The 115,343-nt window shown below is 35.9% G+C and carries 109 protein-coding genes, 3 pseudogenes and 1 riboswitch (2 of these 113 only partly in view); of the genes and pseudogenes, 29 read left to right on the plus strand and 83 right to left on the minus strand.

Annotation, left to right across the window (positions count from 1 at the left end; all coding sequences use genetic code 11):
- Both QNH24_RS16960 and QNH24_RS16965 read right to left on the minus strand, forming a co-directional pair.
- Positions 1-7: the 5' portion of a deoxyribonuclease IV gene (locus QNH24_RS16960; protein WP_283868717.1), read on the minus strand. The gene continues 890 nt to the left of window position 1, outside the view; only the first 7 of its 897 coding nucleotides appear in the window; its start codon is at positions 5-7; its stop codon lies beyond the left edge, outside the window.
- Between the two features lie 12 nt (positions 8-19).
- A complete protein-coding gene (locus QNH24_RS16965; RefSeq protein ID WP_283868718.1) occupies positions 20-1,321 on the minus strand; it encodes a DEAD/DEAH box helicase in 1,302 nt (433 codons plus the stop codon).
- A gap of 326 nt (positions 1,322-1,647) precedes the next feature.
- On the opposite strand from QNH24_RS16965, the pseudogene QNH24_RS16970 reads away from it, so the two are divergent.
- Positions 1,648-2,539, plus strand: a pseudogene (locus tag QNH24_RS16970) (zinc-binding dehydrogenase).
- A 58-nt stretch (positions 2,540-2,597) separates the two neighbouring features.
- On the opposite strand, the gene kdpC reads toward QNH24_RS16970, so the two are convergent.
- Genes kdpC through kdpA form a run of 3 tightly spaced genes read right to left on the minus strand, consistent with a single transcriptional unit; the run spans position 2,598 to position 7,027 of the window.
- Positions 2,598-3,242, minus strand: coding sequence for a potassium-transporting ATPase subunit KdpC (kdpC, locus tag QNH24_RS16975; RefSeq protein ID WP_283868719.1), 645 nt, complete (start codon positions 3,240-3,242; stop codon positions 2,598-2,600).
- Between the two features lie 11 nt (positions 3,243-3,253).
- Positions 3,254-5,317, minus strand: coding sequence for a potassium-transporting ATPase subunit KdpB (gene kdpB / locus QNH24_RS16980; protein WP_283868720.1), 2,064 nt, complete (start codon positions 5,315-5,317; stop codon positions 3,254-3,256).
- A 15-nt stretch (positions 5,318-5,332) separates the two neighbouring features.
- A complete protein-coding gene (gene kdpA / locus QNH24_RS16985; RefSeq protein WP_283868721.1) occupies positions 5,333-7,027 on the minus strand; it encodes a potassium-transporting ATPase subunit KdpA in 1,695 nt (564 codons plus the stop codon).
- A 370-nt stretch (positions 7,028-7,397) separates the two neighbouring features.
- On the opposite strand from kdpA, the gene QNH24_RS16990 reads away from it, so the two are divergent.
- Both QNH24_RS16990 and QNH24_RS16995 read left to right on the plus strand, forming a co-directional pair.
- On the plus strand, positions 7,398-10,091 hold the full coding sequence (locus QNH24_RS16990; RefSeq protein ID WP_283868722.1) for a sensor histidine kinase: 2,694 nt from the start codon (positions 7,398-7,400) through the stop codon (positions 10,089-10,091).
- A gap of 6 nt (positions 10,092-10,097) precedes the next feature.
- Positions 10,098-10,802 carry a response regulator transcription factor gene (locus tag QNH24_RS16995; protein ID WP_283868723.1) on the plus strand — a complete coding sequence of 235 codons (705 nt, stop codon included), beginning with the start codon at positions 10,098-10,100 and terminating at the stop codon, positions 10,800-10,802.
- A gap of 111 nt (positions 10,803-10,913) precedes the next feature.
- Here the strand turns inward: QNH24_RS16995 and QNH24_RS17000 are convergent, their stop codons facing one another.
- Positions 10,914-12,602: a methyl-accepting chemotaxis protein gene (locus QNH24_RS17000; protein ID WP_283868724.1), complete on the minus strand. Its 1,689-nt coding sequence runs from the start codon at positions 12,600-12,602 to the stop codon at positions 10,914-10,916.
- Positions 12,603-12,910: 308 nt separating this feature from the next.
- On the opposite strand from QNH24_RS17000, the gene vrrA reads away from it, so the two are divergent.
- Positions 12,911-13,429: a VrrA/YqfQ family protein gene (vrrA, locus tag QNH24_RS17005; RefSeq protein WP_283868725.1), complete on the plus strand. Its 519-nt coding sequence runs from the start codon at positions 12,911-12,913 to the stop codon at positions 13,427-13,429.
- A 73-nt stretch (positions 13,430-13,502) separates the two neighbouring features.
- Positions 13,503-14,471, plus strand: coding sequence for a 4-hydroxy-3-methylbut-2-enyl diphosphate reductase (locus QNH24_RS17010; RefSeq protein WP_054770945.1), 969 nt, complete (start codon positions 13,503-13,505; stop codon positions 14,469-14,471).
- A gap of 45 nt (positions 14,472-14,516) precedes the next feature.
- Here QNH24_RS17010 and QNH24_RS17015 read toward each other — a convergent pair whose 3' ends face one another.
- Both QNH24_RS17015 and QNH24_RS17020 read right to left on the minus strand, forming a co-directional pair.
- Positions 14,517-15,218, minus strand: coding sequence for a response regulator (locus tag QNH24_RS17015; protein WP_283868726.1), 702 nt, complete (start codon positions 15,216-15,218; stop codon positions 14,517-14,519).
- 49 nt (positions 15,219-15,267) lie between these two features.
- Complete coding sequence (locus QNH24_RS17020; protein ID WP_430675529.1) at positions 15,268-16,848, minus strand: ATP-binding protein; 1,581 nt, start codon at positions 16,846-16,848, stop codon at positions 15,268-15,270.
- Positions 16,849-16,962: 114 nt separating this feature from the next.
- Here QNH24_RS17020 and QNH24_RS17025 point away from each other — a divergent pair, with 114 nt between their 5' ends.
- The 4 genes from QNH24_RS17025 to QNH24_RS17040 all read left to right on the plus strand — a co-directional run bounded on the left by QNH24_RS17025 (position 16,963) and on the right by QNH24_RS17040 (position 20,821).
- Positions 16,963-18,009, plus strand: a complete 1,047-nt coding sequence (locus QNH24_RS17025) for a TRAP transporter substrate-binding protein (protein ID WP_283868727.1) — start codon at positions 16,963-16,965, stop codon at positions 18,007-18,009.
- Positions 18,010-18,273: 264 nt separating this feature from the next.
- Positions 18,274-19,536, plus strand: coding sequence for a dicarboxylate/amino acid:cation symporter (locus QNH24_RS17030; RefSeq protein ID WP_283868728.1), 1,263 nt, complete (start codon positions 18,274-18,276; stop codon positions 19,534-19,536).
- A gap of 408 nt (positions 19,537-19,944) precedes the next feature.
- Positions 19,945-20,481: a tubby C-terminal domain-like protein gene (locus tag QNH24_RS17035; protein ID WP_283868729.1), complete on the plus strand. Its 537-nt coding sequence runs from the start codon at positions 19,945-19,947 to the stop codon at positions 20,479-20,481.
- 160 nt (positions 20,482-20,641) lie between these two features.
- Positions 20,642-20,821: a hypothetical protein gene (locus tag QNH24_RS17040; RefSeq protein ID WP_283868730.1), complete on the plus strand. Its 180-nt coding sequence runs from the start codon at positions 20,642-20,644 to the stop codon at positions 20,819-20,821.
- 429 nt (positions 20,822-21,250) lie between these two features.
- On the opposite strand, the gene QNH24_RS17045 is transcribed toward QNH24_RS17040, so the two are convergent.
- The 15 genes and pseudogenes from QNH24_RS17045 to ccpN all read right to left on the minus strand — a co-directional run bounded on the left by QNH24_RS17045 (position 21,251) and on the right by ccpN (position 34,070).
- On the minus strand, positions 21,251-21,475 hold the full coding sequence (locus QNH24_RS17045) for a CPBP family intramembrane glutamic endopeptidase (protein WP_283868731.1): 225 nt from the start codon (positions 21,473-21,475) through the stop codon (positions 21,251-21,253).
- Between the two features lie 411 nt (positions 21,476-21,886).
- Positions 21,887-22,783 carry a PhzF family phenazine biosynthesis isomerase gene (locus QNH24_RS17050; protein WP_283872877.1) on the minus strand — a complete coding sequence of 299 codons (897 nt, stop codon included), beginning with the start codon at positions 22,781-22,783 and terminating at the stop codon, positions 21,887-21,889.
- A 20-nt stretch (positions 22,784-22,803) separates the two neighbouring features.
- Entirely contained in the window at positions 22,804-23,370 is a 567-nt protein-coding gene (gene lepB, locus QNH24_RS17055) for a signal peptidase I (RefSeq protein WP_283868732.1), read from the minus strand.
- A gap of 220 nt (positions 23,371-23,590) precedes the next feature.
- Positions 23,591-24,126: pseudogene (locus QNH24_RS17060) on the minus strand (NADPH-dependent FMN reductase).
- Between the two features lie 150 nt (positions 24,127-24,276).
- Positions 24,277-24,525 (minus strand): DUF2164 domain-containing protein, encoded by a 249-nt coding sequence (locus QNH24_RS17065; RefSeq protein ID WP_054770942.1) that lies wholly within the window; start codon positions 24,523-24,525, stop codon positions 24,277-24,279.
- Between the two features lie 172 nt (positions 24,526-24,697).
- Positions 24,698-24,922: a hypothetical protein gene (locus QNH24_RS17070; protein ID WP_283868733.1), complete on the minus strand. Its 225-nt coding sequence runs from the start codon at positions 24,920-24,922 to the stop codon at positions 24,698-24,700.
- Positions 24,923-24,937: 15 nt separating this feature from the next.
- The gene (locus tag QNH24_RS17075; RefSeq protein ID WP_283868734.1) at positions 24,938-26,059 is read right to left on the minus strand and encodes a Nif3-like dinuclear metal center hexameric protein; all 1,122 of its coding nucleotides are present in this window, start codon (positions 26,057-26,059) and stop codon (positions 24,938-24,940) included.
- On the minus strand, positions 26,060-26,752 hold the full coding sequence (locus tag QNH24_RS17080; protein WP_283868735.1) for a tRNA (adenine(22)-N(1))-methyltransferase: 693 nt from the start codon (positions 26,750-26,752) through the stop codon (positions 26,060-26,062).
- Positions 26,753-26,917: 165 nt separating this feature from the next.
- Positions 26,918-27,268, minus strand: a complete 351-nt coding sequence (locus QNH24_RS17085; RefSeq protein WP_283868736.1) for a c-type cytochrome — start codon at positions 27,266-27,268, stop codon at positions 26,918-26,920.
- A 1,237-nt stretch (positions 27,269-28,505) separates the two neighbouring features.
- Positions 28,506-29,069: a hypothetical protein gene (locus tag QNH24_RS17090; RefSeq protein WP_054770940.1), complete on the minus strand. Its 564-nt coding sequence runs from the start codon at positions 29,067-29,069 to the stop codon at positions 28,506-28,508.
- A 108-nt stretch (positions 29,070-29,177) separates the two neighbouring features.
- Positions 29,178-29,381 carry a hypothetical protein gene (locus QNH24_RS17095; protein WP_283868737.1) on the minus strand — a complete coding sequence of 68 codons (204 nt, stop codon included), beginning with the start codon at positions 29,379-29,381 and terminating at the stop codon, positions 29,178-29,180.
- 26 nt (positions 29,382-29,407) lie between these two features.
- On the minus strand, positions 29,408-30,535 hold the full coding sequence (rpoD, locus tag QNH24_RS17100) for an RNA polymerase sigma factor RpoD (RefSeq protein WP_283868738.1): 1,128 nt from the start codon (positions 30,533-30,535) through the stop codon (positions 29,408-29,410).
- A 32-nt stretch (positions 30,536-30,567) separates the two neighbouring features.
- Entirely contained in the window at positions 30,568-32,397 is a 1,830-nt protein-coding gene (gene dnaG, locus QNH24_RS17105; RefSeq protein ID WP_283872878.1) for a DNA primase, read from the minus strand.
- 209 nt (positions 32,398-32,606) lie between these two features.
- Positions 32,607-33,419 (minus strand): pyruvate, water dikinase regulatory protein, encoded by an 813-nt coding sequence (locus tag QNH24_RS17110; protein ID WP_283868739.1) that lies wholly within the window; start codon positions 33,417-33,419, stop codon positions 32,607-32,609.
- An 18-nt stretch (positions 33,420-33,437) separates the two neighbouring features.
- A complete protein-coding gene (gene ccpN / locus QNH24_RS17115; RefSeq protein ID WP_054770938.1) occupies positions 33,438-34,070 on the minus strand; it encodes a transcriptional regulator CcpN in 633 nt (210 codons plus the stop codon).
- 431 nt (positions 34,071-34,501) lie between these two features.
- Between ccpN and QNH24_RS17120 the strand changes: the two genes are divergently transcribed.
- The gene (locus tag QNH24_RS17120) at positions 34,502-35,887 is read left to right on the plus strand and encodes a glycine--tRNA ligase (protein WP_283868740.1); all 1,386 of its coding nucleotides are present in this window, start codon (positions 34,502-34,504) and stop codon (positions 35,885-35,887) included.
- An 84-nt stretch (positions 35,888-35,971) separates the two neighbouring features.
- On the opposite strand, the gene QNH24_RS17125 is transcribed toward QNH24_RS17120, so the two are convergent.
- Positions 35,972-37,690, minus strand: coding sequence for an HD-GYP domain-containing protein (locus QNH24_RS17125; protein WP_283868741.1), 1,719 nt, complete (start codon positions 37,688-37,690; stop codon positions 35,972-35,974).
- 785 nt (positions 37,691-38,475) lie between these two features.
- Between QNH24_RS17125 and QNH24_RS17130 the strand changes: the two genes are divergently transcribed.
- The gene (locus QNH24_RS17130) at positions 38,476-39,888 is read left to right on the plus strand and encodes an S-layer homology domain-containing protein (RefSeq protein WP_283868742.1); all 1,413 of its coding nucleotides are present in this window, start codon (positions 38,476-38,478) and stop codon (positions 39,886-39,888) included.
- Positions 39,889-39,913: 25 nt separating this feature from the next.
- On the opposite strand, the gene recO is transcribed toward QNH24_RS17130, so the two are convergent.
- From recO to rpsU, 15 genes are all read right to left on the minus strand, one after another.
- On the minus strand, positions 39,914-40,708 hold the full coding sequence (recO, locus tag QNH24_RS17135) for a DNA repair protein RecO (protein ID WP_283868743.1): 795 nt from the start codon (positions 40,706-40,708) through the stop codon (positions 39,914-39,916).
- A gap of 108 nt (positions 40,709-40,816) precedes the next feature.
- Positions 40,817-41,173, minus strand: coding sequence for a group II intron maturase-specific domain-containing protein (locus tag QNH24_RS17140; RefSeq protein WP_283872730.1), 357 nt, complete (start codon positions 41,171-41,173; stop codon positions 40,817-40,819).
- A 20-nt stretch (positions 41,174-41,193) separates the two neighbouring features.
- Positions 41,194-42,102, minus strand: coding sequence for a group II intron reverse transcriptase/maturase (gene ltrA, locus QNH24_RS17145; RefSeq protein ID WP_283868744.1), 909 nt, complete (start codon positions 42,100-42,102; stop codon positions 41,194-41,196).
- A 607-nt stretch (positions 42,103-42,709) separates the two neighbouring features.
- Positions 42,710-43,627 (minus strand): GTPase Era, encoded by a 918-nt coding sequence (gene era / locus QNH24_RS17150; protein ID WP_283868745.1) that lies wholly within the window; start codon positions 43,625-43,627, stop codon positions 42,710-42,712.
- The gene (locus tag QNH24_RS17155; protein ID WP_283868746.1) at positions 43,614-44,027 is read right to left on the minus strand and encodes a cytidine deaminase; all 414 of its coding nucleotides are present in this window, start codon (positions 44,025-44,027) and stop codon (positions 43,614-43,616) included. The genes era and QNH24_RS17155 overlap by 14 nt, the downstream gene beginning before the upstream one ends.
- Positions 44,028-44,102: 75 nt before the next feature.
- Entirely contained in the window at positions 44,103-44,453 is a 351-nt protein-coding gene (locus tag QNH24_RS17160; protein WP_054771149.1) for a diacylglycerol kinase family protein, read from the minus strand.
- On the minus strand, positions 44,454-44,927 hold the full coding sequence (gene ybeY / locus QNH24_RS17165; protein WP_054771148.1) for an rRNA maturation RNase YbeY: 474 nt from the start codon (positions 44,925-44,927) through the stop codon (positions 44,454-44,456).
- Positions 44,928-44,935: 8 nt separating this feature from the next.
- Complete coding sequence (locus tag QNH24_RS17170; protein WP_283868747.1) at positions 44,936-47,056, minus strand: HD family phosphohydrolase; 2,121 nt, start codon at positions 47,054-47,056, stop codon at positions 44,936-44,938.
- Positions 47,057-47,370: 314 nt separating this feature from the next.
- Positions 47,371-48,327 (minus strand): PhoH family protein, encoded by a 957-nt coding sequence (locus QNH24_RS17175; RefSeq protein ID WP_283868748.1) that lies wholly within the window; start codon positions 48,325-48,327, stop codon positions 47,371-47,373.
- Between the two features lie 2 nt (positions 48,328-48,329).
- A complete protein-coding gene (locus QNH24_RS17180) occupies positions 48,330-49,442 on the minus strand; it encodes a sporulation protein YqfD (RefSeq protein ID WP_283868749.1) in 1,113 nt (370 codons plus the stop codon).
- On the minus strand, positions 49,432-49,692 hold the full coding sequence (locus tag QNH24_RS17185) for a hypothetical protein (RefSeq protein WP_283868750.1): 261 nt from the start codon (positions 49,690-49,692) through the stop codon (positions 49,432-49,434). Before QNH24_RS17185 ends, QNH24_RS17180 begins: the two co-directional genes overlap by 11 nt.
- A 54-nt stretch (positions 49,693-49,746) precedes the next feature.
- The gene (locus QNH24_RS17190; RefSeq protein WP_283868751.1) at positions 49,747-50,238 is read right to left on the minus strand and encodes a YqfB family membrane protein; all 492 of its coding nucleotides are present in this window, start codon (positions 50,236-50,238) and stop codon (positions 49,747-49,749) included.
- Positions 50,239-50,265: 27 nt separating this feature from the next.
- Positions 50,266-51,270: a flotillin-like protein FloA gene (floA, locus tag QNH24_RS17195; protein WP_283868752.1), complete on the minus strand. Its 1,005-nt coding sequence runs from the start codon at positions 51,268-51,270 to the stop codon at positions 50,266-50,268.
- A 3-nt stretch (positions 51,271-51,273) separates the two neighbouring features.
- Entirely contained in the window at positions 51,274-52,602 is a 1,329-nt protein-coding gene (locus QNH24_RS17200) for an NfeD family protein (RefSeq protein ID WP_283868753.1), read from the minus strand.
- 316 nt (positions 52,603-52,918) lie between these two features.
- The gene (gene rpsU, locus QNH24_RS17205; protein WP_004227078.1) at positions 52,919-53,092 is read right to left on the minus strand and encodes a 30S ribosomal protein S21; all 174 of its coding nucleotides are present in this window, start codon (positions 53,090-53,092) and stop codon (positions 52,919-52,921) included.
- A 252-nt stretch (positions 53,093-53,344) separates the two neighbouring features.
- A riboswitch (cyclic di-AMP (ydaO/yuaA leader) is annotated at positions 53,345-53,484 on the plus strand.
- A gap of 120 nt (positions 53,485-53,604) precedes the next feature.
- On the opposite strand from rpsU, the gene QNH24_RS17210 reads away from it, so the two are divergent.
- On the plus strand, positions 53,605-54,942 hold the full coding sequence (locus tag QNH24_RS17210; RefSeq protein ID WP_283868754.1) for a TrkH family potassium uptake protein: 1,338 nt from the start codon (positions 53,605-53,607) through the stop codon (positions 54,940-54,942).
- A 27-nt stretch (positions 54,943-54,969) separates the two neighbouring features.
- Complete coding sequence (locus QNH24_RS17215; protein ID WP_283868755.1) at positions 54,970-55,626, plus strand: potassium channel family protein; 657 nt, start codon at positions 54,970-54,972, stop codon at positions 55,624-55,626.
- A gap of 48 nt (positions 55,627-55,674) precedes the next feature.
- Here the strand turns inward: QNH24_RS17215 and QNH24_RS17220 are convergent, their stop codons facing one another.
- The 10 genes from QNH24_RS17220 to QNH24_RS17265 form a co-directional block, all read right to left on the minus strand.
- Positions 55,675-56,244 (minus strand): manganese catalase family protein, encoded by a 570-nt coding sequence (locus QNH24_RS17220; RefSeq protein ID WP_054771145.1) that lies wholly within the window; start codon positions 56,242-56,244, stop codon positions 55,675-55,677.
- Between the two features lie 26 nt (positions 56,245-56,270).
- Positions 56,271-56,534: a spore coat protein CotJB gene (locus QNH24_RS17225; RefSeq protein ID WP_283868756.1), complete on the minus strand. Its 264-nt coding sequence runs from the start codon at positions 56,532-56,534 to the stop codon at positions 56,271-56,273.
- On the minus strand, positions 56,527-56,754 hold the full coding sequence (locus QNH24_RS17230) for a spore coat associated protein CotJA (protein WP_283868757.1): 228 nt from the start codon (positions 56,752-56,754) through the stop codon (positions 56,527-56,529). Before QNH24_RS17230 ends, QNH24_RS17225 begins: the two co-directional genes overlap by 8 nt.
- Before the next feature lie 207 nt (positions 56,755-56,961).
- Positions 56,962-58,146 carry an MFS transporter gene (locus tag QNH24_RS17235; protein WP_283868758.1) on the minus strand — a complete coding sequence of 395 codons (1,185 nt, stop codon included), beginning with the start codon at positions 58,144-58,146 and terminating at the stop codon, positions 56,962-56,964.
- A 91-nt stretch (positions 58,147-58,237) separates the two neighbouring features.
- Positions 58,238-58,786, minus strand: a complete 549-nt coding sequence (locus QNH24_RS17240; RefSeq protein ID WP_283868759.1) for a MarR family winged helix-turn-helix transcriptional regulator — start codon at positions 58,784-58,786, stop codon at positions 58,238-58,240.
- 345 nt (positions 58,787-59,131) lie between these two features.
- Complete coding sequence (gene speD, locus QNH24_RS17245) at positions 59,132-60,637, minus strand: adenosylmethionine decarboxylase (protein ID WP_283868760.1); 1,506 nt, start codon at positions 60,635-60,637, stop codon at positions 59,132-59,134.
- A 368-nt stretch (positions 60,638-61,005) separates the two neighbouring features.
- Entirely contained in the window at positions 61,006-61,677 is a 672-nt protein-coding gene (deoC, locus tag QNH24_RS17250) for a deoxyribose-phosphate aldolase (RefSeq protein ID WP_283868761.1), read from the minus strand.
- Positions 61,678-62,070: 393 nt separating this feature from the next.
- A complete protein-coding gene (mtaB, locus tag QNH24_RS17255; RefSeq protein ID WP_283868762.1) occupies positions 62,071-63,420 on the minus strand; it encodes a tRNA (N(6)-L-threonylcarbamoyladenosine(37)-C(2))-methylthiotransferase MtaB in 1,350 nt (449 codons plus the stop codon).
- Between the two features lie 745 nt (positions 63,421-64,165).
- Positions 64,166-64,495 carry a hypothetical protein gene (locus QNH24_RS17260; RefSeq protein ID WP_283868763.1) on the minus strand — a complete coding sequence of 110 codons (330 nt, stop codon included), beginning with the start codon at positions 64,493-64,495 and terminating at the stop codon, positions 64,166-64,168.
- A gap of 171 nt (positions 64,496-64,666) precedes the next feature.
- The gene (locus QNH24_RS17265; protein ID WP_283868764.1) at positions 64,667-64,894 is read right to left on the minus strand and encodes a hypothetical protein; all 228 of its coding nucleotides are present in this window, start codon (positions 64,892-64,894) and stop codon (positions 64,667-64,669) included.
- Positions 64,895-65,490: 596 nt separating this feature from the next.
- On the opposite strand from QNH24_RS17265, the gene QNH24_RS17270 reads away from it, so the two are divergent.
- Entirely contained in the window at positions 65,491-65,598 is a 108-nt protein-coding gene (locus QNH24_RS17270; RefSeq protein WP_283868765.1) for a YjcZ family sporulation protein, read from the plus strand.
- Positions 65,599-65,717: 119 nt separating this feature from the next.
- Here the strand turns inward: QNH24_RS17270 and QNH24_RS17275 are convergent, their stop codons facing one another.
- Both QNH24_RS17275 and QNH24_RS17280 read right to left on the minus strand, forming a co-directional pair.
- The gene (locus QNH24_RS17275) at positions 65,718-66,281 is read right to left on the minus strand and encodes a hypothetical protein (protein WP_283868766.1); all 564 of its coding nucleotides are present in this window, start codon (positions 66,279-66,281) and stop codon (positions 65,718-65,720) included.
- Between the two features lie 414 nt (positions 66,282-66,695).
- Positions 66,696-67,130 carry a hypothetical protein gene (locus QNH24_RS17280; protein ID WP_283868767.1) on the minus strand — a complete coding sequence of 145 codons (435 nt, stop codon included), beginning with the start codon at positions 67,128-67,130 and terminating at the stop codon, positions 66,696-66,698.
- A 102-nt stretch (positions 67,131-67,232) separates the two neighbouring features.
- On the opposite strand from QNH24_RS17280, the gene QNH24_RS17285 reads away from it, so the two are divergent.
- Complete coding sequence (locus QNH24_RS17285; protein WP_283868768.1) at positions 67,233-67,565, plus strand: hypothetical protein; 333 nt, start codon at positions 67,233-67,235, stop codon at positions 67,563-67,565.
- A gap of 231 nt (positions 67,566-67,796) precedes the next feature.
- On the opposite strand, the gene QNH24_RS17290 is transcribed toward QNH24_RS17285, so the two are convergent.
- Positions 67,797-68,033, minus strand: a complete 237-nt coding sequence (locus tag QNH24_RS17290) for a hypothetical protein (protein ID WP_283868769.1) — start codon at positions 68,031-68,033, stop codon at positions 67,797-67,799.
- 552 nt (positions 68,034-68,585) lie between these two features.
- Here QNH24_RS17290 and QNH24_RS17295 point away from each other — a divergent pair.
- The 4 genes and pseudogenes from QNH24_RS17295 to QNH24_RS17310 all read left to right on the plus strand — a co-directional run.
- A pseudogene (locus QNH24_RS17295) lies at positions 68,586-68,912 on the plus strand (YbaK/EbsC family protein); the annotation flags it as partial.
- Between the two features lie 675 nt (positions 68,913-69,587).
- Positions 69,588-69,893 carry a hydrolase gene (locus QNH24_RS17300; RefSeq protein WP_283868770.1) on the plus strand — a complete coding sequence of 102 codons (306 nt, stop codon included), beginning with the start codon at positions 69,588-69,590 and terminating at the stop codon, positions 69,891-69,893.
- A gap of 1,062 nt (positions 69,894-70,955) precedes the next feature.
- Positions 70,956-71,135: a YjcZ family sporulation protein gene (locus QNH24_RS26330; RefSeq protein WP_430674046.1), complete on the plus strand. Its 180-nt coding sequence runs from the start codon at positions 70,956-70,958 to the stop codon at positions 71,133-71,135.
- A 539-nt stretch (positions 71,136-71,674) separates the two neighbouring features.
- Complete coding sequence (locus tag QNH24_RS17310; RefSeq protein ID WP_283868771.1) at positions 71,675-72,064, plus strand: spore coat protein; 390 nt, start codon at positions 71,675-71,677, stop codon at positions 72,062-72,064.
- A 185-nt stretch (positions 72,065-72,249) separates the two neighbouring features.
- On the opposite strand, the gene QNH24_RS17315 is transcribed toward QNH24_RS17310, so the two are convergent.
- The 14 genes from QNH24_RS17315 to QNH24_RS17380 all read right to left on the minus strand — a co-directional run bounded on the left by QNH24_RS17315 (position 72,250) and on the right by QNH24_RS17380 (position 88,398).
- Positions 72,250-72,678: a hypothetical protein gene (locus QNH24_RS17315; RefSeq protein WP_283868772.1), complete on the minus strand. Its 429-nt coding sequence runs from the start codon at positions 72,676-72,678 to the stop codon at positions 72,250-72,252.
- 407 nt (positions 72,679-73,085) lie between these two features.
- A complete protein-coding gene (locus QNH24_RS17320) occupies positions 73,086-73,208 on the minus strand; it encodes a hypothetical protein (RefSeq protein ID WP_283868773.1) in 123 nt (40 codons plus the stop codon).
- 1,256 nt (positions 73,209-74,464) lie between these two features.
- Positions 74,465-75,241: a CsxC family protein gene (locus tag QNH24_RS17325; RefSeq protein ID WP_283868774.1), complete on the minus strand. Its 777-nt coding sequence runs from the start codon at positions 75,239-75,241 to the stop codon at positions 74,465-74,467.
- A 142-nt stretch (positions 75,242-75,383) separates the two neighbouring features.
- A complete protein-coding gene (locus QNH24_RS17330) occupies positions 75,384-76,754 on the minus strand; it encodes a BC_2427 family protein (protein ID WP_283868775.1) in 1,371 nt (456 codons plus the stop codon).
- Between the two features lie 341 nt (positions 76,755-77,095).
- Positions 77,096-77,902 (minus strand): CsxC family protein, encoded by an 807-nt coding sequence (locus QNH24_RS17335; protein WP_283868776.1) that lies wholly within the window; start codon positions 77,900-77,902, stop codon positions 77,096-77,098.
- Positions 77,903-78,233: 331 nt separating this feature from the next.
- Positions 78,234-78,971: a 16S rRNA (uracil(1498)-N(3))-methyltransferase gene (locus QNH24_RS17340; protein WP_283868777.1), complete on the minus strand. Its 738-nt coding sequence runs from the start codon at positions 78,969-78,971 to the stop codon at positions 78,234-78,236.
- 81 nt (positions 78,972-79,052) lie between these two features.
- Entirely contained in the window at positions 79,053-79,994 is a 942-nt protein-coding gene (gene prmA / locus QNH24_RS17345; protein ID WP_283868778.1) for a 50S ribosomal protein L11 methyltransferase, read from the minus strand.
- A gap of 21 nt (positions 79,995-80,015) precedes the next feature.
- Entirely contained in the window at positions 80,016-81,137 is a 1,122-nt protein-coding gene (gene dnaJ, locus QNH24_RS17350; RefSeq protein WP_283872879.1) for a molecular chaperone DnaJ, read from the minus strand.
- 204 nt (positions 81,138-81,341) lie between these two features.
- Positions 81,342-83,183 carry a molecular chaperone DnaK gene (gene dnaK, locus QNH24_RS17355; protein ID WP_283868779.1) on the minus strand — a complete coding sequence of 614 codons (1,842 nt, stop codon included), beginning with the start codon at positions 83,181-83,183 and terminating at the stop codon, positions 81,342-81,344.
- A 75-nt stretch (positions 83,184-83,258) separates the two neighbouring features.
- Positions 83,259-83,843 (minus strand): nucleotide exchange factor GrpE, encoded by a 585-nt coding sequence (grpE, locus tag QNH24_RS17360; protein WP_283868780.1) that lies wholly within the window; start codon positions 83,841-83,843, stop codon positions 83,259-83,261.
- Positions 83,844-83,860: 17 nt separating this feature from the next.
- Complete coding sequence (gene hrcA, locus QNH24_RS17365) at positions 83,861-84,889, minus strand: heat-inducible transcriptional repressor HrcA (protein ID WP_283868781.1); 1,029 nt, start codon at positions 84,887-84,889, stop codon at positions 83,861-83,863.
- An 89-nt stretch (positions 84,890-84,978) separates the two neighbouring features.
- Entirely contained in the window at positions 84,979-86,124 is a 1,146-nt protein-coding gene (hemW, locus tag QNH24_RS17370) for a radical SAM family heme chaperone HemW (RefSeq protein ID WP_283868782.1), read from the minus strand.
- Between the two features lie 180 nt (positions 86,125-86,304).
- Positions 86,305-87,456 carry a chromate efflux transporter gene (gene chrA / locus QNH24_RS17375; RefSeq protein WP_283868783.1) on the minus strand — a complete coding sequence of 384 codons (1,152 nt, stop codon included), beginning with the start codon at positions 87,454-87,456 and terminating at the stop codon, positions 86,305-86,307.
- Between the two features lie 96 nt (positions 87,457-87,552).
- Positions 87,553-88,398, minus strand: coding sequence for a DUF4179 domain-containing protein (locus QNH24_RS17380; RefSeq protein WP_283868784.1), 846 nt, complete (start codon positions 88,396-88,398; stop codon positions 87,553-87,555).
- A gap of 182 nt (positions 88,399-88,580) precedes the next feature.
- Here QNH24_RS17380 and QNH24_RS17385 point away from each other — a divergent pair, with 182 nt between their 5' ends.
- The 3 genes from QNH24_RS17385 to QNH24_RS17395 all read left to right on the plus strand — a co-directional run bounded on the left by QNH24_RS17385 (position 88,581) and on the right by QNH24_RS17395 (position 93,056).
- The gene (locus tag QNH24_RS17385; protein WP_430675532.1) at positions 88,581-89,297 is read left to right on the plus strand and encodes a polysaccharide deacetylase family protein; all 717 of its coding nucleotides are present in this window, start codon (positions 88,581-88,583) and stop codon (positions 89,295-89,297) included.
- A gap of 434 nt (positions 89,298-89,731) precedes the next feature.
- A complete protein-coding gene (locus tag QNH24_RS17390; RefSeq protein WP_283868786.1) occupies positions 89,732-91,375 on the plus strand; it encodes a pyridoxal phosphate-dependent decarboxylase family protein in 1,644 nt (547 codons plus the stop codon).
- On the plus strand, positions 91,350-93,056 hold the full coding sequence (locus QNH24_RS17395; RefSeq protein WP_283868787.1) for a methyl-accepting chemotaxis protein: 1,707 nt from the start codon (positions 91,350-91,352) through the stop codon (positions 93,054-93,056). The genes QNH24_RS17390 and QNH24_RS17395 overlap by 26 nt, the downstream gene beginning before the upstream one ends.
- A gap of 65 nt (positions 93,057-93,121) precedes the next feature.
- Here the strand turns inward: QNH24_RS17395 and QNH24_RS17400 are convergent, their stop codons facing one another.
- The 5 genes from QNH24_RS17400 to QNH24_RS17420 all read right to left on the minus strand — a co-directional run bounded on the left by QNH24_RS17400 (position 93,122) and on the right by QNH24_RS17420 (position 96,973).
- Positions 93,122-94,060 carry an SDR family NAD(P)-dependent oxidoreductase gene (locus tag QNH24_RS17400; RefSeq protein WP_283868788.1) on the minus strand — a complete coding sequence of 313 codons (939 nt, stop codon included), beginning with the start codon at positions 94,058-94,060 and terminating at the stop codon, positions 93,122-93,124.
- A 66-nt stretch (positions 94,061-94,126) separates the two neighbouring features.
- On the minus strand, positions 94,127-94,708 hold the full coding sequence (locus QNH24_RS17405; RefSeq protein ID WP_283868789.1) for a TetR/AcrR family transcriptional regulator: 582 nt from the start codon (positions 94,706-94,708) through the stop codon (positions 94,127-94,129).
- Between the two features lie 198 nt (positions 94,709-94,906).
- On the minus strand, positions 94,907-95,332 hold the full coding sequence (locus QNH24_RS17410) for a GatB/YqeY domain-containing protein (RefSeq protein ID WP_283868790.1): 426 nt from the start codon (positions 95,330-95,332) through the stop codon (positions 94,907-94,909).
- Between the two features lie 135 nt (positions 95,333-95,467).
- The gene (locus QNH24_RS17415) at positions 95,468-95,836 is read right to left on the minus strand and encodes a hypothetical protein (protein ID WP_283868791.1); all 369 of its coding nucleotides are present in this window, start codon (positions 95,834-95,836) and stop codon (positions 95,468-95,470) included.
- Between the two features lie 372 nt (positions 95,837-96,208).
- Positions 96,209-96,973 carry a formate/nitrite transporter family protein gene (locus QNH24_RS17420; RefSeq protein WP_283868792.1) on the minus strand — a complete coding sequence of 255 codons (765 nt, stop codon included), beginning with the start codon at positions 96,971-96,973 and terminating at the stop codon, positions 96,209-96,211.
- A 269-nt stretch (positions 96,974-97,242) separates the two neighbouring features.
- Between QNH24_RS17420 and QNH24_RS17425 the strand changes: the two genes are divergently transcribed.
- Complete coding sequence (locus QNH24_RS17425) at positions 97,243-98,238, plus strand: PLP-dependent cysteine synthase family protein (protein WP_283868793.1); 996 nt, start codon at positions 97,243-97,245, stop codon at positions 98,236-98,238.
- A gap of 51 nt (positions 98,239-98,289) precedes the next feature.
- Here QNH24_RS17425 and QNH24_RS17430 read toward each other — a convergent pair whose 3' ends face one another.
- The 3 genes from QNH24_RS17430 to QNH24_RS17440 form a co-directional block, all read right to left on the minus strand.
- Entirely contained in the window at positions 98,290-99,282 is a 993-nt protein-coding gene (locus QNH24_RS17430; RefSeq protein WP_283868794.1) for a zinc-dependent alcohol dehydrogenase family protein, read from the minus strand.
- A gap of 100 nt (positions 99,283-99,382) precedes the next feature.
- On the minus strand, positions 99,383-100,066 hold the full coding sequence (locus QNH24_RS17435) for a VOC family protein (protein WP_430674056.1): 684 nt from the start codon (positions 100,064-100,066) through the stop codon (positions 99,383-99,385).
- 82 nt (positions 100,067-100,148) lie between these two features.
- Positions 100,149-100,487 carry a cupin domain-containing protein gene (locus QNH24_RS17440; RefSeq protein ID WP_283868796.1) on the minus strand — a complete coding sequence of 113 codons (339 nt, stop codon included), beginning with the start codon at positions 100,485-100,487 and terminating at the stop codon, positions 100,149-100,151.
- A 150-nt stretch (positions 100,488-100,637) separates the two neighbouring features.
- Between QNH24_RS17440 and QNH24_RS17445 the strand changes: the two genes are divergently transcribed.
- The gene (locus QNH24_RS17445; protein WP_283868797.1) at positions 100,638-100,799 is read left to right on the plus strand and encodes a hypothetical protein; all 162 of its coding nucleotides are present in this window, start codon (positions 100,638-100,640) and stop codon (positions 100,797-100,799) included.
- Between the two features lie 8 nt (positions 100,800-100,807).
- On the opposite strand, the gene QNH24_RS17450 is transcribed toward QNH24_RS17445, so the two are convergent.
- Entirely contained in the window at positions 100,808-101,560 is a 753-nt protein-coding gene (locus tag QNH24_RS17450) for an N-acetyltransferase (RefSeq protein ID WP_283868798.1), read from the minus strand.
- 158 nt (positions 101,561-101,718) lie between these two features.
- On the opposite strand from QNH24_RS17450, the gene QNH24_RS17455 reads away from it, so the two are divergent.
- Both QNH24_RS17455 and QNH24_RS17460 read left to right on the plus strand, forming a co-directional pair.
- Complete coding sequence (locus tag QNH24_RS17455) at positions 101,719-102,183, plus strand: NUDIX hydrolase (protein ID WP_283868799.1); 465 nt, start codon at positions 101,719-101,721, stop codon at positions 102,181-102,183.
- 38 nt (positions 102,184-102,221) lie between these two features.
- Positions 102,222-102,413 (plus strand): hypothetical protein, encoded by a 192-nt coding sequence (locus QNH24_RS17460; protein WP_283868800.1) that lies wholly within the window; start codon positions 102,222-102,224, stop codon positions 102,411-102,413.
- A 645-nt stretch (positions 102,414-103,058) separates the two neighbouring features.
- Here the strand turns inward: QNH24_RS17460 and QNH24_RS17465 are convergent.
- From QNH24_RS17465 to QNH24_RS17485, 5 genes are all read right to left on the minus strand, one after another.
- Positions 103,059-103,715: an MBL fold metallo-hydrolase gene (locus QNH24_RS17465; RefSeq protein ID WP_283868801.1), complete on the minus strand. Its 657-nt coding sequence runs from the start codon at positions 103,713-103,715 to the stop codon at positions 103,059-103,061.
- Positions 103,716-103,859: 144 nt separating this feature from the next.
- Positions 103,860-104,285: a hypothetical protein gene (locus QNH24_RS17470; RefSeq protein WP_283868802.1), complete on the minus strand. Its 426-nt coding sequence runs from the start codon at positions 104,283-104,285 to the stop codon at positions 103,860-103,862.
- A 451-nt stretch (positions 104,286-104,736) separates the two neighbouring features.
- Entirely contained in the window at positions 104,737-104,964 is a 228-nt protein-coding gene (locus QNH24_RS17475) for a hypothetical protein (protein ID WP_283868803.1), read from the minus strand.
- Positions 104,965-105,088: 124 nt separating this feature from the next.
- Positions 105,089-105,796, minus strand: coding sequence for a hypothetical protein (locus QNH24_RS17480; protein ID WP_283868804.1), 708 nt, complete (start codon positions 105,794-105,796; stop codon positions 105,089-105,091).
- Positions 105,797-106,820: 1,024 nt separating this feature from the next.
- On the minus strand, positions 106,821-107,330 hold the full coding sequence (locus tag QNH24_RS17485) for a hypothetical protein (RefSeq protein ID WP_283868805.1): 510 nt from the start codon (positions 107,328-107,330) through the stop codon (positions 106,821-106,823).
- A gap of 610 nt (positions 107,331-107,940) precedes the next feature.
- Here QNH24_RS17485 and QNH24_RS17490 point away from each other — a divergent pair.
- Positions 107,941-108,945, plus strand: coding sequence for an alpha/beta hydrolase (locus QNH24_RS17490; protein ID WP_283868806.1), 1,005 nt, complete (start codon positions 107,941-107,943; stop codon positions 108,943-108,945).
- Positions 108,946-109,214: 269 nt separating this feature from the next.
- Here the strand turns inward: QNH24_RS17490 and QNH24_RS17495 are convergent, their stop codons facing one another.
- A complete protein-coding gene (locus QNH24_RS17495) occupies positions 109,215-109,865 on the minus strand; it encodes a DUF3267 domain-containing protein (protein ID WP_283868807.1) in 651 nt (216 codons plus the stop codon).
- A gap of 321 nt (positions 109,866-110,186) precedes the next feature.
- Here QNH24_RS17495 and QNH24_RS17500 point away from each other — a divergent pair, with 321 nt between their 5' ends.
- Positions 110,187-110,948: a glycosyltransferase gene (locus tag QNH24_RS17500; protein ID WP_283868808.1), complete on the plus strand. Its 762-nt coding sequence runs from the start codon at positions 110,187-110,189 to the stop codon at positions 110,946-110,948.
- Positions 110,949-111,185: 237 nt separating this feature from the next.
- Positions 111,186-111,566: a hypothetical protein gene (locus QNH24_RS17505; RefSeq protein WP_283868809.1), complete on the plus strand. Its 381-nt coding sequence runs from the start codon at positions 111,186-111,188 to the stop codon at positions 111,564-111,566.
- 307 nt (positions 111,567-111,873) lie between these two features.
- On the opposite strand, the gene QNH24_RS17510 is transcribed toward QNH24_RS17505, so the two are convergent.
- Positions 111,874-113,019 carry a DUF418 domain-containing protein gene (locus QNH24_RS17510; RefSeq protein ID WP_283868810.1) on the minus strand — a complete coding sequence of 382 codons (1,146 nt, stop codon included), beginning with the start codon at positions 113,017-113,019 and terminating at the stop codon, positions 111,874-111,876.
- A 620-nt stretch (positions 113,020-113,639) separates the two neighbouring features.
- Positions 113,640-115,343, minus strand: partial view of a translation elongation factor 4 gene (lepA, locus tag QNH24_RS17520; protein WP_283868811.1) — the 3' portion only. 123 nt of this gene lie beyond the right edge of the window; only the last 1,704 of its 1,827 coding nucleotides appear in the window; its start codon lies off the right edge, out of view; the stop codon is at positions 113,640-113,642.

Genomic DNA, 115,343 nt, shown 5'->3' on the forward strand with positions numbered 1-115,343 from the left:
GTAGCATGAGAATGCCTCCTTATTTTTTTCCACGAGCTTTTAAGCGACGTTCACGTTTTTTTATTTTTTCCATTTCCCATTTCATATTACGCTTGTAGCCTGGTTTTACTTTTTTCGGCTTACGAACTAATGATTTTGCCTTTGCATCGATTTCATTTTCATGCTTTACTCGATTTTTTCGAGCATGGCGATCCTTTAATTCAGACCATTCTCCATCTTTTACGTCTTTTTGTACAAATGGGATGCCCATCTTCTCTACACGAATTAATGCATCCTCATCTGAAGGCTCAAACAAGGTGATGGCTGTTCCTTTATTTCCTGCACGTGCAGTACGTCCTACACGATGAATAAAGAATTCTAGGTCTTCTGGAATTTCATAATTAATGACATGTGAAATCCCTTGAATATCAATACCACGAGCTGCCAAATCAGTAGCAACAATATATTGATAATCCAAATCACGAATTTGTTTCATCATCTTCTTACGATCACGGGGACTTAAATCACCATGTATTTGACCACAGCGAATACCATTTTCATTTAAATAACCTGCAACTTGCTCTGCCGTTTTACGCGTATTTGTAAAAATCACAGCTAAAAATGGATTAATTCCTTCTATCACATCTAATAAACGCTTATTCCGTGATTTCGAGCGAACTGGTACAAGCACAAAATCAATGCCCTCTGCCACTGGTCGCTTATCGTTCATATGGATGTGGACAGGTGTCTCCATATATTTCTTTAAGAAAGGCTGAAGTTTTTCTGGAATAGTTGCTGAGAATACAAACATTTCAAGATTTTCTGGCATTTGAGAAGCAAAGCCATCAATCTCCTCGATAAAGCCCATATCGAAGGCTAAATCAGCCTCATCGACAACTAAAATTGGTGCCGTATGCACAAATAACGCTTGCGCAGAAACGAGGTCACGAATACGTCCAGGCGTCCCAACAACAATTTGTGGCTGCGTTTTTAATTTATCAATAGAGCGTTGTTTGTCCGTACCCCCAATAAATAGTTTTGCTTGAATTGCTGTTCCTTCTATTAATTGGTTTAACGCATCAAAGATTTGCTGCGCAAGCTCACGCGTAGGTGAAGTAATCACAGCTTGTACTTCTTGTTTATCCGGATTAATACGTTGCACAATTGGAATTAAAAAGCTATGTGTTTTTCCTGTTCCTGTATGTGCCTGTCCAATAGCACTTTTCCCTTTTAATAGTAGCGGAATTATTTCCTTTTGAATTGGCGTCGGTTCTGTAAAGCCCAGTTTTGCTATTGCGTCCTGCAAAAATGGCTGAAAATTATAATCAGTATATTTTGACATCCTTCGTTCCTCCTAACATCTTTTCCATTGTATCATGATTCAACTTCTAGGTATATTAACCGCCTAATAACTTCAGCATGAACATTATTTATTAGTTTTATTATCCTTACAACAAAACCCTTATCAAAGGTACTGTAAATACTCTTAAGATGCAATCAAAAAAGTGCTACTTTATAATTGAAAAAAGCAAAGTATTCGTATTTTTTATGTCAATTTATTGCAAACTTATCATTTGAATAATTACCACATTTTTATGATGAGGAAGTAAGACACTAGAGGAAGATGATTTTATCATGAAAGCAGCAAGATGGTAAAAAGCAAAAGACATCCTTATAGAAAACATTGCAGCTAATCCAATATTCATCCTAGTGGAACAACCTCATTTTGTAAGTAAAGATATTACACCAATGTAATGGGACATGAGTTCTAAGGTGAAGTTGTTACAAAAGTATCGGTGGGAGATCCTGTTGTTGTAGAGCCTAATCTTGCATGTTGCGAATGTGCAGCTTGTAAAAAGGGTAAATACAAGATTTGTAAATTTAGGCTTCCACGGTTTATCTGGCGGTGGCGGCGGCTTCTCTGAATATACAATGGTAGACGAAAAAATGGTACACAAAATGCCAGAGGGCCTTTTCTATGAAAAGGTGCACTTGTGGAGCCTGGAGCGGTAGCCTTACATGCAGTACGGCAATGTAAGCTAAAGGCTGGGGATAAAGCAGCTGTCTTTGGCACAGTACCAATGGGACTATTAGTAATTGAAACATTACGTGCAGCTGGAGCATCTGAAATTTATGCAGTAGAGCGCTTTCAGCAGAACAATGCCACAAAGGTGTTAGAATTAGAAGCAACAGTTGTTAATAATCCAAAGGATGAGGATGCAGATGCTCGACTACATGAATTAACAAATGGTGGCGTTGATGTTGCATTTGAAGTTACTGGTGTTCCTGTAGTAGTGATACAGCAAGCCATTGATTCAACATTATTTAAAGGTGAATCAATTGTTTCGATTTGGGAGACAGCAGCTTCAATTCTACCAAACAATATTGTTTTTTCAGAGTGTACTGTAAAAGGATTTTTTGCATACCGTGATATTTTCCCAGCAGTTAGGGAATTATTGACACAAGGTTACTTCCCTGAGAAGCTCGTAACACAACGTATTTCATTATCGAAGCTTTAATAAAAGAGAAAAACCTTATTAAAATTCTAGTAAATTCTTAAGCTTAACTATATATCAGGTAGAGAAGACCCAAGCGCTTCTCTACCTGTTTCTAATGCTTTACCCATTTATTTCCTCTACTCTCTTCATGATTGCTAGATTAGCCATAAGAACATTGATCTTATTTTCCCCAAAAATCCCCAGTGTTTGTTTTTCTGTATAAGTATCCATAATTTTTCTAATCTCCCGTTCTGAAAGTCCACTTGCTTGAACAATACGTTGGATTTGTATTTCTGCAGCCTTTACACTGATATGGGGATCTAGCCCTGAACCAGAGGCCGTCATTAAATCTGCAGGAATATCCTGTCGTTCAACAGCAGGATTGGCTAGCAAAAATTTCTCGATATCTGCTTCTATTCGTTTCTTTAATTCAGGATTCGTTGGTGCATAATTAAAGGAACCTGAGCTAACACCACTATAGTTCAACTGATCATTTTCATCAGGAATTGTATCCTTCATTGTGTACACATTATAATTTACAGATGACACTCGTCCCCAGAAATAGGCGGGCTTCAAAAATGCCTGACCGATTAATTCTGAACCTCTAGCTTGCCCATCAACTTCTATTAAGCTACCGTTTGCCTTGTGTGGAAACACTCCTTGTGCTAATGCAGTTACTGCTAATGGATAAATAAAGCCACAAAGAAGAAACATTGTGAATGTAATCAGTATTGCTTGCTTTGTATACTCAAAAAATTTACGCATCTCTCTTCCTCCTATAGTCCAAATATCTGAAACAGGGGTGCTATCATAACATCGATCAACTTTATGCCGATAAAAGGAGCTACGACACCTCCTACTCCATATACGAATAAGTTTTTATTTAGTAACTTCGAAGCACTCATAGGCTTGTATTTGACCCCTTTCATGGCGACAGGTATGAGCAAAGGTATAATAATCGCATTGAATAGTAATGCAGAAATAATAGCACTTGAGGGAGAATTCAATTGCATTACGTTTAATACATTCATCTCTGGAACAGCAACCATTAGCATTGCTGGAATGATGGCGAAATATTTTGCCATATCATTCGCAATACTAAATGTTGTGAGGGCACCACGAGTCATGAGTAACTGCTTCCCAATTTCAACTACTTCAATAATTTTAGTAGGATTTGAATCTAAATCCACCATGTTAGCAGCTTCTTTTGCTGCATTCGTTCCTGAATTCATAGCGAGTCCTACATTTGCTTGTGCCAATGCTGGTGCATCATTCGTCCCATCACCAGTCATCGCTACTACTTTTCCTTGTGCCTGTTCATCTTTTATGACTTGAATCTTGTCCTCAGGTTTACTTTCTGCAATAAAGCTATCCACACCCGCTTCCTTTGCAATAGCTGCTGCGGTCAGGGGGTTATCTCCTGTACACATAATTGTTTTAATTCCCATTGCTCGTAGCTGTTCAAAGCGTTCCTTTAATCCAGCCTTCACCACATCCTTTAAATAAATAACACCTATAATTTTCTGGTTTACTGCTACTACTAGTGGTGTCCCACCAACAGAGGATACTCGATGAATAAGCTGATCTAAATTCACTGGAACGTTATGCCCTGCATTGATACACTCTTGTTTAATCGTATCATAAGCACCTTTTCGAATTTTTGTCCCATCCTGCATATCTAATCCACTCATTCTTGTCTGTGCTGTAAATGGGATATGTTTACTATTTTTTATGATTTGTTCTTCATTATCAGTATTCATACCTAATTCGCATGCTAATGATAGAATAGATTTCCCTTCAGGTGTGTCATCTGTTAATGAACTAAAATAAGATGCTTGCACTAAATCTTTATTTTTCACACCTTTTACAGGTAGAAATTCAGAAGCCATGCGATTCCCGTAAGTGATTGTGCCTGTTTTATCTAAAATTAATGTATCCACATCCCCACATGCCTCTACAGCCCTTCCAGACATGGCAATAACATTGAACTGTGTCACCCTATCCATTCCCGCAATACCGATAGCTGATAATAATCCACCAATTGTTGTGGGAATTAAGCAGACTGTCAGAGCAATTAATGTTGCGATCGAAATAGGCACGTTTAGATAAGTTGTCATAGGATAAAGTGAGACAACCACTAGTAAAAAAATAATCGTTAAGCTTACTAAAAGCGTATTGAGAGCCACCTCATTCGGCGTTTTTTTGCGACTAGCACCTTCAATAAGCGTTATCATTTTATCTAAAAATGATTCACCAGGCATTGAAGTAATTTCAATCATTAGCCAATCGCTTGTAACAGTCGTACCACCTGTCACTGAAGAAAAATCACCCCCACGCTCTTTGACTACTGGTGCAGATTCACCTGTTATCGCCGATTCATCTACAGTAGCTATTCCATCGATGACCTCTCCATCGTTTGGTATAACCTCTCCTGCTTGAACTAACACAATATCGCCCTTTTTTAATTCATGTGCCTGTTTCATTATTTCAGAACCATCATTTAGCAAAACACGGGCCTGTGTAACGGTTTTTGTCTTTTTTAAGGTTTCAACCTGTGCTTTTCCTCTTCCCTCTGCAATCGACTCTGCAAAATTCGCAAATAAAATAGTAATAAAAAGAATGGTTGCCACAATTGCATTATACAATCTTTCATGTTCTGCTATTTCACCGCCAAAAATAGATGGAAATAGAGCTAAAAGCAGAACAAACAAAAATCCCACCTCTACTACAAACATTACAGGATTTTTCAGCATATATATCGGATGAAATTTTTTTAACGCATCTATCAAAGCGCTTTTTAGCATATTTCCAGTGATAAAGCTTTTTCTTTCAGTTTCCATACATGTCTCTCCTCATTAAGCATAAAGTTGTAGGTGCTCAGTGATTGGTCCGAGGGCAATCGCAGGCAAAAATGTCAGAGCACCAATCATTAATACGATTGCAACAAGTAGAATTGTAAACATGGTATTGTCCGTTTTCAACGTTCCTATAGAATCATGATGCCACATTTTTTTAGCCAGTAAGGATGCAATTGCTAGTTGAATAATGATCGTTACATAACGACCAAAGAACATAGCCAGACCTGTTGTAACATTCCAAAATACAGAGTTGTCGGAAAGTCCTTCAAAGCCCGAGCCATTGTTTGCTGAAGCGGAAGCAAATTCATAGAGTACCTGTGATAATCCATGTGCACCTGGATTCGTTATCCCTGCTACGCCCTGTGGTAAAGCAACAGCAAGAGCTGAAAATAGCAGGATAATGGCAGGATGTATTAGAATACAAAGAGCAATAAGCTTCATCTCCTTCTCTTCAATTTTCTTGCCTAAAAATTGAGGCGTTCGACCAATCATCAAACAAGCAATGAAGATTGTTAGCAACACATACATCATCATGTTCATAAGACCAACACCCTTACCACCAAAGACAACATTTAGCATCATATTAAACATCGGTACAAGCCCACCTAGTGGAGTTAACGTATCATGCATATTATTGACAGATCCAGTTGTAAAAGCTGTGGTCACTGTCGTAAATAACGCAGACTGCGCCACACCAAAGCGCATCTCCTTCCCCTCCATACTACCAAGTTGCTGGGTAATTCCCAGTTCATTTATAATGGGATTACCTGCTCGCTCCGATATATAGACAATCACTAATCCAGCAAGGAACAACATAGTCATTGCTACAAAAATAGCTAATCCCTGCTTGCCAACTATGGGCTTCTCTTTTCTAGAAGCTATCATTAAGCTAAATGCTACTACACAGGCTCCAGGCAGTAGCATCATTGACAGCATTTCAATCATATTTGAAATGACCGTTGGATTTTCAAATGGAGTAGTAGAATTTGCTCCATAAAAACCACCACCGTTTGTTCCTATATGCTTAATAGACTCAAGTGAAGCTACAGGTCCTAGTGCAATATCTTGTAATTTCCCTTCTATTGTTTGTACAGTTTGATTGGCTTTGAAGGTTTGTGGTGTACCCTGTGATACCAAAATAACGGAAACTACTATAGAAAGTGGTATTAATATCCTTGTAATGATACGAACAAAATCTACAAAGAAGTTACCAATTGTATCCGTTTTCGCCACAATACGACGACAGAATGCCATACACGCTGCATAACCAGTAGCTGCAGAGGTAAACATCATAAAAATAATGACAAGCATTTGTGATAAATAACTAAGCCCTGATTCACCACTATAATGCTGAAGATTTGTATTCGTCATAAATGAAATAATAGTATTAAAAGATAGTGATGCTTCCATATTGTCAATCTTATTTGGATTTAAAAACAAGATTGCTTGAATTCGTAATAGAATATAGCCAATAAACACCATACAGGCATTTGATAGGATTAAAGAGAGCACATATTGTTTTCCTGTCATATCCACTCTTTTAATACCACAAAGTTTAAAAATAAACCCATCCAATCTATCCATGATTGGATCAATCCATGTTACTTGTTGCATTGCCACCCGAAATAAATAATGACCTGTAACGATAACGAGTGGTACATACATAATTAAAATAATGGCTATTTGCCACATAGTGCTACCTCCTAAAAGCCTATTAATAATTTTCAGGATATAGTAATGCATGCCCTAGATAACAAAAAAGGAATACAAGTACAATTCCCATAAAAATCCACATCCAATTCACTCTCCTTACTTTTCTTCCACTAGCTTAAAGCACCAAGCGGTTAACCCAGAAAGACCTACAAAGCTGATTATTACTAAACCAATCATAAATAAGTCCAACAACCAAAACCCCCTTCCCTTATTAGGATGCTCTCATCATATTTACTTTCAGATTAATGTAGTGTTAGAAAATCGTTTTTTCTATTAAGAAACTATAAAGGGCGTAAATCTTAATACTTTCTTAATGGAAGATAGCGCTATAATACAAATGAGGTGAAGGATGATGGAACAAGAACGACCAGCTCCAGAGACATTTTTAGCGAGGCTTAAACAGGAGGAACACGTTAGTGGAAAGCTCAAAATTTTTCTTGGCTATGCTGCTGGCGTAGGGAAAACCTATGCAATGCTAGATGCAGCACAACAGGCCCAAACACTTGGTAAAGATGTGGTGGTTGGCTATGTAGAGCCTCATCCTCGTCCAGAAACATTAGCCTTACTCGAAGGGCTTGAGCAAATTCCTACAAAAAAAATAAGGTATAAAAAGAAAGACTTTCAGGAATTAGATATTGATGCAGTATTAAGTCGTAAACCAGAAATTGTTCTTATTGATGAATTAGCACATAGTAATGTACCAATAATGCGACACAAGAAGCGCTTTGGAGATATAGAGGAATTACTTGCAAAGGGAATTCATGTCTATACAACTATAAATATTCAACATATTGAAAGTCTTCATGATTTGGTAGAAGAAATAACTGGAATCAAGGTACGGGAACGTGTACCAGATTACTTAATTGATCAGGCCGCACAAATAAAAATTGTGGATATTGAACCCGATGAGTTAATTCAGCGTCTACAGGATGGCAAAATTTATAGCAAGCAACAAGCTGAGAAAGCTCTACAATCTTTCTTTTCTAAGCAAAATTTAATTGCTCTTCGAGAAATTGCACTACGTAGAGCTGCTGATACGATTACCTATAAACAAATTAACAGCAACGAATCGATGAAACATTCTGTACAGATTGATGAGCATATCCTTGTTGGTATTAGTAGCTCCCCTACAAATGCTAAGGTTATTCGAAATGCCGCAAGACTTTCGCAAGCATTGCATGGCAAATTCACTGCCCTGTATGTACAAAAGGTTCAGGAAAGCGATAGGACAACCGCAAACTCAGAGCGATTACAGCAACATATAAAGCTTGTTGAACAGCTTGGTGGTCATGTGGTCATTGTTCAAGAGGATGATATAGCAGCAGCTCTTGCTAATTATGCTCAAATTAGCGGTGTAACAAAATTGGTCATCGGTAGAACAAGCATGAGAAAAAGATGGTGGCAACCAAGCTCAAAAATTAGCGATCAACTGACTGAATTTGTACCAAATTTAGCTATTCATATAGTACCAGATCAGGAAAATGAACAATTCTATCTGCCAAAAATAAATACACAGTGGTCATTTGACTGGCTTGACTTGCTGAAAATGATTTTCATATTTGCCTTTATATCCTTTATCGGCTTGTATTTATATTCACTTGGTATTAGTGAATCAAATGTCATTACGATTTATATTCTAGGTGTTTTAATACTTGCTATCTGGTCATCGGGTTGGATAATGAGCATTATTAGCTCTATCACAGCTGTATTACTCTTTAATTATTTATTTACTGAACCACGATTCTCATTTGATGCCTATCATCGAGATTATCCAATGACCTTTATAATCATGTTCCTTTCAGGGTTCATCACAAGTAGCTTAACAAAAAAAATAAAAAAGCAAACGATGATAGCTATGCGTAAATCCTATAGAATGGAGGTGCTTCTAGATGTAAATCGGAGGCTCCAACATGCTAAAACGATAGATGATATTATTACGGAGGGTATGGTACAAATTGTTAAGCTAGTAGAAAAGCCCGTACAATTCTTTGAAATAGAAAATAACGCCATTGTTAAATCAATGTTTTTTCATACGGAGAGCATGTCAAATAGTGAAAATAAAAAAGCAGCCTCCCTTTTTGGAAATCCTAATGAGCATGGAGTGGTGAGTTGGGTTATTAATAATAAGCATGTAGCAGGTGTTTCCACTGATATATTTCCAGAAGTAAGTGCCTATTATTTACCCGTTATGTCAAATGGGTATGTAAAGGGTGTTATTGGAATTGCATTGTCAAAGCAATTACCATTACCTGCATTTGAGCGTAATATTTTGCATGCTATTATCAATGATTTTTCGTTTGCGCTTGATAAATGGTATTTACAGAAGCTCAATGAAGAAGTAGTCAGAGAGGCTGAAATGGAACAAATGCGTGCTAACCTTTTGCGTGCTATCTCACATGATTTAAGAACACCGCTAACAGCTATCTCTGGAAATGCAGATATTTTATTGACGAATGCAAGTAATATTCCAGATAATGAAAAAAACAAATTATATGAAGATATTTATAAAAATTCAAAATGGCTTGTACAAATGGTTGAAAACTTACTCGCTGTTTCAAGATTAGAAAATGGACAATTAGCTTTGGAGATGCATTTGGAACTTGTAGAAGAAATAATACAAGAGGCACTTTGTCATGTCGTTCGTCTAAATAATACTCATAAAATATCCTATCAAATTGAACCAGAATTCTTATTTGCTTTTATGGATGCACGATTAATCATTCAGGTTCTGATTAATATCATTGATAATGCATTGACCTACACACCTCCCGGTAGTGTGATTACGTTACAAGTAAAAGAATCTTCTGGTTTAGTAGATTTTACTATTTCTGATGACGGGCCAGGTATTGATGATGCTATAAAAGACACGCTTTTTGATCCATTTACAACCGGAAAAAAACAGCGCAGCGATAGTCGAAGAGGTCTAGGATTAGGCTTAGCACTTTGTCAAACCATTTTAAAATTACATGGCAGCGTAATACATGTATCAAATAATCAACCTCAGGGTACAGTCTTTCATTTTTCACTAAAAAAGGAGTCATGATGTTCCATGAATAAACGAATTCTTGTAGTCGAAGATGACCTAGCCATTGGCAATTTACTCAAGATGACATTAGCTACACAACACTATGAATTCGACATCGCATACAACGGGAACGGTGCATTACAAAAGGCTCTTACTATGAAGCCAGATGTAATCATTCTGGATTTAGGACTACCGGATATGGATGGTGTAGAGCTTATTACAAAGATTAGAAGCTGGACCCAAACCCCTATTATTGTTGTCAGTGCGCGTGGAGAAGAACAAGATAAAATAAATGCATTGGATGCTGGTGCAGATGATTATGTCACTAAGCCTTTTAGTGTAGAGGAGTTACTAGCACGCATACGAGTAGCACTGCGAAGAATGATGTATGAGCATCAGCTCGAAAATGAACCCTCTATCTTTGAGAACGGCCATTTACAAATAAACTATTTAGCAAATACAGTGTTTGTCAATGGGAAAGAGGTGCATTTAACACCTATAGAATATAAGCTGTTGGTCATTTTATCTAAGCATGTTGGCAAAGTATTAACACATAATTTTATTTTAAAGGAGATTTGGCATAATGTTCTCCAATCGGATGTCCCTAGCCTTAGGGTTTTCATGGCAACACTTCGAAAAAAAATAGAGAACGATCCAACTAACCCAACATTAATACAGACCCATGTTCGTGTCGGGTACAGAATGCTACGTTGTTATGATGAAGAATAATGTATACTGAAGATATTTTTAAAAAAATATAATAAAGAGGTTCCAAAATTTTTGGAACCTCCTCGCTTGTATAAAAAATAATTACAGACTATCGTAGTCTACAGTCCTCATTTAAATTTTAAATTTATTGATTTCTTCCCTCACTGTCAGAGCTTCTTCGCTTAATGATTTTGCAACGGCATTTATTTCTTCAATCGTTGCTGCTTGCTCTTCAATTGTTGAGGCAATTATTTCTGATTGCTGTGCAGCTTGAACGGCAGAGTTAGACATTTCATTGACCGATGCAGCCATTTCTTCAGTGCTTGCAGATATTTGCTGTGTGGAGGCTGAAACATCTTCAATTTGCCCTGTCATCTCACGAATGGCATGTAGAATTTCATCAAAGGACTTTTGCGCATTTTGAATAAATGTGACACCCTCATCTACATTTAATACCGTTACACCTACAGCTTTATCTACTTCCTTCATTTCCTGCTGAATATTTGCAATCAAATCAACAATTTGATTGGCAGATGCTTTCGATTCCTCCGCTAACTTTCGTACCTCATCTGCTACAATTGCAAAGCCTTTACCATGTTCACCAGCACGCGCTGCCTCAATAGCAGCATTTAATGCTAGAAGATTCGTTTGTTCAGTAATATCTGTTATGACTTTCGTAATTTGAACGATTTCCGCTGATTGTCTATTTAACTGCTTAATACGCTCATTTGTCTTATTAGAAGATTCCTGAATGATTGCTATTTGATTTTCTGCGATATGCAATGTTTTTTCGCCATCATTCGCAATAGTCTGTGTTTCTATAGCTTTTGAATGAAGCACTTGCGTAGCCTCCGCTATACGTTGCACCCCTTGGGCTGTTTCATCCATTGCAATTGAACTCTCACGACCAGTGGCAGCTGCTTGATGATCGGTTGTTGCCATTCCCTCTACTAAGTTTGCAACATCATTGGAGGAATGAGAAATGACATCTGTACTTGCAGCTAATTGTTCGGCTGCGGAAGTAGTATGCTCAACATTGGCAGTCATACTATGTATCAAAGAATGTAAATTAGTTTTCATTAAATTAAAGGAATCTGCTAAAATCCTAATTTCATCATTTGTTCTGACCTCTATATCCTTTTGACATAAATCACCTTTAGCAATTATTTCTGCAGCGGATGTTAATTTATGAACAGGAACAACAATGGAACGTACAAGAATAATGCCGACTACGATACAAATAAGGACAATAATGCCGAATATCCATAAAAACCACTGCTTATTATCATCTATAAGCTTTTCAACATCGGCTAAAGATTTTTGCATTTGTGTAATGCTTTCTTGTTGGAACATTTCTACTTTTTCATTGATTTCAATAGATGTCGTATCAAATTCTAGCATTATCTTATTGCCCTGCTCAGGTCCCCCTTGAATATAGCTCTTAGCCATTTCTTGACCAGTGCTATAATAATGATCAAATGCTATTTTAATTGCATCTAGTTTTTCCTGTTTTTGAGGATGCAAGCTTTTCAGCTGTTCTAAATTTTGATTAAAAATTTTACTATATTTTTCTGCTTGCTCAAATCCATCATCTAAATTATCTAGTGCCCTTGTAGCACTAATATCTGTCAAGTATTGCTGAACCTGAACCACTGCTAGCTTCATCTCATCTGCTAGTAGTGCTGATTGCAATGTCTTTTCCTTCATTAAGTATATTTGCTCTAATTGGGATTTGGCATTTTGTTGCTGAAAAAACCCCATGATTAGCACTAATAATACAATAATACCAAAGGACACCATACTCCTCACTTTAATTGACACAAAATACCCCCTATACAAGATTCCTCTATATTATTCTAACAAAAATACCTTTTCATAATATTTACATAATAAATTCAAAACACAGGTATTAATAATCCATTATACCCTGCATGCAGCAGAAAAAGTGTAAAAACTGTGACGTTTTAAGAAATCTTCCTATTTATTGGTACGTACTAGGTAAAACGAACAAAGCCAATTCCTGATCATATGTTTCTTTGTCTTTACCGAACGCCAGCATAACCATCTGCATATCATATCTATAATCAGGTATGTCATCAATGATAAACAAGTATTGAAAGGAGATCATTATGGTATTTCGACCACCCTATCAGTTTCCCATGTATCCCGGCGGCATGAGAATGCCCATGCAAATGCCCATGCAAATGCCAATGCCAATGCCACCACAACAAATGTCACCGCAGTCCTTTTTTCCTCCTGGAGGCTTCCCAGTTCAACCACGAATTCCGGGTGGCCTTCCAATGTCTAGTGGAATAGGAAGTTTTGGAGGGCAAATGCCGATGCCGCCAGTTCAGGGAGCCTCTAAAATCGGCTCATTTTTAGAACAAGCAAATAGCTTGTTTAATTCAGCCAAAACCTATACACCCTATATACAGCAAGCGATGCCTATGGTAAAAAATATTCCTTCCCTATTAAAATTGTATAAAGGGTTTCAAGGTCTTCCGTCTGCGAAAGAAGGGGCCTCTAAAGCAACAGCAAGTGAAGGAGCAGGTTCTACAAAAAGTGCAAGGTCTTCTCGACCAAATGCATCGTTCACTGCACCAGATCCAATTCCATCCAAACCACGTATTTTCCAGCCACCTATGTAGATGAACGTTTCTTTGTATTCATCGTCCCCGTCCGTTATAATGTAGGTAGGTAAGCTTGAAAGGAGTCACAACCATGCAAGTATTAAAAATTAATCCACGTGGCTATTGCTACGGTGTTGTTGATGCGATGGTTATCGCGCGTAACGCCGCACTCGATAAAACATTACCAAGACCTATCTACATTTTAGGGATGATTGTGCATAATAAACATGTCACAGATGCCTTTGCAGAGGATGGCATCATCACATTAGATGGTGATAATCGTTTAGAAATCATAAAACAGGTTGAAACTGGCACTGTTATTTTCACAGCGCATGGCGTTTCACCTGAAATTCGTGAAATTGCGAAGCAAAAAGGTTTAGTATCCATTGATGCTACATGTCCTGACGTAACCGTTACCCACGATTTAATTCGTGAAAAATCAGCACAAGGCTACGATATTATTTATATTGGTAAAAAAGGACATCCCGAACCTGAAGGAGCAATCGGCGTTGCACCGGAGCATGTACATTTAGTGCAATCTTCCAACGATATTGATGCATTGCATTTATCGAATGATAAATTACTAGTAACCAATCAAACTACTATGAGTCAATGGGATGTTGCTCATTTAATGGATAGTTTAAAAGAAAAATTCCCACATATTGAAGTGCATAAAGAAATTTGTTTAGCAACACAGGTACGTCAAGAAGCAGTCGCTAAACAAGCAGGGGAAGCCGAATTACTTATTGTTGTTGGTGATCCAAAATCCAATAACTCAAATCGTTTAACGCAGGTGTCTGTTGAAATCGCAGGGACACCATCCTATCGAATTGCAGATGTTTCTGAGCTAAAAGTTGAATGGTTATCAGGCATTAATACCGTTGCTGTCACAGCAGGTGCTTCGACGCCTACACCGATTGTCAAAGAGGTCATTTCATTCCTTGAGCAGTACGATGAACATGATGACACTACACACATCATTAAACGTACAGTTACATTAGATAAAATTTTACCAAAAATCAAGACACCAAAGCCTGTAGAAAAAATTATGCCCTACTAAAATACTTAAAACCTGATTGCCTAAACACAATCAGGTTTTTTTCTATTACTTACTAAAATAATAATTGATAGGTCGACCAATCCCTCCATAATGCACATCCATCGTAATCTCTTCTTGCTTCTCTAAATAATCTAAATATCTCCGAGCTGTAACCCGTGCAATGCCCACACCACTTGCAACTTCTTCAGCCGAGGCTCCCTCTACAGTATGCAAATAGTGCACAACTTTTTCGAGTGTTGCTCGATTAAAACCCTTTGGTAAGTTTTTTTCAACATGTATCATAGATGGTTGCTCAGCTTCTTTTTGCCCACCCTGATAATGGAATAACTGATCAAGTTCTCCCTGTGTTAGCTCACGCTCTTTTTGCATTTGTTTTTTAAAACGCAAATAATTTTCAAGGGTTCCTTGCACGCGTTCAAACGAAAAGGGTTTCATTATATAATCGAAAACTCCTAGATGCAGGATCTGTTTCACCGTTTTCATATCATTTGCAGCAGTTACAGTAATAACATCCACTGGCAATTTAAGTTCACGTATTTTTCGCAAACTTGTAATCCCATCCTGCTCTGGCATAAAAATATCCATGAATACTAAATCAGGTACAAGCTTACGTATTTGAGCTATTCCCTCGATACCGTTCGAGGCTTGACCTATCACCTCAAACCCCGCTACCTTTTCAATAAATTGACGATTCACCTCTCGCACCATCGGATCATCCTCTATTAAAAGCACCCTTATCTGTGTCACTGTCAACCCTCCATACACTAAAATTTCATTACTTTTTTAATAGGCGACTTTAAGAATAATAAAATGTTATCAAAAAGCTGGTTCCTTTATGAGGCTCACTAGTAACCTCAATATCCCCCTGCCCCTTGTGTACAATTTCTTGAATTAAATACAGGCCAATTCCTCGCCCTTTTTTCTCTTTTGTCGAAAAGCCATTATCAAAAATATGTGCCCTTACCTCTTCTGTCATGCCTATACCATTATCTGTGACTAAAATTGCCAATACATCTTCATCCTCATCAACAGATACATGCACAATTTTTTCATCAAGTTGTGTATCTTTTAATGCATCAAAGGCATTTTCGATTAAATTGCCAAATAAAATGACAAAATCATGATGGTCTAAATTTTTTGGAAATACCGTCAGATGACTTTCTCGATCTATCTCCAACCGGATTCCCTGCTCCTTTGCATAAGAAATTTTACTAAGTAGTAAGCCTGAGATATTTTCATTTTTTATTCGTTCATTTAAGAAATTTGTAATTTCATCATGTTCTTCCTTCACTTGTGTTAAATAAGAAAGTGCCTGTTCATGATGTCCGAGCTGTAAAAGTCCTGCAATGGTGTGTAATTTATTTTTATGCTCATGAGTTTGTACACGCAATGCTTGTACAAATGCCTTTACACCGGTTAATTCCTCCGCAAGCTTTTTCACTTCTGTACGATCCTTAAACATGGCCACAGCTCCAACTGTTTTTTCATTGACTTGTATTGGAATACGATTACTCATAATACTGTGTCCATTAATATAAAGCTCACGATTGAAAAGTGGCTGATCAAGCTCCAGAATTTCTGGTAAGCGTGTGTCAGGTAATACCTCATAAATTTTCTTTCCAATTAATGTTGACGGTTGTTCATAAACCCCTAATATATCACATGCTTTTTCATTAAATATGGTAATCGTTAAATCGTTATCTATTGCAATAATTCCTTCATGCATGGCATTAAAGGTTTCTGTTCGCTCCACATACATTTTAGCTATTTCATGCGGCTCTAACCCGAACATTTGCTTTTTCATATGAAGCCCTAAATTATGGGCACCCCATGCACTAAATAGAAGGGACAAGAAAATTGTAATAATTAACTCCTTTTGGATAGATTGTAGTAATTCTGCAATCGTTAAAACACTATACCCTACAATTACAACACCTACTTGCTTACCCTCACTACTCATAATAGGTACAAATGCTCGTACCATATCGCCATACTCTCCATGTGCAATTGATGTATAATAATGTTCAGAAAAGGCGGCATTTAAATCTCCGGATTGCGAAATTTGGCCAATTTCCTCTGAAATCGGATGTGAATATTTGCGTCTTTGCATATCTAGAACAACTATATATTGTGCACCATTTATATCCCGGATTTCCTCTACAATAGGATTAATATGCGTTGTTGCCTCATTAAAATCACGGCTAGTAATATACGTTTTTAATTCAGGAAGCTGTGATACAGTTTTTGCCACAAGCAATGCCTGATTTCCAAGCTTATCCTTCTGCTCATTCATCACGAATCCTAGCAAAAATGTACCACCAATACTAAAGGAAAGCATGAGAATAAAAAAAGTCAGAGACATGATTTTTCTTCTCATTGACAGCTTTTGAAATTTCAAGATGTAAACGCCTCCCTCTACCTATATTTTAGCTTACTTCATATGTTAGAATAACAAAAACATCAGAAAATACGAATTAATTGGGTGTAATCGATGAAAAAATTTATTATTGGAACAATAACAACCGTTTTACTATTAACAATCGCGATTGGTGTACAACAAGGTCTACTATTCGCCAACCCTCTTCCCTACGACGATGAACAAAAAGGCTTGGATACACAAATTACTATCCATTTAAGTCACGTAGTAGCAGAAAATACGCCGAAGGGACAAGCTGCAAGTAAATTTGCAGAACTTGTTGAGGAAAAAACAAATGGTGAGGTTAAGGTACACGTCTACCCAAACTCCTCCTTGTTTAATGATGAAAATGAATTTCAAGCATTACAAAATGGAGAAGTAGAAATGATTATCCCTACTTTCTCTAAAATGACAACCTATGTTCCAAACTGGCAGGTTCTAGATTTACCCTATCTTTTTAATACGGATGAAGAAGTCCATAAAGTTCTTACTGGCTCAATTGGTGAGCAGCTTTTAAATGAGCTCGAGCCCTTTCAAATAAAGGGGCTTAGCTTTTGGCATAATGGCTTTAAGCATTTAACCTCTGTTGATTATCCTATTCATACATTCGAGGATTTAAAAGGCTTACGTGTCCGAACAATGCCAAGTAAAACACTTGAGAGGCAATTTGAGGCAGTTGGAGCAACACCTATTCCAATTTCCTTTAGTGAGGTTTTTACGGATCTAGAATCACATGCCATTGATGCACAGGAAAATACAGCGTCTAATATTTATTCTAAAGGCTTTTATAAGGTACAAAAACATATGACATTAACAAAGCATGGGATTTTAGGGTATGCTGTTCTCATGAATGAAAATTTTTGGAAATCACTACCTGTGAAGTTTCAAAAGCAGATTATGGAGGCTATGAAGGAAACGACAGACTGGCAATTTGAACAAGCCGTTATGATGAATGACAAAGATTTACGAAAGCTAGAGCAGCAAGAAGGCTTTGAAATTTTCACGATGAGTAGTGAGGAACGTCAACGATTTAAAGAAAAGCTTGCACCTGTCTATGACTTTTATAAAACCAATATACAAAATGACGATGTCTTATCGAGAATTGAGAAAATTTCTCCTTAAATACTTTTGTTCATTAATGATAAACCCTTACAAATCGTGAGGGTTTTTTCTTTTGTATTATAATAGTTTCCTCAATTTCAAATCTACTATAAAACAGCTATTAATCCTTGCAAACACTGGTTTCATACACTCTTCAACTAAGAATGAACAAAATGAACAATAGAAACATTACGGACATAAAAGCTATTGTCGGAAAATTTCAGCTATGATAACCACATGAAAGCGTTCACACAATATTCACTAATGTTGTAGGGGGGAAACTTAATGCGTATAAATTTTAAAAACTTAACCATACAAGTATTAATAGCTATTGTACTAGGTATTATTGTCGGTGCAACGTTCCCAGAGTTTGGAGCGAAGTTGAAAATACTAGCCGATATTTTTATTAAATTAATTAAAATGCTAATAGCTCCTATTATTTTCTTAACAGTTGTTATTGGAATTGGTAGTATGGGTGATGTAAAAAAGGTTGGGAAAATCGGCGGGAAAGCCTTAATTTATTTTGAAATCGTCTCTACTTTTGCACTTGCGATTGGCTTACTCGTTGTCAATATTGTACAGCCTGGTAAGGGCTTTAATACAGCTGCTGCAAACGCCGCAGATGTGTCTCAATATACACAACAGGCAGCTGCCACGGAGCATGGCTTCAGTGCATTTATTATGCAAATTATTCCTGATAATGTTGTTGGTGCCCTTGCAAACGGTGAATTACTACCAGTCCTGTTCTCAGCAGTTTTATTTGGGCTAGCTGCTGCTGCGATTGGTGAGCCAGCAAAACCTGTTATTAAATTTTTTGAACAAGTCGCAGATATTTTCTTTAAAATTGTCAATATGGTCATGAAAATTTCCCCTATTGGTGCATTTGGTGCCATGAGCTATACTATCGGAAATTTCGGTATTAAATCACTTGGAAACTTAGGGTTTTTAATGCTGTCTGTTTATATCACGATGTTTATTTTTATCGTTGTCATTATCGGTCTAATTACACATTATTTTGGCTTTAGTATTTTTAAATTTATCAAATATCTTAAAGATGAAATTTTTATTGTTATTGGAACATCATCATCAGAGTCAGCATTACCTTCAATGATGCGTAAGCTAGAAAACTATGGCTGCTCCAAGCAAGTAGTTGGTCTTGTTGTACCAACAGGGTATTCCTTTAATTTAGATGGTACGTCTATTTACTTATCCATGGCAGCAATATTTATCGCTCAAGCTTATGGCGTGGAATTAGATATTTGGCATCAAATTACCCTATTAACCATTTTAATGCTGACATCTAAAGGAGCCGCTGGTGTAACAGGCTCTGGCTTTATTACGCTCGCAGCAACTCTAGCAGCATTCCCTATGATCCCAGTAGAAGGGATTGCATTGTTAATCGGTGTCGATCGTTTTATGTCAGAGGCTCGTGCCGTAACAAACTTAATTGGTAATGGTGTTGCAACAGTTGTTGTTTCAAAAATGGAAAAAGAATTCGATCCAGAGCAAGAAAAACGCGCTCTTGCAGGTGAAGTAACTATTCAATAAGATCAATTATGCCTCGGCATAATTGCGTCTGGAATCGTCTTTGTGCTTAGGCCTGCGTGATGCAGGTCAGTTAGCCGTTATCGCATGGATGCGATGATTTTAGGCTAACATCCTTTATTAACTCCTTTCCGATTCCTTGACATCCGCCGGAGGCTTTATCTTCATTCAGTAGGAGTTTGGATACCCACTAAAAAGGAACCAAAGCCACATTCATCTCACCATCTGTAGAGGTGGGAGGCTTCTGCTGAATGAAGATAAAAAGCTGACCATCGATGTAATTCTCACGTCAATGGTCAGCTATTTTTTATTTCCTTGTTCTTCTTACCTGTTATGTCAAAATAATTTTTATAAAATATTGAAACCTAGGATTCGACTTCCCCGTATAATACAGTAGATTGGAGGCTTTTTATGGCTACATTTACACTTACCTTTCCGAAAGCATTCGAAAGTTTTACATATATCCCTATTATTAATGAACAAAATGAAACAGTATGTGTATTGCAAAAGGTTGACCGTTCAACCGTTGGAAAAGTTATCAATGCTGTTATGCTAGTAGCTGCACAGCAATCTTTACCACATCATTATGAAACACGCACTACCTTAGGAGCACCTCTTTTTCAAGTGCAATCAACTCTCTTAACGAAGGGGGTTAGCCATCAACTGGTGATGCCAGATGGAACAACCCTACCAATTCAACGCAAGACCGTGCAGCTACTTGAATCCTCCTATTCATTTACAATGGACGGACTCGTTTTCCGCTTTGAAAAGGATTTTACATCAACTGCCTACCTATATTGCAATGATGAAAAAATAGCAAGCGCCAGTAATATAGAAACGGAACTCGTGCGTACTGGGATAGCTTTTAAACTTTTTGACTCAGATGATACGCTATTTGTCGCTTTACTAGCAACTCTTTATCAGACATTGTTCTTATTAAATAAATAAAATAGATAAGGAAGCTTCAAAAGCACTTTACACGCTAGAATTGTTCCTGATATTCCGGAACACGAAATAAATTCGCTTTGTTTTGACTATTTTATACAGCCCCTTGAAAATAGGAGTACACTTAAAGAGTAGTTTTACTTTACTTTTGGAGGGGTTTCATATGGATTCAAAAGCTGCAGACATTAAAAATTTAATGACTTTAAATCTTCTTGTTCAAATCTTAGAGGAACGTGGCATTATGACTGATCGCGAGTTAAAAGAACGTCTTACAAATAACGTTAAGCTTTCCTCTATGGATACCGATTTAAAAGAAAAAGTCATTGAAGAAATCAAACATTAATGGGTAATAAGTCAAAGGGAGTAGCTCTAAGCACTAAGAATACTTAAGCTACTCTCTATTTTAATCAATTTCAACCTATATTTTATGTTATATTAAGAGAATCTATTTAGCATGATTAAAACAGATTTTATTCATAAATTAGGAATGCTCAATTTCAGAAGTACGCTTATTCATATATTTTTGGCTAGTCACTCTTTTATTTAATATAAACAAGTATGTAATTAGAATTAGATTAACAATTAAGACGATAATACTGCCTTCAATTTTATAGATGCCTCCTGATATTAATGGATTTCCTTGAAAAGTACTGTTTAAGAGATTTGGATAATCGCTTGCCAAAGAAACACCGCCAAATATTATGGCTCCAATGGTATTCCAAATGAAATGGGCAATTATTGGTGCTACTATTGTGCCTGTGTATTCTAATAGTTATGTCACAAGTATACTCACTGAAACAACATTCAGCACAGGGATAATACCGGCTTCAAATGCTCCACCATGCATCGCAGAAAATAAAATAGTAGTACAGACGGTTGCCACAGTTACATTATATTTTTGCTTCCATAATTGATATAGATAACCCCTCATCAACAATTCCTGCATTACAGAATTCAATAATGATGCGAAAATCCAAATCCAAACGTAATCAATCATGTTTTGGCCCTGTATCTGCATTGTCTTTGTAAGTAAAAGGATAGCTATCACGCTACCGAACCATAAGACACCTATACCAACACCTATTAGAGAATTTTTAAAGAATCTTGAGGCTAGGGGGATCTTAATTTTACCCTTTTCTATTAAAGAAACAAAAATAATAGACAATAAACATACTAGAGCAAGTGGTGCGAATTCCTACCATAATCGTAATAATGCCTGATTATTTGTTTGAATATCGGGTGCAAAAGAAATTTAAATTGCCCATCCAACAAAAAAGATAATTGTTTTTAAAATTGTACTTACTAATTTTTTCAATATTGATTTCTCTCCGATAACTGTGTAAATTATTGAATTTATATATTAATGCTATTTTCAACTGTACATCCAACGGAGTTAAGTGGTACAACTTTATTTCAAGGGGATATCTATTTCCTTCACAAAGACAGCAGTACCTGTAATCGAAATAGTTAATTTCCCGTTATCATTTTTTACGTGCACCTGCACACGTCCATCCTTCTCAAGTTCCTGTCCCTGTTCGACGATAAGTGTTTTCTCACTTTGTTCTTGCTGCTCAATATAGGTTGCATGATAGGCACCCATAACACCAGATGCAGTACCTGTTGTAATATCTTCAATTGTTCCAGAATAAGGAGAAGAAAAATGTCTTGCATGCATATCGGCATTTTTATCAAATGCCTCTAAGCAAAATGGATGTAAGGATGCTTTTGGCATTTCCTTTAATATAGTCGGAAATGTAGCTGTTTGTGGTGCCATCGCTTTAAAAAATTCTAAGTTTTTGATTGGTATTAGCAATGTCCACAGGCCTGTACTGCCATAAACAATTGGTAAGTCTGGATGTATAGCTTCTTCTGGAAGTTCAATAGATTGTGCAAGCTCGGCTTTTGAACCGTTAAAGGCTACAAACTGAGGAGCTGCATGTTGCATGGTCATGAAAATTTCACCTGATTTTTGCTCTGTTATTGCAATTGGAAGGATGCCAGCCTTTGTTTCAATGGTAAAAACTTGCTTATTCTCTAATAAACCTTTTGTTTTTAGCGCATAAATCGTTGCCATGGTAGCATGACCACACAAATTTACTTCATGACCTGGCGTAAAGTAACGTATTCTTAAATCTGCTCGCTCAGATTTTAGGGCAAATGCTGTTTCATTAAAGCCTACTTGCTTTGCAATCGCCTGCATCTCATTATCGCTATATGAATCTCCCTCTACCACAACACCTGCTGGATTTCCCTTATTAGGGATTGTACTAAATGCATCAAAATGATAGACCGTCACCATCTTTATCTTTTCCTCTTTTCTACCAGCTAGTGTGTACTACCAATTCGATCAAATGGCCATAATACAAAACCTGCTGTCCCCAAAATTTCATGCTGTGCAACAAATCCGACTTTTTGATCTCGGCTATCTATACTTCTTCGACGATTATCCCCAAGAACGAAAAAATGCCCTTCTGGCACAATCATTTCACCTAATTGCTCCTCTAAAGTAAAATCATATGTAAAATCGCCTTTATCCAGCAATGCTTCTTTATACTTTATTAAATAAGGTTCTTCAAAGGCCTTTCCATTTATGTACAGAACATCATCTTTATAGGCTATATGATCTCCTGGTAACCCGATAATTCTCTTAATATAATTTTCTTCTTCATTCGCTTTAAAGACAATCACATCAAAGCGTTGATAACTTGAAATTTTCGGTCCTACTTTATTTACGATAACTTTATCACCATTTTCAAAGGTTGGCATCATGGAGGCTCCTTCTACAACTACAGGTGAAAAAATGAAATAACGGATCCCCATTGTAAAAATAATGGCAAATCCAATTGCTTTAATCCAAGCCCAAAGTTCATTTTGATTTTGTTTTTGCGCCACATCTCACACCCCATTTTCATCTAATTATCTTACACTAATAAATACGAATCCACTACGGGGAAAGTTCCATGAATTTCTAAAAAAACTAAAATTCAACGTTATTTGCGCTAAATTCTAGTTTCTCATTCTCTATACAGCCATATTTTTCAAATAACAGTTTATAACAACTAAGAAAAATCATTTTCTAAAGTTCATTGTATTTAAAAAACATTATATGCGCTTATCGAATTGTTTTGAATGCCGTTGCCCAAGGAATTAACTGATCTAACATTTGATTTACAGAGTCTACCTGTACCTCTTTTGGTTTAAATGTTGTACCATTTTCAAAATCTGTAAATAATGATAGTTCAGGATGAACTCGAACATCTGCTACTAATAATTCACCAAGAATGCCACGTAAATGTTCAGAGGCCCTTGCTCCACCTACAGAGCCATACGAAACGATTCCAGCAGCTTTGTTATTCCATTCCTCACGTAAAAAATCTAACGCATTTTTTAATGCCCCGTAATGGAGTGATTATATTCGGCAACAACAAATACAAAGCCATCACAAGCTGCAACTCTTTGAGACCATGCAGCCACTCCAGATGCATCTCCTCCTGGCTCACCTAGAAATGGTAGCTTAAAATCTGCAATATCAATAATTTCATATTCTGCGTCACTGCGTTTTTCAGCCACATTCTTAACCCATTCTCCTACCTGTGGACTTAAACGCCCCTCACGCGTACTACCTAAAATAATTCCTATTTTCAACACTATGCTCCTCCTCTTCCATCCCAAAATTAATAGCCTAAATTATTCATTTTGCATTCCATTATGAATAAAATAAGCGCTCTTAGTCATGCAATACAGGAATACATTGCTTTATTTAAAACGTGGCTGACGAAAAAGACAAACGACCTCTATTTATTTTATCTTGATGGGTCTTTCTAATGCTGCAAGCTCATCCTCCATCGATGCATATTGTCTTTCTATCGCATATTTTGCATCAGAGATAGCAGCATTATAAATATGCGGAGCGATGTATTCCTTTATAAAATCCAAAACTCTCTCCGCCTCAAATTCTGAAATATCCTCATCTCGATTGTTATAGAAGAATCGTTGTATATCTGCTATAACTAATTCTTGCTGCTCTTTAGTCAGTCGAATAAACATGCCAAACACTCCTCTACTGTTTTCTCACTCATCATATCACCATAGACTTTATCTATATATACACAAAAAGACTGAATTAAATAGTGTAATTCAGCCTTTTTATATTTTTAAAAAAAGATTGTATTTTAGACATCACCTAGTCATTTGCTTTGCTTAATATCTATTAACGATATTACTGTTCACATTTAAAAGAATAGCTTGTTGATAGAAAATTTTTTTCCTTTGAGACAATAGCTTCTCCACCATCTTTTTCACACTGCTCTGTCATGGCATCCATTTTTTTTGCATTTATCGTATTTGTCATAAATGTCATTCCAACACCAAATACAGCAATCAGTAAACCAATCATTATCCACAACTTTCCAGCCTTATTGCCTGCAGGTCTTTCACTTGCCACATTTATTCCCCTCTCTTATACGAATAGAAATGGTTCTGTATGAATAGTAGATTGTACAAATTCAACCGTATATTTTTTATCTTCACACATTTTCGCCATCTTTTTCGCTACGCCCGCAATCATCACTTTTTCAACATGATGACCAGGATCTACAATTTGCAAGCCCAATGCCTGTGCATCTTGTGCAGTATGAAAATACATATCTCCCGTTAAAAAAACATCTGCGCCAGCACGCTTAGCAGCATAAATATATTTATTGCCATCCCCGCCAACAAGCGCTACTTTTTTTACTTTCGATTGTAAATCACCGACAACACGAACAGCGGGTACATCTAGCTGCTGCTTCACAAATTGTGCAAAATCACGAAGGGATAGTTCCTGTCGCAAGTAGCCCACTCGCCCTAATCCCATGACATTTGTCTGCTGGTCTAAGCGGATAATATCATACGCTGGTTCCTCATATGGATGTACATGTAACATAGCTTTCAATACACGGTTTTTAATAGATTCTGGCAATACTACTTCTACCTTTACTTCTTCTTCCACATGGATTTCCCCAATTGAGCCTACATACGGATTGGCATGTGCTAGTGCACGAAAACGCCCTTCCCCAATAGTTGTGTAGCTACACGCTTCATAATCACCTATACGACCTGCTCCTGCCCTCACTAATGCTTCACGCAAATCTTCGGCATTGGCTGTTGGAATAAAAACCGCTAGCTTTAACAAATCTTCCGCATACGTTTCCTCTAAGATGGAACGGTTTTCAAGCTGCAGCGCATCTGCTAATAAATCGTTGACACCGCCTTCTGCTACATCTAGATTGGTATGGGCTGCGTATACGGCAATATCGTTTTTTAGGAGCTTCTCATATAAACGTCCAGCCGGGTGATCTGTACGAATATTCGCCAAACGTCTAAAAATAGGAGGATGATGGGCTATTATAAGCTGGCAACCTTGTGCAATGGCTTCGTCTGCTACATCTTCATTCACATCTAGTGTAACTAATACTTTATTTACAGGTTTGTTTAAAGTGCCGATTGCAAGCCCAATAGGATCATTGTCCATACAAGCAAGTTTTTTAGGTGACCATGATTCAAATAATTGAATAATCTCTTGACCATTTACCATTTTCATCTACAGAACTCCCTCCACTAAATGAATTAAAGTTTCTAGCTCTGCACGCTTTTCGTCGATTTCAGGCGTTTGATCTGCCCCTTCAATAGACTGTAATACACGCTGCCAATTTTCCTTTTCACGTGTCCATTTTTTTATAAAAGTTGCTGATTTTCGCTGCATTAATTTTGGTCCAACTAAAATTTCCAGCTCCGTTAGCTCCATGTGACTTCTTTGCAAAACAAGTATTTCATAAATTTTATCATCTTCCTCTAAAATCTCTTCATCAAGAATTGCCCAATTATGTGCTAAAGCCCATTCCCGAATGACCTTAGCATGAATATTTGGTTGTAAAATAAGGCGAGTAATTCCCTGTAGCTTTTCTGGATGTTTTTCCAAAATAGATACAATGAGAGGACCACCCATTCCTGCAATTGTGACAGTGTCAACATGATCTTCTTTTTCTACTGCTGCTAAGCCATTAGCAAGTCGTACTTTAACTTTTTCTGATAATCCTTCTTTTTGTACCTGTCCAACTGCTGATTCAAAGGGTCCTTTTACAACTTCTCCTGCTACGACATAAGAGGCAATTCCCTTATGAATTAAGTAGCATGGTAAATATGCATGATCACTGCCAATATCAGCAACAATCGCACCTGTTGGAACAAATTTCGCTACTGTTTCTAATCGTCTTGATAACTTTTGTGCATTCATGTTTTCCCGCCTACCTTAAATAGAGTCCTTTAATAGTATGTATGAAATCAAGCAAAAAAACAAATGGAGTTGTCTCTTTTATGAGCAACTCCATTGTTTATTAAAAGAAAATAAATATAGCTGTACCAATTACGTTAAACGCTTTCAGTACAGCTACTTTTCAAATTATTTTAGAGTAGAAATGTACTCAGCGATTGCTTTTGCTTCCGCTTCGTTTTTCATTCCAGGTGTCATCGGTGTACCTTCAATACCGTTCGTTAAAACGTCTACGATACGTGCCTCATCTAAGCCATGTAGGTTTGGACCCACAGCACCAGTTAAGTCAGCTGCGTGACAGCCAATACAAGATTGTACTAATGCAGAACCATCATCAGTAGCCTCTGTAGTTTCGCCACCGCCTTCTTTTTCAGCAGCAATTTCTTTTTTGTTCTCTGCGCCTGTTAAAGACATGAAGAAAATAAGACCAATACCAAATGCCAAAATTAAGATGTAAGGAACGACTGGATTGTTTTTCATATGTTTCCCCTCCTCATTGTAAATCTACTTCTATTATAATATAGAATCAGTCAACATCTAATATTGTACTGCATTAACTAAGAAACGAAAAGCCCTATTCGCTAAGTTTTCCTTTGTTTGTAACAAATTCGACATTTCTGTATCTATTGGATAAAATATGTCTTGCTATCACCAATTTTTGGTCTATCTAAAACCATTTAACAATTTAATTTTGCTCTCCATTCTTGTAGTTAGCTTTCCACTATGAACTCTTACCTATACTTAAAAATATTTTTTTCTTCAACGAAAATTTCCTTATTTGTCCTAAAATTCATCAAAATGAATAAGCCATACTATTATCTTAATATATTTTAAATTCTCCTATTTTTAAAAAAGTCATACTACTTTTTTAGAAAAATATTAGGTATCAATTACATCACTTATAAATCTACATAAAAAAGAATCTATCGCTAAAAGCGTATAGATTCTTCATGTTGTTGAAATACTATTATGTCAATGAAATCAATGTGACAAATTAAAAAGTATAGCCTTTTTCAAAACGAGGGGTTGATCTCCGTTCCGACTGAGTGCTTTCCTGGGGGCGTCCGATGAGCCGCTTGGGGCAACAGGAGGTTGGTCACGAAGGCGTTGTCACAGGACGTGACGATTTTAGCCTTCGTTCCCCTAATCTGCTCGCTCCAGGGCCTCATCTGTGACGCTGAATCCCCAAGGAGTCACTCAGTCTACACTCCAATCAACCATTGCTCATAGTATTTTCATTGGCATTTCACATAAATGTATAGTGATAAATTGAAGTCTTAACCATTACTATTTTGTGCAAAAATAAAGCTTTGATAACATTTTCTATACGACAGCAGTAAGTGGCATTATGTTTAGTGACAAAGTAGTTTTATATTTAAAATGTAGCACTATAGAATTGTACCACTATTCTATCCATTTAATGATGGTAAATAACATGCTTTTACTTTACTTTTGAGGGAAGAAAATATTTAAAATTCTACACTATTACAGATTGGAGTGCAAGGCTACTCGACTCCCGTGGGATAGCGAGACAGACGAGACCCTGCACGGAGCGTCAGCGCAGGAAGCGGCTCGTCGCTCGCCCACTGGAAAGCGAGTAGCCTGGAACGGAAATCACCTTCATTTTGACTAAATATTCACAAAGAGTCCCTTGACCATTTAGTTTTTCAACACTATGAAGAATCTATCGCTAAAAGCGTATAGATTCTTAAATAGTTCATAATAAATTTATGATATAATAGCCAATCAATGCTAATAGTCCTAAAACTCCAGAGACTGTATAATACAGTAGCTTCATTTTAATGCCAGACCAAAGCCAAACTCCACAATTTGCTGCAATTAAGCAAAATAAAGCTATATTATTCCCATTGAAATATGTAGTGTAAATTCGAATAGACATACTAAACAATAAAATAGCTGCTAACAAGTGAAAAATAGGTGTTAATAAATTATTTTTTTGTGCCATTCGAAATGCCGTAATGAATAAGATAAGAGCAGCTATTCCTACAATAACTGATAAAACTAACGTTAAAGAGGAAATTGTAAAATAGATCGATAGAAGAGCAATTATGGCAATACATATACCCACTATTAAAAGATACATTTTTCTCTTTTCTGAGGGTAACACTGCTTGCTTATGATGCACAGGATCTAACTCCTCTACATCCGCTCCCTCTGCATAAAGAGCTGCTAAAAAGTCACAGTAATGCTCTGGTAATAGCTTATTCTGCTTCCAAAACAAAATCTCATTTAAGATTATTTTTTTCCGTGGATTTGTCATAGTATTTGCTCCAAACATTGCTTAATAATGGTTGTTATTACAATTTTATCTCACAATTCTTGAAAACACATCTGTAGAAAGTAACAAAAATAGTTGATTTAACTCATGCTAATTATGTATTTTTAAACTCGCTCGATTTATCAATTTATTATTACTTTCATACAAGCTTAAAACGCCCCAGCGTAAAAACTCCCCTTCAAAATCCATAACCTCCACAGAAGATTTGGATGCCCGCTGAATAAGAAAAGACTCATAAGTATTGTGTACCTGACGCTTCGCAAGATAAAAAGGAGCTAGCCAAATAGTTGTCACTAATCAGCTAGCTCCTTTTTTCATGTTTATTCTAAGAAATCTTTTAAACGTTTACTGCGAGAAGGGTGGCGTAATTTTCTAAGCGCCTTTGCTTCGATTTGGCGAATACGTTCACGAGTTACACCAAATACTTTCCCTACTTCCTCTAATGTACGTGTGCGGCCATCATCTAAACCGAAACGTAAACGAAGAACATTTTCTTCACGATCAGTTAATGTATCCAACACATCCTCTAATTGCTCTTTTAATAATTCATATGCTGCATGGTCAGATGGAGATTGAGCTTCAGAATCCTCAATAAAGTCGCCTAAATGTGAATCATCTTCTTCTCCAATTGGTGTTTCAAGAGATACTGGTTCTTGTGCAATTTTTAAAATTTCGCGTACTTTTTCAGGTGTTAAATCCATTTCTTCTCCTATTTCTTCTGGAGATGGTTCGCGACCTAAATCCTGTAATAATTGGCGTTGTACACGAATTAATTTATTAATTGTTTCTACCATATGCACTGGTATACGAATTGTACGTGCTTGGTCAGCAATTGCACGTGTGATTGCTTGGCGAATCCACCATGTAGCATACGTGGAGAATTTAAAGCCTTTACGGTAGTCGAATTTCTCAACTGCCTTAATAAGACCCATATTTCCCTCCTGAATTAAGTCAAGAAATAGCATACCTCGGCCTACATAACGCTTTGCAATCGAAACAACAAGACGTAAGTTTGCCTCCGCTAGTCGTTTACGAGCTTCCTCGTCTCCTTGCTCAATACGCTCTGCTAATGCAATTTCTTGCTCTGCAGACAGTAAATCAACACGGCCAATTTCTTTTAAATACATTCGAACAGGGTCATTTATTTTCACACCTGGTGGTACGCTCAAATCATTTAAATCAAAAGTCTCTTCATTTGCTTCTTCTTTCATTAAGCTTTCTTCTTCAAATTCTTCTTTTCCAATAATTTGAATGTCTTTATGCTTTTCAAGATCTTCAGCAAAATGGAAAACCTCTTCATTTTCTAGTTCATACTGCGCTAACTTCTCTGAAATTTCTTTCATTGAAATTTCACCGTCTGTTTTCGCTTTTTCCTGTAGTAATTTTTTGGCTTCATCTAATGTGATTTCTACTTCTATCTCTTTTGAACGTTCTGACTTGTCCGCCATAAACCTTCCTCCTTCTAAACAACCGAATCGGGTTAAATCGCCGATAACGATTTTCTTAAATGAATAATCTGTTGGGCGATTTCAAGTGCACGTGCATACTCATGCATCTTCTCCGCTTCCTTTGACTCATGCATCTTTTGTTGAATTTCTTGCTCAATTCTATATTTTTGCAACTGGCGTATAGAGTCTGTAACCTCTGCTTCAGCTTGGTCTGGATCTCTCTCTACTAAAGCTGCTTCCATGACAATTTTGCGTAATTCAGCGTCATCTAGTATCTCAACAAACCGCTGATAATCGGGATGACCATATTCCTCATAAAAGCCTACTAAGCGAACAAAAACAGCCATATAGGCATCTCGGACAAATGGCTCCTTTTGCTCACTGCGTAATAACCTGTCCACTACATCTATATTATGAAGCATATGAGCGAGTAATAAACGTTCGGCACGTTCGGCTGCGTCCATAGGCTTTTGCTGCTGCGTGACTGGCATTGAAGGTAGAACGGGCATTTCTGCTTTTGCAGAACGTACCTGACTAGCCTCTAACTTTCGGAATTGTGCATATATCGCTTCTTCCGAGATATTTGTTTCAGTAGATAGCTGCCGTATATACAAATCTCGTTCAACTGGAGAGGATCTACCAATCAGTTGTTCAAGGACTTCTTGAATATATTGAAGCGTATCATTTTCAAATTGAAAGTTCTTATTTCGTCTAGCATGCATCATCATAAAAGCAATATACGCATGTGGGTTTTCCAAAATTTGTTCCTTAAATGCTTGTCCACCTAAACTACGAATGTATTCATCAGGATCTAGCTTATCTGGTAACACCGCAATATTTACTTTCATTCGTTCTGATTGTAGTAGCTGTGCCGCTCTTTTTGCTGCGTCAAAACCAGCATTATCACCGTCATAGCAAATCGTAATCTGCTCTACTAAGCGCTTTAGCTTTGTGATATGCTGATTCGTCAGCGAGGTACCCATTGTAGCTACGGCATTCGCTACACCAACAGAAGTTGCTGCTAAAACATCCATAAATCCTTCCATCAATACTACTTGACGATTTTTTCTGATAGAGGTTCGTGCTTTATCTAGGTTATATAGCACCTCGCTCTTTTGAAAAATTGGTGACTCTGGACTATTTAAATATTTTGCCTCTTCACCAGTTGATGAAAGTATTCGTCCTGAGAAGGCAATAATTTTACCGTTCTCATCTCGAATGGGAAACATAATACGTCCTCTAAATCGATCAAAATAGCGTTCCTCCCCTTCTCGCTTGATGACTAAACCACTTTCTGCGATTTCTTGTAAGTTATAACCTTTTCTTTCAAGCAATATCGTTAATGCATCAAAGCTTGGGAGAGACCATCCAATGCTATTAGATTCGATAAGTTCCCTTGTAAATCCTCTTTCTAGCAAATAATTTAAAGGTTCTTCACCATCTTCTGTGTTCAATAGTAAATGATGGAAAAAATCAGCTGCAAAAGCGTGTGCTTCTTTCATCCTTTCTTCCGCTTTAGATATCTTTTTTGTGACGTCAGGTAAGGTTGGTCCAACATCTAAATGTATGCCGGCACGTTCACCAAGTTTCACGACTGCCTCAGGGAACGGAATCCCTTCAATGTCCATGATAAAGGTAATAGCATTACCACCTGCACCACAACCAAAGCAATGAAAAATTTGTTTGTCTGATGACACAGAAAAAGACGGTGTTTGTTCTCCATGAAAAGGACAGAGACCAAACCAATTGCGCCCACGTTTTGTAAGCTGCATGTATTCGCTTATGACATCAACAATATCCGATTGTGTACGAATCTGTTCAATCACTTCTTCTGGAATCTTCCCTGCCAAATTCATCACCATCTTTAATTTACGTTCTAAAACACAATTCGCTATCCGTTTTAAAAATCCTTTAATTCTCGACAAAAAAATAGGATTTTTCTCTTTTTAAATATTTTTACCACAATTTTATTATTATAAAACAAAAATTAGTTTTTATCTATACTATTTTCTAAAAGCGACTCAAAAAAACCGCCCCATACTACCGAGGTGGTTTTATCTAAGATCCATGCTTATTTACAGGTCGAGATATGTTCAATAATAACATTTGCTGTTTCCTCTACAGCCTTGTTCGTCACATCAATAACCTTACAGCCAATTTTCCCGACAATTTTTTCAAAATGCTGGATTTCTTCTAATATACGATTATGCTGTGCATAGATAGCATCATCATTCAAGCCAAGAGTCATTAATCTTTCTTTTCTAATCGAGTTTAATTTTTCAGGAGAAATAATTAAACCGAAACATCTTTTGGCATCAATCTGGAATAGTTCTTCAGGTGGTTCCACTTCTGGAACTAATGGAACATTCGCCACCTTATAGCGTTTATGTGCTAAATATTGTGATAAAGGTGTTTTGGAGGTACGTGAAACACCTACAAGTACAATATCCGCCTGTAATAATCCACGTGGATCTCTGCCATCATCGTATTTTACTGCAAATTCAATAGCCTCGATTTTTTTAAAATAATCATCATCCAACTGGTGAACAATCCCTGGTGCCTCTAACGGGAATTCTTCCATAAAGGTAGCCATTGTTTTTAATGCAGGTCCTAAAATATCAACAGCATGTATTTTTTCCTGCTCACACAGCTCCTGCATCAGTAAACGCATTTCCTGTCGAACTAGTGTGTATACAATAAATGCCTGTTGCTTTGCTGCAAGACAAACAATTTTTTGGATAAGCTCCTCTGATTGAATATATGGAAAACGTCTAATAACTGTGTTCTCCAAACCAGGTCGAAACTGGCTAATAACTGCTTTCGCTACTTGATCACCAGTTTCACCAACTGAATCAGATACAACAAAAACGCGTAATCTTTTCATGCTGCACTCCTTCAAAATTTAGACATTCTGTGCGAGTGATAAGAAAGCACGTGTAATCGTCGTTTTTGTAAGACGGCCTACAATTGTTAAGCCACCTTCCTGTGGTTCTACTACAGGTAGCGAATCAACTTCTCGCTCAATTAACTTATTTGCCGCAACAACTAAAGAATCTGATCGCTGACAGTACGAAATATTAGGCATGCGCGTCATAATAATATGTACAGGAATTTTGTTTAGATCCTGCGTGCCAATACTTGTACGTAGTAAATCCTTCCGCGATAGTACACCTGTCAGAAACTCATTCTTATCCACGACAAAGAGTGTACCAACATCCTCCGAAAACATAAAGCAAATCGCATCATAAACAGTCATTGTTTCCGGTACAACTACGGGTCCTGAATGAAAATCTTTCACTTTTAAATTGTTAATACTATCCGTTAATGTAACGGACGCTTTTTTTCCTGAATAGAAATAACCAACTCTTGGTCGTGCATCTAAAAAGCCCGCCATTGTGAGAATAGCCAAATCTGGTCTTAAAGTCGCTCTTGTCAGATTGAGACGCTCTGCAATATGTTCGCCTGTAATTGGCCCATTTTCTTTCACAATTTGTAAAATGTCTTCCTGACGTTTATTGAGTTCGATTGGACTCACCGCCTCAAATCTAATAGTGTTATACTTATGCTCAATTATTATATACTATTTTAATAATTATTGCGAATTAAAGAACTACATGCTACAATATTGACACATACGCTTGCTCTATATGTATTTTCGAGCAATATTGCGTTATATACAGGCGATGATGGGAAAAAAGTATCTGTTCCATTTAATAGCGAGTAGAAGATGGTGAAAGTCTACACAGTGACAGAGAAAAGGCACTCCCTGAGCTAACCTTTTAAAAAGAGGTTTTAAACAGTTTGTTTAAAACAATCAGGGTGGAACCGCGGGTATTAGCACTCGTCCCTGGGCATCTATTGTGCCCGGAGACGGGTGCTATTTTCATTTAGGCTTAGTCTAAGTGAAAAGAGACTTTGGCGTTTTACCGCAAAAGACAAAGTGAAAAATTTGAAGGAGGCTATATTATGGCTAACAAATCAATGGAAACAATCGTATCATTAGCAAAGCATCGGGGTTTTGTGTTCCCAGGGTCTGAAATTTACGGAGGCTTAGCTAACACTTGGGATTATGGTCCATTAGGTGTAGAACTAAAAAATAATATTAAAAAAGCATGGTGGCAAAAATTTGTTCAAGAATCTGAGCACAATGTCGGACTAGACGCTGCCATCTTAATGAATCCTAAAGCTTGGGTGGCTTCTGGTCATGTTGGTAACTTTAATGATCCTATGATAGATTGTAAAGCGTGTAAGGCACGTCATAGAGCAGATAAAATCATTGAGGACGCTGCGTTAGCAAAGGGCGATGAAATCATTGTAGATGGTATGACATTTGATCAAATGAAAGAAACAATGATTAAGTATGATGTGGTATGTCCTGATTGTGGTAAGGCTGATTTCACAGATATTCGTCAATTCAATTTAATGTTTAAAACATTCCAGGGTGTTACAGAGTCTTCTACAAACGAAATTTATTTACGTCCTGAAACTGCACAAGGTATTTTCGTGAACTTTAAAAATGTTCAACGCTCTATGCGTAAGCGCACTCCTTTTGGTATTGCACAAATCGGTAAATCATTCCGAAACGAAATTACTCCAGGTAACTTTACTTTCCGTACTCGCGAATTTGAGCAAATGGAGCTTGAGTTTTTCTGTAAGCCTGGCGAAGACCTTGAATGGCATGCATACTGGAAAGAATTTTGTAAAAACTGGTTATTGAATTTAGGGATGAAAGAAGAGTCTATGCGCCTTCGCGATCATGAGGAAGATGAATTATCACACTATTCGAATGCTACTACAGATATCGAATTTAAATTCCCATTTGGTTGGGGTGAGCTTTGGGGTGTAGCTGATCGTACAGATTACGATTTAAAACAGCATATGGAGCACTCTGGTGAGGACTTTACTTACATTGACCCAGCCACAAACGAACGCTATGTTCCATACTGTATTGAACCTTCTTTAGGTGCTGACCGTGTGACATTAGCATTCCTGTGTGATGCATATGACGAGGAGGAGCTTGAAGGTGACGATAAGCGTACCGTTTTACGCTTCCACCCTGCTCTTGCACCATTTAAAGCAGCAGTCCTTCCACTTTCTAAAAAGTTATCTGATGAGGCTACAAATGTATGGGCAGAACTTCGTAAGGCATTCCCAGTTGACTTTGATGAATCCCAATCAATCGGTAAACGTTACCGCCGTCAGGATGAAATTGGTACACCATTCTGTATCACATATGACTTTGACTCACAGGAGGACGGTCAAGTAACGGTACGCCACCGCGATTCTATGTCTCAAGTGCGTATGCCAATTGCTGATGTGAAGGCATACATTGAGAAACATCTACAATTCTAAATATCAATTTTGCCTTGGCGTAATTGCGTCCAGATTTTGATAAAAGCATTGTAAAAGGGAGCTGAAATTTCAGCTCCCTTTTGGCTATGCCTTTAATTTAAAAAACAAGCGCTCCTGCATCTTCTCCTCAAAGGAGAACCGTTTCATGCTCATTCCCACCAAACTTACTAATAATTCCTCAATATCTGAAAGAGAATAATAAAGGAATGTACCCTCTCGCATAGGACGAACTCGTTTTTCTACCGTGAGCTCATCTTCAATAAAATAAGCTACATTTACATCACAATGTTCCATTAATTGCGTAATTCGCTGATCGTCCCCTGGATTTATGAAGAATGGAACGATTTTATCAATATACAAAATACTCTGTACAAGTTTTATGAAAAAGTTTTCACGAAGCGAGGTTTCTACAACTAAAATAGTTGTTTGCTCATGATGATAATCCATGTATAAAACATTTAATTGTTCTTCCAATAATTTTTTAAGAATACTAATAGAGTTTCTATATTTTGTCATATCCGTCTGAATTTCTCTAGTCAATAAACGTAGAATTCGAAAGGCAGGTAAGAAGATTTTTAAGACTATCTCTTTTGGATGTAAATGATCAATTAGTTTTTTAAAGTGTATTCTTAAGTTAGTCTCGTCACAGCGAATTAATTGCTCAACAAATAAATTAAATATTTCCTCAAAGCTATCTGCACGATAATCAATCATTTTCATAATTTTCACACTATAATTTAAAGGTAGATTCATAGATGTTTGTTCATCCAATAATTTAACTTTCGGCAACGTAGGGAATAAATCATAGACAAGCTCAACTTGCGCACTTCGATTATCCGATAATAAGACTACTGAGTTAACAGGATAGATTCCTAAACATTCCACGAATTTATGCATGAACATTTCGTTATATAATTGCCGATCGCGATATAAAACGGCTAATGCATCCGTTGCTGCATACCCTGTATGATAAACACGTTTTGATGTCATTGCTGAATATACATCTATGATTTGCAATAATTGAACCCCTTCACTCATTTCATCTGCGCATAGTTTATTTGGATAGCCTTTACCAGCAAAGCGCTCATGGTGATCTCTTGCCAGATAGGCAATCTCTTCTTCTCCATTTTCAACAAGTAATTCATACCCTTTAGTTGTGTGTGTTTTAACAACCTCAAATTCATCTTCTGATAACTTTCTTTTCAGATTTAGAATTTCTTGAGGAATAAAAACTTTGCCAATATCATGGAACAAATACCCTCGTGCTAATGTTTCGATATCAGCTAACCCTAGGTAACGTGCAAAGATAGTGCCTAAAACAAATACATCAAATGAATGGACAAAGGAATACTCATCCCATTCTCTTAAACGCATAAGTAAATCGTAGCGATGTTTCTCTTCTAAAATTTTTTCAAAAACACCCCTTACATAAGCAGTGTCCTGCATGCTTTTTAAAATTTGACCATAGCGTAATTCATGGACAACATTCTCCAATGTCGTCATAAATAGCGTACTTACTTTTTCTTTATACTCATCTACTTCATTTTCTTTAGCCATTAGTGGGGCAAAGACATCCTCATACTCCCTTGTTCGCTGAACACTTAAATCATGGACAATCCGAACTGAATCTGATGGTAAATAGACAGCTAATTCATCTACTTTTCTAAGTTTAAGTAAAGCAATAATCCGATCCGTTAAAACTAACTCTTTTTTAGCTAATAATTGATACTCGGAAAAAATATCCTCAGCCAAAATATCATTTGCTTCAACTTCATCAATACTTAATGTTACTTTTCTTAGCATATTTTTTGCCACATACGCAATGTTCTAGCATTATGTGACTCCCTCCTTCTTCCATAGGACTGCGTTGTTCTAAAAAACATCTTTGCTGATAGAGGCATGTTTTACATTTTATATGCATGTCAGATCTATATGAATTGGACTAGTTTTTTATGGATATTAAATGTATAAATTATACCGAAATAGTTTTAATGTCATAACCTATATTTATTACAATATCATAGGTTAAAATGCCTTTTCAACTAGTATATGGGTCTTGAATGATTAGTTAATACTATGACTATATTAAAAACTAATTAAAAAATAAATCTTTAAACCTAATACCTCCATATAATATCTGCTATTAATGACGCGATTATAATGCTAAAAGAACTATAAAAAACGAATTATAAATACATTTATATAAATTTTAAATAAAAATATTTCAAAAATTTTATTTCTTAAAAAAACTAAATTTTTGTTTTTTATGCTATTTAATGCTCAATTTATCCTACTATTTTCTGTCAAGAATTTCATATGACAAAATAATTAACAAATATCCCCGTTTATAAGTGATTGAGTACTCACTTAAAGGATAACATTTCCTCTATTCTCACTACATACATTTTGATATAAATAAAGTATTATAGTTAATCTTAAATGTTAATGAACAAGAATTTAACATTGCACGATCATTCCAGTCTAAAATTATTCACTCGTCCGGAAGTTTGAATTTATAAATGGAAGGATTTTCAAAAAACAAGATAATACTATAAAAATTTTATTTTCACTATTTTGGAGGAAATCACTTGAAGACCCATCGTTTCTATCAAATTGCAATGGCCTCAGCATTAGCCACAAGTGCAATTGTAATTACACCCTCAGTAAATGCTGCGACTATTTTCCCTGACATCAATGCTTCAACAGAAGAAGGTCAAGCCATCATCAATTTAGCACAGCGTGGCATTATTTCAGGCTACCCAGACGGCACTTTCAAACCTGCTAACCCAATCACACGTACCCAAGCCGCAAAAATTTTAGCTGGTATGCTAAAGCTAGACACCGTACATGTTAAAAATCCTCATTTTAAGGATATCAAACCTGGTGATGAGAATTATGGCGCCATTGCAGCTTTAGCTAATGCAGGCATCATTAGTGGCTCGAATGGTTATTTTCACCCAGCTAATAATATTACACGCGGGCAAATGTCAAAAATGATTGTAAAGGGCTTCGATTTAACCATCACTGATGACATCGACATTCCATTTTCTGATGTAAAGGCAGGAAGTGAATATGAACCGTTTATCAAAACGCTTTTTGCCAATAGCATCACAAAAGGTACAACCCCTACTACCTTTAGTCCACAAAGCAATGTGAAACGCTCCCAATTAGCATCGTTTGTAGTTCGTGCAGAACATGTACAAGAGAACACAACTGTTTTTGCTAGTCAATACAGTCAGGACTATATCTTTGCTTCTTACGGCGGTATTGAGCCTGCAGAGGATATTTTTACATGGGATGAAGAAGAGGATATGACGGAGTCCATCACTATTAAACCGTTAAAAGAGGGAACAGGAAAATTAGTCATAACAGGCTTTAATGAAAAAACAGAGGAATTTATAGATATCTTTTACATTGTGCATGTGAACAATGTAAATGGAAAACTACAAACAACTTTACAAGAAGTAGAGGAAGAAGATTATGTAGAGAGCTTACCACTTAACTTAATGGAAAGCGATTTGAATTTTATCCCTACTGAAGTAAGTATTCAAACTACAGATGGACAAACTTTATCACCAACAGCCTATGAATTTAAAACAAACAACCAATCGGCCTCCATTTCCATCTTTAAAAATGGGCAATATTTATTAACATTTTCCAACGGCACTCAACAACAAGTGATGGCAGCTGAAGTTACTACGTATGATTTTGTACGAAGTATCGATTTGTATCAAATGGCAGATGAATTAGTTTTTTCAAGCGATCAACTATCGTTTGAGCCAAAAAATGTTGCTTTAGAAAAGATAGATTTAGAGTCTGCAGCAGTAAAAGCGACCATAGAGGATAATCAAGTGAAGGTTACACCATTAGCAGAAGGCACCGCTATTTTGCATATTACAGGTAAAAACGGTGAAACGGTCTACCTCTATATAGAATTCACGAAAATTGCTGATAAATGGGCTACCTATTATGAGTTCAATCATGATGAAGAAGAAATTTAATATTTAAAAATGCCACAAGATCCAATTAAGGGTCTTCTGGCATTTTTTCTGCATCCACATTTGTTCTCAATTGCAATTCTGGCGTTCTTTCAAGCTGCTCGATAAATTTTTTAGTCTTAAAGCGAATACCTGTTTGTTCCTCATAAATGGTTGTAATAATTTTTTTGATAAAATATTTTGTTTCTTTTTTTAAGTCTAGCTTCCCAATCTGATCAATAGGTACAGTGTAGAACATTCGAATGAGCTTCAATTGCGTTGGTGTTAGACGGATAATGTAAGGATCATGCTGATAACATCGATGACATAAAAAGCCCCCCTGCGCAAAGGAAAAAGCAAATTCTCCATCTACTGCCCCACAAGTAGAGCAAGCATGTAAGATAGGCTGTACACCTGTATACGGTAACATTTTCCATTCAACAAACAATGTAATAGCTTCAGGATCATAGCCTTCCTCAATTGCTTGCAATGCTTGTAAAAGGACATCAAATGCATAAGGTTCAGCTTTTCCTTCTTCCACTACTCGCTCAACAAGCTCCATGATATAACTTGCATATGCTGTTGCCATGATATCTTCACGTATATGTCTCATTGAATTGAGATGCTCACCTTGTTGCAATGTTCCCATGCCTGTATGATGCTGAACCATAAACATACCGTATGTAAACGGTTGTGTCACAGATGCCAGTCTACTCGAAGGCTTTTTGGCACCTCTTGCCATTGTTGCCACCTTACCTGCTTCTCTTGTTAGTAAAGTTACAATTTTATTGGATTCTCCGTAAGCACGTACCTTTAAAACAATCCCTTCCCATTTATGTAGCACCAGCCTTCCTCCTTTCAACAAATTCCCCATGAATCGAGTAGGAGACTAGCCATTAATTGACTAGTCGACCTCTCACACCACCGTACGTACGGTTCCGTATACGGCGGTTCAATCCCTTAAGTATCTGAGCTCATAAAGCTGGGTTATATCTTTCAATCCCCACTTTGTGAGCTTTTCATTTGTTATCGCTCGATGGATAATCTCGTTTCTCGATAGTCGCCAATACCCTTTTCTCGAATAGGCTATTTTCATCGCATCATCATGGTCAATTCCATATTGACGTAGTTTCGCATATTTCGTTTTTGGTTTCTTCCATCTCTTCAAGATGAGTTGACGCAATCGATGGTTTAACCAACCTTGTGTTTCTTTTATGAAGGCTTTCATATTGGCAATTCCATAGTAATTAATCCATCCAACCGTTGTTTGATTGATTCTTTTCGCAATCTCTTCAAACGTTCCTGCTATTTTTCGATTCGTTAATTTTCTTAATTTATCTTTGAATCGTTGTTTAGCAGATTTACTCGGTCGGCATCCAACTTTCCCTTTAAGTTTTGTATGTTAAAACCTAGGAATGTAGCGCTTGTTGCACCGCATACTTTACTTTTCTTTTCATTAATCGTTAGACCTAAATTTTCTTCGATATATTTCTTCACACTTGCCATGACACGTTCTCCCGCTCTAGGCGTTTTCACGTATATCACAAAGTCATCCGCGTATCGGATAAAACGATGTCCTCGTTTTTCCAGTTCTCTATCTAGTTTATTTAAGTAAACATTTGCTAGAATAGGAGACAGCGGACCACCTTGCGGAGCTCCCTCCGTTGTTTCAACGTAAGTATCTTTATCAAGAATACCTGAACGTAAGAATTTCCAAATGAGTTTGAGGACAATCTTATCTGTAATGAATTCTTCTAGATACGCTCTTAGTCGTTGGTGATGGATTGTATCAAAATAGCTTTTTAAATCACAGTCCACCACCGTTCGATATCCTTCTTGATAGTATTGTTCGGCGAGTTCGATTGCTTGATGTGCGTTTCTTCCTTTCCGGAAGCCGAAACTTTTCTTTGAAAAATGCGGATCAATGATTGGATCAATTACTTGTAGAATCGCTTGTTGGACTACCCGGTCGAGTACGCAAGGAATCCCTAAATATCTCTTCGTGCCATCCGATTTTGGAATAGCCACCCTTTTCACTGGTTGCGGTTGGTAAGTGCCATCTCTTAGCTTGATTTTGAGTGGCTCAAAATGTTTCCGCAGGTGAGATTTTAGTTCGTGAACTGTTATTCCATCTACGCCCGGAGCCCCTCCATTTTCTTTTACCTTTTTATAAGCTCTCCATAAATTGCCGTTGGTAACGATTCTATCGATTAAATGGATACCATCTTGTTTCTTCATTTCCATGTCTACATCCCTACACACTCTTATATACTCTTTCACTTCCAGCTTAACCCTCTATAAGTAGCCATCTTTTGGTCTTTACCTCGATGTTTTCTGTGTTTTGTCGGGATGTCTTCACCTCCTTGTTCATTCAAGATTTAAGATTGTTCAGTCCTTTACTTTCGTTAGAAAGCTACTATGACCTCTGCTGACTTCTCTTGATTCATCCGATTATCACTAATCTGATTGTTAATTCAATAACCCTCAAGAGATCTCCCCGGGTAAGCACAACCACTTTCCTCTCATGTAACTGCCAGATTTACTGTATGGGATTCGGGCAGTATTGGACTTTACTTTGATTTGCAAGCTCATCCATCCCAAGTCAGCCTTGTATCTGATTTCTGTTCGTCAGTTCGAGATTTTGCGTCCGACTTCCTTCAGATTCCATGTCACCATGGACACCCTTGTCTTTTGCTAACAGTTCCTACTGCCAAGTCTGTAGTGGACTTTCACCACCTAGTTGTTGCGCATGCCGGGCACACAAATAGAGCTCTCCAAAACTTTTTGGACAGCTCCATTCAAACGATCAGTGGGTTATATTGTTAATTCACTAACAGCATAACCTTTAATATTCATCATCACGGAAACCAAAATCACGTAAATGCGTGGATTTGTTTCGCCAATCCTTTTGCACCTTTACCCAAAGCTCTAAATACACTTTCGAACCAAGAAGCATCTCAATATCTTTTCGTGCACGTATGCCAACTTCTTTTAATAGTGCTCCGCGTTTACCAATCACAATGCCTTTTTGAGAATCTCTTTCCACGATAATCGTAGCTGCAACATGAATTTTATCTTCATTTTCCTCATCTCGGCGAATTTTATCAATAACTACTGCAATAGAATGTGGCACTTCTTCGCGTGTTAAATGTAATACTTTTTCACGAATTAACTCTGAAATAATAAATCGTTCAGGATGGTCTGTCACTTGGTCTGCTGGATAGTACTGTGGACCTTCTGGTAAGTATTTTGTTAATGTTGTCAGCAGATTTTCCACATTATTTCCTTGTAATGCTGAAATCGGTACAATCTCTGCAAAGTTATAGCGTTCTTTGTAGCTCTCAATGATTCCTATTAATTCATCAGGATGGACTTGATCAATTTTATTGATGACTAGAAAGACAGGTGTTGGATTCCCTGCTAACATTTCAAGGATGAATTCATCACCCTTTCCTAGTTTCTGCTCTGCATTGACCATGAACATAATAACATCCACTTCTCGCAATGTATTTTTAGAAACTTTAAGCATGAAATCACCAAGCTTATGCTTAGGTTTGTGGATTCCCGGTGTATCAATAAAAATCATTTGGCTATCATTTGTTGTTAGTACACCTTGTACTTTATTTCGTGTTGTTTGTGGCTTATCACTCATAATCGCAATTTTTTGACCAATAACACGGTTTAAGAATGTTGATTTCCCAACATTTGGTCGACCGATAATGGAGATAAAGCCTGACTTATAGCCAGTATTAGTTTCCAGCATTTTCTAAATCCTCCGTTGTAAATGCAAATGGTAGTAATTCGCCAACTGACGTTACTGTTACATCACCTTTTAAGTTTGTTAAATAGACAGGCATGGAAGGCTCGCAAAACTCTATCATCACTTGACGACAAGCTCCACACGGCGCACATGGACCGTCTGTATCAGCGACAATAGCAATTGCCTGAAAATCATAAATTCCTTCTGATACGGCCTTGAAAAATGCTGTTCGTTCAGCACAATTAGTCATACTATAGCCAGCATTTTCAATATTACAACCATGGATAACCTCGCCGTTTTTTGTTAAAAGGGCTGCACCTACTTTAAATTTTGAATAAGGGACATATGCCTTTTCGCGCGCCTTTTTTGATTCTTCTAGTAATGCATGCATATCAATTGCCATCAAAGTTCTCCTTTTGCTAAATAAATCATAATACTTCAGCTTGCTAATCCTGTATGGTCGAAAAAATGAGTAAAGCTAAAACCATTTCGGCATAAAGATGAGTAATCCGATTATAGCACTGAATATCGCAAATACAAGTACTGCGCCCGCTGCAAGATCTTTCGCTTGCTTTGCTAGTGGATGAATATTCGGTGATGCCAAATCCACAACACGTTCAATTGCAGTGTTCACCATTTCAAGCGCAAACATGAGTGCTATTAGCAAAAGCACAATATACCATTCCATACGTGATAACCCTGTAAAATAGCCAGCAATTAATACAGCTCCTGCACTAAGCAAATGTGACTTAAAGTTTTGCTCTACACAAGCCGTCTTTATCCCTGTAAACGCATAGCCAAAAGAGCGTACATATTTGCGAACATTCATTTAATCTCGTCCTAAGCCAAAAGATTGTAAAATCTCATCCTGCTTACCAAACATAATCTTTTCATCTTCAGGCACCATGTGATCGTAGCCTAATAAATGTAAGAATCCATGGACTGCTAAAAATCCTAATTCCCTTTCAAATGAATGACCATATTCCTGTGCTTGTTCTTTTGTACGATCCGTTGAAATAATGATATCTCCTAAAATACGCGGCATTCCTTCAAAGGTAACTTCTATTTCACCTTCGCCTAATTCCTCTAGAGCAAATGAAATTACATCTGTTGGTTGATCCTTATCACGGTATTCTCGATTTATTTCTTGAATCGCTTCATTTGTAACAAAGGTCACCGACACCTCTGTTTCGGGCTCAATATTTTCTATCTTCGCAGCCTGCTGTAACAGCTGCTCAACAAGCTCCATATGCTCTTTTGCCACTTCATTTGTTTCATCTGTAAAATCAATTGTTAAAATCATAGATCCTCCTACTTATCTGCCTTTGGATATTCAATACGCGAGTGGAAAATTCCATTCAGCGTTTCACAAAGTACTCGCTCTATACATTTTAACTCTTTTATTGAAATATCGCATTCATCAAACTGATGATTCTGTACTCGATCATCAATAATAGCTCGTACAAGCTTATGAATTTTTTCTGCATTAGGTTCCTTCATTGAACGCACTGCCGCTTCAACACTATCCGCCACACTAATCACAGCAGCTTCCTTTGTTTGAGGTTTTGGACCAGGATAGCGGAACTTTGCCTCATCAAAATCTTTTCCTTCTTCCTTTGCTTTGTATAAGAAGAATTTTAACAAACTTGTTCCGTGGTGCTGCAAGGCAATATCAATGATTTCCTGAGGCATTTTATAGCGTTTTAACATTTCAGCACCATCAGTGGTATGTGCAATAATAATTTCTGCACTCGTCTCTGGTGGCAATGAATCGTGTGGATTATTCCCTGACATCTGATTTTCAATAAAAAATGCTGGACGCTTCGTTTTTCCAATATCATGATAATAACACCCAACTCGTGCTAATAAACCGTCTGCCCCAATTTCCTCACATGCAGCTTCTGCTAAATTTGCAACCATTACACTATGATGATATGTTCCGGGTGCTTCCATTAGTAACTTTTTCAGCAATGGATGGTTAGGATTAGAAAGCTCAATTAAACGCAACGATGATAATAGACCAAATGCTGATTCAAAGAATGGTAAAAGACCCATTGTCAGAGCTCCTGAAAGTAAGGCTGATAACATGGCTGCGATAAAATAAAATAGCAACTCAGACAAACCATAGGATGATTGTGTCATCAGTAAATAGAAAGCAATAAATGCTATATTGACTAAACCAATGACACCTACAGCATGTAAAATATGCGAACGTTTTTCCACACTACGCATAAAGAAGATGCTCGCAAAGCCTCCAAAAATAATATAGAGTGTAATTTCCATCTGCATAACAGATGAATACCCCTCTTGAAAAATCACTCCCGCTGATGCAGCCGTCATGACTGTAATCAAAACTGCGGCACGCTCATTCGCTAATAATCTGACCAGCATTGTCGCCAAGGCTGTTGGAAATAGAAATGCAACAGTAACGTCAAAGCCTCCTGAGACTAGGCTGATAAATTTCATCAGCACAACAGAGAGGGTATACACAATACCTGTTACCAATAAGGCATTCCGTTTTTTATGCTCGTCTGCCTCCCAGCGTTCAAACAGAATAAACATAAACATCATTTGCAGGAAGATTAAAATAATAAGACCAGCAATTGGTTTTAAGGATGCTTTATTACTTACCATACCTAAAAGCTCTAATTGACGAAACGCTTCGTTATCTATGATCTGACCTTCCTGTACAATGATTTGGCCTTGAAGAATTCGAGTTGGCTCAATCGATTCTTTTGCCTGCTCCTTACGAATTTTCGTTTGTTCCTCATTAATTGTTTCATTTTCGATAATACTTGTACGCCCAATTAAAACGACAGTATTATAAATTCTATCGGGATAGCCTCGCTGTCCCCGAATTTTCGTTTCAAAATCATTTTGTGCCGCGTATAGATTTTCGGCACGAATGGATTTCTGTAAGTATTCTTGGACTAGCTTAGAAAGTTGAGTACTTGTTCTTGTTAAATCTGCCTCACTTTGTATAAGCAACCCTTCTAGCTGTGAATCCGTAAAGATGATAGGCATTTGATCTGAATCAATGGATTCAAATTTTTTGCGAAGCTGTGCCACTTGGTCCACATTCGGAACCGGCTCTTTGCTTTTCTCAACATCTTTCTTCACTTCAAGTACATAGTCAAATAAAGATGTAACAATGGCAGCACGTTGCTTTGCGACATCCTCTGAAAATTGATAGACTGGCGCAACTGCATTCGCTGCTTTCTCTCGTTCTTGCTGTGTTTTATAAGTGTCTTCAATCGTTTTTGTTGATCGAACTGTTTCAGGCGCTAATTGTAATGGCTTGAAATCATATGTAACACCTTTAACATTGCCATACATAAAGGCAAATTGCAGGGACCCTGTTAAGATGAGAACGACAATTAAAAAATAGCGAAAACCGATTAGTTCAGTTAGTTTTCGAAGTTGTTTCTCCATTCGGCACCTCCTCTATCTATTTACTATCATACCAATTCAAAAAACATTTTTCTCGAAAAATGTATAAGAAAGCAAAAAACAGCTATACAATTTAGTATAGCTGTCACATTTTTTCCCATTTTACAACCAAATTCGCGCTAAAACCATAAATCCGTGTGTATTTTTTAAGCATAAGCATTTCTAATACTACAATCCAAACGTAGTCATTGCGGCATCAGCTGCCATTTCATTTTATAAACCCCGTTGCACCTGCTGTTACGTTTCTCTTCACTTTCGGTGCTTCTTTGGAATGGTTCGCCTATAAAGAGACCATTCTAAAGCTGCTGATCTTCGTAAGCTTGGATGATTTTTGCAACGACTGGATGACGTACTACATCACCTTGCTCTAGTATTTGGAAATGAATTGGTTTAACATATTTTAATGTACGTTCTGCTACAATCAATCCAGATTCTGTATTTTTAGGTAGGTCGATTTGCGTTTTATCGCCAGTAATGACCATTTTTGAGCCAAAGCCCAAACGCGTTAAAAACATTTTCATTTGCGGGTGTGTCGTATTTTGAGCTTCGTCTAAAATGACAAAGGCATCATCTAATGTTCGCCCTCGCATATATGCTAATGGTGCAATTTCAATTGTGCCTCGTTCAATTAGACGCTGTGTTTGCTCTGCTCCATAGATATCATTTAAAGCATCATAGAGTGGTCGTAAATATGGATCCACCTTTTCCTTCAAATCTCCTGGAAGAAAGCCTAAGGACTCTCCTGCTTCTACTGCAGGACGTGTTAAAATAATACGTTTTACGTGTCCATTTTTTAGTGCTTGTGTTGCCATGACTACCGCTAAATACGTTTTCCCAGTACCGGCAGGACCAATACCGAAAACAACGTCTTTATGACGGATTGCTTGTATGTATTCTCGTTGACCAATTGTTTTTGCGCGAATCGGTTTTCCCTTTGTTGTGCGTGCTATTTCTTCATCATAAAGTTCTGCAAAGTATTCGATTGTTCCTTTTTGTGTCATTTCAATAGCTGTTGCCACATCACGTTGATCAATATTAATTCCCTTGCGTATGACCTTTAAAAGTGCATGTAAAAGAAATGTCGCTTGTTCCTTTGCATCCTCTTCACCAGCTAGCTGAATTTGCTCTCCACGTGTAATAATATGAACTTGAAGAGCTTCTTCGATTAATTTCATATTGGCATCGGAAATTCCGAGTAGCATTACCGCTTCGTTAGGATTATCCACTTGTAAAACAGTTAAATGTTCTGACATAATCATTCTCCTTGTTGGCCTTGTATTGGATTTGCAATGTTTTCATTGACTAAAAATAGAACTTTCCCTTCAACTGTACCATTCCCCCACTTTACCTGTAAAAGGTTTTCTTTTTTAATGACCGTTTTCGCAGGTAATGAACGGATAACCTTTTCATGTAATAATGGTAAAAGCAATGAATCAACTTTGGATTTATCAAGCTCCACCTGCATTTTTTTAGTATTCTGTTCTTCCACAATTGAAACATATGGATCAAGCCAGTTCGGTAAATCCTTCTTTTGCACATAGTCAATTTTTTCTGGATGGATGCCCTTCACTAATACACGCCATTGCTTCTGTTGCAGTGTTTCTAACGTTATTTTTGTTGGAATTTTAAAAGAACACTCCAGCCAATAATCAGCATAGACTTCACCTTTTGCACCCACAAACACTTGATCAGTACCACTTTCAATTACACCACTTACAAGAACGTCACCTTCGTAGGCAGTATCATTCACTGAAATTTTCCGTTCACCATTTTGAATATTAAAATGTGTAATAACACCACTTTTCGTTGCAACTAAATGTGAGGCAAGCTTTTCATTCGTTATTTTTGTTTGTTTAGGTGATTCCTGAGGTCGCAAAATAACACGTCCTCCATGCTTTTCAATGTGCACCCATGATAGATCTCGATGCGCTTCTAGTAGCTTCTGACGAATAACAGCATCAGATGGTAAAATTTTTTTTGACATAGGTGTTTCTAATTGAAAGGTTTCTTGAAAGGTGTTGCCAATACGTTGCTCTAATTCTGGTGACGCTGCTTCAATGTCAACACGCCAAATAACTTGTGCACATATCAATGGAATGGCAATCATCATTGCCAAACCAAGTAAAGTCCAAAGCTGTGCTCGAAAAACCTGAAGCTCATCCGCATAATAGACAGCCATCTTTAGTCGGAAATGCCTACGTACACGACGAATCTTTGGCAAATAATGCATCGTCGTTTCAAAGGTAACCTCTTGCTCGCGAAAGACAACACGCTTTAATGGCACATGCTGTACGTGCAATGCTTGAATAAAAGGATGAACATTTTCATGGCGCTTTATACGTATGATAATTGGCCGATTATTCCACATTATCCCTCACACCCATATCCTTTGTCATTTTCACATGAAGTTCCTGTAAATCCTCTACAGAAAGATGAAGCATTTCTTCCTTAAGAGCATGAATGTCCAATGATTTTCCTCGCACCATTATATGAAAGTCAGCATAAATAAAGGAGCATGACGAAGCGTCTGCATGAAGAAAACGATATGGGCCTATAATTTTTAATGTTTCATATTGTGATAATTCAAGCAGCGGCGTCAACTGAAATAATTTTTTCATAAAAAATGCCTCCTTCTTCGGCAATATATGCTTTGAAAAAGGAGGACATGCTAGTTATTTTCTTTTTGCTTTTGGAGGACCTAAAACCTCTGCCATGACAATAGCCTGCATCAAAGATTTTTTTGAATTCGGTAATTGAAAAGCAGAATGTGATTGAGCTGCTTCTTTAATGTTTTTCCCAGCTTCTAAACGACCAACACTTTGTCGATTTGAGGCACGACTCACTGACTCAATTGGAACGATTGGTGGTGCCACGTAGCTAGGCACTTCCTCGTTGCCTTTTTCTTCGACAATGTTCTTTGTCTGTTCTACCTTAGGCTCATTGTTCTTCCACTCGCCTAAAAACTCGCGTGCAAAATCCTCAAAGCTTTGTGGTTTAACAACAGGTCGTTGGGAAGGAACCTCTTCAGCTTTTGCCAAAGTGGTTGGATCAACATGGGAATCTTTATTAAAAGGCGGCATTTGCTTGTGTTCTTTTTTTGTTTTTGATTTACCGAAAATAGAGCTGACTATGGCAATTATCGCAAATATAATTAATTGTTCCATATATTAGTACCGCTCCTTTCCGTTTTTTTAGACGTTAGGTTCATTTGTTTCTGGTTTATCTGAGCTCACTTTAGAAATTGAGTCTCGCATAGCTGTATCCGCTTGAATATTACGATAGTTCATGTAATCCATTATACCAAGATTTCCTGAACGAAGTGCCTCTGCCATCGCTTGTGGTACCTCAGCCTCTGCTTCTACTACTTTGGCTTTCATCTCTTGAACACGGGCAATCATTTCCTGCTCATTTGCGACCGCCATAGCACGACGTTCCTCAGCCTTCGCTTGAGCAATATTTTTATCTGCCTGAGCTTGTTCAATTTGTAATTCTGCACCGATATTTTTGCCGATATCAACATCCGCAATATCAATCGATAAGATTTCAAATGCTGTACCAGAATCTAGGCCCTTAGAAAGAACTGTTTGAGAAATCATATCTGGGTTTTCAAGAACTGTTGTATGACTAGAAGCACTACCGATTGTTGAAACAATCCCCTCACCTACACGGGCAATAACTGTTTCTTCACCAGCACCACCTACTAAACGTTCGATGTTTGCACGTACAGTAATACGTGCCTTCGCTTTTACTTCAATCCCGTTCATCGCAACACCAGCGATAAATGGTGTTTCAATTACTTTAGGGTTTACAGACATTTGCACAGCTTCTAAAACGTCACGTCCTGCTAAATCAATAGCTGCACAGCGTTCAAATGTTAACTCGATATTTGCACGATGGGCTGCGATTAACGCATTGACAACTCTGTCAACATTACCACCTGCTAAGTAGTGGCTTTCAAGTTGATTAATTGTTACAGGTAAACCTGCTTTATGCGCCTTAATTAAAGGATTTACAATTCGTGATGGAATTACTCGACGTAAACGCATTCCGATTAAAGTGAAAATACTAACACGGACACCTGCCGCAAGTGCAGAAATCCACAGTGCTACTGGTACAAATGTAAAGAATACCGCAACCACAATAAATAATAAGACTAGCCCGATAATTGGACTTATTAAGGCTAAATCAAATCCCATTTATTATTCCTCCATCTCTTTTTCTGATGGTCTCACAACAATACGTGAGCCCTCTACTTTAATAATTTCTACATGTTTCCCAGCATCAACATAGCCACCTTCTGATACCACATCAATGCGCTCATTTCCAAATAGTATCGTACCTGCAGGACGAAGGGGTGTAATCGTTTTCCCTACTTTTCCAAGCAACTCCGTGCGGTTTATATTAGACACATAGCCCTCTTCTGTCGTCGTTGCATCCATCAACACTAATTTGTTTAAGACATGCAATTTTTTACCGAAAAATTTCATCAGGATCACCATTCCTATTATAGCAACAACAAGCGCAATGAAAATCGCTATAATCATTTGCATTATGCTTGCACCTGCCAGTATGAGACTTAGTAATATTAGCACGCCACCTAAAATACCAACAATACCACCGGGGACAAAAAACTCTGCAATGACAAGCGCTAAGCCTAAAACGAATAACAGTAAAGATTCATAACCAGCTAAGCCTGCCACCATATGCCCAAAGAAAAATAATCCAAGTGCTGACAATCCCATTGTACCCGGAACACCGAAACCTGGCGAATATAGCTCCATCACAAGTCCTAAGCTAGCAATTGACAATAAAATTGGTACAATAATTGGATTTGTTATAAATCGAGCAAGCTTTTCAGAAAAAGTAGGTTCGATTGATACGATTTCACTACCCTTTAACTTTGTTTTATCTAGTAGCTCCTGGAAATTCGAAGCCGTTCCTTCAGAATACTTAACTTTTTCTGCTTCTGAAGCTGATAACGTTAATAAATTTCCCTTCCCTGCTCGAAATTCTGATAAATCCACAGATACATCTGCCATTGCTCGCGCATATAATGGGTTTCGTTTTTTCGCCTCTGCAGCTGCTTCCATTTGAGCAACCCATGCACTATGAGCCTTTAAATCTGCAGCTTTACCTGCTGAGTCAATCACTGCAGCCGCACCAATTGTTCCATTTGGGACCATATAGATTTCATCTGCATGTAAGGCAAGAAAAGCACCTGCTGAATGGGCATCTCTATTAATAAACGCAATTTTTCTTATAGGCGACGCATCCATTAAAATTGCGATATCCCCTGCTACATTCACGAAACCGCCAGGCGTATGAATGTCTAAAATAATGGCCTCAGCATGATTTTCTTCCGCCTCTTTAAAAGCTCGTTCTAAAAATGCGTGAAGTCCTCGTTCTACTTCATTCTGAATCGGTATGTGATAGACCTTACTACTTGCAAAAGCAGATGTTAGTGGAAACGCTAACAAAAAGGTCATCCAAATAACCAATAAATAGCTGAGGATTCTCCGTCTTCGCATCTTTTTCCCTCCCTTCTTACATGCTTCTCTCTTGTATATACGACTGACCTTGTAAAAAGTTTCACATATTTTTATTATTTTATTATACAGCGAATATATCCTTTGTATGGCATAACATTTGGTACTTCATCATCATTATATGTAAAAAGCCGAATAAATCTGAAAGATTCTTCGGCCTTTTATATGTACGCAAATGAGCTCAATGTAAAATACCTGAAATTAATCAAAAAAGATTAACTTCAGGTATATTTTTGTCTGCTCAGTGAATCATACAATTGCGTGTTATGAACGTAGGGATTTTTAATGGGAAATTAAATTACCACTTACGTTTACGTGCAGCTTCTGATTTCTTTTTACGTTTTACGCTAGGTTTTTCGTAGAACTCGCGCTTTCTAACTTCTTGAATTGTACCACTTTTTGATACAGTACGTTTGAAGCGGCGAAGAGCATCTTCAAGCGATTCGTTTTTGCGAACGACAGTTTTTGACATCTCTCTTTCCCTCCCTCCGAACACACGTCAATACACAAATAGGCAAATAACCAACAGTTGTGTACTAAAGAATTATACCGTATTGTCTAATAATGGTCAATAGAAAGTGTAAGAAATTATCAAGTGAATTTTTGGTTTTATTTTTGGTGGAATTATTAAAACACTTTTAGGTCACAATAAAAATAATTACACTTTCCAATCAATTTAGGGGTTTACAAAAAATAGAATATGGGCGTAGAATAATCACATTCAAAATCATATCGGCCAAATCTCACATGTTGAGAACGGAGGACCCAATCTTTTGGGGTTAATTCTGCAATTGCAGAAGGGATGAGAATCTCTTTCGCCATCCTACCCGCCAGCTAACTTCGTCGGCTAAAGCGAAGGAGGTCATAGTAGACCACCATTAACAGCATGTTTTTCTATGCCTTTACATGCTTTTTAAAAGTAGGTCTTTTTATTTTGCCGTTAAAAGAATTGACTTTTTTATTTACTGCATAGAGGAGAATAAGATGAACACATTTAAAAATACATTAAATCCTCCCAAAATTCTCGTACTTGGTTTTGCACTTATTATTGTAATTGGGACGTTTCTTTTAACACTACCTTTTGCCACTGAGGATGGCAAAGGACTTTCTTTTTTAGATTCATTATTCACTGCTACTTCTGCAACTTGTGTAACGGGGTTAATTGTTGTCGATACAGGTGATACATTTTCTGTCTTTGGTGAAGTAGTCATTTTATCATTAATCCAAATTGGTGGGTTAGGGTTTATGACGTTTGCGACATTATTATTTTTACTGCTTGGAAAAAAAATATCTTTAAAAGAGAGACTGTTACTAAAGGAAGCATTCAACAATATTACCATTGCTGGTCTTGTTAAATTAGTAAAAAGAATATTGCTCTTCACAGCGTTTATTGAAATTATTGGTGGTCTTATTTTATCGATTCGTTTTTCTTTTGACATGCCGATAGGCAAAGCGTTTTATTTTGGTTTTTTTCATGCTATTTCCAATTTCAACAACGCAGGCTTTGATTTAATGGGTGGCTTTAACGGAATGACAGCCTACGTGGATGACCCATTTGTTGTTTTCACAATTTGTGCTCTCATTACAATTGGGGGTTTAGGATTTATTGTGATGAATGAATTGTATGAATATCGGGTGACAAAAAGGCTATCCGTCCATACAAAAATTGTCTTAACAACTACAATACTTTTAACTGTTAGCGCAACGATTTTAATATTTTTGTTCGAATATGGAAATCAAAAAACAATCGGGCCATTATCAGAATGGGGAAAAATGTTAGGTTCTCTTTATCAAGCGGTTACACCAAGAACTGCTGGTTCTAATACACTCGCTATTGGTGACTTAACACATTCAACATTATTTTTAATTGTTCTCTTAATGTTTATTGGAGCTGGGTCTGGATCCACTGCTGGCGGTATTAAAATAACAACTTTCGCTGTTTTAGTAGCTACAATGTGGTCACAGATTAGAGGAAAAGAAGATGTTGTTCTATTTAAACGTAGAATCGTCAACGAAACCATTTTAAAGGCATTGACAGTTTCATTGTGCGGGATGGTGATTGTCGTTGTTGTCACCATTATACTTAGCATTACAGAACAAAAACATAGCTTTATGATGTATTTATTTGAGGCTACCTCTGCATTTGGTACAGTTGGTCTTTCAATGGGGCTGACCCCAGAGCTATCTCCTGTTGGCCGTCTGCTTATTATTCTTACAATGTTCGCGGGCAGACTTGGTCCACTTACTATTGCATTTGCCATTACAAAAAGACGGAAATCAGAAGCTTTTCGTCATCTAAAAGGAAATATTATGATTGGGTAACCAAATTAGAGGAGTGTGCTATATATAATGGCTATTAATCAATATGCCGTAATAGGTTTAGGAAGATTCGGAACAAGTGTCGCCCGTAGATTACATGAAGCAGGACAGGAAATATTGGGAATCGACATTAACGAGGAAAGAGTGGAGGATGCAGAACCCTATGTTACTCATGCCATTGTAGCTGATACAACAGAAGAAAAAGCTTTAATCTCAATTGGAATAGGTAATTTCGATTGCGTCATTGTGGCAATTGGCAACGATATGCAGTCTAGTATTTTAACTGTATCGCTATTAAAAGAATTAGGAATAAAAAAAGTAATTGCCAAGGCATTAGGTAAAAGACATGGGCAAGTGTTAGATAAAGTAGGCGCTGATTGGATTATTTACCCTGAACGAGATATGGGAGAGCGTGTGGCGAATCAGTTGCTGTCCCCAAATATGCTGAATTATATAGAATTATCGAAGGAATACAGTATAGAGGAGATTATGATCCCTTCCAAAATGGCTGGGCAAAATCTTCGAGATTTAGATTTGCGTGCGAAATATAACGTCAGTGTTATTGCCATTGTTCGAGAAGGTGAAATTATTATCTCTCCCTCTCCTGAGCAGAATATTGAAAAGGAAGATTTATTAGTGATGATTGGTCATCGAAAAGACCTTACTTTATTTTCAAATATTCAATAACTTCAAAAAGACTGTTTCAATTTAAACTTGAGACAGCCTTTTTTCTCTCTAGAAAATTTTCTTTCGATCCTTATCATCTTTTAAAATTTCTACAGCCTCTCTAAAACGCTGAGAATGAACGATTTCTCGCTCACGTAAAAACTTCAAGCTATCATTTAAGTCAGTATCATCAGATAAATCGATAATCCATTGATATGTGGCACGAGCCTTTTCTTCAGCTGCAATATCCTCATATAAATCAGCAATCGGGTCGCCTTTCGCCTGAATATAAGTTGCCGTAAATGGCACCCCAGAGGCATTTTGATAAAATAGGGCTTTGTCATGATTCACATAATGGTCACCTAGTCCAGCTTCCTTTAGCATTTCTGGTGTCGCATCTTTTGTTAGTTTGTAAATCATCGTTGCAATCATTTCTAAATGTGAAAATTCCTCTGTCGCTATATCAGTTAATAACCCTACCACTTTATCTGGAATTGTGTAGCGCTGGTTCATATAACGGAGTGCAGCTGCTAATTCACCATCTGCACCCCCATACTGCTCAATTAAAAATTTTGCCAGCATAGGGTTACATGTACTCACTCTGACAGGATATTGGAGTTTCTTTTCATAATACCACAAAAATAAATTCCTCCTAATCACTCATGTTAGACTTGCCATGGCCACGGTGTATCAATCCAATTAAATGGATAGTTAGAATAGCTTCTTCCAAAATTCATAAGGGGACCAAACTTCTTTTCAAAATCTCTCTTCAGCTTCATACTTATTTCAGTTTTTTCATTAAATTGCTGAATGGCATCATAATCATGAGGATGAGTATCTAAATAAAGATTTAACTCCACAATGACAAAATCAATGGCTTGAATTTCTTCAAGTAATGTATAAAATTCGGGCGGCATCTCTTTATTCATTTTTCACCCCTCCTTTTTCAGGATTTGGATAGGGACTGAATAATTGCGGCCATAATGTTCCAGCCATAAGAGCTTCTCTTGGCGATTGAAATTGAGGTAATCCAGGTGGTTGAAATCCCATATACAATTGTGGGGGTGTGGCAAAGCTTTTAACTCTAATAGGCGGACATGGATCAAATGGGCTAATATAAGGCTTCCAATACTTATATTGCGTAAACATCGCTTCCTCCCTTCTGTATTCAATTACATCAGTGGAGTATATGAGGTAGAAAAAATTTTTATTCTGAATAAAAGTCGAAGCGAAATTAGTGTGATGAATTTTAGAAGAAAGATTTGATTGCTCGTTCAATGCAAATAGGCAAGAAAACTCCTCATTGGGCAAACGGACTTTTTAATCCATCTAGCCAAAGTGGAGCTAAAGTACATTCTATTTTCTTTCGATTCTAATCATCATAGCAGAAATTAATCCAATGCTAAGTGTTGTAGCAAGGAGAATAAATGCAAATGTAAAGCTACCCGTTTTCATAAAATAAACAGATATCATAGGCGCAACACTTGTTCCAGCAAATAAAATGACAGTATACATAGATACTGCAATCCCTCCCATGTTCCAACCTAATTGACCCACAAGAGACACTAATGAAGGTACCGCAAGTGCAATTCCACTAACAAATAGAATACTAATTAAGGATAAACCAACGATGTTAGAGATAAAGCCCATCATTAATAAGGAGATAATAGAAAGAGTCAATGCTCCTTTTAGTACTGACAAGACATTCAAACGCTTCGATAATTTCCCCGCAATAGGAGACAGGATCATTCCAAATACACCAATAGATCGAATATAAATCAACTTTTGACTACTCATTCCAAAAGAATTACTTGTAAGGTACTCGCCCAAAATAATATACATACTCACAAAGGACAATAATAGAACGAAAGCAATCATATAACTAAATATCAAATTTCCATTGGTAAAAATAATACCTATCCTTTTCATTGGCTCCCATATATTCTTTGCTTTATTAACAGCTCCACCTTTTGGTAATAACCAAAACACTAGCAAGGCAGTAGCAAGATAAACTAATGACAGAACATAAAAAGTGACATGCCAAGAAGTATGTTCACTCACATAGCCACTAAATACCTGACCCACAATACCAGCTAAGAGAAAACCTGTGCTTATAAAACCTACTGCTCCCACTTTTTTATCGTTTGGAAATACTTCAAGCGTATAAGCAAGTGCCACTGGTGAAAATGTAGCCGCTGCAAGTCCCTGTAATCCTCTTAGTAATAAAATGAAAGAATAATCATTCGTCATACCTAATAGCAACGTTATACAGCTTAATGAAAAAAGACCCATAACAATTACATTTTTTCGTCCATATTTTTCTGATATTGCTCCATAGAAAAAGCATCCTATAGCAAATCCAAGTGAAAAAATACTTGAACTGAGGCCTGCCTTAGACAACGAAATATGAAAATATTCACTGAATAGACTGAGAAGCGGTATTGTCAAATACAAACTAGACATAACTACCATCCCTGTCCAAGATAAAATAATGGTCATCAGAGAATAATTTGCTTGGTTTTCTATAATTACTTTATTCATAAAATAAATCCCCTTTTTTGATTTGATTAACTTATAGTTAGATAATCTAATTATATGTTTAAAAATTAAACTGTATCAACCTAGCTACAGTTTAACGTTCCACCTTTAGTTTTCTCTGCATAGATTTTAATAGTTTATTCACCAACTTTTCAAATACCTTTCGTTCTTCAGGCTCCAAATCAATCATACTAGAAGCACACGAAGCCCAATAAGTTGGCAAAATGTTAGCCACGAAAGCACGCCCTTCATCTGTTAAACTCACATAAATTTTTCTGCGATCTTCTTTGCTATGATTGCGTATAACAAGATTTCTCTTTTCTAACCAATCAATCATTGAAGTTGCTGATGCCCTAGTAATCCCCAAACGTTCAGCTATTGCAGATGGAGTCGCTCTTCTCACATCATGCAGTGTCAACAATAATAGTAGATCTAATTTACTTTCCGTAATTCCAAAAGGAGCTAGCTCAATATCCATTGCATCTAAAACGTAGTCACTTAACCATAACAACATTAATCCTAATTTTGCTTCTTCTTGATCTAAATTACTTGAAGAAGATGCTTGAATAAGCTCAATATATGGATCTAAACCTAATACTGGCAAATCATCTTCATGAGTAAACATTTTTTTAGATTTTGTCATTTAATCACCTTTTTAATTAGATTATCTAACTATTTAATATTCTAACTATAGTCAAAGATAAATGCAAGCAGTTTTCTTGAACCTCTATGACAAATAAATTGAATGATTATTTAAAAAAGAAAGGGCTAGTTCATAACGAACAGCCCTGTAATCCTTGCTATAAAAGTTTTTTTCATTAGGCTTAATAAATAGTATTTATTCCCTTAACTAATGTTAACACTTTTTAACAATGCTACTATTTAAGGTGCTGATTTAAGCTAAACGGCCAACACAGCTATGAAGGAGCTGTCAGAAATGCACCTGTTTCATTTAAAGGAGGACTTATAGGACAGCCCGTCTATTTTTCTATTTGCCTCGATACTGGTAGTACTGCGTGACATTTCCAGCATTAAATTGCTCAGTAATATATTGAACAGCCTCTTGTAGAGATAATTTACTGTTACAAGTAAAAACATCTATTGCCGCATACCCGTATTCTGGCCAAGTATGAATCGTTAAATGTGATTCTTGAATAATAACTACACCGCTAACCCCATAAGGTGAAAAATGATGAAAATGTTCAGTCACAATCGTTGCTTTTGCTTTTTGGGCAGCTTGACACATAATCGTTTTAATTTGTTGCACGTCATTCAGTAATGCACCGTCACACTCATGCAATTCTAATAAAATATGATGGCCTAATGCATGTTGGGATTGTGTTTTCTTTACTGTTCTCTTAATTTGTGAAAACTTTTTATTTTTGCAACTTGGACAACCACTGGATTGAAGCTGATTAATTGTAACGTAATGATTGCCAGTACCAACTGTAAGTGCATATTGACAATGCATACACTGATAAACAACAGATTTTCGCTCAATCTCACCTGTATAAATTGGTCTTGTAAATTTACGGTAATTAGGGATATAGGGAGTCATTTGCTCTGTTGTTTGTAATACAAATAATTGACTTGTAGCCCCTAATATCTGCGCGCCTTCATAGGTATTAATATCATATTGAATACTGTTAATCACAAAGCCCATAGCATGTAAGCCTTGCTGTAATTGCCACTGCTTTTGGTAACTTCGTTTCGCGTAGGAAAAAAACACATGCCGCATTGCTTCTGGCTTCAGTGCATTAATTGTACGTGATAAAAAAAGCTGTGCGCCAATTAAAGTATATGGTGTATCTGTGTATACGCAATCAAACTGATGGGCATATCGATTTGGCAAGGGCTCCTGAACATTATAATAATCTGTTCTAATCGGAAGCTCATAATCTTTAGCTATTTTGCTAATTGTGCTCAAAACTCGCCTATCAATATCTAACACAACTATTTTAGTTGTAGAATGTGGAGCAATTTTCTTAAGTAAAAACGCTAGAGCAATACTGATGAAATCGTCATCGCCTAAACACAAAATATGCTTATTGAATAGCATCGAATAATCTAACGCAAGCAATGCCCGTTTTAATGCTGTCTCAACTGTACATTTGGCTTGATCAATTGCCACATCAGCTGTAGGTCTAGCATCATAAATATAGCTTAATTCGCTTGTATTTTGTGTAATCCATTCTATTCGAAATGCATCATCTGTCGTTAATTGAAGGTAGAGATCCGCATCGGCACCTGACAGTTGAAAATATTGCGAAATGGCTAGCTGCCCCTTTTTCGTTAAGCTGTGTTTCCCCCAGCCCTTTTTAGCAAATTCCTTTTTCATTGCTGAAACGATAGGTATCGGTAAGTCTGTCATATAAGCTAAAGATTTAGTTGTACAATTATTATGGAAATATAAAGCAAGCAAAGCTTTCTCTAATGTGTGATAGTGTTCTTCAAGCTGCATGTCAGCTGTAATTTGTTGTAATTGTTTTTGCATTGTAGATTCGTCCTCTCAATTTTAATAAGTAAAAAATTAAAATTGTCTAAATCAACGAATAGAAAAACGCGACTAAAATTAGTCGCGTTAAATGTTTATACAAAGCTAACTAATTCTAATCTTGCTTTATTTGCACAACAAATAGCACCCAAGACGGGCGATTTATTTGACAAAATTAAGCTATTATGTTGATTCAGATTAGAATTCTACAATTAACAAAAAGTTCACCCTTTAATGAAATAGTACTTCTATTATAGAATAAGTAAAAAAAATTCTCAAGCCTATTGGAATGGCCAAATAAATGCAAACGGGACTAGTTCATAGAGAACAGCCCCGTAGCTCTTACTATATAAGGATTTTCATTACTATTAATAATTAGAATCTGAAATTAAGCCATTCATAATTGCTACACCCGAGCTTGCTCCAATACGAGTAGCCCCTGCCTCAATCATCTTTTTCATATCCTCTAAGCTTCGTACACCACCAGAAGCTTTTACACCTAGCTCTGGACCCACCGTTTTACGCATTAAAGCAATATCCTCTGCTGTTGCGCCACCAGTAGAAAAACCTGTTGACGTTTTCACATAATCTGCTCCTGCTGCCACTGATAATTCACATGCCTTCACTTTCTCTTCCTCTGTTAGTAAGCATGCTTCAATAATAACCTTCACAAGTGCACTACCTTTTGCCGCTTTAACCACTGCTGCAATATCAGCTTGTACAACATCATATTTTTTATCCTTTAATGCACCGATATTAATGACCATATCCACTTCTTTTGCACCATTCGCAATTGCATCTTTTACCTCAAATGCTTTGACCGCTGATGTACTAGCACCAAGCGGGAAACCAATAACTGTACACACTAAAACGTCGGATCCTTGTAATAATTCACTGCTGTACTTAACCCATGTCGGATTTACACATACTGAAGCAAAGCTAAATTGTTTTGCCTCAGCACAAAGTTTTTCAATTTGTTCTTGCGTAGCCTCAGCCTTTAATAAAGTATGATCAATCATACGTGCAAAATTTTGTCCCATTTTAAAACTCTCCTTCGCATTCCAAGATGTACGTACCTCTTGGAATCATATCATTTTTTAACGATAACGTCTAATTTCTTTTATTTAATCAATGGTTAGACTTGCTTACATTCATTACTAAATAGAGATTCTTACTTTAACTCTGCTTCTTTTGATCAATTTGCTCTGATTTATTCTTTTTTGATCAGCTTTCTCCCATTTTCGCTCTGCTTCATACTTTTTTGATCAGCCTGCCCTCATTTTCGCTCTGCTTCATACTTTTTTTGATCAGCTTCCCCTCATTTCCGCTCTGCTTCATTCTCTTTTCGATCAGCTTACTATAATTCTCGCTCTGCGCTTTTACCCTTCACAAAACAAAAAGGATTGCCCTATCAAAAAAGGCAATCCTTTTATTTATTTAACTGCTTCCAACACACGCACAAATTGTCCTTTAGAATGAGGGTATCCTGCTTGTGTAATTTTCACCTTCACAAGCTGTCCAATTAGACTCTCAGGGCCTTCAAAGACTACTTTTAAGTAATTATCTGTATAGCCTGTTAGTAATCCTTCTTCCTCACTACCATCATGAACAAACTCTTCTGGAATAACCTCCAAAACTTGATCTTCAAAACGAGAGGCATATTCCTTCGCCAACTGGTCATTTAATGCAATTAAGCGGTGAACACGTTCGTTTTTAATTTCCTCATCAATTTGATCCTCCATACGTGCAGCTGGTGTTCCTGTACGTGGAGAGAATGGAAATACATGCAGCTCAGAGAATTTATGATCTCGAATAAAGTTATACGTTTCCATAAATTCTTCTTCCGTCTCACCTGGGAAACCTACAATGACGTCAGAAGTAACAGCTAAGTCTGGCAATGCCTCATGTAATTTTGTTAAGCGCTCACCAAAGAATTCCATTGTATATTTACGACGCATGCGTTTTAAAACAGTGTCTGAACCTGATTGGATTGGAATGTGTAAGTGATTAACAACAATATTTGATTCACGTAAAACTTCAATGACTTCGTCTGTTAATTGACTAGCCTCAATTGAAGAAATACGTAAGCGTTTTAAGCCTTTCACATTCGCTTCTAAATCACGTAGTAACTGCGCTAAGTTATAATCTTTTAAGTCTTGTCCATAGCCACCTGTATGAATGCCTGTTAGTACAATTTCAAGATAGCCTGCGTCCACTAATTGTTGTGCTTGGTGCAATACTTCCTTAGGATCTCGGGAACGCATTAACCCACGAGCCCATGGAATAATACAAAAAGTACAGAAGTTATTACAGCCCTCTTGAATTTTTAAAGATGCACGTGTACGGTCTGTAAATGCAGGTACATCTAATTCCTCATAGACACGATTTTTCATAATGTTGCGTACAGCATTAATTGGTTGTCGTTCAGTACGATATTGATCAATATAGCCAAGTAACTTTGTACGATCCTGTGTTCCTACAACAATATCTACACCAGGAATAGCCATTATTTCTGCTGGAGACGTTTGAGCGTAGCAACCTGTAACACAAATGACAGCATCAGGATTTTGACGAATAGCTCGACGAATTACCTGACGTGATTTTTTATCTCCAGTATTTGTTACAGTACATGTATTTATGACATAAACGTCTGCTTGGTGATCAAATTCAGTACGCTCATAGCCTTGTTCCTTAAACAGCTGCCAAATAGCTTCTGTTTCATAATGGTTTACTTTACAACCTAGAGTATATAGAGATACGGTTTTCGGAAGCTCGTAGCTCATAATATATATCATCCTTTCAACATCACATTACACTGTGTTTCTTAACTTTTTATTTTTTAATGTACTTAATTTAGATACGTGAACTATAATAACACAATCCTTTTAAAATCAATACTTTTAAGATTTAAAAGACCACTCATCATGAAGTGGTCATTTTTTTCTAATTTTTAGTTATCTCATTAGTATTTTAGAATTTTACAGAAGTAATAGTAGCAAACTACATTCTAAAATCATGTGAATTATCAAGACCTAAATTGAAAGAAGATAGATAAATCAAAGGGCATAACATAATAGTCATATAAAATATGTTATAATCCTTTCTTCTTCAACTAAAGCACTCCGTTAGCCATCCATGTAGCGCAAAATCAACACTACACCACAGAAAATGAAAGTTTTTTACGTTCTTTCATGGGAGTTTAAGAAGAACAGCGAGGCTTATTCAACAATCGCGACCAATTGTTTGAATATCAAAAAATTAAAAAGCTTCAAATATTGATCTGTAGGTTTGAGTATAAAAATAACTAAATACCAAAGACCTCCAATTAATAAAGTGTTTGGTTTATATTTAGTTTGTTATTTTAATAAACGATTCTTCTTCATTCTTCAATAGGAATTGAACGGTATATTTGTCATCTTGAATTACCTCTTTCGTTTCCGGTAATGCTAAGTAATCTTGAACAGCCTTTTCAATTACTTTTATTATTTCTTCAGAAGGTGGTTGATTAAAATCCGTTTTTATTGAAACCTAGGAGTGTCCTTTCCTCACTTTATAGGATAGCCCAGTCAGTTGATAAGTCGACTTCCCAGCCATTGCATCATAAATATCAGATGAAATATATGCCCAACGATTATCTTGTCTTCGATGTTCGAAGTTAAAAGTCGTCACTTCAATATCCTTTACATTCAATTTTTGGGATTTTATTTCTTTTTCGATATCCGCAATAATTTGTTCTGACTGTTGAATATGGTCAGGCATATCAATTAAAACAATATTGGAAAACCATGTTCTTTTAAACCCAGCTAATTCATAATCAGCTTCCTGGGCATATCCATAGGCTGTGAATACTCGCTTCACAATTTCGCATACCTAGTGCTTTTCTTCCGTTATTAGATTATTTCATTGTTACATTTCAGTCGTAAGTTATTTACTTTTTCTCTACACCACTACATTGCGTCTACCTATTCCGCCACTGTCTCATCATAATAAAAAGCCACTCCAAAATTGGATGTGACTTAATACATTGGATTAATCAAATTCTACTATATCTTGCACTACCGATACCTTATAAACATTTTTGGTATTAATTAATATCGTTTTATAATTTTCTGTTTCAGTAAATGAATACCATGACTTCTCATTGAAGCCATTAGAAATTTCTTCTGCAAATGTTTCTTGTCCAATATTAGACTTGATTTTATATTCTTCTTCGCGTCTTTCGTCAAAGTAAAACTTTACTTTATATTCATAATCCATTAACCAACACCCCCATCTACCTATATAATGGGACAAATGGGATTGAAGTAATCAATAGAAATATGAAGAACAATAAAAAGCCACACCTAGTTAGGCATGACCTTCATTTCTCTTAATGACCTGTTTAGTCTTCCAATGTACTACAAAGCTTATAATCGACACTACGATAGCTACTACATATAATGTTGATGTTAAATAATGTACTTGTTCAATTCCTTTACTTAGGACAAACTTTATAAAAAAGAAAGTTGATACTAACATAGATATTACTGTAACCATATTAGAATATTTTACTTTGTTTTTCACACTCATTTATTTCACCGCCTACAACATAAATCATAATACGTACGGAATGATATGTCACTACTAGAAAAATAAAACAGAAATAAGACTACCCAATTTAGTAGTCTCATTTACTTGTTCTTTCATAATAAAAAGCTAACCTTTTCAGGCGTGACTTTAGTTATCACCTAACGTTATGCCCTTGATAGCGTATCTCTATTTTTAAATCTTTTTCTAAGACCATCCTAAGATAAATATCGCAATTCCTTTCTACAACTATGCATATTATAGACATAGAAAGGAGGGAAATTATTATGTCGCAAAATTATGGTAATGGTTATGGCTCTGGTTCATCATTTGCTCTAATTGTAGTTCTTTTCATCCTTCTGATTATTGTCGGCGCTAGTTTCATCCGTTATTAATAACCAATACTACCGCATCTAATGCTCATAACTATTTGGAAACTTATCCGTTACACCTTCAAATCTTTAGTAAGGTCACTATCCTCCGTGTGGCCTTTTTAATTCATTAATGTTTATTATTATGGAACCGTATAAAGAATTGTCACAGCAACTCCTTCTTGTAACGCTCCTCCTCCCGTTGCTGTAATTCTTACAGATAATAAATCACATTTATTCACAGGTAAGTTTGCTGTTGTTGAAGCACAACAGTTTCGAATGTCGGTACTACTAGGGCCTGTTACGGTTGCGATTACCCCTGTTGATATTAGTGAATCAGAGAAAGCACAACTTCTACTTAATACAATCTCAGCTGACGCTGTAGCATTAGCAGGTAACGTATTATTTCTAATGCTAAAAACCATTCCTACTATAGTTGCATTTTGTGGTATAACTACTGAACTCCGTGGGAATGTTGCAGATGTAGTTCCTAAACCAATAAATTGACCATTAGGTGGCTGCGCTTCGTCTGACGCTAAATAAAGTTCATGTACTTGGCCTCCACCATTTGGAGGCGGCACCATCCCATTCATATCTACCTTTTGACATGGAACCTTAAATCTAAAGAGACACTTGCTTTTTTCACAACAAAAATCATCACATTTATTTCCATGGTGACCACCTTGATTACAACCTCTACAACTCATTTTTCTCCTCCTCCTTGTTTTTACTACATTATTCTAAGAAGGATAAAGGAAATAGACGATTGACTATATCCTTTTAAGGATAATTAATTGGTTAAAAAAAAAGACCACTATTTAGTGGTCTTTTGAACAAAGGGATATAAAAATGTGTATGAATAATTTTTTAGTGGCTGCGCATCCACTTCTAACATCCTATTCCTACATATGGCATTTAACATAGGCAAATACCTATTCTAATTACACAAAAGACACTACAATTTTGTGCAGCCTCTTGCTGAATTAATGGAAGTTATACATTACTTGTTTCCGACACAGGCACAAGCAACCTGTTTGTTATTGTAAGACGTTTACTTGGCGTATTTCTGTACGCTTTTTGATACTACTATCATATTTTGATTATACAATAGGTTCAATAATTTAATTACAACTTAACATTATATTAAGTTGGGAAATTATTCCTTGAGTAGGATTTACTTTTTTTGCATACTTAACCATTTTTATAATTTGAGCGTGTTTGTTGTAGATATAATTCGGACTTTTCCCTAACTCATCTACAATGGATATAAGCGTTTTACCTTCCACATGATGTTTGTACAATATAAGATTATCTAATCCTCTGAATGAATTAATTAACTCTTTCATATTTTCCAAATCATTCATTTTATGTGCTAATTCACGTTCAGTAGCTTCAATTATTTCTTCTAATTGAGCACCATGACTTTCAGAAGTTAATTTAATTTTTATTAAATCACTATGTACCCATCTTTTTAATTCATTTTTAGATCGAATCAAACTATGTTCAAGGTATGTGATTTCATCCTCTAATATTTGGTAATCCTGTAACCATTTCATATGCTGGCCTGCCTTTCTTGTTTTTCTTTGAATTGCATATTACATTTCTTGATTTTCAATCTTTTAATTTGGTTAGAATAATCTCTAACAGGAGGTGATAGTATGTCTAACTTCTTAGGAGAACTTACTCCAGATGATAAAGATGTTATCCAAGCTGCTATCGATGAGTTTTTAAAATTTGGTTACAAATTAATTGATGAAAATAAAACCGCTTCCCTTTATAAAAGATCAGCAACGACTTTTAAAGAGAAGTTCGAAAATAATTCAGTTTCATTTACAACTGACGAATTACGTATTTTACATCATTCCCTTGTATTACTTCGAGATAATATGAACGAGGCTGATTCTTTAGGTTACGTTGACCAAACCATGAAAGCTAAATTTACCACCACATTTGATAAATTGATGCCAAGCCTTGAAGTTTTCTTAAAGTAATATTGTTAACCTGTGATATAATGCTTTAGGACAAACCGTAAAGGGTAACCAATTCTGAGCTAACGTGTAAAGACGCTGCTGCTTTTTTAATGTATAGGTAACTTTAATTTGTACAAATTAATATTGAGTGTATCGCACACACTTACTGTGGCGCTGGTTGACCGTCACAGACTCCACTTTTGTTACTTGGGTCACTTTAAACGTAGTGACCCTTAAATATTTTCTTTCAGTTTAATTCCCCATAATAGTCGCCTTCCTCAAATACTTTGCCATGTGCCCACAAGGTTTTACCCACGTATGGACCGAATACCATTTGCCTTCTTCACAGAATTGTTGCAACTTAGGATTTCCCGTTTCTTCTCCACAAATATGGCATCTCCAATCAACATTCATTGTTCTCACACCATGTAGCCAACCTTGTCCATCCCTATTAGGAACGATAATTGTTTTATTTGGCATTTGTTGCATTAGTTAATCTTTCAATATTATTTGCGATTTATGCTTATTTTGAAATTGGCATTGTAATATTCTTTATTTTAAATTTAATTTTATTTGTTTATTGCTGTGTGCTTATTTTTACTAGAAAAAAATATACAAGATAGGTGATTAATTCATGCAATCTTTGTATGTTTATTTAAAATTCGAATGATTACATAAGTCCATTAAACATTTTTACAAAGCCGCTTGCTTCTTTTAGACTATTGAATTTCAATACTTTTTTATTTTGTAAACACTTATTGCAACGACCTTTTGAAAAAAACAAATCCAAGGAAACTACCCCTTACTTTGCTACACATAATCTTCAAATTGTTCAGTAGTGTTTTTAATATTTACTTTATTGTGCTAATATTTACATAAATAAAAATATTAGGAGGCGACCTTTATGAATTCGCATGAAACTAAAGTAAAGGAATTTTTAAGCTCTAATAATGTAAAAGCAAACACTTCGTATTTAATCAATCTTGTCACTCCGTAAAAGAAGCCGCTAAAGCAGTTAATGGCTCAGAAGACGATTTTGTAAAAAATATTTGCATGATTGACTCAAATAATGAATTAATAGTGGCTATTGTAAAAGGAAACAATAGAGCTAGTACAACTCGTGTTGCAAAATCATTAAATATAGAAAAGCCTAGACTTGCTAATGGAATTGAAATTATTGAACGTACAGGTTTCCCACCAGGTGGAGTTCCTTCTTTTGGTTTTCAAGCAAATTTTTTAGTTGATCCAAAAGTGACAAATATGGATTACGTATATACTGATGGGGGTTCCGAAAACTCTTTAGTTAAAATAAATGTTCAAGACTTATTAAAAATCAATCAAGGTACTATTATTAAAGTAAGCAAGTAAATAGTAACTCTTAACAACCGTTTAAAATGACGGTTGTTTTTGCCTTTTATGCTGCACAATATTGTTCTGACACGATCCTAATATTGTTTATTTGTTTTCTTCTAATTCACCATACTTAATTTTACATAACTACTAATCATTGATATGGTATAATAATCCATAAGAGGGATTAAACAGGCTCATCACCAAAAGATGTGGTTGACATTTTTAATTGTAATAGTAGTTGACTGGAGCGAGCAGCGCGAGTGAAGCGGCTCATCGGACGCCCCCTGGAAAGCACACTGGCGGAGCGGAAGTCAACCACAAGTTATGGTGAAGAGCCATTAAACATAATGAATTCATCAAATATGGATATTTTACTCAGTGGACTCAGTATATTGCCACTATTATTTTTCCTTTTACCTATAGTATTTATAATTTGGTTTTTGGTTAAATCCATTAACTTACAGAAGGAACGTAACGAGATTCTAAGAAATATATACAACAAGCTAGATAAGTAGTATACATAGATGGGAAATCCCATCTTTTTTACTGAACAAGATCTTTCGAGTGACCCTATATTAGTTTTTTTAATATGTTTAATAGTCAAATCGCCAATCCGTTCTCATTTTCAAATCATAAATTAGTAGTGTAAGGTTAGTATTACCTTAATACACTTGAGAGGAGGTCTTGAAAATGAGCATTAACAGAAATGTTAATAATAACCGGAAAAAGTGTTTTTCTTGTGATGAAAAGGAAAACCATCACGAGAAAGATCACCATCGCTGTAAAGGTTGTGTTTGTAATCAATTAAGACGCTTACAAACTCAGACTGAAGTTGATCTTTTCTTATTTGGCGGTCAGATTATAGAAGATGTTATTTTTATTTCCTTTGATCAAAAAAATTGTTGTGCATTCTTTAATGATCCAGAAACAGAACCTGGTTCAACAATTATCGTGGACTGTCAAGATATTCAAGCAATCCGTATAGAAGCAGACTAAGTTAGAAAAGGGCTCTCCTTACAGGGTCACTTTCGTCTAAGTGACCCTATTAATAGTTCTGATCTTCAAAGTGTTCAGTATTTTATTCTAGGTTGAGATAAACCTTATCTTTATAAACAATACATTCTATGTAAGATCCTTCAGTTAACTGTTCATAAATGTTCATCTGATCCACTGTACATTCTGAAATGAATTCAACTAGTTCCTGTCTTATTTTTATATTTTATGTCGTATTTACCTCAGAATATTTTTACGTAAAACGTATGGAATAATTCCGTACAAATTGAGTATACGTTTTGAACCTTTTCTATGTGCTCGGTTATTTTGTTAAAAGCACCTCTTGATTAGATGTAAATACTAAATATTATTTCTTTTCTGAACTTTTTTCGAAAATTAATAATATGATTCCAGATGCTATTAGACTTATGATTAGTGATGTTGTGTCTAGTTTGAAAATATTTTTTAGTCCATTAATAAAATAAGACCATAAAATATATATGATAATAGCGCTTAAAATGAACATCCTGAACCATCTGGGGATGGCTAGCCAAACTTTTAGAAATTGTGTTGAGAATTTTCCCATTTTATCCTCCTGTTAACAATATGACTTAATAATAATATATTAGGAATGTGATAATTTCTATTCTGATCCTTTGTTTGTGTCTACTCTTTTTTACGTCTTCTCTGGCAAAAGTAAAACTTGTAGCAGAAGAAATACGTGACAATTGTCAACGGTAAATGTCTCAAAACTTACAGCCCTCACCGGTTGGAAATGGCATAACGAGCTGTAGCGTCTGCAAACGCTGAGGCTTTTTTAATGTATAGGTATTCTTAATTTGCAGACACTATATATTGAGTGTATCGCACACACTTGCTGTGGCGCTGGTTGACCGTCACGGCCTCCACATTTGTTACTCAGGGTCACTCTCGTTTTGAGTGATCCTTTTTTGTTTATTCCTAAAATACGTAACCTGATTAAATAGAAAAAACGATTGATTAGACGAAATACCCCTTTCCTTTCAACGAAATACATAAAATAAACTTAAGAAAGGAGAGGTCTAAATGGGATACTTTGGTAATGTAGGTAATTATAATAGTTGTTGCAACGGCTATGGTAATGACTATGGCAAGGGTTATTGCATGGACTATGGTAAGGATAATAGTTCAACATTCGTGTTAATCGTTGTTCTATTTATACTTCTAATTATTGTTGGCGCTACTTTCATGCAAAAAGATTATTAATATTTATATTTTTTTAGTGTAAAAAATGAAAAGAAGGTTAGTGCCTTCATTATTGGCAACTATAAATAATTCCCATAACCCCTTCTACAAACTATCATAATAGTGGTGTATTGCTAATCTATCAGCCGTATACACTTCTGATATGACCAAAGGGTCGCCCCCAGCCTGGCGACCCTTTTATAATTTCTTCATATTGTTCATTAGTTTACTGTAGCGTGTTACGATGCTACGCCTTTTTTATTTCACAGGCAATTCACTATACATATATAGCTATCACGACATATTAATAGTAATGTAAAGCTAATTTAGCTTACACCTCCGAATCTTGTTACTAAGGGGCACTTCTATCCCAAGTGACCCTTTTGTAGTTACTTTACTCAAAAGTACCCTATAGGATTGACTTCGCTCTAGAAACAACATGGCTAATTATAAGTATTGAAAAAATAATATTTACTATATCTCCACTCCACCTTCCTTATTGTCTAAACAACTGTATTCGATATGAATAAAATATTATATAGAAAGGAGGTGAATATAAAATGGCATCATTTGAAATTGGCTCGAGAAGTCTTTTCAATTTTCGAAACGAACGCTTTTTCCTATTAGTTGAGGATGAAATTACAGTGCCAGATAAAGGTGTGGAGATTGATCCAGTTAATATCTATGAGATTGACCAACAAACTTTCAATTTTATCAGAGATGAAGGAGATACACCTATAGTTGTACCACGTTTTAACCTTCCTCCTGTACCACCTGGATTTGAATTAGAACGAAAATGTATTTTTACAGTTGATAATGCATACTTTGTAATCTATGATTTAGAAAATGGAACTGATACCAATGTTTTATTAAGAATCAGTGCAGCTTTATTTAACTCATTGAGAAATTCTGGTGTTCGTGAATGTATTCCTCAAAATTTCATTAACTAAATGTTATTGCCCTTTTAAATGTAAGGGTACAAAACAAGCGACCAATTTTATTGGCTGCTTGTTTTTTTGAAGGTATTTATGCATGTTTAACACTTCAAAATTAAACGATTTAATTATTACTAGACAACAAATCAATTATCTTTATTCATAAATTCCCCTCCGTTTTACTGCACAAAATCTTTCAACTAAAGATTAGACATATCATCTTTTAACCACTCTTCATTTTTTCCATCATCATAGCCAAAGTCTGTTACAGTGCCTTGTGTGCCTTGTGTGCCTTGTGGACACCACTTATCGCATGTGCCATCTACTTGAACTGTATTGTTGTATTCACCTGTTACAAAGCAACCAAAAGCAAAATGACCACAAGTCCAGCAAACTTTTTCACACATTTTTATCGCTGGCATATCTTTAACACAGCCACGATAAACAACCAACTGAATTTCATTAATTTTTATACCGCAATCACCATGTAGGTGAAATCGTGTATGTTGTTCATCTTGCTTTACTGTTACATATACGGCATCTGAGCTTTTCTCGATTACTTCCAAACAAGCAAAGCATTCATGCTCTTTATGTGTTTTTACCATTTTCCTTTTGATGACTTCTAACATGCTTTACCTCCTTCATTCCCTTGCCGCTTCTTGGTCATTTATTAGATTGCTATTTATAAATTTGTAGCAATAATGTATATTACGGAACAATTCTTCAAATTCCGTTGTTTTTTTGACAATGAAAAATTTCGCGTCACGTGTAATCTGCATATCTTGGACTTGCATTGTTTGTCCATCTTGCAAATTTTTAATTGTTCAAATATACAATCATTGCTTTCAATACCTATGTCGGAATCGAAGATACTCAGTTATACAATCGACATTACCTAATACCCCTTACGCTTCATTTTTACTTTGTAGCGTTTATGTGAAACTACTGTAGCCGTCATACGTGCCATCAATATCAACAATTACTGATTTACTCAAAACCTTACGCACAATGCCTCTGCCAATATTTCTTTAGTTTTTTAATCTTCCCATTCATTGGCATCTCCTATTTTTGCTTTTGCCATAACAATCATCCTTCCTTGACGTTGGCTTAAATTAAGTGCTGCTAAATAATCGACAGCAAAGCCATTACCCGATTTCACACGTTCGCAATTTTCTCTAAAGAACTCTAGTGAGATTTAGTACCTCGCCCACCTTAATTTTCATATGCCGCTTCTAATTTGGAGGCAACTAATCTGTAATACTTTGTCAATTATGCTTGAATGTTCATTCATTTTTATTTTTGTATTTTGTCATTATTATAAAATTTCCCTTAAAAAGAAAAAGCAAAGAGTATGAAAAAGCGTTAACATGTTTAAAGGAGGTTATAATCGTTTAGGGAGGGAAGTATCAGTCAAAAGGATTAAATCTTTCAAAAACGTGATCTTCAGGACAACTAGAGGAAATAGAAAGCGAAATTATTAGATTGCGTTTAGAAGAAAAACAATGCCAAAACAAGTGATGCCTTTGTTACAATACACAGCACCTTTTAAAGAGATGCATCAAGTACGCTATGTGGAACTCAAGCTTTTCAGAACTAGATAGCCAAGTAATTTTAACTGATTTTCGCATTTTAATGGCATCACACATACCTTTGCATACAAGCCTCTTTTACAAATAAAACTGCTCCAACACGGATACAGTACTGAAATTATGAATGTACCCTACTGGATCTTTTGAAAGAAAACGGTCCCACTACATGTGTTGATCTGCAAAAAGCTACTGAAACATTTCCTTGATGGAATCTATTAAGGGAATTAGAGGATTTGCCATTGTTGTTATTTCCGTTTCTACAAAAAATTCACTAGCGCACAATTAATTATTTTTTGATTTGGCTAGGCTTATCTTAATGATTAGTATTTATCCTCTATATTTATACGACCCAGCATACTAAACTTTTATATAAGCGTGTGAAGGTGGTCTTATTTTAAATCAAACATTTTTTAGTCCCATATCAATTTCGCCTTGGCGTAATTGCGTCCGGATTTTGAATTGTGCGCACAATTCATTCCTTTGAAAATCCGTGACATCCGCCGGAGGCTTTGGGCCAACAGATGTTTTTTGTGCGAAAGCGTAAGCGGCAGCAACATGATGTTGGTCACTCAGGCGTTTTCACAGGAAGTGAAGTTCTTAGCCTGAGTTCCTCTATTTCAGTAGGTGTTTGGACTCCCACTGAAAAGGAACCAAAATCGCATTCATCTCTCCACCTGTAGAGGTGGGAGTCTTCTGTATCTGCCGCTATGCTTTCGATACAAAAAACATTTGCTGAATGAAGATAAAAAAATAGTAGTACAAACCTTGGCCATGATTTGCACTACTAATATTTTTATTTGTTGTGTTTCTCAAAAATTTAAAACTATTAAGGGCTAGTAGGAGGAGTAAGTCCTAGAAGAACAGGAGTTATTACACTACTGCCAGCACCAAGGCGGACTTGTTGAACTTGTAGTACTTTTACAGTCAGATCCAGTACGATTTTTTCACGTAATGTGCTGAATGTACCTTCAGGTGACGTCATAATTGGCGAAAAATCAAGCTCAAAGAAGTTCGCTGCTACTAATTCTCCAAATGGTTGTTCATTATATTTAACAAGATTTTGGAAGAAAGCCTTATCCAATCGAGCGTCCATTTGCGTAGCTTCATTCAGGAAGTTCGCTTCAGCAAACTCGGAAATGCCTAAGATTGGAGTAGTGCCTCCAGGTGTTTGTGGGAAAATAAGCTCTGTAAAACCAGAAAACGCAACATCGGCAATTCTATCTCGAAGTGCCCCATTACATGCTGACGAAGCATATTCGATATTTTTACGAATATGTCCTGCTACAAATAATTTAGCTCTTGTTACTCTAAAAAAGTCAGTGCCCGCAATACGTGCAAAGCTCACTGGAACCAATTTAACTTGATTTAGGAATACATTTTTTTTCACTCTTTTGATTTCAGTTGCTGCAGGAGAAAGCGTAATATCTGACTCCACAACGATTTGAAGTGTTGGTTCTGCAAGTACAACTGGAACTTTAATTGTTGGAGTCGTAAGTGGTGTAGCAACTACTGGAGTAATTTCACTAGTTAATGGGATTTGTTCAGTTGATGCTACCGGACAAGGTTCGAATTGACTAACTTGATTATCTAATTGTTCACTCAAAAAAATTCCCTCTTTTCATTTTTTTAGTATTAAAGAGCGCTCTTTATATAACTAGAATATGTAGCGGTTATATCTATACATGGACGTATATACTAGTATTTTACTGATTTTTAAAAAGGGTTTTGAGCTAACATATAAGATTTCAATTATCCTCTAGACTCTTGTTTGCCATACTAACCTGTATTTTCTGTACTTGAAACATATGAATGATTAAATCTAATACTATATTTTGGCACAATTGATTTGAATGAATAAATTCTTTATTTTGTACAGGTATTTCATCCCCGGTATGAGAACTTATATACTCAATATTCTGATGAATATAACCTTCTATAAATAAATTCCCATTTAATGCTGTACATGTACCATTACCTAATGATTTGGAAAAACGATTAGGTACGAATCTACAATTGGTTAGTACTACCTCACTCGAGATATCTTTAACCTCCACAATTCCTTTTTCAAATATAATAAATTCTTCGAGACATATTTCGATTTTATATTCCCCAACTACAACTGGAACTCTAATATGCATAAAATCTTCGGTACTGTACGAATGATTATTTACTCCACCTTTTTGAATTGATTGTGAGTTATGTAAGGAGACTACAACTGATTTTGGCAGATTATTTTTCTGATTATTTTTAGGATGGATATCTGTTTTCATTAAACATACAATTTTATTAATTTTTGAGCGAGCCAATCGACAATCCGGCTGCTCAGGATAATCCGTTATAGTATGAAATAGCTTCGTTTCAAATTGGGGAATTAGTTTATTGTTTAAATCAAGAAATTCAAATGTATTTTGAACATTTTCACCACAGATAGGAGCATGGAGAAAATCATTAATTTCAACATATGTAGAAAATGAGCTTTTTTGGGTTAAAGAACATACTTCTCCTTGCACAGGCTCAGGAAAAGGTGGAGAAAGGTTTTCCCCTTCATCATTTTTATTCTCACCATTGGATTCAGATTGACTGAATATCTTATGATTAGGGTCTACTTGAGATGTTAAATTCGGTTCTTCTACAGAATTCATTTCCTCTGTCTCTTCGGGATCAGGGAGAGCATGGACATCTTCCCCATCATTAATTTCTAGAGGAATAAGTAGTCCATGATTTGAATCTAAATTGGTTACTAAATCTAGATCTTTCACTGGATTCATTTCATCATCTATTTCAGTATCGGAAAAATGATCGATTTCTTCCTCAATATCCGTTTCTAAAGGAATAAGTAATGCTAAATTCAGCTCTTCCACTGGATCCAATTCATCAACCTCCACGTTATCAGGAGGGGGATTGGTTTCTTCTTCAACATTATTTCTTGAAGAAATTAGTAATTCATGGCTAGATTCTTCCCCATTTCTGGTATCATCTAATTTTTTTGTATCATCATTTTCACCACATGCAGAATCTAAATGAGATGGTTTAGTTTGATACGTCCAATTCGTGTATTTATTTTGCTTGGAGGATACTTCCTTCATCCCTCTAAAGTTAATCCATGGAGTTTTCATTCGTTCACTCCCAAAAAATGTTTTGACAAATAAGGTGTATTGGTCGATAATTCCTCATTGTTCTATATATTAAGGATTTGAGTTCTACTTCATAATATAACGCGTATTCTTTTCACTGTACTTATTATTACAATTCATACTATGCTTAACTTTTACTTTTGTCACTGAGCACGTTGTTTCACACGGCAATTTAAAAATTGAAAAAGAAAAAAATTTTTAATAGCAAAAAAGGCAGTTGAAAATTCGACTAAATCGAACTATCGACTGCCAACTCAAATATTGGATTTTTATGCGTACCCTTAAATGACCCTTATCTATTTTGATTCTCTAATAATTAAAGATTAACAAGGATCAGTAGTTGGATTAATAGGAGGATTAATAATAGGACTAACTGGAGGAGTAAGCCCTGTAAGAACAGGAGTTATTACACTGCTACCAGTGCCAAGGCGAACTTGTTGAACTTGTAGTACTTTTACAGTCAGATCCAGTACGATTTTTTCACGTAATGTGCTGAATGTACCTTCAGGTGACGTTATAATTGGCGAAAAATCAAGCTCAAAGAAGTTCGCTGCTACTAATTCTCCAAATGGTTGTTCATTATATTTAACAAGATTTTGGAAGAAAGCCTTATCCAATCGAGCGTCCATTTGCGTAGCTTCATTCAGGAAGTTCGCTTCAGCAAACTCGGAAATGCCTAAGATTGGAGTAGTGCCTCCAGGTGTTTGTGGGAAAATAAGCTCTGTAAAACCAGAAAACGCAACATCGGCAATTCTATCTCGAAGTGCCCCATTACATGCTGACGAAGCATATTCGATATTTTTACGAATATGTCCTGCTACAAATAATTTAGCTCTTGTTACTCTAAAAAAGTCAGTGTTGCCAATACGTGCAAATCTAACCGGTACTAATTTAACTTGATTGAGGAATACATTTTTCTTCACTCTTTTGATTTCAGTTGCTGCAGGATTAAGCGTAATATCCGACTCCACAACGATTTGAAGTGTTGGTTCTGCAAGTACAACTGGAACTTTAATTGTTGGTGTCGTAAGCGGTGTAGCGACTACTGGAGTAGTTTCATTCGTTAATGGAATTTGTTCAGTTGATGTTACCGGACAAGGTAGCATTTGATTTTCTAATTGTTCACTCAAAAAAATTCCCTCTTTTCATTTTTTTAGTATTAGGGAGCTCTCCTATCGTTAGAATATGTATCAATAATATCTATGTATGGACGTTATACTTGTTTTTTTCTATATTTTAATAAAAGGGTTTTTTGTTAAATTTTATCTATATTCTAAATTTTCACTTATTTTCACATCATGTTTTGCGCAATATTACTGACTCAAATTCTAGTAGGACCCTATATTATATAAAAGTGAAAAAACCACTTAAAACAGTTTTTTAAGTGGTTTTGCCCATGCCTCATCTTTTTGCCAATACGGAATATAACATATTCTCACTTTTGATAAGGCGGCATTTCTTTTATTCAAATTCATAGGATATTGCAGACAGTGCATAAAGTGGCGCTGTTTCTGCTCGTAAAATTCGGGGTCCTAAAGACATCGTTTGGGCTCCAGCTTGCAACAGAGCATCCGCTTCTTTTCTAGCAATGCCGCCTTCTGGACCAAAGATAATAAGAATTGAATTCGATTTTTTATCGTAAGCGTTTTTTAGCTTTTCCGCAAATCTCGTACGTTTTATAGATTTGGCATCTTCTTCATCTGCGATAAAAACGGCGTCAAAATTGCTCACCTGATTTACTAGCTGCTTAAAAGAAATTGGTTCATAAATTTCTGGTATATGTGTACGATGAGATTGTTCAGCGGCTTCTTTTGCAATTTTTTGCAGACGCTCTTGCTTTTTTACCCCCTTCTTTTTATCCCATTTTACAATGGAACGCTCTGCTTCAAACGGCAATAAGGCAAACATGCCAAGCTCTGTAGCTTTTTGTGTAATAAGCTCTAATTTATCACCTTTTGGCAATCCACAGGCAACTGTAACTTGAACAGGTAGCTCAGGAGAAGGAATTATCTCCCCAGTAGGCTGTATAACTACCCCATCTCCTTCAAAGGCTACAATTGTACAGATGTGGGCATTATCTTGTGCCACTACTACAATTTTGTCACCTTCCTTCATTCGCATTACTCGTTCAATATGATGTGCATCTTCTCCACTAATTCGTGCTTTTTCAATAGAGGTTTCAATAAAATAACGCTGCATGGTACACATTCCTTTCTATAAAGAAGAGAAAACGCCAAATCACAAGCACTCGGCTCACGATTTGGCGCTTTCTCAGTCCATTTATTGTGGACGACGGGCGATGATTGCGACCCAGTCTTCCATTAGTAATACTTCTTCAATGACAAAGCCTGAAGCTTCTAGTGCCGCTTTGACATCATCACGTTTTGCGCCAATGATGCCTGAAGTGACATATAATCCACCTGGTTTGACAATTGAAAATGCATCGTCAGTAAAGGATATAATAATTTCTGCTAAGATATTGGCAACAACGACATCAGCCGGCTCCTTCACTGTATCCAATAGGTTTCCATGAAATACAGATACTGTATCCTCAACTTTGTTTAACACAACATTCTCTTGCGCAGAGCGTACTGCTACTTCATCTAAATCAAGCGCATGAACACTTTTAGCTCCAAGTAATGCGGCACCAATAGAAAGAACACCAGAACCCGTACCAATATCGATAACTGTGTCACCCTCTTTTACAACCCTTTCAAGCCCTTGCAGGCACATCACAGTTGTTGGGTGTGTTCCAGTACCAAATGCCATACCAGGATCTAATTCGATAATTAATTCATCTGTTGATACTGGAGTATAATCTTCCCAGGTTGGCACAATTGTAAAGCGTTCAGAAATTTTCACAGGATGATAGTATTGCTTCCAAGCTGTTGCCCAGTCTTCCTCATTTACTTCTACAATCGATACTACATTCTCCCCTATATCGATATTAAAGTTCGTTAGATTTGTGATAGCCGCTTTAATTTCTTCCACAGTTTCATTTAAAAAGCTAGACTCTGATAAATAAGCCTTGACAATAACACCATCTTTGGGAAAATCCGCTTCATTTAGTGCATAAATTTCACCAAATTGATCCTCTCGTGGCTTAGCAAGTTCAGCCGAATCTTCAATAACAACACCACTTGCTCCAGCCTCATGCAAAATATTCGAAATTGCCTCTACCGCTTCATTCTTGGTATGAATGGATAACTCTGACCACTTCACGTAGCTCTTCAGCTCCTCTAGTTATTCGCCTTGGAATTTTTTCTTGATTTTATCAAATAGTGAGCTTCCTTGTTCCTCAGGAATATCACCACTAATTTCAGCAAATTCGCGTAGCAGTTGTTTTTGTCTTTCTGTTAACTTTTCTGGTGTGACAACTTTGACAGTAACATATTGATTACCAGTACCATAGCCATGTACATTTTTTACACCTTTGTCTTTAAGGCGGAATTGAGCACCTGACTGTGTCCCTGCTGGAATTCGTAATTTTACTTTCCCATGGACAGTTGGTACTTCAATTTCATCACCAAGAGCTGCTTGAGGGAATGTTAGCTTCAGTTCATAATAAATATCGTCGCCATCACGTTCAAACTCATTATGCCCTTGCACACGGAACATTATATATAAATCTCCCGCTGGTCCTCCATTTATACCCGGCTCTCCCTGACCAGTTACACGAATTTGTTGGCCATCGTCAACCCCTGCTGGAATTGTTACTTTAATTTTCTTACGTTTTTGTACTTTTCCTTCTCCACGACATGTTGAACATTTTTCTTTAATGATTTTTCCAGTACCATGACATGTTGAACAAGTACGACGATTCATCATACGGCCAAATGGAGTATCCACAGCTTGATTTACTTGACCAGCACCATTACATGTTGAACATGTTTCTGACTTAGTTCCTGGTTTTGCACCCGAACCATGACAAGTATCGCAGGTTTCATCCTTCGGAATTTCGATTTCTGTTTCTTTCCCGAAAATCGCTTCTTCAAATTTAATATTCATACGATATTGTAGATCATCACCCTTGCGTGGTGCATTCGGGTCCTGACGACGACCTCCACCACCAAAGAATGAGCTGAAAATATCCTCGAAGCCGCCAAAGCCGCCTCCTCCGAAGCCACCACCACCAAAGCCAGCATTTGGATCCTCATGACCAAATTGATCGTAGCGCGCCTTCTTCTGATCATCACTTAGCACTTCATAAGCTTCAGCGATTTCTTTGAATTTTTCATCTGCACCTGGCTCTTTATTTAAATCAGGGTGATATTGTTTTGATAATTTACGATATGCTTTTTTAATATCATCTTTTGAAGCTGATTTGGTTAAACCAAGCACCTCGTAGTAATCGCGTTTTTCCATCATTCACACTCCGCTCTTTTTGCATAAAATCTATTGTACCATGCAGTTAAATAAACTGCCTCTATTTTTGTTGTAAATTATTTATTAATAAATGAGAAACATATTGTTCTCAGTTATTATGTAAAGCTTATCATACCGCTTTTAATAAAGAGAAAAGCCAAAGCCGCAAGCGGTCTTTGGCTTTTCACTTAACTGTGTTAACTCTTATTTATCGTCTTTTACTTCTTCGAATTCAGCGTCTACAACACCGTCATCTTTTTTACCAGCGCCAGTGTCTGCACCTGCTTCGCCACCTTGAGCTGCTTGAGCAGCTGCTGCAGCTTGTTCATATACTTTCATTACTAGTGGCTGTAAAACGCCTTCTAGTTTTTCTTTAGCAGATTTAATGCCCTCTAATTCACCAGCTTCAAGCGCCTTTTTCAATTCATCGCGAGCATCTTCAACAGATTTTTTCTCGTCTTCTGTAATTTGCTCACCTAGATCAGCAATTGTTTTGTCTACTTGGAACACTAGTTGATCTGCTTCGTTACGAAGATCTGCTTCTTCTTTACGTTTAGCATCTGCCTCTGCATTTGCTTCAGCATCTTTTACCATGCGTTCAATATCTTCCTCTGATAGACCAGAATCAGATTGGATCACAATTGTTTGCTCTTTGTTTGTACCAAGGTCTTTCGCTTTTACAGATACGATACCGTTTTTATCAATATCAAATGTTACTTCGATTTGAGGTACACCACGTGGTGCCGGTGGAATGTCTGCTAATTGGAAGCGACCTAATGTTTTATTGTCAGCTGCCATTGAACGCTCACCTTGTAGAACATGGATGTCTACTGCTGGTTGGTTGTCAGCTGCTGTAGAGAATACTTGTGATTTTGAAGTAGGGATTGTTGTGTTACGATCAATTAACTTCGTGAACACGCCACCCATTGTTTCAATACCAAGTGATAATGGTGTTACGTCAAGTAGAACAACGTCTTTCACATCACCAGTTAATACGCCACCTTGTACAGCAGCACCCATTGCAACAACTTCGTCAGGGTTTACTCCACGGTGAGGCTCTTTACCAGTTTCTTTACGTACTGCTTCTTGTACTGCTGGAATACGTGTTGAACCACCAACTAAAATAACTTGGTCGATTTCAGATGTTGAAAGGCCTGCATCAGATAAGGCTTGACGTACTGGACCTACTGTACGATTTACTAATGGTAAAGTAATTTCGTCGAATTTTGCACGTGTTAAAGAAATTTCTAGGTGTAGTGGACCTGCTTCACCTGCCGTAATGAAAGGTAAAGAAATTTGTGTTGAAGTTACACCAGATAAATCTTTTTTCGCTTTTTCAGCTGCATCTTTTAAGCGTTGCATCGCCATTTTATCTTTTGATAAATCAATGCCATTTTCTTTTTTGAATTCAGCTACTAGATAGTCGATAATCACGTCATCAAAATCGTCCCCACCTAGTTTATTATCACCAGCAGTTGCTAATACTTCGAAGACACCGTCACCTAATTCAAGAATAGAAACGTCAAATGTACCACCACCAAGGTCAAATACTAAAACTTTTTGATCTTGGTCTTGTTTGTCTAAGCCGTACGCAAGCGCAGCTGCAGTTGGCTCGTTGATAATACGCTCTACTTCAAGGCCAGCAATTTTACCAGCGTCTTTTGTCGCTTGGCGCTGTGCATCATTAAAGTAAGCAGGAACTGTAATAACTGCTTTTGTTACTTTCTCACCTAAGTAATCTTCTGCATAGCCTTTTAAGTATTGAAGAATCATTGCTGATACTTCTTGTGGCGTGTAGTCTTTATCTTCCACTGTTACTTTTTCAGCTGTACCCATTTTTGATTTAATGGAAATAATTGTGTTCGGGTTTGTTACTGATTGACGTTTTGCTACTTCACCAACTTGACGTTCGCCATTTTTAAATGCGACAACAGATGGTGTTGTACGATTGCCTTCTGGATTTGGAATTACTTTTGGTTCTCCACCTTCAAGTACAGAAACACAAGAGTTTGTTGTTCCTAAGTCAATACCGATAATTTTGCTCATTAAAATTTCCTCCTATTATTTAAACGCAAGGGATGCGTTTTCTAACTGATTTTAATTGACTAAATAGTGCTATGACTATTCGTTCACAGATACCATTGATGGGCGTAATACACGATCCTTTAAGATATATCCTTTTTGCAGTTCGCGTAAAACAACACCAGTCTCTTTTTCACTATCTTGTTCCTGCATGACAGCTTGGTGAATATTTGGATCAAATGGCTCACCTTCTGCTTTAATCACTTGCAGACCTTCCTTCTCTGTTGCTTCAATCAGAGAACGATAGACCATCTCAATGCCTTTTACAATAGAAGCAGCTTCTTCAGACGTTGCTTCCACTTGTAAGGCACGCTCAAAATTATCTAGTACTGGCAGTAAATCTGATAATAAGCTTTGAGCACGGTATTTCTCTGCTGCCTCCCGATCTAGCTGATTGCGACGACGCATATTATCAAAGTCAGCGCGTAGGCGTAGATGACGATTTTCCTCGTCGTCTAGCTTTGCTTGTAACTCTGCAAGCTTTGCCTCGTATTGCTCTTCAATCGTCAATTCTGCTTCTTGCTGTTCAATTACATCATTTTCTGTAGATACATTTTCAGCTTGTACATTGTCATCCTGTACTTTTTCTTGTACAAGATCCTTGTTTTCAGTTGTTTCAGTCACTTGAATCCTCCTCATTATCAATCACTACGATTCTTCGTAAAGGCCTGTGTTAAATCCATGCGCAATACGTCTAGTAAAGCAACAACACGTTTGTAATCCATCCGTGTTGGACCAATAATCGCAATAGCCCCTTGTTGATCTTCACCAATTGAATAAGTGGTCGTAATGACACTACAGTTTTCCATTTCTAGTTGTTTATTTTCAGAGCCTATACGAATTTGAATGCCCGATTCATTGGGATGGAAAAGCGATTGCACTTGGCTGTTCGTTTCCATTAAGTCCAAAATCATCCGGACTTTATTTAAATCGTGGAATTCGGGCTGGTTGAACATATTTGTTTTTCCACCATAGAAAATTTTACTTTCTGAATTATGCATCGTGGCTGTAACAAGTGAGCGAATAAAGTCATCCGCAGATCTCACATGTTGCTGTAAAACAGCTAACACTTCAGCCTCAAGCTTTGTATGAAGATCTTCTAATGACACACCGATTAAGCGTTCATTTAAAATATTAACCATCTTCTCTAATTCAGAAGCGGTAAAATCTGGAGGTAAACTAAACATTCGATTTTCCACATGCCCGTTATTCGTTACGATAATCGCTACTGCTGTATCACTAGAGAGCGGCACAATTGAGAATCGTTTAACACGATGTCTTTGTACATCAGGTCCTAAAAGAATCGATGTATAAGATGTCAGCTCTGATAAAATATTGGCTGATTTTCGGATAATATGCTCTACTTCTACTAGGCGATCATTAAAAATTGATTGGATTTGCTGAATATCCCTAGAATTAATCCCCTGTGGACTCAACAAATGATCTACATAAAATCTATAACCCTTTTCCGAAGGCACTCGACCAGAGGAAGTATGTGTTTTTTCTAAAAAACCTAATTCCTCCAAATCCGCCATTTCATTTCGAATTGTGGCTGGACTAAATGTAATCTCTTGCTTTTTGGAGATCTGGCGAGAACCTACCGGCTGTGCAAACATAATAAAGTCGTCTACAATGACTTGCAATATCTGTAGTTGCCGATTTGTTAGCATGATTATCACCTCTGTTAGCACTCAACTAAGAAGAGTGCTAATACTATTATTAAGTTATCAAATCCCACATTTTATGTCAACGAAATCGCTCAATCTTCTAGCAAAAATTGTTGAAATACTTCATTCCCTACAAATCGACCTTTTCGTGTCAGATGAATTCTATTCGTATCGTGTTCCAAAAGACCTTCTGATACTAACTTTTCGATAACATGACGATAACGTGTAAGCATCGTTTCATTAAATTTCTCTTCATATATATGGTGTAATACTCCCTCTGTTTTTCGCAGACCTAAAAACATTTGTTCTTCGCGTTTTTCATTCTCTGTCACAATATGCTCATAGACAATTGGTAAATCACCTTTGTTTACTGCATCAATATATTTTTTTAATGGTCCATGATTGGAATAACGGATACCAGCAACATATCCATGTGCACCAGCACCAAAGCCTGCATATTCATCGTTTTCCCAATAAATTTTGTTATGACTAGAGCTGAAACCAGATTGCGCGAAGTTACTTATTTCATATTGTTGCAGCCCATGAGCCTCCATCTGTTCCATCAATACATCATACATATCTGCCTCAAGATCTTCGGGTGGTAAATGCAGTTTCCCCTTTGTATATTGATTATAAAATATCGTTTTTGGCTCTACTATTAATGAGTATGCGGAAATATGCGGTAACTCCAAGGCAAAGGCCTTTGCTAAGGAGTCCTCCCATTGTGCCATTGTTTGCCCAGGCAGACCATACATTAAATCTATGCTTATATTGTGAAAGCCAACCTTTTTCGCCAAGGCAATTGTTTCATAAACATGTTCGTTACTATGAGTACGTCCAATTTTCTTTAATAATGTCTGGTCAAAGGACTGCACCCCCATACTTAAACGATTGACACCTCCAGCAAATAATGCCTGCAATTTCGCCTCTGAGAGCTCGTCCGGATTTGCCTCTGATGTAAATTCTGTCACACTGTCCATAGGAATATACGTACGAATCAGCCCAAGAAGTTTTTCTAATTGCTCAGGTGATAACGCAGTCGGTGTTCCACCACCGAGAAAGATCGTTTCGATTTGTTTAAAATGGTCAGGATACTTTTGTATGGCAAGCGCCATCTCCTTGCCCAGGGTTTCTATATATTCATCAACTGGTTGATTTTTGAAATAAAATTTATTGAAATCACAATAATTACAAATTTGATGACAAAAAGGAATATGAATGTAAACACCTCGTGCCATAGCTATCCCTTCTTTCTGATAAAGTCTTTTTCCATTTTTACATTATAAACAAACAAAGAATAGAACGCCATGAATCCATCTAAGAAAAGTATGTGTATCAATTGGCAGTTCATAGGATCCATTTTCCACAAAAAAATCAAAACCATAAAGATTCATGGTTTTGATTTAGAAAATGTATTTTTAATAACGTATAATTCCTATGCAAAGACCAATGATTACTAATAAATAAGGCGGTATTTTCCATCGCATTAAGCAGCATAAAAAGATGGCAGATATAACAATGTCTAACCAATTTTCAATTGTCTCTGTAGCAATTGGATGAAAAAAAGCTGCTGCTAATATTCCAACAACGGCAGCATTTGCACCTGCTATTGCCCCTCTTAATCTTGGGAATTGATTTAACGCTAGCCAAAACGGCATTGCCCCAACTATAAGTAAAAAGGCAGGAAGAAAAATTGCTATTGTAGCAATAACGGCCCCAGGTACTCCAGCAATCATCATACCTATGTAAGAGGCAAACGTGAATAATGGACCAGGAACTGCCTGTGTCATTCCATAACCTGTAATAAAATCAGAAGAACTCATTAGTCCACTTTGTACAAATTGAACTTCTAACAAAGGCAGTACTACATGACCGCCACCAAACACTAAGGCACCTGATAGATAAAACTTTTCAACCAATATAAACCATTCATATTGCATAAATGGACTAACAGCTGGTAAACCAATAAGGAGTAGGAAAAACAGTGATAATAAAATGAACCCTGCTTTTTTGGAAATAGGTACAACTGTTACATGTTGATTCATTTCCTTAGTGATTTTAATAAATCGAAAGCCTATGAGGGCAGCAAGACCTATCACCAATACCTGTGATAATGAATGTACCCATAAAAGCACTACTCCAAGTGCAAACAAGGCAATTATTAAATGCCATATGCTAGAAATCAATTTCCTGGACATATCCAAAATAGCCTGTGCAACAATCGCAACAGCCACTAATTTTAAGCCATGGACCCAGCTCATATCTACATGCGTCGAAAAATATCCGAATGCAATCAGCAGCAACACTGACGGTAATGTAAAGCCAAGAAAAGAAATTACACTCCCAAATATTCCGCCTCTTAATAAGCCAATGCCCATTCCTACTTGACTCGATGCGGGACCAGGTAGAAATTGACTAAGTGCTACAAGCTGACTGTAATCATTTGCTGATAACCACTTACGTTTTTCAACATACTCATTTTGAAAATAACCTAAATGAGCAGTTGGACCACCAAAGGAAGTACAGCCTAATTTAAAGGAAACTAAAAAGATCTCCCATAATCTTCGCAACAACCTCACTTCTTTCCATGTAATATATCATTATCTTACATGGTGTAACCGTGTTTTTAGATTAAAGTATTGTAAAGATTGAAATAAGCATTTTTCTTATTTTTTTGTCATTTTAATTTTAGAACCAAGCTCATTTCCATCTGTAGCAATTGGAATTAAATGATAAGTTTTTTCTGTCAAATATAGGGCGTCAAGGCGAACTCCCCATTTTGTATTGTCCTCATTTAATGGATACGCAGCGTTAAGGCGCCATAATTCACCTGATGTAGATTGAATATTAAATTGTATGGCATTATTCAATAGGGCTGTGTCAGAATGAAAATAAATTGTTGTTGATATTGGTGTAGAAACAACCCTGTCAATCGTTATTTGTTGGCCATCTATTAGCTTCAACTTTTTTTTAACTGAAAAAACGTTCCTATCATTTTGTAAGTGCTTCTGTGATGCTTCTACTTGAAAGTTCCATGGCTCGTCAATCTCCTTTTTTCCGTTCCAGTCGTTATAGCGAATATCTAAATTTAATGTTTCATCCTTTGGTAATTCGCTTAGTTTAACACTGCTATAAATGGTATAGGTTTTATCCGATTGCGCAATGGACTGCCCTCCATTTCTTACTGTAAACTCTTTTCCATTAATCAATACTTGTGGAAAAAAGAAAATTTGATAGTCGAAATGTGTATCGTTTTCTGGTTTAAAGGTGGCATTTAATAAAATCTGATTGTCATCCACTATTACTTCATTCAAGGTCAAACTTCCAAGGCTATTTTCAGTGGTTTTACCGACAACTGTTTTATAGGTTTCAAAATTTAAATCCTTATTAAATAAATAATAAAAAACAATTACACCAATCACCAATATTAAAAATAACACTACAACAAACCATATTTTGTGCAATCGACTCCCCTTCGACTGACCTTCAACTAGAAGCATATCATTAGACACATGTACACCTCATTTTTCAGAAAGTTATTTACACAATTATTGTAGTTATTAGGGGAACATTATATAACCTTTAAGACTTAATGTTTGTCATACCGTATCTTCTCATACAATGGGTATTGATCAATAACAAATTTGTGTAAGGCTTTTTTTGGAATTAAATAAATAGCAGGGAGGGACTAATGCTGAAAAAGAAAATTACTTATTTAGGAATTATTCTTTTTTTCATTGTTGTTTTAGCATTTGGTGCTTATAAGTTAATGAATGCTAGAGACTATCAACTTTTTGGCAAGATTATCTCTCATATTGACACTACAGAAAAGGTTGTAGCATTAACTTTTGATGACGGTCCAACTAAAAATGTCAGTACCATTTTAACATTACTGGATGACTACGATGCTAAAGCAACCTTTTTTTTAATTGGAAAAGATCTTGAAGAAAATTTAGAAGAGGGTAAAAAAATTGTGAATGCCGGTCATCAAATTGGCAATCATACCTATTCACATAAGCGAATGGTTTTTAAAAGCCCTACCTTTTACAAAAATGAAATAGAAAAAACAGATGAACTTATAAAAAGTATTGGCTATCCAGATATCCCGCCTGTTCGACCGCCGTATGGGAAAAAGCTAATTGGATTTCCACTTTATTTAAGTAAAACAAATCATGATACAATAACGTGGAATTTGGAGCCTGACTCCTTCTATTCAACACCTGATGAAAAAATTAATTATGTGAAAGAACATATTCAATCTGGCTCGATTATTTTAATGCATCCCATGTATGACAATACAGACAGTGAACTGCAAGCAATCGAAGGTATTTTGCAGTCACTTACTGAGGATGGATACCGCTTTGTCACCATTAAAGAACTTCAGGATAAATCTGAGAATCTGCACAAATGAGGCAGATTCTTTTTTCATGTATAGCAGATTACTATTTACAGAGTTTCGATCTATTTAACAACCTTTATTATAATTAGTCAAAAAGTATTATAATTTTCTTATTATTAATATTATTTTAAAATTATTATAAGAATAGTATTTTAAAAACATTCATTTTTCCTCATAAAATCCCACTATCCTCACTTTTGTAATTTTCTCCTTAACAACCGCACAAAAAACCTTTAAAATACAACCTTTCTAAAATTAATTAATCACTAATACATTTTCTATATTTCCCCTTAAATAAATTGGATTATTCAGAAATGTAAAATAATATTTTTTCAGGAAAATATAAATTCATTTTTTGTTATTATATGTTATTATAACTTTAGAAAAACGGCCTATTTTCAAGAAATGAAAAATAGAGGAAATATGAACTACAAAGGATGATGAATATGAAAAAAATCCAACAATTATTCCAAAGCGAAGATGGAAATATCCAGCAAAGGGAGAATTTTTTATCCCTATTAGAGAAAATTGTTTCCTCTCTAGATGCATTAAAGAATCCCAATAAAACGTCTCTTGGACCAATGAAAGAGCGTTCCTCTAATTTCTATCAAGAATTAATGCAAGACAATCAAATAGCAAATACAGGGGTTGGGCTCAATCAGGTTGTGGAAGAACTTACACAGTTGATGCAAGGACACCCTTATCATACGCGTAATTTTGTCACGAATGTATTACCAATGGCTAGTATCCCTGGTATATTGGGCCAGTTTACAAATGCCCTTTTGAACGGTAACAATCTATGGGATGTTTATGGACCTGCTGCTGCAGAGTGTGAAGTAAAAGTTGTAGCGATGATGTCGAAGTTAGTAGGCTATGACTACACTAAGAGCTTTGGCTATACAACTTGGGGAGGACAAGGGGCTGTATTTAGTGGTCTTCGTCTTGCCATTGCTAAGCAATTTCCACAGGCAAAGGAAGAGGGTATTCCAAATAATTTATATTGCTTTGCATCAGAAAATGCACATTATAGCCTATTAAAATCGATTGAAGCGGTAGGTATAGGAAGTAAGCATTTAGTACGTGTAAAAGCTGGAAAAGACCATTCCATGGATATTAATGACTTACAGGCACGTATGACAGAGGTTATTGAAAATGGTGGAATCCCAGTCTATGTAGTAGCTACAACAGGCGCTACGGATCAATTTGCCATTGATGATGTACAAGCCATTAAGGAAGTCACTATAGGTCTTGAGAAAAAATATGCCTTACAACCGATACATATCCATGCTGATTCCGCTTTGGGAGGCTTTTACGCATTTTTCAACGATTACGACTTTACTGCCAATCCCCTTCAGCTAGAGGCAGAGGTATTACAGGGATTGAGACATATTCGTACACGTATGCAGCATCTAGCAATTGCAGATAGCCTGTGCTTTGACTTCCAAAAGCTTGGTCAGACACCATATTTAACTAGCTTATTCCTTATAAAAGAGGGTAACAGTTTACAGTTACTTGATATTGAGGACTTTGATACACCATACGTCGGCAATCGTGGTTATGGCTCCTACCATACAGGCTATACATTAGAGTGCTCACGAATGGGAAGTTCAATAGCTATTTATGCAGCTTTACAGGCATTTGGTAAAGAAGGCTATCAACAAATATTAGCCAATTATGTGCGTGTTAATTTAGCATTCCGTACACAATTAGCGGAGCATGCACCTATGCTGCAAGTAGTAAATGGAACGAATATTGGACCCGTTACAGCCTTTCGTTTATATCCAGATGGCTATAACTGGCACACGGAGCAGGCAGGTTGCTATACACAAGACCAAATTGAATATATAAATGCGATTAATGCCTCTTTCTTTGAAATTATAGGTCAGGATCGAGACGAAGTATTTTTTGGTGATACAACACGTTTTTGTACTGTCCGCACAAGTGATACAAAGCAACAAATTCCAGTTGCAGCTGCAAAATTCTTTGCTATTTCTCCTTATACTGAAACAGAACATATCCATGCTATGGTTCATTTCCTGAAACAAAAACTGCAAGTATTGGAGGATGCCAAAGTTGAATATAATAAATAAATTAAAGGGTTCTTTACTTTATAAATATATTGCAAGCTTCACCATTCCCATTGCTATTATTTCAATCATATTTAGTGTGGTACTTTTTATAACGTCTTATCGAATTATCGATGATTTTGTCATTACACAGTTTGAGTCATCATTAGAAATTGTTTCTAATTCTATTTTCGAAGATTTAGAAAAAAATGATGTCATTGCTGCAGACAATGGGAATCATCAAAAATATGAACAACTACTAAAGCAATTAAATGGCACAGTGAATAAATACGATATTGAAAATGCATATATCCTTTCCCGCTCTAACGGAAAGGAGCATATCGTCGCTTTAAGCAACAAAGATAATTACAAAGAAGATTATGTTTTCGATGAAAAAATGAATGTTGCTTTAGACGCTGGTTCTTTGCAAATAAGCGATATTTATCAAGATGAATATGGTATTCATAAATCCATTTTTATACCATTTAAAAACACGGACATTTTATTCGGTTTAGATATGGATGCTTCCTTTATCTCTAAGCTACAAACAGAGACACTTTGGATATGTATCATTATGACGGTGATTTTCATCCTATTAGGGATTATTGTCGCTTATTTCATTAGCATTGGTATTACAAAACCAATAAAAAAAATAACTGGTTATGTTGGCAGGGTAGCCAAGGGAGATTTAGCTGTTGAACCTCTACAAATCAAAGGTTCCAATGAAATCGCACAGCTTTCTCTGGGCATCGAAAATATGACAGAAGATTTACGCTTACTAATTCAGCAAATCGCAGAAAATGCTGAACAAGTCGCTGCTATGTCAGAGGAATTAACAGCAAGTTCTGAGCAAACAAGCGCATCCATACAGCAAATTACATCTTCCATGCAGGAAGTTGCAGCTGGTTCAGAAAAGCAAACAACCTCCATAGAAGAGGTAGAAAATCATATCTCAGTAATCTCTACAAAAATGGCTGAGGTCGTTTCGAGCGTGAATGATGTGACAGCAAAGGCAATTAGTGCATCCACAATTTCTGAAAAAGGTAATACGACAATTCAAAATGCAACTGAGAAAATGACTGTCACTACTACTGCCATTCAAGAGACTTCAGCAGTTGTGGAACGTTTAAGCACATACACAAATGAAATTGGTGACATTGTGACCTTAATTAACCAAATAACGGACCAAACCAATTTACTCGCGTTAAATGCATCTATTGAAGCAGCAAGAGCTGGCGAACATGGTAAGGGCTTTGCCGTTGTTGCAGAGGAAGTACGTAAGCTTGCTGATCAATCATTAGCAGCAACTAACAGTATTCGAACACGGATTGAAACCATTAAAGAGGAATCTGCACAGGCTGTAAAATCTATGGGAATTAGCAGCAGTAATCTTGTGGAAAGCTCAACAACCTTCAATGCATCTGGTGAGGCCTTTGGAGAAATTAATACACAAATTATGGAGCTAACAAAGGAAATGAATCATGTCAATACGATCATTACCAACATGAACCAAGGTGTGAACAGTATTGCTATTTCTGTAGAAGAAGTTGGTATAGTAGCCGTTCAAGCATCAGGAAATATTCAAAATGTAGCAGCAGCGTCTGAGGAACAATCAGCAAGCATCGAAGAAATTACTGCATCTTCCAATAATTTAGCGGAGATGGCACAACAGCTTCGTCATATCATACAAAAATTTCAGCTATAAAAACTAAATACATTAAATCCGCTATACTTTCTTGAAATATAGCGGATTTTTTATTGCTGTAAGTATTATCTTCCCTTCTGTTGCATCCATAAAATGGTTTCCTCTAGACCAGCTCTATAAGAAGTACGTGGTAAAGGACCAATTTCCTTTTCATACTTTTCCCCACTTAAAATAACTGGTTCCTCTGTTAAATAAAACATTTCAACTACTTCTTTCATAGGTGGAGAGAATATTCCTATTAATTGTAACATTCCTTTAGATACAGTTCTGATTCCTTTCTTGTAGCCAGTTAATTCGCTTAGAATCTCCACTAATTGAACCCCGGAAATTGTATGTGTAGCTGGTACATTCCAATTTTGATTGTATGTATCATCCCTTAAGGCTAGTTCAACCATAGCCTTTGCACCATCAACTGTATAAAGGAATTCCCTCTTCACCTTCATATTTCCTACAAAATTAGCTTTTTTACCTTGGACAACACTTTTTAATGTTTCATAGAGAATGGTATTTTCTGCATTTGGTCCATATAAATCTGGAAAATGAACGATTACAGAAGGTACATGGCTATCTTTTAATTTATTTTCCATGGACAATCGAATTTTTCCCTTCTTTGTATGTGGTCTTTTCAATGTCTCCTCAGTTACATCTCTGACCGATTGTTTCCCATATGCATATATATTATCGACAAGTGCTATCCTCGCTCCTTGTTTTTCAGCTATTTTTATGACCATTTCTAGGCACGGTATATGTAGCTTTTCCCAATCCTGATACGGAAAACTTATTGCATGAAAAATTACATCTACCCCTTTCGAAGCCTGACTAATATCCTGTTCATTGAAGATATCACCTGCAATGATTTCAACATTTTTGGTATGGTGAAATAAAGTAACTAATTTTTCTTTGTGTCGTGCAAAGGCCCTCACCTTTATTTGTCGCCTTACTAATTCATTTACAAGAGCATAACCCATTCCACCTGATGCTCCGATAACTAAAGCTGTTTTCAAGAATAATCCCTCCTTTTATTAACCACTGGTCAAATAAAAGCTTAAAGATAGCTCCAGATAATTGATCTAGAGCTCAACTTTATTTAATGCTTTGATAAGAAATCTTGCATGTACATCTACTGCTTCCTTTGCTTCCTCATAATTTTTAACATAATGACGGTAATGTGCTACAAATCCATGCAACGCAATAAATGTAGAATGGATATCTGAAAGTAGCAGCTCAGTTTCTGATAAAGCTTGTACGGATTGTGCAAATTTTTCATAGCTAAGGTTGGCTGCCTCTTGGGAGAGTCCATCAATCTCATTGTCCCTCACCATAAACATTAATTCATATTGACTTTGATTATTTAAACCAAATGCCATATATCCTACTAAAATATTTTTTAGCTTTGTAGAACTATCTTCAGGGCCATTCACTGTATTCTCTAAAGTAGTGTTTAATTCAGAAAAGTATTCGCCTAAAATAGCATAAAATATTTCTGCTTTATTTTTAAAATGATAGTATATTGCCCCATGACTACAGCCTAACTCTTTCGCAATACTACGCATCGATACATGGTGAAAATCCTTCGCAATAAATTGTTTATGTGCCTCATGGATAATCATTTCTTTTGTTAATTCCTGTGTTGATGGTTTACGCGGTGACATATTGCCCTCCTAATTTGACCAGTGGTTAATTAATAGTGTACTATTAGTTATTTTAATTAGCAACAGTTAGAATCCTATTATCAATTTCGCCTTGACGTAATTGTAGCTGCCGCTTCGCTTTCGATACAAAAACATTTGCTGAATGAAGATAAAAGAAAACGAATTTCCCCTTTCGAAAGGAAATTCGTTTTTGTCAATTTAAATAATACTCTTCACAACTTTTGAAATAACAGCACCCTCAGCTTGACCTGTTAACAAAGGTTTGGCAATTTTCATTGCGTCTCCCATGCCCATTCCCTTTACTATTCCAGCCGCTGTAAGCTTCTCTGCAACTTCTTCTTCTGTTAATTGCTTTGGCAAGAATGATTTTAATAGTACTAATTTCGCTTCCTCTTTTTCAATTAAATCCGCTCTTCCTGCATTTTGGGCACCCTCTAAAGCTTGATTTGTTTGCTTTACCTCCCGATTGATAATTGCAATTTCTTCATCAGAAGATAAAGCCCCTCCCTTTTCCTTCTCCGCTAAATCTAATGCAGATTTCAACAGCGACAATACGCCTTTTGCCAATGCATCCTTCTCTCTCATCGCATTTTTTAATTGTTCAAATACCTCTGTTTTTAACAATGTTGTCACTCCTCTAGACCATTTATTCCAAAAAAATTATACCATAAAGTGCATTAGAGATGTTTTTCCCATCTCTTAGAGTAGGCTCCTCTTGATAAAAAAAACCGTAGCCTCGAAGGATACGGTAATTAAAATTTATTTTGCTCGCTTTAGCATACGTACATCTGCCTTTGTTTCAAGTAGTTCAAGAGATAATATTTCCATTTTCGTATCCATACTATCTATCTTCTGACTTAAATTTTGTTCTACTGAATCTAATCTGCTTTGCAGTAAATTTGTTTTTTCCTCCAATCTTGTTTCTACAGCATCAATTTTTTCTTCTAATCTTCTTTCAACCGCATCAATCTTTTCTTCTAATCTTCTTTCAACCGCATCAATCTTTTTTTCTAATCTAGCTTCCACCGCTTCAATTTGTTGCTGAAGATCAGTTTTCATAACCTGCATTTGAGTAGATAGCTCCAAAATCGCTTGAAGAATAGTATGTTGGTTCACTTCCTGCTCCATTTTGACTTCCTCCTCTCTATCATTCCTTGTTCTATCTATAATTTCTTAACATTATTATCAGTGTAGGAAAAGAAAAGTAGTATTCCATTTATGCCACTCTACTCTCCATTCTATCTAGGATTAATTTTAAAGTCAAAATATCAAAAGAACGAGTCTAGCAATCAATATCATAATAGACTTCTCTACTACTTTTATAAACGACATTCTAAATTTTCATCATTTTCAATTACACCTCGGCATAATTGCGTCAGGAATCGGCTTTGTGCTTAGGCCTGCGTGATGCAGGTCAGTTAGCCGTTATCGCATGGATGCGATGATTGATTTTAGGCTAACATTAACTCCTTTCCGATTACGCGACATCCGCCAGAGGCTTTAACTTCTTTCTCTACCATTTATCCAATAAATAATACCAATAATTGCTCCGCCAATTATATTTCCAATTGTAACAGGTACTAAATTGGCGATGGCTCCCGCCAGCGATACCATTTCACCATGAGGTATAAAGAGGGCAAGACAAAATAATGTCATATTGGCGATGCTATGCTCAAACCCCGAAGTAATAAATGGAAAAATACAACAAAAAATCATAGCTAATTTTGCAATTTCTGTTTTTAATTTATAGGCACACCATACTGCTAAACAGACAAGCAGATTACACAGGATTCCTCGGCATAAAAGGACGACAAATCCTCCATTCATCTTAACAGTAGCTATTTTTTCAACATAATTGGCTGTATCTCCCACCGCAAGCCCTGCATAAAAAAATAACCCAGCGCCTAATAGGGAGCCACAAAAATTTCCTATGTAGCTAAATGTCCAAATACCTATCATTTCTAGGGGTGTAGATTTTTTGGATAATGTACTAATTGATAAAACTAAATTATCCCCTGTGAATAAATTTGCTCCAGCCATCATCACCATACTAAGCGCCACGCCAAATGATAAACCTTGTACAACTTTCATACTTGGTACGCCAGCAGGATCAAACAAACCACCAATTGTGACGATAAGCAAAATGCCAAAGCCGATATAAAGGCCACCTAAAACTGCTTGTAAGAAATAATTGGCAGGTCTTTGCTTCATCATTGTTATTTTTGTTTCCGCAGTTATACAAACCTCAGCTATTGTCTCTTTCATTTCTTTCCCCCCATGAAAATATCAACTATATTTATCATAACTGATTATTAAGCCTTCCAAAAATAACAATGTAAGGATTTTATTTTCAAGAAGAAACAAACTTTTGTATGACTATAAAAGTTGAAATTACAAAAAATACATTAATTTTTCCTATCAGCCTTTTCAATCTTTCTATTAGGAATATCATTGCTTAAAATCCTTTCAGATGATATGATGCGTTTAATTCTTACAATGCAAGTAAGTTAAGTAGGGAAAAAGGAGTGGATTTGATGGGTCAAGTAATTGCAAATAAAATAAAGCAATCCATAACGGAGTTAATTGGGCATACTCCACTTTTGGCCTTAAACCAATATGTCAAAGAACAACAGCTTGAAACTGAAATTATTGTAAAGTTAGAATACTTTAATCCAGCAAATAGTGTGAAAGATCGTATAGCTAAAGCCATGATTGAGGATGCTGAAGCTCAAGGTGTTTTAACAAAGGACAAAACAATTATTGAAACAACTAGTGGAAATACTGGTATTGGTCTAGCGGCAATTGCAGCAGCAAAAGGTTATAAGCTTCGGATTTACATGCAGGATGGGGTAAGTGAGGAGCGCACAAAGGTTGTAAAGGCATATGGGACTGAGGTAGTACCATTTTCTGAAGTTCCAGAAATGGTGACTGCCTTTGAGGAGACAGACGGTGATTTTGTAGAAACAATTAAAGTTTTTAGAGAAACCGTCGTTGATCGTGAGGAAAATGTAGTATTTCTTAATCAACTTGACAATGAGGCCAATCCAAACATTCATAAGCTAACAACAGGTCCTGAGATTTGGGATGATACGGACGGTGATATTGATATTTTTGTAGCCTCAATAGGGACGGGCGGGACAATAAGTGGTGTAGGTGCCTTCTTAAAATCTAAAAACTCAAAGATTCAAATTATAGGAGTGGAGCCAGCTATTAACTCCATTGCAACCGTTGATAATCCAGATATAATTGAAATTACGGGTGTTCATCGCTTCTCTGACGCTGATGAGGCACGCGTTCCATCGAATGTTCATTTAGAGATTATTGATGAAGTGCTTGAAGTAGAAACTGTTCAAGCCTATGAAGCCGCTCGTGCAGTAGCGAAAACAGATGGACTATTAGTAGGTACCTCATCAGGTGCTGCCTTATTCGCTGCTACTGTTCTTGCAAAACGTCCTGAGAATAAAGGAAAAAGAATAGTGGTCATCCTTCCAGATACTGGCCTTCGTTATTTATCAACTGATTTATTTTAAGTGAAAGAAACGAAGGGTATAACAGACTGCCCTTCGTTTCTTTACAGGATTTTAATAGCTTGTTAGAAAAACCTTTCCTTTAGTTGTTTTTGATGATTCCACAATCTTTATTGCTTTTTGAATCTCTAATAAATCATAATGAGAATCAACTGCCATCATTTTTAACATACCACTACTCACCAAGTGTATTAATTGATGGAATGTATCTTGCCATCTTTCTACAGAAACCTGCTTATTCCAATGGCGTAAATGGAATATATTAGCCCTAACATTGGCCTCCTTCACAATACTTTGCCAGTTCACTTGTACGCCTGATAAAAGACCAATCGCTAAAAATTCTCCGCCCGATTTTACACAGAATGCAAGCTCATTACCAGCTGTTCCTCCGATAGAATCAATAGCTGCATCAGCTCCTTGGCCATTAGTAATTTCCATTACCGTTTCATAGAACGGTATTATAGAGGTATCAATTACGTAGGAAGCACCAAACTGAAGTAAATCATCTGTATGCTTATTATTTCTCGTTACTGCAATAAGCTGAAAACCAATCAACTTTGCTAGCTGAGCAAAAATATGACCAATAGCAGATCCACAGGCATTTACTAATAAAACATCATCTGGACGCAGTTTTAGTACTTCTGTACAAGTAACCCAAGCGGTCATGGGGTTAATATACATTTGGGCAGCGGTAAAATCATCTATTGAATCTGGAATTGGTACGGAAAATTCTGCTCTTGATTGAACAATCTCCTGCCAAGTTCCATCTCCTCGTAAAGGTAATACACGTGTACCGATAAGATTTTGAGAAACAGAAGGACCTACAGCCTCTACGATACCTATTCCCTCATAGCCAGGAATAGTTGGTAAAGAAATTCGATGAGCATACTTCCCCCAAATTGGTATTAAGTCAGATGGATTTATAGGTCGTGCTAGCATCCGAACAATTATTTCCTGTGCTTGTGGTGGCTTAATCGTTTTATTTTCAAACTTTAAAACCTCTAGGGGATTTCCAAATTCATAGTATTTAATGCTTTTTGCTTTCAATAAATAGGACTCCTTATTCATAAAATAACATTATACTTGGAGCATCGGAATCACACTTCAAATATAAAGGTTTTTTACCTAATCATAGGAAACGATGTTTTTATAGCCGCGTAATTGTAAACTCAGCCTTCTCATTCAAACACAGTAGTAGATGATTGTTAATTTCTATCACTATTGGACTGACAATCGCTTTTTTATTTGAAAAATACCATATACGTTCACTTGGTCCTAATAATAAATTTGCTCCATCCTCATAATTCCCCATAAACGTAAGACTATCTGCGCAAATTTCATTATTATTCATTGGTATAATCCCATATTTTTTTAATGTATTTGCTACTAAATAAATAGTATCTGTTGTGATATTCATTTCACCGATGTTTAGCACATGCTCTGATGAAAAAGACATGGCATCTATTTTAGGATTAACTTCCTGTCTTGCAATAAGCTCTATAATATTTTCCTCTGGGTCATAAAAATAACAGGAAAAGGCCTTTAATGTGTCAAAATATACTTCATCTTCTTCAGCTGAAGACAGTATTTCCGCACGCTCTTTTACCCAACTTTTAGCCTGTTGAAATAAATTACATGGAATATTTAAAGCAAAATGATATTGCTTTTGTACAGAAGCAGGAATTTTTTCAAACGTTATAGTACTTTCACCGAATGCAACAGTAAAATAATGATCGGTATTTTTTATTAATGAAAATCCTAATTGTGTACTATAAAATTCCTTCATTTTATGTAAATCATATGCATATAGCTTTACTTTGGTAATTTTCACTGTAAGCATCTCCCCTGCCCTTTGTTTCATTTACTATACTAGACTCAGTAAATGAATACCTCATGCAAAAGAATGAATCATCTTATAGTGGAATACGATCGCCTCTACTATTAGGCTGTGAAATAACTAAAAACTCTATATCTTTCTCTGTATTATTTTGCATTTGATGCGGTGTTAAAGGAGGAACTTCTATACCTTCACCTTCCTGTAATATAATGGGATTTCCGTTAATTTCGATTGTTGCGGTGCCAGACAGAACAAAGAAAAATTGTTGTGCATGATGATGATAATGGTTAATTTCTGTTGTTTTAGCTGGCATACGCTCATGAATAATACTAAGCTTTTTATTTTTAACTAGATGCCAGCCATCACATAGTTCTCCCCAACAATAATGCTCTGCATTTTGTTTGCTGATTTTCAAAATGAGTACCACCTTTCTATAACGTTAACACTAAGGCTATTCTCTACATACGGTTCTATCCCGTACCCTACCAATTACCAAAATTAAGGATATACTATATAATATAAATAACACTATAAACTTTAATTTATCATGTTAGGAGAGAGAGGAATGAATGTCAAAAAACAGTTGTCTGGTATCGCTCTCGGCTTTTTGTTTACAACAATTCTTATCTATATCTTATTTGATTTTTTCTCTTGGTCAATTAGCCTCGGGTATTTATTAGGTATTTGTGTTTTTGCTATGCTATTACTTTTCTTGAAAAGGAAATAAATGCTTATTCATAATGTGTTTAAAAACTTTTCAAATTTGTTGACACTCATAATTTCATGTGTCACGAACTGCCCATTATAAAATAATCCAAAGGTTGTCCAAATAATAGGTGCATTCTGTGCTTCTTCTTTTGTGGTTAGCTGATAGGCATGAAAAGGGATACCTTTTTTTACAGTAGCATCCCTTAAATCATTTATAACACCTACTGCAAAGGGACATTGAGCAGTATAGTATATGATAATACCATCTCCCTGAGATTTTAGATCGCTCGTATGAAATTTAAATGATGGCTCAACAGCTTCGTCGTTAAATTTATAGACAGCTAGCTCAAAATAAGGGGCTGCATGATCTATAATTTTAAATCCCAAATGCTCAAAAAAACGTTTATCACTTAAAAAAGGAAGCTTTTTCTTTCCTACTATATGGACAATCCCATCCATTCCCTGTGCTTGTGCATCCTCTATACACTTTTCAAGTAATCGTCTAGCATGATGCTGATTTTTATATTTCCCTGAAACCCATAGACAATTTATATACATATAATTGGGTGCCTCAATAGGAGCCCAGGCCTGATGAGCGGGTAAATATTCGATAAAAACCTTTGCCCGCTCATTCAATCGATAAAAAACCAGCCCATCGTTTATGCGATTCATTAACCATTTTTTCTTTTCTTTTACTGCTTGCTCGTATTGCTTAGCGCCAAGTGCACAACATATATGCTCCTGTTCAATTTGATTGCTAGTCATTTGAAGATACTCCACTTTATAATTCACCTCTGTCCTTTCTAAATTCCAAATCCCTGTTACCTATATTATACCAAATGGAAAATTCCCCATGTTATATTAACCAACTTCCGATGACATAGTTCAGGAAATTTGATACAGTTGTTATATTATTTTATTTAGAAAGGTTTATAACAATGAATTATATACAATTTATGAGAAATTTTATTGGTCATGAAACATTAATAACAATAGGCTGTGGTGTCATTATTGAAAAGGAACATCAAATTTTATTACAGCATCGACTAGACGTAGATAATTGGTGTATACCTGGTGGTTTAATGGAATTAGGTGAAACATTTCAACAAACGGCCATTAGGGAAGTATTTGAGGAAACTGGTTTAGAGGTTTATAATTTAGAGCTATTTGGAATTTATTCTGGTAAAGATTGCTTTGTAGAGTATCCAAATAAAGATAAAGCTTATAGTGTTCAAATTATTTTTAAAACATTGGATTTTAAGGGTGAATTATTACAAAAATCAGAGGAAAGCAGGGAACATAAATTTTTTGCTAGAAATAAGCTTCCTAATAAATTAAATCCTAGGCAAAAAAATTTTATAATGGATTGGGTAAAAAATGTGAAGTTACCTATTATCAATTAATTAAATTTTTTCATTGAAAACATAGAGGTGTATATAAAATGAGAAACATTATAACGGGTACCTTAAGTATTATTATTGGATTAGCGCTTGGCTATCTCTTTATTGGTAAAAATCAAGCTCCTTCCAATCAATCTACACTTATACTTATTTTTATAGTAGCTATTTTAGCCCTAATACCTATTTATTGTAAATTTTATATGGAGTGGAAGGACGAGAAGGAGAAATTTTGAACAAATGCTTTAAGATAAAAAACATGAAATTTGGTGGTAAAATGATAATATCTAGCAAAGAGAAATTATTGTGGATTAGTATTTGCTTGACGATCTTTTCTATATTTTTGGTATCGTATCCATCTAATGAATTTGGAGGACCAATGCGTTGGGTCAGTTATAAGGGCCATGAAGAAATACAATCTGCATGGTCATTCTTTACACCAACTTTTTTTACACAAACTCATTTTCATATGCTCCATTTTTTTATCAATGTCTTTCTATTCTATATGCTTTTAACCTATAGCAAAAAAATATTGCTTTATATCAAGTCAAAAAATTAGAAATACAGGTCCTTTTCAAATAAAAAAATGGTTAGGATGCAGCAACCTTATTAATACCAGTTTGCATACTCTAACCATTTTTTAAGCTTCAAATTCGTTGTTAGTTAAGGGTCACTATAGAGTGTTCCACCAGACACCATTGCTTCATTTACTAGCATATTTTTACTTTCTTCTGATTTTCGGCATCATAAAATCGCTTGTGCAGAAGTTAAGATATGCGTAATGGCCTTTTAGTAAATTCTTTGAAACGTTCTATCATTAGTAATACAAAGCTAGTTTATTGAATGAAAAGCCTTTTTTCCGTACCTCCAAAATTAAAAAATCAAATTACTTTTTGAATTTGTTCGTTAATATTTCCCTTACTTAGACCTCCATGGTAACAAATCACGGATTCTATATCGAAATCTAAGTATTTCTTTATAGAAAGCTGAGCTTCATGTAAATCCAGTACTGTCGGGATATGAATTCCTTCAATTACCCCATTGACACTGTACAATGAATCCCCGGCAATCAACGTTTTACTCTGTCGTAAATACAAGCTTATATGTCCAGACGTATGACCTGGTGTATGAATAACACGAATTCCACCACAATATGGTAACTCTTGACCATCTTTTAAGGTTTCATTCACCTTGCCCTTTGGAGGGTTCTCAAGATGTCCATCTTTTATCAGAGGGATTTCTCCTTGGATATAAGGTTTATCCAGCTGATGAGCATATACTTTAATATGACTTCCCCCTTCTAGTAATAGCTCAGGAAGACTACCGATATGATCAATGTCCTGATGGGTCAAAATGATAGCTTTCAATTTATCAAACGGTACACCTATTTCTTCAATTGCCAACCGTATATCCTCCATTTGCCCAGGAAATCCAGTGTCTATTAAAACAGCCATTTCTTGATCCCATAAAAGAGTCGGATGAATAATAAAATCTTGATACTCTAGATGAAGCATTTCTACACCCTTAGAAACTTCCATACATATGGTCTCCTTAATAATTTTATTTTGTAGTTTTTAAATGATTAATTACACTAGAATTCTCACAGCACTCTAAACTAACCTAAATATAATTTCTGTTTCACTTTGAAAAGTTCCTGCTTATCTTCATTTATTTCACTAATTTCAAGAGGCCGATTTCATCATTTTGAAAACTACCAAATTAAATATTTTTAGAAGTATAAAATATAAAAGTGCTGCAAAAGTTCCAATCAAAAGAAAGATAAGAAGTCTATTCATATATGTAACAGCAGAAGTTAAAAAGTATACTAATCCTCCTATGATTGCTCCACTCACGCAATAAAGTACTGCTTGATTTAATTGTTTTTGAATTTTAGTGTCAATAAACCAAGAAATAATAACTCCCAAAATCCCATAGATAACAAGTGAATATCCAATAAACATCAAGAATAATGTTTTAGTTGAATATCCGCTCGTTTCACTTATTTCCTCCTCCATAGAGCCATAGCCAAAATAAAAACTTAAGAACCAAGATAAAATTATTGCGGAAATAACAGAAATTGTTATTCTTTGAAATAATGAATGTGACATTGATATTCCTCCATAAAATTAGTGACTCTTTTTAGGAGTACCATTACTACTTCCTACATTTTAGCTAAATTGAATTAAATTATTTTCTAGCATAAAAGGTAAAAGAAGAAAAACCTCCTATCACTAATTGCTTTTTCCGTGTCCATACATTTATGTATATAAGTCCATTAATGTCATAAAACAAAAAGAACATCACCTAATCATTTAAGTGATGTTCCACATCCTACCCCTTTGTGCAGAAGGGATAAGATGCATCAAAAACAGTATACCAATTTAGAAATATTAATTGTATCCAACAAATGGATTAAAAAGAAATATAATTATATTGTATTGAATAATATACTTTTTCAACCAAAAGTAACCATTCGCTAATAATATCAAATCCAGGTAAACAACCTTTAAAAAATTTATTTAAAGGCATATTCAGTATTCAATTGTTATTGTTGTAACACTATTTGTCGGGTAAAGGTTTTTCTGGTCGTTTAGAGCAGTATTTGCATTCTGGGTCACTACACTTTGATTCTATCCAACTATTACACTTCGGACAGAAATAAGTATCAAAATCGTCGTAATAAACTAGATTGAACTTACAATTAGAGCAAAAGTTATCTTGTTCAACTTGGCCTTCAAATACAAAGTTATCAATTTCTACTTTGTAGCCATCTTCTTTTATTTTCATAAATGACCTCCACTATTTAAAATGAATAAAACATCTCCACAATTTCACAAAACAAACCACATAATTCTTCATGAGTATGTATATAGGTACATGAAATAATAAAGCTTTGAATCGCCTCTAAATTTTAATTTGATGTTTGAATAGATGTTAATATGCCATTTTCAAAGTATAAATAATTATAATTATCATATACCCATTGTTCACTTGTCCCATATGCATTAACAGTTTTGTTAATATTGCTTGGCGCACCCCAGCTACTTAACAAAACATCATCTTTCGTCATACCTATTGTTACGCCGCGTGAAGCTTTTTCTTGAAGTAATCTCTCTCTTTCATTACTTTCTCTTCTTTCAATTTTTTGATTTTCACGTTCATTTTCTAGTTGTTCCATGTCCTCTTTATGTTCTTCAATTTCTTTACCAAATTTACTTTCAATAAATGCTACAGTTTCCTTGTTAAGATTTTTAAAATGTAATTCATCGTAATCTCTACTCGGAAATTCGGAGGCATTATCAAAGATCTTTTTAACTGATTTATTATATAGTTCAATAATTTCCTTTGTAGGTTTTAAATTATTCATATTAGATAAAAAAACATTTCGATAGTGTAATACGACCGTATCATACTTTTTGTTATTATAATGAGTTATAAATTGCTGTTCTGTATTTTTAAGTTTCTCCAATTCTTCATCACTGTAATCTAATATCTCTTCTACTTCGGGACTTGTTTCAGAAACTTCATCTTTATTTAATTTTTTATTTTCTAAAATAAAATACAATGCCACTCCTATTAATATAATCAACAAAACACTTCCAATTAATGCTTTTTTCATACTTTACACTCCTACTATTTATGTTTTAATTCCCATTTATAATACATATTACTAAATATTGTAGAGGTGTGTATATTTTTTTATCTATTCCTCGATTGCCAAATTTTATTTCACTATAACTACTGATACATTTAGTGACAAAATAAGATTTCCATCGTGGCGTGAACTTTTTTGCCCATCACAGATAAAGATTAAAATGTATCCGCATTCATCTCACCACCTGTAGAGGTGGGAGTCTTCTGTATCTGCCGCTGTGCTTTCGATACAAAAATTTTCTGAACGAAGATAAAATAAAAAAGCCTAGGCTCAAAATTAATTGATTACCAGAGCTTTGCTGTAATGCTTATTCATTTACAAGTAACAGACCCAGAAAGTGACAAAAAACCTCTTTCTACTATAAGAAAGCCAGCACATTTTAGATCCATATACCTATTAATATAACTTATCTGGAAATTTCTGCTTTTTGATATTCTAGTCTCATTTTTTAATGACAATTCCTCTAATCGTTAAGGTATTTTTGTCCTATCATTACTATTACTTACTATTAATGCTAATTTAGTCCACTTATTCATCCATTATATATGTATTTGAGTAATTTTGTTTTCTGATTAATAAATACAAATAGATTTAGGGAACCATCAGAAGAATAAGTTTTGTAAAGAAACCAGCTCGGCTAACATAATAGCTTTGCTGGTCATTCATCTTTTATTTAGATATTGTAATTTCATTGCACAAAAATAATGGATTAGTAGCTTTAAATGTGATCTCTGCAAAAATATCTATGACTATTCAATTGATGTCTTTATAATGCAATCAATTTCACCTTGGCGTAATTGTAGTTGCCGCTATGCTTTCGATCCAAAAAACATTTGCTGAATGAAGAAAACTATTCCCGAACACAGAAATACTATTTAAATAAAATAAACACAAAATTTAACTATCTCATATAATACATTATACGTAAGTTTTATTTACATATTTTAATGAAAGTAAAACTAAGTGTTTTATCTTATCAAACTACTGTTTATGACATTCTACCCGGCATTGGCATTCCGCCCGGCATTGGCATTCCGCCCGGCATTGGCATTCCGCCTGGCATTGGCATTCCACCTGGCATTGGCATTCCGCCTGGCATTGGCATTCCACCTGGCATTGGCATTCCACCTGGCATTGGCATTCCACCTGGCATTGGCATTCCGCCTGGCATTGGCATTCCGCCTGGCATTGGCATTCCACCTGGCATTGGCATTCCACCTGGCATTGGCATTCTACCTGGCATCGGCATTCCACCTGGCATTGGCATTCCGCCTGGCATTGGCATTCCGCCTGGCATTGGCATTCCACCTGGCATTGGCATTCCACCTGGCATTGGCATTCCGCCTGGCATTGGCATTCCACCTGGCATTGGCATTCCACCTGGCATTGGCATTCCGCCCGGCATTGGCATTCCACCTGGCATTGGCATTCCGCCCGGCATTGGCATTCCACCTGGCATTGGCATTCCACCTGGCATTGGCATTCCACCTGGCATCATTGGAAATCACCTCCATCAGGTGCTAGAATAAAAGAATGTTGAGTGTAAAAAGCCCAATTCGAATAATAGTCAAAGCTCATTGTATCATTCTCCCTTTTTCTTTATTATGGAATAAAATCAAATTGTTTTTATTCTGCAATCAGTTTCATTATATTAGTCATACTATATAAAGCATGGGCTTTAATCTCGCATAAGTAAAACCCCCACAATTTATTCAGCTAAGATATATGACTATACCGTTATGCAAATCAATTTTTCTACTAACAATCGAGCTTCTCCATAATTATTACGATCGTGACCTACACATTTTAATTCTAGATTTTTTGATAAAATTCCCATTTTTAATTTCTTCTAATATCATAGTGATTATAAAATGAACGCCTTTATCAGTTTGATCACATTATTTACTGTAAATTTATTAATATTTTTTAACTCTATTGGTTTTAAGAAAGCTTCCCTAATTATTTGCTTTATCATTGAACGCTCATTGTCATAGGTATTTGTCATAATGAACTTATTTATGACACTATTGATTTCAATAATAAATGAATATAATAAATCAACTTACATAACTCAATGTAGTGTTGAAATAAAAAGGAGTATAAAAATCATGAAAAAATTTTTAAAAATATTCAAGTGGATGGTCATTATCATGACAGCAAGCATAGTATTGTTTATTACCGTTAACCATTTTAATCCGGCCCCACTTTTAAAAGTTACAGGAGGTTTTCTAGGAGCTGAATACAGTTACGATGAGCGTGTTGAACAAACAGAAGAGGTATTAAGTGACAATACAAAAATATATAGAAATGTTGCCTATGCAAGTAATTCCCCTAATAATTATTTGGATATTTTTGTACCAGAAGGAGATACAACAACTACAAGACCAGTGCTTTTTAATATACATGGTGGCGGATATGCTTGGGGGGATAAAGTAGATAATGAAGAATTTGTTCAACACTTTGTTGATGAGGGTTACATTGTAGTCTCAATGAATTATGCTTTATCTCCTGATTATTTATATCCTGTTCCTATTATTCAAGCAACAGAAGCACTAGGGTATGTTGCTGAAAATGCAAAAAAATATGGTATCGATAATAATAACTTTGTGATCTCTGGTGAATCAGCTGGTGGACAATTAGCAGGCCAATTAACAATTATTCAAACTAATAATGAATATGCAGAAAAATATGGATTTAAGGTAACAAAGGATATTACAATAAAAGGAGTTATTTTAAATTGTGCCTTAATAGATATAAAACGTGTCGATAATACAGGTTTTGCATTTACAAACTGGCTTTTCGACGGTATGATTAGAGCTTATTTTGATTCAAATGAATTTGAAAGTACATCCGAGGTAGCTGAAGCAAATGTTATTGAAAATGTAAATGTGGATTTTCCAAGTACTTATTTAACTGAGGGAACATTTGCAACCTTCACTGATCAAGCATTAGATTTCGAAGAAAAGTTATCATCTTTAGGAATAGATGTTACATTATATATCACTCCTGAAGAATCGAATCTAGCACATAGTTATAATGGTGATTTTTCAACAGAGGAAGCACGATACAATATAGCTCAAGAGTTAGATTTTATGAAGAAGGTTACTCAGTAATGAAAAAATTCCAACCATACAGATTTAGTGGAACATTTTGTAAGAAATAATATTGTTTATTCAAAGTAAAATAAAATTTCATCATGAATTACTAATGGAAGTAATTATACATAGATTATTACTCACATTATAAGATTCCCTTTTAGCCATCCCTCTGAAAAGTGATGGCTTTTTAATTAAAATCAATTGATTTACCAAGCTTTAAGAATCTAATACTTGGTCAAAGTACGCTATCAACTTATCTAATCAGAAATAATAGCCGATTAACACTAATAAAGAAGATTTTTGTTCTCTTCATTTTTTTTATTTATTTGTTTAACTTTCCAATAAGTGTTTGGTCCATTACATTTTAAAGTGGCGTTTTTTGGTACTTGGGTAATTAGAAAAAGATTAAGTAGATCGAGTGATGATCCTAATGAGTTGAGTATGATAAAAATTTTTAATGTGGTTGTTAATAGCCCAAATACGCTTAAAATTAGTGGTAAAATCATTGAAATAATAACAAAAGGAGCAATTGAAATGATGATAAATCTTGACTTTGAAATCTCTTCTTCTGTTAGCACAAATGCCCCAAACCAGGTAAACCCTATATATGTTTTATTGGATTTAACAAAATTCGGAATGAAAATTAAATGAATTAATTCGTGAATTACTAACAGTAATACTAACAAAAAAATACTACTTAAATTAATAGTAATCGATATTTTATCAGGTTTTATTCCAAAATCGCTCAAAGAAATAGTGTTAAAGATTTTTATTATCCCAATAGAAATGAATGTAGAAACTATCATTAAGGGAGTAGATAACAAAATTGCACTTAATACATTCCTAGGCTCTTTCATTAAATTCCAATTGTCTCCCAACAATTCTACATGTACATTTGGATTACTTTTAGGCAATTTGTTTATTATTTTCACCATATCAACCCCATTCATATTTCTTTATATTAAAGCTTTCAAAACTCCAAAATAATACCATTTTTTTAGTATGAATGTCCAATGCTCTTGCCATATGCTGCTTGGATAGTTTAATAATACCACGAATCAAATTCATTTGGATGTTTATTTCCATTTTTAATAGCAATCAGGGGCTGTCAAGTTATGTTAACCAGTTAAAAAGATACTGGATTTCTAAATAAGCTGTTAAGCTAAATTTATATTTAAAATTGACACAAAAATCTCCATATGTAAATGATATACTAAATTTGTAAGTACAATTATAACTTGAAAGAGGGATTTTATATGTCCGAAAACAAGGGATTTATTAGGGATGGTTCTGAAAAGGATGTAAAATTTTCTGTGATAATACCCGCTCATAACGAAGAAAAGTATATAGGGGAATGCCTAGAATCAATTGCTAAGGCTGCACAATCTTATAAAAATCAAGTTGAAGTAATTGTTGTATTAAATCGTTGTACAGATAGAACAGAGGAAATTGCTAAGTCATACAATTGTGTGACTTTGGAAAATAACGATAAAAATTTATCCAAAATTAGAAATGCAGGAGCTGCACTAGCAAAAGGTGAAATCCTGGTTACCATTGATGCTGATACTCGAATGACAGAACACTTGTTATCAGAAGTTGAAAAGCACCTGGCTTCAAATCAATATATTGGTGGAGGCGTGAACGGAAATTTTGAAAGAGTTTCCCTAGGGATAATTGTTTCGACCATGCTATTGATTGTTCCCATATTGTTTAAATATGGATTTATTTCTGTAGGAATTTTTTGGTGCTATAAAAAAGACTTTCAGGCAATCAAAGGTTTTAACGAGAAGATGCTTATGGCAGAAGATGCTGACTTTGCAAAGCGATTAAAACAATGGGGTAAAACAAATGGAAAAAAATACGGGACAATTAAGAATGGAATGATTACTTCTTGCAGGCGATTTGACCATTATGGGGACTGGGTTTTACTTAAACGACCTGGTATGATTTTAGCTTATCTAAAGGGCAATAATGATAAGGCTGCTAATGAAGCCTATTATGACGATCAAGCAAGATGATAATGAAGTAAACATCAGTGTTTATATTAAAGGTATTAAAACAGATAACTAATATTAGTAGTTGTCTGTCTTTTTGTATTAAGAGTCGATTAGTGGTAAATATAGCAAATTACCCAGTAGTTAAAATACTGGATATTCCTAGAACTAAAAAAACAGATTTACGTTGACTAATTTATTATATACAACACACGCCAATTTCCTTAAAGTGTTAAAATAGGTTAAAAAAGGAGTGTACAAATGAAGGATTGCCCGAAATGTTTAGCACCTAATGCTTATAAAAAAATACATAAGGATGGTTATATTTCATATATTTGTGAATACTGTGGGTCCGCTATGGAAGATACTATGATTTTCCAAGAAGGAGAAGGTACTTCAATCACAGAAGATAATTTTACGGAAAATAGGTCACCTTCAACAACAATAATTAAAATCGAAAATGAGTCAAAAAGTAATAAGCCATTTATCCTATTACTAGTTCTACTACTCATTTTTTGTTCCTTACCATTTATAAGTAGTCGTTCTTTCCTTGACGATCTCAAAGAAATATTTAAGATTGAAAATAATGAAACAGAGGATTTTGATACGGAATATAGCATGAAAACATTTAATCCTAACTAACACTCTCCAAAAAAGTGGAAAAGTAAAAATGAAACAGTTTTTGGTAATTTAATTTCCCAAGAATCAAAAAATGACTAGGTAGCCCTTATGAATCGCTCTTTTGTCAAGTAGAAGGGAAATAGTATAAACATGTTAAGCGGCTTGAATCCTGAATTCTAAAGAGTTCAAGCCGTTTAACCGTTTATAAAAATGAATAATGTCATCAATTACCGTTTCTATGTTCTGCTGTAATTCTTTCAATCCATTTGTATCCCATGAGGAAATTTCGGAGCTTAGGTACCATCATAGCTCCATCCGATTCACAATGCTAATCCAATTTCCGAGGATTTTTTAAATAAATGAACCACCTTAAAATTGTTTCTACTGGTCCGAGTGAAAAGCGCTTTAAATAGTGTTGACTTGCCTTGAGCTGAATGCCATAAATAATGACCGATAAAAGGATTCCAACAAATATACCCAATTTCCCAAACAACCCAAAACCATACCCATAAAAAATTATTGTACAAATGATTGATTGCATTAAATAGTTTGTGAGCGATAATTTTCCAATGGGAGCAAAATAATAATTCATTGTCTTTTGATAGCGACTAAAAAGCCATGCGAATAAGGCAATATAACCTATCGCTAACACATATGTCCCTGTAGAATAAATAAATAAGCTGTATGGTGTGTCAAAAATAATGAACCCCTTCAGCAATAGCCCGACTGGTACGAGCAGCGCCACTTTTTTATAGGTTCTACTATTATTTTCTAGATGTAAAAATGCGCCCATTTTCGCCATCCCCATTCCAAACAATACAAATGGGCCGACTGCAAGAAAGCTTACACCAACAAAGAAAAGCCAGCCAATTGGTAGGATGAATAATAGTGAAAGGCCACCCTCTACAATGAATTCACCTAATCGTTGTGTTAATATTTCTGCATATGTACCGTTTTGATAAATCATAATTTCCGTATCTGTTAAAGGCTTTATAAGCTGCATGAAGCTGTTACCAAGAAAAGCTCCTACACTAAGGATTGATGTTAAAATGAACCCCCATACAAAATATGTTTTCACATTGCGCTTTAAAAAGAATAATAATAAAATGAAAAGTGTCGAGCCATACATTAATAAAACATCGCCTTCCCACAAAAGCGCAATATGCATTGCCCCTAATACAGTTAGGCCGACTGCTCGTCGAAATACAATATTTTTGTACTTTACCCCTGAAGCCTCTCGTGATTCAATCATTTTTATCAAAACATAACCAAATACAAAACCAAAAATCGGATAAAATGAACCTTCTACAAAAATTTTCACAAAATAATAGCTTACTTTATTAAGTCCACTCGCCGATTCAATAATTTCTACTCCTGATGAACCAAATTGGAAAGAAAGCATATTAGCTATTAATATTCCGATTAGGGAAAAACCTCTTAATGCATCCATCAGTTCCACACGTTCTACTTTCAATCTCTCACCTTCTTTTTATCATTAATTACTATACGAATGTAGAGAAGAATAGTTTCGTAATTATTGTAAAAAACTGTTTTATATACCAGAAAAGTAACTCTCTAATCTTTTAATAAGACTAATTTTTCCCTAATAAGTTATTAACTCCAATTTTTTGATTTCTGCAAATAATAAAAAACCACACCTTTTTAAAGATGCAGCAGTGTAGTGTTACGTAAGAACCACAAACATTCCTTTTAGGAAAATCATAATTAAACAAGGGTTTGTCTCTGAAAAGATTTGGGAAATTGATGGTTTGTCTGGGGAGATTTTAACCTAAGAGTATGAACAAATAATTTTCAATGCACAATAAGGCCGTATACTCATTTTAAAGTGAGTCCTGGTCATTTATTTACTAACTCATACAGCCAGTGTTGATTTAAAGTGGACACCCTATAAAAAAGTCAAAAAAAAAATTAGGACATAGCAAATATAAAAATTGCTATGTCCATTCAACTCAAAATTTGGCAAGAGAGGCTGCCGTTATTTTTGATTTCATCCAAAAGATTTATAAATTGGTGGCAAGTCGGTGGCAATCTCCATCTAGCTGATATAACCTTATGAACGCTGTTATATCAACATTACTTCGAATCATCCATCTTCAGCACAGCCATAAACGCCTCTTGAGGAACTTCGACTGAGCCTACTTGTTTCATACGTTTTTTACCTTCTTTTTGTTTATCAAGAAGTTTACGTTTACGAGAAATATCGCCACCGTAACATTTTGCTAAAACGTTTTTACGAATGGCTTTAATCGTTGAACGCGCTACAATTTTTTGTCCAATTGCAGCTTGAATTGGTACTTCAAATTGTTGACGCGGGATTAATTCTTTTAATTTTTCAACGATGACTTTACCACGTTCGTATGCAAAGTCACGGTGTACGATAAAGCTTAGTGCATCGACTTGTTCCCCGTTTAATAAAATATCCATCTTCACAAGTTTGGAAGGTTGATAGCCGATAAGTTCATAGTCGAACGAAGCGTAGCCCTTCGTATTCGATTTTAAATAGTCGAAGAAATCATAAACAATTTCTGATAATGGCATTTCATATATGATACTCACACGTGATGTATCAATATAATCCATTGTCATGAAATTACCACGCTTTAATTGACATAGCTCCATAACAGCTCCTACATAATCGTTTGGTACCATAATAGTTGCTTTTACATAAGGCTCTTCCACGCGATCAATTTTTTGAGGATCTGGCATAAATGATGGATTATCAACGTTTATTGATGTACCGTCTGTCATATGCACATGATAAATAACGGAAGGTGCTGTTGTAATTAAGTCAATGTTAAATTCACGCTCAATACGCTCTTGAATGATTTCCATATGGAGAAGCCCTAAGAAGCCACAACGGAAACCGAAGCCAAGTGCTTGAGATGTTTCTGGTTCATATTGTAATGCAGAGTCATTCAGCTCTAGTTTTTCTAATGCTTCACGTAAATCATTATATTTAGCTGTATCAATCGGGTATAAACCACAATAAACCATTGGATTTAAACGACGATAACCGGCTAATGGTTCAGCTGCTGGACGACTGGCAAATGTAACAGTATCCCCCACTCGAGTATCGCCCACATTTTTAATAGATGCTGTTAAATAACCTACATCACCAACTGTTAATTCAGTCTGTGGTACAACCTTTGGTGTATGTACCCCAACTTCAACCACTTCAAACTCTGCTCCTGTCGCCATCATACGAATCTTATCGCCAGCTTTGACAGTGCCGTTGACAACTCGAATAGAAATAATAACACCCTTGTATGCATCATAAACTGAGTCAAATATAAGAGCTTGTAGCGGTGCGTCTGGATCACCTGTTGGTGCAGGTACCTTTTCTACAATTTGCTCTAAAATATCCTCAATACCGATTCCTGCTTTGGCAGAAGCTAATACCGCTTCAGATGCATCTAAACCGATTACATCTTCCACTTCTTGACGTACGCGTTCTGGATCTGCTGCTGGTAAATCGATTTTATTGATTACTGGTAATATTTCTAAATCGTTATCAAGCGCTAAATAAACATTTGCTAATGTTTGTGCTTCAATACCTTGCGCTGCGTCCACAACTAAAATGGCACCCTCGCAAGCAGCTAAACTTCGTGATACCTCATATGTGAAATCGACGTGTCCTGGTGTGTCGATTAAATGGAATGTATACACTTCGCCATCTTTCGCTTCGTACTTTAATTGAACTGCATTTAATTTAATCGTAATGCCTCGCTCACGCTCTAAATCCATTGAGTCGAGTAGCTGTGCTTTCATTTCACGAGA

This window comes from Lysinibacillus pakistanensis (assembly GCF_030123245.1).
Classification (GTDB): domain Bacteria; phylum Bacillota; class Bacilli; order Bacillales_A; family Planococcaceae; genus Lysinibacillus; species Lysinibacillus pakistanensis.

Excerpts from the sequence above, each read along its gene's own strand:
- speD (WP_283868760.1), bottom strand. The coding sequence starts at position 60,637 with ATGCAAAAACAATTACAACAAATTACAGCTGACATGCAGCTTGAAGAA.
- deoC (WP_283868761.1), bottom strand. The coding sequence starts at position 61,677 with ATGGGACAAAATTTTGCACGTATGATTGATCATACTTTATTAAAGGCT.
- ybeY (WP_054771148.1), bottom strand. The coding sequence starts at position 44,927 with ATGATTTTAACAATTGATTTTACAGATGAAACAAATGAAGTGGCAAAA.
- QNH24_RS17425 (WP_283868793.1), top strand. The coding sequence starts at position 97,243 with ATGGGTCAAGTAATTGCAAATAAAATAAAGCAATCCATAACGGAGTTA.
- QNH24_RS17505 (WP_283868809.1), top strand. The coding sequence starts at position 111,186 with ATGAAGGATTGCCCGAAATGTTTAGCACCTAATGCTTATAAAAAAATA.
- QNH24_RS17020 (WP_430675529.1), bottom strand. The coding sequence starts at position 16,848 with ATGAGAAGAAAAATCATGTCTCTGACTTTTTTTATTCTCATGCTTTCC.
- QNH24_RS16990 (WP_283868722.1), top strand. The coding sequence starts at position 7,398 with ATGATGGAACAAGAACGACCAGCTCCAGAGACATTTTTAGCGAGGCTT.
- QNH24_RS17485 (WP_283868805.1), bottom strand. The coding sequence starts at position 107,330 with ATGATGCCAGGTGGAATGCCAATGCCAGGTGGAATGCCAATGCCAGGT.
- QNH24_RS17035 (WP_283868729.1), top strand. The coding sequence starts at position 19,945 with ATGGCTACATTTACACTTACCTTTCCGAAAGCATTCGAAAGTTTTACA.
- QNH24_RS17270 (WP_283868765.1), top strand. The coding sequence starts at position 65,491 with ATGTCGCAAAATTATGGTAATGGTTATGGCTCTGGTTCATCATTTGCT.
- QNH24_RS17085 (WP_283868736.1), bottom strand. The coding sequence starts at position 27,268 with ATGAAAAACAATCCAGTCGTTCCTTACATCTTAATTTTGGCATTTGGT.
- QNH24_RS17200 (WP_283868753.1), bottom strand. The coding sequence starts at position 52,602 with ATGCGAAGACGGAGAATCCTCAGCTATTTATTGGTTATTTGGATGACC.
- QNH24_RS17010 (WP_054770945.1), top strand. The coding sequence starts at position 13,503 with ATGCAAGTATTAAAAATTAATCCACGTGGCTATTGCTACGGTGTTGTT.
- dnaJ (WP_283872879.1), bottom strand. The coding sequence starts at position 81,137 with ATGGAAAAACGCGATTACTACGAGGTGCTTGGTTTAACCAAATCAGCT.
- QNH24_RS17235 (WP_283868758.1), bottom strand. The coding sequence starts at position 58,146 with ATGAATAAAGTAATTATAGAAAACCAAGCAAATTATTCTCTGATGACC.
- era (WP_283868745.1), bottom strand. The coding sequence starts at position 43,627 with ATGCTGGAAACTAATACTGGCTATAAGTCAGGCTTTATCTCCATTATC.
- QNH24_RS17330 (WP_283868775.1), bottom strand. The coding sequence starts at position 76,754 with ATGAAAACTCCATGGATTAACTTTAGAGGGATGAAGGAAGTATCCTCC.
- kdpB (WP_283868720.1), bottom strand. The coding sequence starts at position 5,317 with ATGGAAACTGAAAGAAAAAGCTTTATCACTGGAAATATGCTAAAAAGC.
- QNH24_RS17415 (WP_283868791.1), bottom strand. The coding sequence starts at position 95,836 with ATGGAGCAGGAAGTGAACCAACATACTATTCTTCAAGCGATTTTGGAG.
- QNH24_RS17285 (WP_283868768.1), top strand. The coding sequence starts at position 67,233 with ATGTCTAACTTCTTAGGAGAACTTACTCCAGATGATAAAGATGTTATC.
- QNH24_RS17405 (WP_283868789.1), bottom strand. The coding sequence starts at position 94,708 with ATGTCACCGCGTAAACCATCAACACAGGAATTAACAAAAGAAATGATT.
- QNH24_RS26330 (WP_430674046.1), top strand. The coding sequence starts at position 70,956 with ATGGGATACTTTGGTAATGTAGGTAATTATAATAGTTGTTGCAACGGC.
- QNH24_RS17275 (WP_283868766.1), bottom strand. The coding sequence starts at position 66,281 with ATGAGTTGTAGAGGTTGTAATCAAGGTGGTCACCATGGAAATAAATGT.
- QNH24_RS17460 (WP_283868800.1), top strand. The coding sequence starts at position 102,222 with ATGAGAAACATTATAACGGGTACCTTAAGTATTATTATTGGATTAGCG.
- hemW (WP_283868782.1), bottom strand. The coding sequence starts at position 86,124 with ATGGCACGAGGTGTTTACATTCATATTCCTTTTTGTCATCAAATTTGT.
- QNH24_RS17465 (WP_283868801.1), bottom strand. The coding sequence starts at position 103,715 with ATGGAAGTTTCTAAGGGTGTAGAAATGCTTCATCTAGAGTATCAAGAT.
- QNH24_RS17190 (WP_283868751.1), bottom strand. The coding sequence starts at position 50,238 with ATGGAACAATTAATTATATTTGCGATAATTGCCATAGTCAGCTCTATT.
- QNH24_RS17090 (WP_054770940.1), bottom strand. The coding sequence starts at position 29,069 with ATGACAAATCCACGGAAAAAAATAATCTTAAATGAGATTTTGTTTTGG.
- QNH24_RS17065 (WP_054770942.1), bottom strand. The coding sequence starts at position 24,525 with ATGTTTATTCGACTGACTAAAGAGCAGCAAGAATTAGTTATAGCAGAT.
- QNH24_RS17075 (WP_283868734.1), bottom strand. The coding sequence starts at position 26,059 with ATGAAAATGGTAAATGGTCAAGAGATTATTCAATTATTTGAATCATGG.
- floA (WP_283868752.1), bottom strand. The coding sequence starts at position 51,270 with ATGGGATTTGATTTAGCCTTAATAAGTCCAATTATCGGGCTAGTCTTA.
- QNH24_RS17180 (WP_283868749.1), bottom strand. The coding sequence starts at position 49,442 with ATGTGGAATAATCGGCCAATTATCATACGTATAAAGCGCCATGAAAAT.
- QNH24_RS17210 (WP_283868754.1), top strand. The coding sequence starts at position 53,605 with ATGAACACATTTAAAAATACATTAAATCCTCCCAAAATTCTCGTACTT.
- QNH24_RS16965 (WP_283868718.1), bottom strand. The coding sequence starts at position 1,321 with ATGTCAAAATATACTGATTATAATTTTCAGCCATTTTTGCAGGACGCA.
- QNH24_RS17390 (WP_283868786.1), top strand. The coding sequence starts at position 89,732 with ATGAAAAAAATCCAACAATTATTCCAAAGCGAAGATGGAAATATCCAG.
- hrcA (WP_283868781.1), bottom strand. The coding sequence starts at position 84,889 with ATGCTAACAAATCGGCAACTACAGATATTGCAAGTCATTGTAGACGAC.
- QNH24_RS17500 (WP_283868808.1), top strand. The coding sequence starts at position 110,187 with ATGTCCGAAAACAAGGGATTTATTAGGGATGGTTCTGAAAAGGATGTA.
- QNH24_RS17470 (WP_283868802.1), bottom strand. The coding sequence starts at position 104,285 with ATGTCACATTCATTATTTCAAAGAATAACAATTTCTGTTATTTCCGCA.
- QNH24_RS17120 (WP_283868740.1), top strand. The coding sequence starts at position 34,502 with ATGGCTAACAAATCAATGGAAACAATCGTATCATTAGCAAAGCATCGG.
- QNH24_RS17315 (WP_283868772.1), bottom strand. The coding sequence starts at position 72,678 with ATGTTAGAAGTCATCAAAAGGAAAATGGTAAAAACACATAAAGAGCAT.
- QNH24_RS17125 (WP_283868741.1), bottom strand. The coding sequence starts at position 37,690 with ATGCTAAGAAAAGTAACATTAAGTATTGATGAAGTTGAAGCAAATGAT.
- QNH24_RS17175 (WP_283868748.1), bottom strand. The coding sequence starts at position 48,327 with ATGTCAGAACATTTAACTGTTTTACAAGTGGATAATCCTAACGAAGCG.
- kdpC (WP_283868719.1), bottom strand. The coding sequence starts at position 3,242 with ATGCGTAAATTTTTTGAGTATACAAAGCAAGCAATACTGATTACATTC.
- vrrA (WP_283868725.1), top strand. The coding sequence starts at position 12,911 with ATGGTATTTCGACCACCCTATCAGTTTCCCATGTATCCCGGCGGCATG.
- QNH24_RS17240 (WP_283868759.1), bottom strand. The coding sequence starts at position 58,786 with ATGACAAAATCTAAAAAAATGTTTACTCATGAAGATGATTTGCCAGTA.
- QNH24_RS17230 (WP_283868757.1), bottom strand. The coding sequence starts at position 56,754 with ATGTTTACGCAATATAAGTATTGGAAGCCTTATATTAGCCCATTTGAT.
- QNH24_RS17110 (WP_283868739.1), bottom strand. The coding sequence starts at position 33,419 with ATGAAAAGATTACGCGTTTTTGTTGTATCTGATTCAGTTGGTGAAACT.
- QNH24_RS17290 (WP_283868769.1), bottom strand. The coding sequence starts at position 68,033 with ATGCAACAAATGCCAAATAAAACAATTATCGTTCCTAATAGGGATGGA.
- QNH24_RS17215 (WP_283868755.1), top strand. The coding sequence starts at position 54,970 with ATGGCTATTAATCAATATGCCGTAATAGGTTTAGGAAGATTCGGAACA.
- QNH24_RS17265 (WP_283868764.1), bottom strand. The coding sequence starts at position 64,894 with ATGGATTATGAATATAAAGTAAAGTTTTACTTTGACGAAAGACGCGAA.
- QNH24_RS17080 (WP_283868735.1), bottom strand. The coding sequence starts at position 26,752 with ATGAATGCACAAAAGTTATCAAGACGATTAGAAACAGTAGCGAAATTT.
- mtaB (WP_283868762.1), bottom strand. The coding sequence starts at position 63,420 with ATGAGCTACGAGCTTCCGAAAACCGTATCTCTATATACTCTAGGTTGT.
- QNH24_RS17475 (WP_283868803.1), bottom strand. The coding sequence starts at position 104,964 with ATGAAAATAAAAGAAGATGGCTACAAAGTAGAAATTGATAACTTTGTA.
- QNH24_RS17480 (WP_283868804.1), bottom strand. The coding sequence starts at position 105,796 with ATGAAAAAAGCATTAATTGGAAGTGTTTTGTTGATTATATTAATAGGA.
- QNH24_RS17395 (WP_283868787.1), top strand. The coding sequence starts at position 91,350 with ATGCCAAAGTTGAATATAATAAATAAATTAAAGGGTTCTTTACTTTAT.
- rpsU (WP_004227078.1), bottom strand. The coding sequence starts at position 53,092 with ATGTCAAAAACTGTCGTTCGCAAAAACGAATCGCTTGAAGATGCTCTT.
- QNH24_RS17025 (WP_283868727.1), top strand. The coding sequence starts at position 16,963 with ATGAAAAAATTTATTATTGGAACAATAACAACCGTTTTACTATTAACA.
- kdpA (WP_283868721.1), bottom strand. The coding sequence starts at position 7,027 with ATGTGGCAAATAGCCATTATTTTAATTATGTATGTACCACTCGTTATC.
- QNH24_RS17280 (WP_283868767.1), bottom strand. The coding sequence starts at position 67,130 with ATGAAATGGTTACAGGATTACCAAATATTAGAGGATGAAATCACATAC.
- QNH24_RS17030 (WP_283868728.1), top strand. The coding sequence starts at position 18,274 with ATGCGTATAAATTTTAAAAACTTAACCATACAAGTATTAATAGCTATT.
- QNH24_RS17455 (WP_283868799.1), top strand. The coding sequence starts at position 101,719 with ATGAATTATATACAATTTATGAGAAATTTTATTGGTCATGAAACATTA.
- QNH24_RS17490 (WP_283868806.1), top strand. The coding sequence starts at position 107,941 with ATGAAAAAATTTTTAAAAATATTCAAGTGGATGGTCATTATCATGACA.
- QNH24_RS16995 (WP_283868723.1), top strand. The coding sequence starts at position 10,098 with ATGAATAAACGAATTCTTGTAGTCGAAGATGACCTAGCCATTGGCAAT.
- QNH24_RS17160 (WP_054771149.1), bottom strand. The coding sequence starts at position 44,453 with ATGAATGTTCGCAAATATGTACGCTCTTTTGGCTATGCGTTTACAGGG.
- QNH24_RS17170 (WP_283868747.1), bottom strand. The coding sequence starts at position 47,056 with ATGGAGAAACAACTTCGAAAACTAACTGAACTAATCGGTTTTCGCTAT.
- QNH24_RS17420 (WP_283868792.1), bottom strand. The coding sequence starts at position 96,973 with ATGAAAGAGACAATAGCTGAGGTTTGTATAACTGCGGAAACAAAAATA.
- QNH24_RS17300 (WP_283868770.1), top strand. The coding sequence starts at position 69,588 with ATGAGCATTAACAGAAATGTTAATAATAACCGGAAAAAGTGTTTTTCT.
- QNH24_RS17340 (WP_283868777.1), bottom strand. The coding sequence starts at position 78,971 with ATGCAGCGTTATTTTATTGAAACCTCTATTGAAAAAGCACGAATTAGT.
- QNH24_RS17495 (WP_283868807.1), bottom strand. The coding sequence starts at position 109,865 with ATGGTGAAAATAATAAACAAATTGCCTAAAAGTAATCCAAATGTACAT.
- QNH24_RS17040 (WP_283868730.1), top strand. The coding sequence starts at position 20,642 with ATGGATTCAAAAGCTGCAGACATTAAAAATTTAATGACTTTAAATCTT.
- QNH24_RS17045 (WP_283868731.1), bottom strand. The coding sequence starts at position 21,475 with ATGATTGATTACGTTTGGATTTGGATTTTCGCATCATTATTGAATTCT.
- ltrA (WP_283868744.1), bottom strand. The coding sequence starts at position 42,102 with ATGAAGAAACAAGATGGTATCCATTTAATCGATAGAATCGTTACCAAC.
- dnaK (WP_283868779.1), bottom strand. The coding sequence starts at position 83,183 with ATGAGCAAAATTATCGGTATTGACTTAGGAACAACAAACTCTTGTGTT.
- rpoD (WP_283868738.1), bottom strand. The coding sequence starts at position 30,535 with ATGGCGGACAAGTCAGAACGTTCAAAAGAGATAGAAGTAGAAATCACA.
- QNH24_RS17310 (WP_283868771.1), top strand. The coding sequence starts at position 71,675 with ATGGCATCATTTGAAATTGGCTCGAGAAGTCTTTTCAATTTTCGAAAC.
- QNH24_RS17155 (WP_283868746.1), bottom strand. The coding sequence starts at position 44,027 with ATGGCAATTGATATGCATGCATTACTAGAAGAATCAAAAAAGGCGCGC.
- QNH24_RS17185 (WP_283868750.1), bottom strand. The coding sequence starts at position 49,692 with ATGAAAAAATTATTTCAGTTGACGCCGCTGCTTGAATTATCACAATAT.
- QNH24_RS17225 (WP_283868756.1), bottom strand. The coding sequence starts at position 56,534 with ATGAATAAAGAGATGCCGCCCGAATTTTATACATTACTTGAAGAAATT.
- QNH24_RS17445 (WP_283868797.1), top strand. The coding sequence starts at position 100,638 with ATGAATGTCAAAAAACAGTTGTCTGGTATCGCTCTCGGCTTTTTGTTT.
- dnaG (WP_283872878.1), bottom strand. The coding sequence starts at position 32,397 with ATGGTGATGAATTTGGCAGGGAAGATTCCAGAAGAAGTGATTGAACAG.